Genomic DNA, 82,666 nt, shown 5'->3' with positions numbered 1-82,666 from the left:
TTGCGCATATTGCCAAAACGGGTGACGTATCGGATACGGAAATCGGCAATGCATTGAATGCCTACACTGTCCCTTGGGAGATTGTGGACTAAGATGGCGTACAAATGATGGAAAAAAGGACAGTTACGATGACAAAACTTGCGTTCTTGGGGCTTGGGGTGATGGGGTACCCCATGGCGGGGCATCTGCAGGCGGCAGGCTACGATGTGACGGTCTATAACCGGACAACGGCGAAGGCCGAAAAATGGGTCACCCAGCATGGTGGCAAAATGGCGAAAACCCCGCATGCCGCAGCACAAGGCGCTTCACTTGTCATGGCCTGCGTTGGGAATGACGATGATTTGCGCACGGTCTGCTTGGGCGAAGACGGTGCATTTTCGGCGATGTCGGCGGGTTCCATCTTTGTGGACCACACAACCGTTTCGGCAGCGGTCACACGTGAGTTGCATGACCTTGCCGCCGAGAAGGGGATTGCGTTTGTAGATGCTCCGGTATCCGGCGGTCAGGCTGGTGCCGAGAATGGTGCCTTGTCCATCATGTGTGGCGGTGCCGAAGATAGTTATGCGACCGCAGAAGCGGTGATCACAGCCTATGCGAAACTCTGCCGCCGGATTGGAGAGAGCGGGGCAGGGCAGATGACCAAGATGTGCAACCAGATCGCCATTGCCGGTTTGGTGCAGGGTCTTTCAGAGGCTCTTCATTTCGCGCAAAAGGCAGGCCTTGATGGGGAAGCCGTTGTCGAAGTGATCAGCCAGGGAGCTGCTGGAAGCTGGCAGATGTCAAATCGCTATCAAACGATGCTTGCTGATGAATGGGAACATGGCTTTGCAGTTGACTGGATGCGCAAGGATCTTGGCATCTGCCTGGATACGGCGGATGAAAACGGGGCGAGCCTTCCGGTGACGGCATTGGTCGATCAGTTCTACAAGGATGTGCAAAAGCTAGGCGGCGGGCGCTGGGATACGTCCTCGCTGCTCAAGCGGCTGCAGGCCTTGGGTTAGAAGATAGACACAGAGCGCCGGCCAAGACGGGCGGCGCAATGCAGTGACGGGACGAGGCATGGCGCCGTCCCGTCAATTGGTACTTTAGAACAGGGTAATATCCTGTGACGCCGGGGGGATTTTCTTTTCTGGAGGAAGATCCAGTGGAATTCCGGCAATCTGCAATTGCCGCGCAGCACCCGTCGCCGGCGTGAATTGGACCCGGCGGGCCTGCTGCCCCCCAAGGCTGCGGGACACACAAGGAATGCCTTCCTGCTGGAGGAAATTTTCGGCAAAATCCGCGTTCGACTGACCGATATCGCGCGCATGTGAAGTCATGCGTGCGCCACCAAACAGCTTCGCCAGAAGCCTGTGACGCTCTGCGCCGACCTGCAAAAGTCTGTTGATCAAAAGTTCCATCGCGTTGACGCCATAGCGCAGGTCATTGCTGCGCGGTTCGGCGCTTTGCGCGAGCAAGAAATGGTTCATTCCCCCAACATTTGCGGTGGGATCGTAAAGACAAACCGCAACGCATGAACCCAGAACCGTCGACATCACAAGATCACGTTCGCCTGACACTGCATAGTCACCCTGCACAATCGTGAGCGTTCTGACAGACACTTTCATGTGCACCCCTTCATCAGACAGGATTTGAGCAGGGCCGGTCCGATTTGCTCTATTGAGAGTTGTACACAAACGCCGCCCATTTCCATGGCAACCCGTGGCATGCCGTAGACAACGCTGGTTCGGGGATCCTGAGCGATTGTATGCGCCCCCGCCGCACGCAATCGTGTCAACCCGGCAGCGCCATCTTTGCCCATGCCAGTCAAAAGTGCAGCACTCGTTTGCGCGGCAAAGGGTAGTGCCGATTTAAACAACGCATCAACCGACGGTCGATGCCCCGTGACCGCTGCATCACGCTGCAACGCAATATGCGGCTTATCTTGCGGTGCCAGCATCAGATGCGCCTGATCGTTCGGCGCAAGGTAGATGTAGCCACGTTCGAGTGGCATACCATTTTCGGCCGCACGGACGGTGGCGGGACTGGCCGCGTTAAGCAATCTTATCAGGCTTTTTGAAAACCGTCCGCCGGTGTGTTGCACAATCAGCGTCGGCGGGCTGTGCTGATCAAAATGCTGTGTAACTGTCATCAGCGCATCGATCCCACCCGTAGATGAACCGATCAAGATTAGACGATCATGTTCAAGGGGGGGATGTTCAACGAACGTTTGTTGGTTGGTGTGCACGGAGCGAACCGTCAATTTTACATGTTGGATGGATTTTTTGACTTCGTTGTTGAGCGCCTGTTCCGGAACGATCAGGATACCCCGAAACAAAGGGTGTGAGTAGGCTGCACGGACGTCATTTGAAACAATAACGCAGGCGATATTCAAGATACCAAAGAGCGATGCAAGAAGTTCAAACTCGGCCCTGTTTGCCATTGCTTCGTCAATCACAACGCAATCGGGCATCTGATGCTCCGCAAGGTGGTACGTATCGGTAAGCGTAGAGGCCTGCAAGATGTCTATACCTGCAGCGAGTGTTGCGACCTGATGTCTCCAACGCGCAAGCAAGAGCGTAGACTGGTGTGCAATGAGAATCTTTATGTCATGTCCAAATAAAGCTGCCAACAGACACAGAACGTTCCAGCGGGACACAGCCATGACCGTCATGCCGACAACGGGACGGTGCAATTGTGATGCTGTCGCTCAAACTGAAATCACCACAAGATTGACAGGTGCCTCAATCACGATTGGGTATGTCGATCCTAGACCAAAACGTTGTCTTGCGGGGTTCGGGGACAGGATCAAAACAGCTCTATCTTCTGGCTAGAGAATGGAGTCCCTTCTTGTCTGGGCGAAGGATCGTCAGAGGCAATCGCATCACGGAGTTCTTGTATCTTCATTGGTTGGAAAATATCGGCGCAAACCAAAGTCGCAGAGGCAGGTGTCGCATCTGCCATCCTGTCCAACAGTGCTGCGATGTCATCGGTGGCCTGTTTGAGGAAATCGAGCGCCTGAAGACCCTCTGCTGCATCAGCAAGATCATTCAATCGGCCGTTGCAATCCAGTATCTGACGCTCGAGGTCCAAGACCTTGAGCCCCAATTGACTAACGCAGCCTCCGGTCCGACGCAGGGTATCTGCCAGCCGCACCTGTCCATCTGGAGTATGGCAAGGTGCAATCACAACGGGCCCACAACACTCTCAATGCAGTGCTTCATACTTGCTGTTGTGAAAGGTTTCTTGATGATATTGTTCAGGCCGAGCGCCTTTCCTTTGCTGACAAGATCAGGCGTAGGGTTGCCGGTGACCAGGATAAAACCAATCCGTGCAGTCGTTCGGTTCTGGCGCAATGCCTGTAGCAACTGCAGCCCGTCCATCCCCGGCATGTTGTAATCTGAAAGAACAAGGTGAACCGGATCATTCACTAGTTTGGTATAGGCAGTGCGCCCATCGTTTTCGGCTTGGTTTTTCCAAATACCCATTGCCTCGATCGACTGGACCAATAGCCCGCGACTGACGCCCATGTCGTCAACAATCATTATCCGTAAGGAGTCCTTCAAGCTCAATTTTTGTCTCCTTTATCCTGATCATTTCGGATTGGTTGTTTCTGGTAGCTTGTGATGCCGACACTTTTGAATGCAGATTCGGCTGGACCGTTGAGGCGCTCCGAATGACCAATCATAAGATAACCTTCATTCGATAGCGCGCCCGCCAATCGTTGCCACAAGCGTGCCTGCGTGGTTTTATCAAAATAGATCGCGGCGTTCCGGCAGAAAATGACATCAAATTTGCGCTTCATTGGCCAGTCGGCAATCAGGTTCAATTCCCCAAAAGAAATCATCGACTTGAGGGTATCATCGAAACGGATTTGACCGTTCTCCACGACTGCACTTTTTGATAGGGTTCGACGCCATTTCTCGGGGATCATTGCGATTTGCTCGGATGGGTAGGTCCCGCTGCGCGCTATCTTTATCACATGTGGATCGATATCTGTTGCGAGAACCTTGATATCCAGCTTGCGAAGGTCCGGCTCTGACGACAGTAAAGTCGCTGCGATTGAATACGCTTCCTGACCGGTCGAACATGCCGCCGACCATATCCGTAAAGGAGATCCGGCTTTTGCCTTGGATAGGATTTCTGGCACGATCTTTTGCTGAAGATACTCGAAGTGATGCGCCTCGCGAAAAAAATGCGTCACGTTGGTGGTCAGCGCAGATAGAAGATGCGTTTGCTCCTCATCGCCTTTGGTCTGATTGAGTAACTCACAATATTCCTGGAAACTGCCAAGGTTCAGTGCGCGCAGTCTTTTTGCCAAGCGGGAATGAACCAGTGCTTTCTTTGATGGTTGTAGAAAAAGGCCATACCGCGCATTGGCCAGATCCGAAATCATACGAAAATCGCGTTCTGAAAACGTGAAATCATGGGCTGCACCCAGATACTCAGAAGATATGTTTGCCATTATGCGGCCGTGTCCAAAGTCGCGGGCAATAAGGCATCAAGGCTGATGATCTTGATCATGTCATCGCCAGCGGGAATGATGCCCTCGACCGCGCGTGTTGCTGCATCTTCTTCTGTCTTGGGAGTTTCGCGAACCATGTCTGCACTTACCCCGAGGATCTCGGAAACGGATTCGACAAGGAGGCCGATAATACGTTCCTCAATCGCGGTTATGATGATGACATGCCTTTCGGTAGGTACGATGGCGCTGAAACCAAGCTTGGCGGCCAGGTCGAGTATCGGTATGACTGCCCCACGCAAGTTGATCACGCCAAGAACATAGGGCGGTGAATGCGGCAGCAGTGTTGCCGGAGACCAGCGCCGAATTTCCCGTATCTGAGTGATTTCGATACAGAAATTTTGTGCCCCGGCAACGAGTGTCACATACTCGATCTGTTTTTCGGTCTTTGGATCATCATGTTGCTGCATGTGCGACCTCTCCGCTCAACTTTGTGGGTGCGTTCATTTGTAAGGCTGGTGATGCCGCAATCGCGTCAGGATCAATGATCAGCGCGATTTTACCGTCACCGAGGATCGTGGCACCCGAAATACCTGATATTTCGCCATAGGTAGCTTGCATGCTCTTAACTACCACCTGTCGCTGATCGAGTATGTCATCGACAGCCAAGGCACATTGGTTAATCGACTCTGTCTGAATGAGCAGCAGGACGCGATCGGTCAGTGCGATTGCACTTGATTGCATCCCAAGTCTGGCTGCCAGATCAATGATCGGCACGTATTCACCGCGAATACGAAGCAATTCGTGACTTAGCCCAATCTTCGCAATATCTGTTGAAGAAGGGCGGATCGTCTCCAGAATACTTGTGATGGGCATGACCATTGTTTGTCCACCCACCTGGATGATCATTCCGTCCATCACGGCGAGTGTCAGTGGCAGTGTAATCGAGAACGTCGTTCCTACACCGGCTGCGCTACTAATCGCGATGCGCCCGCCCAGCGTGGAAATTGCCGTTTTGACAACATCCATTCCAACGCCCCGACCGGACAGATTTGTCACCACGGTTGCAGTCGAAAACCCGGGCGCAAAGAGCAAGTGATCGATTTCCTGGTCGCTGAGCACGACATCTTCTGAAATTAGGCCTTTGCTTTGCGCAATCTCTTTGATGCGGTTACGGTCAAGCCCCGCTCCATCATCAATAATTTCGATGACGATGCTGCCGGATCGCTGGCTTGCCGTCAGGCGAAGCGTTCCAACTGGTGGTTTGTTCCCTGCCATACGGGCCTCGGGAGTTTCAATCCCATGATCAATTGCGTTCCTGATCATATGCGTCAGCGGGTCGGCAAGGCGTTCGACAACGATTTTGTCAACTTCCGTGCTTTCCCCTTCGGTTACCAGATGAACTTCTTTGCCAGTCCCCTCCGCGGCCTCGCGCGCGATACGCAGCATGCGCTGAAACAGTGGTTTGACCGGCTGGGCGCGGATTGCCATCACCCCTTCCTGAATTTCGCGCGCAAGAAGTTTGTAATCATCTAGATCACCATGCAACTCGGCGCTATTCGGCAATGATGCTTCGTCGATTCTCTGGGAAATCACGGATTGATTGATGATTAATTCGCCAACTGCATTTATCAGCCGGTCAACCCGTTCAGGATCAACACGCAAAGTGCTTGTGGGCTTCTTTGTTGGTTTATCTGCCTTGTTTGCTGCGGTCGTTGAATTGCCCGCGTCGGGGGCCGGGATGATCGCTGCGATAGCGTCAGGGACCGGAGCGTTCAGTGGTACGTTGTCATCGGCAAACGGGGACAAGTCTTGGAATTCTGCGGTAATGCGGAGATCGCAGAGCTCCTCTGCGAATTGGAATACCTCACGGATGGCAATGTCATTTTGCTGGTTTGCGACTTTTACCTGCCAAGCCAGGTAGCCTTCATTACAATCAAATGTTTCAAAGCTGTCGGGCAGCCCAGCGGTTCCCGCAGTGATTTCACAGTCACCAAGTTCCTTCAACGCTGCAATGAACAAAGCCGGATCATTGCCCGTCGCATAAAACTGTTTATCCGGTTGAAACTGGACAAGAAATGTTTTGGCGCTCTCTGGCCCGTCAAAGGACAGGGTCAGCGCCTCGAACACAAATTCCTTTTCAACCAAGTCTTCCGCGCGAAGAAAGGCCTGTAGCTCTGTCACAACTGGATCAACCTGTTCGCGGTCAGCGGGCAGATCATCCCTTGCTGCGTCAACTAGATCGGCCAGTATATCGCCTGCGCGCTGCAAGACACGCAGCAGTGTGTCGTCAGCTATCAGATTGTTACCGCGGACTTCATCCAGCACCGTTTCGAAGGTATGCGCGAAACCCACCAGATCTTCGAGTGAAAATGCCCCCGCCGCACCCTTGATCGAGTGGACGGAGCGGAACACCGCGTTGACCGTCTCAGTGTCCGCGCGTCCTTCGCGCATGTCTTTCAAACCGTCAGACAAGGCCACCAGAAGGTCTTCGCATTCTTCAAAAAAGGCATCAAGGATCGCGGTATCAGTCATCAGTCAGCTTCCCGTGAGCCGTCGGACGACGGACACCAAAGCGTCGTCATCGAAGGGTTTGACAATCCAGCCTGTCGCTCCCGCCTTGCGGGCACGTTCCTTGAGGGCGGCACCGCTTTCCGTTGTCAATACGAGGACCGGAACAGCACGGTTCACGTTTCCTTGCCGGATGTCGCCAATAACGCCAAATCCATCCTTCTTGGGCATGTTGACATCTGTGATGACCAGATCTGCATCGGCGTCCTGGAATTTTGCAATGCCATCAACACCATCAGTGGCCGTTGTTACAGCAAAACCAGCCCTTTCAAGCGTGACTGTCAGCAGTGTGCGGATTGTGCGGGAATCGTCGATTGCCAGGATATGGGCGCTCATGCAGACACCTGACCGGGTGCACGCAGTTCGGAAAGTCCGAGCAGTGCCAAGCCCTGCACAAAGCCATTGGATGGATTCACGAAAGTGACCTTGAGTGCGTTGGCGCTCCAACATCTGCATGCCATCGCGAGCATTTGCGCGGTCAGCCCGCTCAACCTTTCGACGGCACTGCATTCAATCGCGAGGTGTTTGTCGGATGCGCTGGCGAGGAATGCATGAAAACGCTGACAGTCCTCAATCTTCATGGTTGGGGAGAGTGCAAAGCGTGCGGTGACGTCATCCATTGGCAGGCCCATTCTTATTACTGGAAGAAACGGTTCAGAAACAGCTTCGGAAACCGGTATGACCGCTACCAGCTTAATTTCGCGTAAATGGGGAACAGATTTTTTAAGGCCTAAACGGGCCGCCAATCTGCCGCTGCGAAATCCTAAATCTCGGTAATGCACTCGACATTCGACCAAGACCTTGGGTAGGTTCGCCCAACAGACTGAGGAACAGCAGCCTAAAAAGGGTGGAAACCACCGCATGACAAGACGTATTCAGGGCATCGCCTTAACATTTCTGCTCTCTGCCAACATGGCGTCCGGAGTTTTTGCAGAGGGTATCGGGGGGCTTTCTCAGGCAATTGATACACCACGTGCGGTCAGTGGTGTCGCTGATGATCTGACAATTACTTTTGATTACCGCGCTGACTATCGTGCGCTGTCTTTTGGCCTGCAGCCAAGTGACCGGTTCGAAGTCGGTATCAGTTTTCCGACTTACGACGAGGGTTCGGCCAGTTCGAGCGGAAACGAGTTGAGCTTTGGTCTGCGGTTTCTGGACGAGGGCATCTATCTGCCTGCGTTGACAGTCGGTGTGGTTGGCTTTGGCAGTGATGACCGCGGATCGGGAGAGTACGTCCTTGCAAGCAAAACCATAGGTCCCGTGCAGGCTTCTGTCGGTCTGGGCTGGGGGCGATACGCGCAAGAAATTGCACAGGATCGCGGGCAGGATGACCGGGTTATTCGGACAGATCATTTGTTCGCAGGCGACGCGGAACCCTTTGCAAATATCTTGTGGGATACCGGTTTGAACGGGCTTATCGCGGCAACTGAATATAGTGGTCTTGGCGGCCCCGAAGCCGACGACACTCTTGCAGTAAGCCTGTCTTTTGAGCTGCTTGAAGGCCTGACCGTAACGGGGTTGGTGAACAATCAGGGGGATGGAGGGCTCAGGTTGGTGTTCGCGGCAAATCCGACACGGCCCTTCGTGCAAACGGACATCGGGCGCGGCCCGCACCCTTACGTCGAAAACACGGACGCCCGCGCAGTCCAGCCACCGCAGACAGAAGAGCAGGTCTTTGCGGTTCTCAAAGAGCGGCTTGAAAAGGAAGATATCGCGATCCGACGCTTTTCGATTACTGGCGATACGATTGATGTGACGGCATCGTCCGGCATCGATGCGGTTTATGCGCGGATCGTCGGGCGGGTTGCGCGCGTGCTTTCCGCGGTCGCACCTGCGAACATCACGACGTTCCGTGTGACACAGAACACAGGCGCCTTTGATAGCAATGTTGTGGTGTTGGACAGGGCAGGGCTCGATCAGGCGGTCGGCGCGCCAAACGCGTCAGAACTGGCCTGGGACGCAACGTCATTCGAAGCGAGCCCTTTGCACAGACCGGCGGCGCTGGGCGAAAGGACGTTCCAGCCGAACTTCAGCTACGGTTTTGAACCGACATTCAAGGCGGACTTCATCACTTCGGACACGTTGCAGTTGACAGGCACGTTCAATGCGACCGCGCGTTATACCTTTTCTCCGCAGACCTTTGTCGCGGGCACAATCGGGTATCGTTTCCTGAACCAGTGGACCCAGCAGGATCCTCCGGAAGAGCCGCAGCCGCGCTCTGATTTCACCTCTTATGCGCCTGACGTCCCCTTTTTGGAGTCATTGATCGTCCGGCATCGTTTCCGGATCGCGCCCGCGGTCTACAGCAGGGTTTCTGCGGGCCTGTTCGAAAGGGCCTATGGCGGGGTTAGTGGCGAAATGCTCTGGCGCGATCCCGAGCAGAACTTTGCTTTGGGATTAGAGGCCACATACGTTCAAAAGCGCGCCTATGAAGGGTTGTTCGGCTTTGAAGATGCCGACGCAACAACGCTGATCGGCAGCGTTTATGCCAATATCGGACAGAGTGGTGATTTTGTGATCCTTGATGCGGGCCAACACCTTGCCGGGGATTTCGCGGTTGGGCTGACAGTCGGGCGGAACTATCGCAATGGCTGGCGCATCGCGGCCTCCACCGGTTGGAGCGAGAAACGCGACTCCGCGCTCCAGTTTGGTGCGGAAATTGCAATTCCGCTGTCTTGGACATCTGCCAGTGGCGGAAATGGAACGACAAACTTGTCTGTTGGTGGCCAATCCGGCGATTTCGGATCGCGGGTCAGCGGGACGGGAACGCTCTATGACGAACTGCGTGCGTCCGACAAAAGACGGATCGAAGATGGCTTTGGGGAGTTTTGGAATTGATCAAGGTTGTTTTCTCTGCGGGTCTGATCATGGCCTTGTCCGGTTGTCTGGGAACGCTTGGCCAGATGCGTGACGTTATCCTGAACCCCGATCAAGAGCCTGAAATTGCGGTCCAGAAAGTCAACCGCGCCGCTATTGAGCAGGCGGACCTTGCGGCTGTATTGATACTGAGCCCAAAAATCGGGCTTGGCACTGTCGGGATCGCGATCCAGATGCGGGATGAGCGGATCATCTACAGCACCAACGAGAACCGTGGTGTGACGCTTGATGGCGGGCTGATCTATGCGACATTCGGGCTTGGCACAAACCTGCAGGCGGTCACGACACAAGGTGATGACCCTTTGGTGACCGAAGCCAAGGCAGGAAACTGGCCTGACGAAGTGACCCGCAAATATCATCTGTCCCAGCGCGGCACGTCGTTTGCGCAGATAACGGCAACCTGCCGCAATCAGGTGGGAAGAGCGTTGGAAATTGACGTCGCGAGTGCAAACCGGCGTGTCATTGAAGTTGTCGAAACCTGTATTACCGACGCAGGCGAAGGCTTTAACAACCTGCATTACCTTGATGCCGTGACCGGACGCGTTTGGCGGACAAACCAATGGACAGGGCCGGTGCAAGGTAACATTCAGATTGATGTGATCGAACAGTTCAATCCCTGAACATACCCGGGCGCGATGTCAGTCAACGGTATAGCGGGCGCATAACGTCGTCTTTTGGACCTTGTCCATCGTGTTGCGGGCAATTCCGCCAGCATGACCTACCGTTTGGGGTTCTTGAACTTTGCAAGCTCGGTCGCGACATATGCCTTGGTCGACGCCTCGTTGAGTGGGGCGCGCTCGGGCACCAGTGCCGCAATCACGCTTTTGGCAAAATCAGCATCCGGCACGCCGAAGACAGCACTTTCCAAGATGCGGTCGACACTGTTCGGGACATCTTCAATCTCCTTGGGTTAGATGTTGTAGCCCCCAGAAATAATCTGTTTGGTTCTAACGCCAAAGCTGCGGTTTTGCGCAACGAGATGACCCGTCTCATATCACCTTTTAGGGCGGGATCGTCACGCTACGCCTCCAGCCCGTCTCTGGGCCGTTAAGGTGACATTAACCCATAGCGTTCAAGGTCAGGAATCAGAACCGACGGATTGTCGGTTCATTGATTTGGGAAGTTACGGCCGTTGCTTGATGTTAAAAAAGACACCCTTACGATGAAGCAAACGCATCTGGCGTTTGGTCAGGGTGCCGCAGTTGCAAGACCTGTCATTGGTTCCAAGCGGTTCTTTGATATCGGGCTTTCGATTTTGCTACTGCCTCTTTTTGCGATTGTCGCCATTGCGTTGGTGGTTCTCAACCCGTTCTTCAATCGCGGCCCGTTGATGTACTACCAGCGCCGAATGGGGCTGGGGGGACAGCCTTTTCAGGCTTGGAAATTCCGCACGATGATGCCGGCAAAGGCCATTGTGCGCGGTGCTTATGATGGGTTGGAGGAAGACCGGATTGCGCATATGGGGCGGATTTTGCGCAAGGCACGGATTGATGAACTGCCGCAGATTATCAATGTCCTGCGCGGTGAAATGAGCCTGATCGGCCCGCGCCCCGACCTTTACGAGCATGCCTGTATCTACATGAAGACCGTCCCGGGGTATTCGGCCCGTCACCAGATCATGCCGGGTATCAGCGGGTATGCACAAACACAAGTAGGCTATGTCGATGGCGAGGAAGGTGTCCAGCGCAAGGTGGCGGCGGATCTTTATTATATCGGACATGCAAACCTCCGGCTGGATTTATGGATATTATGGCGCACGCTTTGCGTGATTGCCGCAAGAGAAGGCCGCTAGCGAGGGGGTGTTGCGCTGATTACCGGACGCAGGCCAAAGACGTTGGCAATTTCCGGCTCTTAGGATTGGGGATCATTCCAAACCGGAGACCAAGAATGCCTGATCCTTTTGACACTGACTATGTAAACCTGACCTCGCCAGCGGTTGCCCATTACATCATCAATCCGTCTGATGCAGTTGATTTGCCGGTGCGACCACGTGCTGTTTTTGTAAATGCAGCAGGCACGGCCGTGTTGCAGGACAACGACGGAGAGGCGGTCAGCTACAACCTGACTGCTGGTGCTGTCCTTTCCATCCGTCCGACCCGCGTTCTGGCCACGGGGACAACGGCGCAATTGGTTGCGTGGTATTAAGTATGATTGGAATTGAACTTTCACCCGGCGCGGGGCCGGGCACCGCGCCCGAACCGCGCCCTCTGGCGGCATTTTTTGCGCATGGCGGGGGCCGGTTCGTGGCCCTTGCCGCTGGGCTTGACGGTGGTTTGACGGTCTGGACCGAAATGGGGCCGCATCACGCTGCCCGCCTGCGCCTTGATCGGCAGAATTCCGGCAGGCGTCTGTCATGGCGCGAAACTCAAGTCATGGAGTTGCGCAATGTCTACCCTGTTAGTGCGATGACCCTGACGGGGAGTTGGTCCCAGTTGCAGACCTCCGGGTCCGGGCGCGCGGCCAGCTATACCGGAAATCGCGCAATCAGTACGGGATCGACAGGCGCCAGTGCAACGGTGCAGGTTGATCGTGACCAGCCATATGATCTCTGGATCAATTATACAGGCCGGACGAGCGGTGGGTACGTGAAGGTCGAGATCGACGGTGCGCAGGCTTTGGTCAATGAAATCAGCGACCCCGCAGGATTGGGGTTCAAGGCGTTCTCCAGCCATGCCGCGACTGATCTGACACGTCGTCAAACCATCAAGGTCGCCAGTGGCTTGTCCGGCCAGCACGCGGTTCGCCTGAGCTTCGGCGGGGCCGCTTTTCCCGGTGGAGCCGCGATCATGGTCGAGGCGGTGACGATAACAGGCTCATTGGCCGATCCGCATATCCTGCCACCGTTATGGCGCCCGGATACGGCCTATCAAATGGGCGATGAAGTCCAGTTTGGGGGGATGTATTACGCGGCCCGTGCAAATGGCGCCAGCGGGATTGCGGGGCCAAGTCACATGAGCGGAATTGCGTCGGATGGTGCGCTGGACTGGCGCGCCGATGATCGTCCGACCTATCCCGAATTCACCGTCATCGATTATGCCTCTGAACGCGAGTATGCGGTCCGGCTTGAAGTGGGCGGCGACGTGGTCGAAGTCGGGGGGCAGACCCACGGACATGACGCTTTGGTGTCGCAGACGATCTTGGTTGATGGCGTGCCATGGTTGCCTGAAACCGCCGGAAACGGATTGACGGTTGGGGCGCAGATTGGCGTGGTCGAAACGACCACATGGCAAACCGCCGGAAGCGGACCGCTCGCAACCTGTCGGACCAGTCGCAGCATCAGCGCCGGGACGATCCACCATACCATGCAGGTTGATGTGACCGCGGCTTCCATGGATGTGAAGTGGCTTTATTTCGGGATGTTGCCCTTTGTCCGCTGGGATGGTGAAAGCGCGACGACTGTGGTTGATACGCTGACTGCGGAAGATGACGCAGTGCTAACGATTGCTGATTATGCCGGTCAAATTGATGATCAGATTAATTTCCCGACGGCCCAACGGCTTGGCTTGGCGGGAACGACAGCCCAGACAGATTTTGTCTATGGTCATGAAGCAGGTGCCTTGCCTGTTCCGGGTAACCGGCTGGATCAATGCGATGCGTTTGTTCTGCCGAATGTCGATGGCAGCCAGCCAAGTGGTTCAACTGACTGGCTGGCGAAAGCCTATATCAGTGCCAGAACGCAAGACGGGCTGACCTTGCAGAGCGGTGATATTGTGCATTTTTTCAATCGGCATGTACTGTCGGTGCCAGCCTGAAACGAGGGGCTGCTGTCTGCGGCCCCTCAGATCGCCTGTGCGGCCCCGATCACGTTGATGCAGGGATCATCGGAGAGTTTGCGCATCTTCCTGATGTTGATGTGCGACAAGGTCAGACCTGTGGCGGGACGGTCGATGTCCTCCAGTGCCGCTAGCCCGCGTTGCACCACATCCAGCGGTGTTTTGGACCACCGCACGGCATATATGATCGCGTCGGATTGACGTGCAATCAAACGCGTTCTGGGCGCATGCAGGACAGGGGGGGCATCTATGATGATATGATCATAGGCGATCCGCAGGGTTTTCAAAAGCGTCGCGAATTGATCAAGCAAGAGGGCCTCGTTTTGCTCTCCACTTGCGGGCATTACCAAAACCGCCGCGCCGAGTGTCGGGCTTTGTGCATCGCATTGTCCGCTGGACCAGCTTTCTTGTGCAAGCTCAAAGACGTTTTGACCTATCACGGACCGCAGCAATAGGGTGTTGTCATCGGCACCCACCAGAATAACACGCTTGCCCGCCGCCGCGAGGCTATGCGCCAGCAGGATCGCATTTTGTGTTTTGCCTTCGGATTGAATACTGGACGTTGCCAACAAAACCTGCGCCGGTTGCCCGCGTGTCATCAGCGCATAAGCAGCGTGCATGCTCGTCAGCGCCTGCGACAGGTCGGACCCGGGAGCGAGCGGAAACGTCCGCTGCCCCTTTTGCAAACGCCGCAGTGCACGGGATGAAAATTGCACCAACACCGGCAGTCCGGTTGCGTCGCGCAGGCTGGATCCATCGACGATCCCTTTATGCATCTGGTGCAGGATCGACACCAGCATCACGCCAAGCGCCACCCCCAACATCGCCGCGATTGTCAGCAATTGGATTTTGTGTGGCCCGATGTATGTGCCGTCGGCGGCAGGTGCGATCCGCTGCGCATTTGGCGTGCCGAGCCCTTGCTGCAAACGGTTTTCGTGCAATCGGTCCAGAAACGTTTGATAAAGCTGGCGGGTCGCGTCTGCTTGAAGCTGCAACTGGTGAAGCTGGGCCAATCCGGCGGATTGGGCAGACAATTGCGCGCTTAGGCGGCCTTTCAGCGCGGCGACTTCGCCAATTCTGGCACGCATTTGTGTCATTTCGGCCGTGTTGCGGGCTGTGCCGCCTTGGGGGGCGCGTTCCAACACGGCCAGCATGCTGTGCGCTTCGATCAGGTCCTGGTCCGCGGCAAGAATCTGGGTGCTGAGCGTATCAAGACTGCTTTCTTCCTGCACCTGTGCTGTGGCGATCAGTGCAGCAATCTGCATTCTTTCGGTTTCTAGTTGCTTGCGCAGGTTGTCGACGCGGGCTTGCAACCACCCCTCAGCCTCCGTCCGGGCTTGCATTTCAAGTGTTTCGAGATGTGTCAGATAGAGCGCTGCAGTCGTGTTCGCCAATAAGGCTGCCTTGGGGCCGTTGCCGCTGCTTGCAGTGATCTTGAGGATGTAGGTATCGGGTTGCCTTGCGACCGTGAGTGTGCGGCGCAGGTTCTCGACCGTTTTCTGAAGCACTGCCGGTTCGTCCCGCCCCTGCTCGGAAGTCCCGGCAAGAAAATGCCTGATCTGTGTGCGAAGCGTGCGCAAGGCTAGCGGTCTCTGCGGTGCAAGGTATCTGTTGAACTCTGGGTCCGACAGCAGGTCCAGTTCCGTGATGACAGTGGTCAACACTTTGTCTGAAGTGGCCAGCGCAACCTTGGTGTTCAGTGTTGCGTCACCAATGACAGGTTGCTGACGCGCATCGCCCAACGCCCCGTTGGGTGTATCCAGTTGCAGGGTCGCCATCGCCGCATATTGCGGGGGCACGATGCGGAAGGTGTAGTATCCCGCCAACGCGATCATCACGATAGTCGTACAGACGATCAGCCATTTACCATGCCAGACAACCCTTAACATCGCGAAGATATCAAGCGGGGGGATCTTTTCGACCCCGTCTATTCTGACATCCTGCGGGCGGTGCCCGCCTGTCGTGTTGCGTGTTGTCATCTGAAACCGAGCTCCGGTGGTTCTGGTCCTTCACAGCCAAGACACCACAAAGGAGTTAACCTTTAATTAATCACAATGAATGAGGACTAAAGCTGACGCCGTCTTTGGTTAACGGCGCGTATAGATGGTTTTCGTTCGATGCTCGGAGCAAAGCTCGCAAGTTTGGCAAAGCAAGGTACCGCGCAGGCTCTTGGCCTGCGGGTTGCGATAGTGGGCCTGAATTTCGCGGTGATGCTTGGTCTTGCCGCCCTGCTGGGATTTGAGACATTTGGCCGTCTGGCGGCAGTTTGGGGGGCGGCGCTGGTCGCAGGCACGGTCGTTTCGTTGGGTGGGCCGGTGATCCTGTTGCGCATGTTGACTGACGGGCAGGGGATGCGCGCTGTAGATATCTGCAAGATCGCTGTTCTCTTCCCCTGTCTTCTGGCTCTGCTCGTCTGGACCATCGGCATGGGGATTTGGCCGGATATGCCGTGGGCCGCCATCCTGATTGCGGGGTTTGTCACCAATGTCCTAGTATGTCTGGCCACGGTGATGCGGGCGCTGGGAAGTGTACAGGCGTCGATGGCGCTGCGCGATGCGGGGCCACAGGTTGCCTTGGGCGTGGCCGGGGTTGCGGGGCAGGGCGCGCAGGCTGAAGTGATTCTGCTTGGGTCTGCCGGAACGATGTGTGCGCTGTCTGTCGCGGGCTTTATCTGGATTTACCGGCGTCGTTGCCAGTTGTTGCTCTCGACTGGTGGGCGTCCGTATTTCAGCATGTCGCTTTGGGCGGCGTCGGTACTGGGCATGGCAGTCGCGCAGATGGACCTGATCGTCGGCGGGGCCGTGATGTCCGCCGAGCAGTTGGGTGTTTATGCCGTATTGCGCCGCATCGCCAATCTGGTTGCTTTGCCGGTCACTGTGGCGACATGGGTCAGCTCACCTGATATTTCGGCAGCGCATGGTGCGGGTGACAGGATCGCGCTGGCACGCGCCAGTGCGTATGGCAGCCAGATTGCAATGTTGCCTGGGCTTGCGCTTTTCGGATTTGGCGTTCTGCTGGTGCCGCTCTTGCCTTACGTCCTGCCGCAACAGGCCGGAGGTGGTTCTGCCCTTGTTTTTTCAATTCTGCTGCTGGGAGCCTTGGGACAGGTGGCCTTGGCGTCAAGCTTTACCGTGGTGACGCTTTGCGGATTACCGGGGCTTGCGCTGGCTGCGCGCCTGCTGATGGTCCTCCTCTACCTGCTTTGGTCTCAGTGGTGGGGCACGGAATTGAGCGCAACGTCCAATGCGCTGGGGTATGCCGGTGCGCTGACGCTGGGTGGCATCGCCCTTTGGTGGGCTGCGAAACGCCGACTGGACATTGATACATCGGCGCGTGTCTTGCTGCGCGCGAAGGGGGGGCAATGGAGAACCTCCTGACCTTGCTGTTGGCCCTCATCTGCTGTGTGATCCCGTTTTGGCTGGGTGTGCGGCACGGGATGGTGCGCTTTTTGTCTCCGATGCATTTGCTGGGCTATTTCTGCACGTTCGGTTTTCTGCTGAAGGTCGCGGTTTACGGCATAATGCCAGAGTACGCCTTCTACAGCCGCTATATCGACACATCCGCTGCGAAGCAGACGGGGGCGATCTATCTGGCCGGTTTTATTTTGCTGATGTGTCTGGGCTATCGCTGTGCAGTGCGTCCGATTGATCCAGCACCTGCCGTCCGCGAGGCGCGGATCGTGGCTAACGGGCTGGTCCGCCAAGGCTGGCTGTTTGCTGCGGCTTTTGCAGTGGCGGGATTCACATTTGCGCTGTTGTTGCAGGCGCGGGGCCTATCCGTTTTCTCGGCTGATCTTTTGACCGTGTTCAATCAGGACAAGCAGATCAACGTGGGCGCTAACGGGGTGGGTGCGACGCTGGCAGGCCTCAAGACCTTGTTCGTCGTTCCCAAATGCGCGTTCGTCTTGCTGTTGGCACAGGGGCTTGTGCGGCAGTCGCGTTGGCTTATGGCGCAGGCTGCGATGCTGGCGGGTCTGCTTGTGGCCATTGCTTTGGTGTCCGGCGACAGGTTCGAATTGGTCGAGTTGCTGGTCTTTGCAAGTGCAACCTATCTGCTGCTTGGGTTTCACGTTGGATTGCGCACGGTGATCCAGATGACCGCCGGAGCGGTCGGCGTCCTGTTTCTGAGCGCCTATATGACCACGCTACGCGGTACCGATGCCTCACTTTTGCATCAGATCGTCGGCTCTACGTATTTCCTCGATATCAACGCGGCGATCATGGTGACTGATCAGGTAAAGCCCGACTCCTACCTGCTGGGCGAAAGCTATGGTTGGTGGGCCTTTGGCTGGGTGCCGCGTGCAATCTGGGTCGACAAGCCCGCGATTGATCTGGGCGTTTTCCTCAAGCGTGACGTGATGCAGGTGGCCACCGGCGGGGCGTTCAACGTCACCGGCCCCGGCGAGGCCTTCATGAATTTTGGCTGGGCGGGCGTTCTTGTGGGCTTTGTGCTTGGCTGGGTCTACCGCCGCTTGGAAGTGGCGCTTCTCTCGGCGCGTGCAACATTGCGATTTGCCGGCTTCGCCCTTTATCCGTTGCTGCTTTATCCGTTTGTGCAGGCGTCGCTCCATTCATCATTCAGCGGGTTCATCGTGGGGGCTGCGGCGCAAGGGGTGCTGATCCTTGCGATGATCACCCTCTTTTTGCCGCGCTATCGGCTGGCTGTGTCCACACCATTCAACGCGAAAGGGTCACTTTATGTTTAGGCTTTGTTTTTGGACTTTGCGGATCTGGGCAGCGGTCCGGCGACGGTTGGCGCACCGGCTTGCAACACGGTTGCATCGGGCCAGCCTTGCGAAGGTCGGGCTGCGGTCGCGGTTCCAGACCGGCATCCGCTTTGATTGTCCTGATCGGGTCAGTATCGGGGCGGACTGCATTTTCTGGCGCGGTGTGGGTGTGGCGGCCGAGGGTGACGACGCGGCTTTGCAGATCGGGGATCGGGTGCAAATCAATCGTGACGTTCTGTTGGACATGACCGGTGGCTTGACCTTGGGCGACGATGTCTTGGTGTCGGAACAGGCGGTTATTTATACACATGATCATGGGTTGGACCCGCACGCAGCCGCGATGCAGTTGCCCAAGACGATTGAACGCGATGTCTGGATTGGCATGCGGGCTGTCGTTCTGGCGTCGTGTCGTGTCATCGGGTCCGGTGCCGTGATTGGTGCAGGTGCGATTGTGACACGCGATGTACCGGCTGGGGCGATTGTGGTGGGCAATCCTGCCAAAATCGTAGGCTATCGCAAATTGGTCGAGGTGGCGGCATGAAGGTGCTGCACATCGTTCCGACATTCTATCCGGCCACCTATTGGGGCGGACCGATCTGGTCGACCAAGGCGATTTGTGATGGCATCGCGGCTGTGCCCGATGTGGAATTGCAGGTCCTGACATCGGATGCGGCGGGTCCTGCGATTTCGGATCGTGTCACGCCTGCCACGCTGCCCTATCCCGTTCATTACGCGCGCCGTATGGCAGGGCATTGCATTGCACCGGACCTTTTGGCGCGTTTGCCACGCGCGATCCATTGGGCTGATTTGGTACATGTTACAGGCACCTACAATATGCCGACATTGCCTGCTTTTGCCTTGGCGCGTGTGCTGGGCAAGCCTCTGGTCTGGTCCCCGCGTGGGGCACTCCAAGCCACCGAGGATTGGGCCGAAGCCCCGCACCTGCGTATCAAGCACGGGTTTGAACATCTGGCCAATATTTTTCGTCCCAGAGACACCGTGCTGCACGTGACCGCTGCACAGGAAGCCCGGCAAAGCGTGCGACGTTTGCAGGGCATTGCGCGTGCGGTCATTCCAAACGCGGTCGATATTCCCGTGGACCTGCCGCAGCGTCAAAGGGACGGGTCCGGCTGCCGTTTGATGTTTCTCAGCCGTCTTCATCCAAAGAAGGGGTTGGAGGCCCTTTTCGATACGATGGCCCGTCTGCCGTCCCGTTTCACTCTGGATATTTACGGCACCGGCGATGCGGCCTACGCGCGGATGTTGCAGCTACGTGCCAACTTTTCAAATGGCCGTATCCGCATGCATGGACATGTCGAAGGCAAGGCGAAAGCTGCCGCCTTTGCAGGGGCCGATCTGTTTGTCCTGCCATCCCATTCCGAGAATTTCGGCATCGTTGTCGCCGAGGCGCTGGCCCATCGCGTACCGGTTCTGACGACACAGAGAACGCCTTGGCAAGAGCTAGAACGGCATGGCTGTGGACGTTGCATCGATCTGTCGCGCAGTGACCTTGCCGCAGAGATTGCGGCACTTGCAGAGCATGATCTTCTGCAAATGGGCGAGCGTGGACGCGCTTGGGTCCGCCGTGATTTTTCCACGGCGGCGATGGTGGCGGCCTTTGAAGGGCTGTACCGCGATCTGGCGGGGCAGGGCTTTCAGGAGGTGATGGTTTGACACCGCTGACCGTTATCATCCTGACCAAAGATGAGGCGCGCCACATCGCAAGGGCGATCGCTTCCGTGCGCGCGTTGGCCGACCGCATTGTCGTGGTCGACAGCGGCTCGACCGACGCAACGGTACAGATTGCGCAGGAACACGGGGCAGAGGTGCTGTTTCATGCGTGGACCAACCACGCGGTACAATTCAACTGGGCGCTGGACCAGATCAGGGATGCGCCTGGCTGGGTGCTGCGGCTGGATGCCGATGAGGTCGTCACGCCGGTGCTAGCCGCCGAGATTTCAGCAGGCTTGCCGGATGTTGACGGCTGCTATGTGGGGCGGGGGATCAAATTCATGGGGTATTTGGTCCGTCATGGCGGCGTGTTTCCTGTCCCGACGATGCGCTTGTTTCGCAATGGCAAGGCGCGGTGCGAGGCGCGATGGATGGACGAACATATCGTGGTGGACGGACTGACCACTCACCTGCGCGGGCAGATCATCGACGACAATCTGAACCCGCTTGATTGGTGGGTGGCCAAACACAATGCCTACGCCAGTCGCGAGGTCGTTGACGTGTTGAACCGGGAGCATGGCTTTTTGCCAGATGCGGGCGATCTGCCGGGCGCCGGAGCCGCAGCCATGAAGCGGTGGCTGAAGCTGCATCTTTATGCGCATTTGCCTGCGGGCCTGCGCGCAGGCGGCTATTTTGTCTACCGCTATGTTTTCCGCCTTGGTTTTCTGGATGGCCCGCAAGCGCGCGCTTTCCATGTGCTGCAGGGGTTTTGGTACCGCTATCTGGTGGACGCGAAACTGGCTGAGTTACGCCGCCATATGAGTGCCACCGGAGCCTCTCCGATAGCGGCAATCAGGGATGTTTTGGACATTGACGTGACGGTCCCTGAAGTTAATCAAAAGGATATCCCTGCATGAAAATCTCTGTTGTGACCGCCGTGATCAATGGGCAGGCGACCCTGCCTGCGATGCTGCAAAGTTTGAAGGCACAGGATCATCCCGATGTGGAACATGTCGTGCAGGATGGCGGATCAACCGACGCGACGCTTGCGATATTGCAGGCACAGGGGCATCAGAACATGGCGCTGCGATCACTGCCGGACAGCGGTATTTACGATGCGATCAACCGTGGGATTGCCCGCGCCTCGGGCGATATCATCGGGCTGTTGCATGCCGATGACCAACTGGCAGCGCCGGACGTGCTGGCGCATGTTGCCGCTGCGTTGGACGACCCCGGTATCGACGGCGTCTATGGAGACTTGGACTATGTTTCGCGCGATGATGCCACACAGGTGATCCGGCACTGGATCGCGGGGCCCTATTCTGCGGCACACCTCAAGCGGGGCTGGATGCCGCCGCATCCGACGCTTTATCTGCGCCGCGCGGTTTTCGAGCGTGCAGGGCTTTATGACACAAGCTATCAAATCTCGGGCGACTATGATGCCATGCTGCGGTTCCTGACGGCTGGCAAGGTTCGATTGGGATACATCCCACACGTCATGGTGCAGATGAAGATGGGTGGTGTAAGCAACAGGTCCTTTGCCCATATGATCCGCAAGAGCCGCGAGGACTACCGTGCGATCATGCGGCATGGCGTGGGCGGTTTCGGTACGCTGGTGGCCAAGAACCTGTCGAAGTTGCCGCAATTTGTGGGGCGGACCTAGGTATAGAAAACCTTGGTGAGTTGATAAAAGATCGGCGCTGCAAAGATCACGCTGTCAAGTTGATCGACAAAACCACCCTGTCCGGGGATCAGGTGTGACCAGTCTTTCACGCCCCGGTCACGTTTGATGGCCGCCATGACAAGATTGCCGAACATGCCGACAAGCGATGCGACACCTGCCATAAGTGCGGCTCCAACCACACCGAAGGGTGTGATCCATGCCAGCAGCGCACCAATGACCATCGCGCTGAGAATACCGCAGATCATGCCTTCCCATGTCTTCGGCGAAAGGCCGGGAGCGATCTTGTGTTTCCCGATACGTCGCCCGAAAAAGAAATCAAGCAGATCGCCGAGTTGCACCACGATCACCAAAAACGCGATCAACAAGAGTGAGCGATCACCATAACCGTCGATGTCCAAGGACATGAGCGCAGGCACATGGCTGACGCAGAAAACGGCAATCATCAGCGCCCATTGGGTTTCGGCCACGCGGACAAGAAACCGTTGCGGGTTCCCGCGCAGGGCCGAGACCATGGGCAGGAAAAGAAAGGCATAGACGGGAATGAACACGGTAAACAATCCGGTCCAGCCAAGGCTCACAAAGATATATTGCAGCGGCAATACAGCGAAGAATGCCAGCGCCAGAGACAGGTGATCTGCCTGCGCCTTGGCTGTGAGTGTCAGGATTTCGCGCAGGGCGGCAAAAGAGGCGAAGGCGAAAAGGATCATGATACCCGGCTTGCCCAACAAAAGTGCCGCCCCGACAAAGGCGACCATGCCCCACCAGCTTTGCACGCGGGTCATGTAGGTATCGAGCAAAGGGTTGGGTTCGTGCACGGGTTGGCGCGCCCGCAGGACTTCGCCCAGGACTGTGAATGCGATCAGGATTCCGAAACAGCCAAGGGCCAGCAGCAGGATATCAGTCGTTGTGCTGCTCATGTCCGCTCCTGAGGGCGTTGGGCCAGCAGCGCGTCAGAGGCACGCTTGAGGAACTCGTTCTTGCTTTCGCCCTCGCGCACATGGATCGGTTCGCCGAATGTTACCGTGCAGATCAGGGGCAGGGGGATGATTTCACTCTTGGGCATGATCTCGGTCAGGTTGGCGACCCATGTGGGCACCAGATCGACCTCGGGCCGTGCGACACCCATGTTATAGAGCCCCGCCTTGAACGGTAGCAGGGGGTCGTCGGTCATGTTGCGGTTGCCTTCGGGAAAAATGATCAGTGACGATCCTTCGTCAAGGGCGGCGATGATCTTGTCCATCGGTTTGTCTTTGACCTCGGGCCTGCGGTCGACCAGCACGCAATTGAATACCTCTGGCCCGACGAAGGCGCGAAGTCTGGTCTTCAGCCAGTAATCGGCGGCGGCCACCGGACGGACGGTGCGGCGCATCGCGGGCGGCAGTACTGACCAGATCATCGGCATATCGGCGTTGCTGGTGTGATTGGCGAAATAGACGCGTTGGCGCGGAACCGGTTCGATCCCTTTCCAGTCGGCGCGCACGGCGGTGATCGCGCGCGCGAAGATGCGGATGGATTGCCCCACGATCCGGGCTGCAAATTGACGCAGGAATTTCATAGGGTGACTTTGGCCAAAAGGAGCGGTTTTGAAAAGAAAATTTGCCGCACCCGCCGGGCTCTCTCAGTCGGCCGTTTCCCGCTTGACCGGCGCGCCCCCTGCAAAACTGTTCACACCATGGTATCCAATCGGCGCTTCCTGCATTTGCAGATGCAACCCGTCGTCGGTGTAGGGGTGCGCACGCGCGAGGTCTTCGTCAAAGTCGATGCCAAGGCCCGCTGCGGTCGGGACGGGAATATACCCGTCTTCGACCGTGATCGTTCCCTTGATAAGGTCGTTGTGGAACGATGACTCGATGGTTTCAGCCATCAGGATATTCGGGATCGACGCTGCCAGTTGGATATTGGCGGCCCATTCCACCGGACCCGCATAAAGATGCGGGGCCAGTTGCGCGTTATAGACTTCTGCCATCGCCGCGATCTTCTTGGTTTCCCAGATACCGCCGGAGCGCCCCAAGGCGGGTTGCAGGATCGTCGCTGCCCCTGCGCGCAGGATCGGTGCAAACTCGGCCTTTGTCGTCAGCCGTTCGCCGGTTGCAATGGGTATGCCGACCGCACTTGCGACCTTTGCCATCTCGGCCACGTTATCTGGCGGGATCGGTTCTTCGTACCAAAGCGGGCTGTAGGGTTCCAAGGCTTTGCCCAGCCGGATCGCGCCGCCGGTGCTGAATTGTCCGTGTGTGCCGAACAAGAGGTCCGCACTGTCACCAATGGTGTCACGGATCGCCTTGCAAAAAGCCACCGACAGGGTGATGTCATGCAGCGATGGCATATGCCCGCCGCGGATCGTGTAGGGGCCTGCGGGATCGAATTTGACAGCCGTATATCCCTTTTCAACCATATCGAGTGCGACTTCTGCGGCCATATCAGGGCTGGCCCAGAACTCTGGCAGCGGGTGTGACGGGCGCGGATAAAGGTAGGTATAGGCGCGGATGCGGTCATTCATGCGCCCGCCGATCAGGGCATGGACGGGGCGGTCGCGGTCCTTGCCTAGGATATCCCAACAGGCCATTTCCAACCCCGACCATGCGCCGATGACCGTCAGATCGGGGCGTTGGGTGAAGCCTGATGAATAGACGCGGCGGAACATCAGTTCGATGTTTTCCGGATTTTCGCCCGCCATGTGCCGCGCAAAAACGTCCTTGATCACGGCTTTCATGGCGTCCGGCCCGATGGAAGAGGCATAGCATTCGCCATAGCCTACGATGCCTGTGTCCGTCGTTACTTTCGGAATGATCCAATAGCGCCCGCCCCAGCCGGGGGCAGGTGGTGCCGTGACGATAATATCGAGATCAGCGAGTTTCATGGGGCATCCTTTCGTGCAAAGGCGATTAGCCTAATCGAAGACAATCACGTTGCGTTTTGCGCTGCCGGTCTTGGTATCCGCAATCGCTTCATTGATCTGGTCAAGTGACCAGCGGCCCGAAATCAGCTCATCAAGCTTCAACCGCCCTTGTTCATACAGATCGACCATCCACGGGATATCACGTGCGATCACCACGTCACCCATCTTGGAGCCCACCATACCTTGCCCTGTTGCAGCCAGCATCACCGGCTCGTAGGTCGACATCGCACCCGAATGGGGCATACCGACCATAATCACCTTGCCGCCGTTTGCCAGATATTGTGGTGCCGTGTCATAGGCGGGGATCGCGCCGACCGTGACAAAGACGGCATCGGCACCGCGTCCCATCGCGGCCTTGGCCTGCCGCCATGGTTTTTCCTGCGTTGCAAGTACACCGTCGGTCGCGCCGAATTCCTTTGCGATTGCGAGTTTCTCTTCGGACATATCCACTGCGATGATCCGGCGTGCACCGGCGATCCGCGCACCCTGGATCGCGTTGAGGCCGACGCCGCCTGCACCGATCACGACCACATCCTGCCCGGCGCGCAAATGCGCAGCGTTGACGACCGCACCGACGCCGGTGATCACGCCGCAAGCCAGCAGCGATGCAGCCTCCATTGTGATCCCGCCGGAGAGCTTCACGATCTGGCTTTGATCCACAACGACCCGCTCTGCAAAACCGCCGGTGTTCATAGCCTGAAGCAAAGGTTCGCCCGCAGCGCCGGTGATCGGTCCGCTGGCCATGTCGCCTTCGCACGCGACCGGCTTGCCGCACGCACAGGAGGGGCACGTGCCGCAGGCACGGATCAGGGTCACCACCACCGGATCGCCGACCGCAACGCCGCGCACGCCAGTGCCGACCGCAGTGACGTGTCCCGCAGCCTCGTGCCCATAGACCGCAGGCAGGGTGCCGCCCCATGCACCGTCGATGTAGGAAATATCGGAGTGGCAGATCGCGCAGGCTTTCAGCGTGACCTCGACCTCGCCTGTATCGGGCGCTGCGAGCGTGACGGTTTCGATGGTCAGTGGCGCGCCGAATTCACGGCAAACGGCGGCTTTTATTTCTGGCATGGTGTTGTCCTTGGTTCATGTCTTGGATGCGACCCTGCTTTTAGTCGTCCGCGCTTGCAAGTCTGAAAACGTCCTTCAGGTGACGCGGACGCGCTTTGGCCTTGGCGTCTGCATAAAGACGATGATGCAGCCGATGGTCAGGACCGCAGACAGCAGAAAAGGGGCGCCTGGCAGATAGAACGGGGCATTGCTTGCGGTAAAGAACCAGAAGGTCTGCGTGACCATCAAAGGGGCCACGATTGTAGCGACAGCATTGATTGAGGTCACTGTACCCTGCAATTCGCCTTGTTGGTCATCGGACGCAGTGCGCGACATGATCCCCTGCAAGGCAGGCCCCGCGATTGACCCCAGTGCCGTCAGTGGCGTCAGCGCCAGCGCGATCCAACCATTGGTCACAAAACCCAGCGCCATGAAGGCCAGCACATCGACAGACAGCCCAAGGATCACCGCCTTGCGTTCCCCGATCCGCTTTAGGATGGGCCGGATCAGCACACCTTGCACAATGGCGATCCCGATCCCGAAAAGCCCGAGCGACAAGCCGATCATCCCCGGGCCCCAGTCGAAGCGTTCCGCCCCGAAATAGGCCCAGACGCCGGGATAGACGAAGAACGCGATGGTGTAGACGAAGGCGATGAGCAGCAACCGCTTGAGACCGGGGAGAGCCCCGATGTTCTTGAACGCCCCAAGCGGGTTCGCACGGCGCCATTCGAAGGGGCGGCGAATCCGGTCAGTGACGGTTTCGGGGAGGACGAAATACCCGAAAACGGCATTTGCCGCAGCAAGCATGGCGGCGGCCCAGAACGGCGCACGGGTGCCATATTCCGCCAGTACCCCTCCGATAAGGGGGCCTAGCACGAAACCCATACCGAAGGCTGCTCCGACCAGGCCAAAGTTGGCCGCTTTTTCCTCCGGCTTTGAAATATCAGCCATATAGGCGGCCGAGGTCGCTTGTGTCGCGGCGGTGATCCCACCGATGACCCGCGCGATGATCAGCAGCCATATCGTCATGGCCAGTGCCATCAGCACATAATTGAACGCCATGATCACCAGCGAAATGATCAGAATCGGTCTGCGCCCGTACCGGTCAGAGAGGCTGCCCAGTGTTGGCCCGAACAAGAACTGCATCGCGGCAAATGTCGTCGCCATGATGCCGCCCCAGACAGCGGCAGCGCCAATGCCTTGCCCTTCGACCTCTTGGATCAAATCGGGCATCACGGGCATGATCAGCCCGATCCCCATACTATCAAGCATGACCGAGATCAGGATAAATGTGACGGCAAGGCGCTTGTTCATCGGTGCAGGATTAAGCTGTGCGGTTCACTTTGCAAGCGCGATCAGGCAGCATCGGTCGCAAGGTGGCCTGTTGCGGATATGAAGTCACAAAGGTGCCGGGCGAATGTCTCTGGCGTTTCCACACAAGGCAAGTGACCGGCGCGCCGGATCAGTGCAAATTGTGCTCCGGGTATAATGTCGACCGTTTCGCGCACCAGATCAGGGGGTGTTGCCCCATCCTGTGTTCCGGCAATGCCAAGTGTGGGTATGCGCAACCCGCTTGTGGGTGTGTAGAAATCAGTGCCTGAAATGGCTGCACATACACCGTTGTAACCTTGCGGCGGCGTCTGCATCAGCATGTCCAGCCAGCGCACCATGCCGGATGATCCATAAAAATTCCGTCCGAACCATCGCTGCATAACCTGATCGGCAACGCCCGACATGCCTTGGGCGTTGACCCGATCAATTCTGTCTTTCCAGAGCTCGGGATGGCCGATTTTTGCAGCGGTATTCGACAGCACCAGCGCCCTGATCAAATCGGGGCGCTTCACGGCCAACCCCTGCGCCACCATTCCGCCGACCGAAAGGCCGACAAACATCGCGTCTTTGATGTCGAAGCTATCGCAGACAGCCTCTGCATCACTGACCAACTGACCCATCGTATAAGGTGCATCGGGTACGCCGGAACGACCGTGCCCACGCATGTCATAGCGCAAGACGCGCAACTCTGCGGGCAACAATGGCAACACTGGATCCCATAGGTGCAGCGTCGTTCCCAATGCGTGCGAAAGCACGACCACCGGACCGTTCCGGGGCCCGGTGATGCGGGCGTATATGCCGGTTCCATCCGGTCGTGTGATTATCTTTTCTTGCATTTGCGACTATTCCAGTGCCTTGCCCTCGGACCGGAGAGGGGGCTCGGCGTCATCCTTGTGCCGGATCACTTGAGGGTTTCCAATGCACGCACAAACACATCCGGATCGACGTTTCCGCCGGTGGCCACGGCAATCACCGCGTCACCTGTGAATGCGTCGGAATGGAAGAGTGCGGCGGCAAGGGCGGCGGCCCCGCCCGGTTCCACCACGATCTTCAATCGCTCGAAGGCTAGCCCAACCGCGCGCAGGCATTCTTCTTCGGTCACCACAATCCCCGGTCCGCAGTGTTCCAGCATGATCGGAAAGGTCAGATCGCCGGGTTGCGGAGTGATGATCGCATCACAAAGCGAACCGCCCAATCGTGTGTTTCTTTCGATCTTGCCACTTGCCAAAGACTGGGTGACATCGTCAAAAGCTTCCGGCTCTGCCGGGCGCACCCGAAGCCCCGGCGCATCGGCGGCCAGAGCAAGCGCGATGCCAGAGGTCAACCCGCCACCGCCACAGCAAACCACCACATCTGCCTGGGTCACGCCGAGGGCGTTCATGTCTTCGGCAATCTCCAGTCCGGTCGTGCCTTGGCCTGCGATCACCTGCGGTTCATCAAAAGGCTTGATCAGGGTCAGGCCACGTTCCTTTGAAAGGCGCGCGCCGATTTCGTCACGGTCTTCCGTTTCGCGATCATAAAGGATGACTTCGGCCCCCAACGCGCGGGTGTTGTCGATCTTGATCGTCGGGGCATCACGGGGCATCACGATCACCGCCGGTGCGCCATGTTCACGGGCCGCCAAGGCAACGCCTTGCGCGTGATTGCCGCTTGAGAATGCGATGACGCCGGTCTTGATGGCTTTGTCGGAAAGGGCAGACACTGCGGACCAACCACCGCGGAATTTAAACGATCCCGTGTGTTGCAGACATTCGGCCTTTACGAAAACCCGCCGCCCAGCGATGTCGTCAAGGAAAGGCGAGGTCAGGATCGGCGTGCGCCTTGCATGGCCCTTGATGCGACCGGCCGCGGCGCGGATCATTTCGATGTTCATTGCAGTTTCTCCAGCCAAAGGTGCAGCGCATCCAGCGCTTGGGGTTCGTCGAGGAAAGGAACATGTCCGCGACCGGGAATATCTGCACGAATCATGTCAGGGCGGCGGCGGGACATTTCGTCTGCTGTCTCGAGGGTCAGCAGGTCAGAATTTGCGCCGCGGATCAGGGCAAGCGGCAGGTCTGACAAGGCATCGAACAAAGGCCACAGATCCGGCGCGGGTTGCGCACCGGCGGCAAGCACGGCGTCGCGCAGTGCGGGATCATAGCGGATGACCAGCCCGTTTCCGGTTTGCTTATAGTGTGCCTTCACCTCGGCCAGCCAGCGGTCCATCGGAACGTCGTTGAAATGGGTCCACAGTCTGGCGCGCGCCTCTGCTGCCTTGGCAAGGGTTTTTTGTGGAGGGTTGCGTCCGATGTAGTCTTTGATGACGTCCAGACCCTTTTCCGCGATGACGGGTCCGATATCGTTCAGGGCCACGCCAAGCAGTCGGTCTCTGGCTGTCGCCGCGAGCACCATCGCAATCAAACCGCCACGCGATGTGCCAAGAATCGCCGCTTTCTCAAGCCCCAGATGATCCATCAGTGCCAGCACATCCTGCGCCTCTTGCGGGATCGTATAGGTCGCGGGATCGGCCCAATCCGACTGTCCGCGTCCGCGATAATCGGGCCGGATCAGGCGCACCGGTAAATGCGGAGCGACATGATCGAAGTCGGCGCCATTGCGGGTGAGTCCGGCAAGCGCGATCACCGGCAGGCCCTCGCCTTCATCGGTGTAATGCAGGGTCAGCCCGTCATGCGAGGTGTAGTTTGGCATCAGGCAAGCTCCGGTATGGTGCTTAGGTCGGACAGCACATGCTGCGGCGATGCATAAAGACGATCCATCGGTTCGCCAGCGCGGTTGACCCAAGCAGTCTGAAAACCATAGCCCGCTGCCCCCGCCGCGTCCCAGCCGTTCGATGAGACGAAAAGAACATTATCCTTGGCACAGCCGAAATGGATACCGATCAAGTCATAGACACGGGCGTGTGGTTTAAAGACGCCGACATCCTCGACACTCAGCACGGCATCCAGAACATCGCCGATCTGTGCCGAAGTGACCGCGCCTTGCAACATATCATGCGATCCGTTCGACAGAATCGCGGTCGCCTTGTCCTGTTGCTTGAGTGTCGCCAGCATGGCAGCCACTTCGGGGTAGGCTGCCAGTTCCCGATAAAGTTCCAGCAGACGCGCGCGGGTGGTCAGGGACGTCAGCCCATGTGCCTCCATCGCCCAATCCAGCCCGTCTTGGGTGACTTGCCAGAAATCGCAGTGCCGGCCTGCAACCGTGCGCAGCCACGTATATTGCAATTGCTTGAGCCGCCAATCACGGGCCAGCGCTGGCCAGATATCGGCCACATCCGCATGTGCGGGGTCCTTGGCCGTTTGCATGGCGGCCGCGTTCACATCGAACAGTGTTCCGTAGGCATCAAACACAACTGTCGTGATCGGCATTTTCTTCTCCAAGGTTGCGTCTGCATCGTGTCATGGCAGGGTTCTGCCGAAAAGAGGCGATGTGTTTGCATTGCGGTGTTCCAACGCGTACCGTGGCACCGAATTTTTGTTAAGGATGAAAGAGGCAAACCCATGAACCAAGCAAAAGCAGGCGATACCGTACGCATCAACTACGTCGGAACTTTGAACACCGGTGAGACATTCGACAGCTCCGAAGGGCGCGATCCACTGGAGTTTGTCGTCGGGGCCGGTCAGATCATCAACGGCCTTGATAACGCGATTCCCGGCATGGCTGTCGGTGAGAAGAAAGTCGTGGAAGTACCCTGTGCCCAAGCCTACGGTGACACCAACCCCGAAGCGGTGCAGGCTGTGCCGCGCGAAGGAATCCCCGCAGACATCCCACTGGACGTTGGCACACAGTTGCAGATGCAGACACCACAAGGGCAGGTCGTGCCTGTGACGGTTGCCGAAGTGACCGAAACCGAAGTGACGCTGGATGCAAACCACCCGTTGGCTGGGCAAGATTTGAACTTTGCGATCGAGGTTGTCGGAATCGACGAGGCCTGAGTGCGACGTAACGCAAGACATAAGAAGGCGGCCCTGTCCCTTTGACGGGGCCGTTTCTTTTTGCGGTGTTCAGACCAGATGATCGGGCTGCGGCATGCCCAAAACGTGAAAGCCACCGTCAACGCGGATGATCTCACCTGTTGTGCAGGCACCGGCATCCGAGGCGAGGTAGACAGCCGTGCCGCCCACGGCCTCCAGCGTTGCATTCGACCGCAAGGGCGCGTTCATATCGGTGTGCTTGTAAGTCTTGCGGGCGCCGCCAATCGCCGCGCCTGCCAGTGTTTTCATCGGGCCGGGGCTGATTGCGTTGACGCGTATACCCTGCGGGCCGAGGTCATTGGCAAGGTAACGCGTCGCTGATTCGAGCGCGGCCTTCGCCACACCCATGACGTTGTAGAAAGGCGTCACGCGGTTCGACCCCTGATAGGTCAGCGTCAACAAGGTTCCGCCATCGGGCATCATCCGGGATGCGCGACTGGCCACGTCAATGAAGGAATAACAAGAGATCATCAGCGAGTTCGTGAAGTTCTCGCGGCTGGTGTTGATGAAGCGCCCTGTCAGTTCGTTCTTGTCCGAGAACGCGATGGCGTGCACGACGAAATCAAGCTTGCCCCAGCGGTCCGTGAGGGTCTGGAAGGCCAGGTCCATGCTTGCGTCATCCGTCACATCCACATCGACCATAATGTCGGACCCGACCGATTGCGCCAAAGGCTCCAGCCGCTTGCCGAACGCCTCGCCCTGATAGGTGAACGCCAGTTCCGCGCCTGCCTCGGCCATCGCTTTGGCGATGCCCCATGCGATGGACCGTTCATTGGCCACGCCCATGATCAGCCCGCGCTTGCCCTGCATTGAAATGGTCATTTACCTAATCCTTGACTTTGGAAAGAAGCATGGAGCCGTTGGTGCCGCCAAAACCAAATGAATTGGTCATGACGGTATCCAGCCCTGCGTCTTCGACCAGCGAGGTGGCGATTTCTACAGGGTCCAAAGCGGGATCGAGGTTTTCCACGTTGATCGAAGGCGCAATAAAGTCATTTTCCAGCATCAGCAGACAATAGACCGCTTCCTGTGCGCCAGTGGCACCTTGGCTATGCCCCGTCATCGACTTGGTCGAGCTGATTGGCGGGGTGCTGCCCTGACCGAAGACGCGGCGTACCGCCTCGACTTCGCCGACGTCACCCACAGGGGTCGATGTGCCATGCGCGTTGATGTAGCTGACTTTGCGATCGGCAGACAGCGTCTTGAGCGCACCCCGCATCGCCCGTTCGCCGCCTTCGCCGGAAGGGGCAACCATGTCTGCACCGTCGGAGGTGGCAGCAAAACCGGTGACTTCGGCATAAATCTTGGCACCACGCGCCTGCGCGCTTTCCAGCGTTTCCAGCACGACCATGGCACCACCGCCTGCAATGACGAAACCGTCGCGGCCGGCGTCAAAGGCGCGGCTCGCGCGTTCCGGCGTGTCGTTATATTTCGACGACATCGCGCCCATCGCGTCAAAGAGGCACGACAGCGTCCAGTCGAGTTCCTCGCCGCCGCCTGCGAACATCATGTCCTGCGTGCCCAAGGCGACTTGCTGTGCCGCCATGCCGATGCAGTGCAATGAGGTTGAGCAAGCGGACGTAATCGAGAAATTCATGCCTTTGATCTTGTAGGCCGTCGCGAGGTTTGCACTGACGGTCGAGGACATCGCCTTTGGCACGGCGAAAGGCCCGATCCGTTTGGTGGAACCGGTACTTTTGACGACTTCATGGGCCGTCAGAATAGCTGAGGTCGATGGCCCGCCGGAGCCTGCGATCAGGCCGGTCATCGGGTTGACGATCAGATCTTCGGTCAATCCCGCGTCTGCGATTGCCTGGCCCATTGCGATGTGCGCGTATGCCGCACCCGGCCCCATGAAGCGCAATGTGCGCTTGTCGACATGGTCCTTGATGTCGATCTTGAGCGTGCCCGCGATCTGGCTCCGAAACCCGTGCTCGGCCATTTCGGGTGAGGCTTCGATCCCGGACTTACCGGCTCTCAATGCTGCAAGCACCTCTTCGGCATTGTTCCCGATCGGTGATACGATCCCGAGACCTGTGACAACAACACGGCGCATAGGCACCTCTCCTTTAAGCTGGGACGCCAGATCCAGAGCTCTAGCTCTCGGACAGGGCGACCTTCATATCTTTGACTTCATAAATGACCTCGCCATCAGCCTCAACGATGCCGTTGGCGACACCCATTGTCAGGCGGCGGGTCTGAATGGCTTTGGTGAAATCTACCTTGTAAGTCAGCATCTTGCGGTCCGGACGGACCATACCGGTAAGCTTTACCTCGCCGACGCCCAGTGCATAGCCGCGCCCCTGCCAGCCGCGCCAGCCAAGGTTGAAACCGGTCAACTGCCACAAACCGTCAAGCCCAAGGCAGCCGGGCATGATCGGGTTACCGGGGAAGTGACATTCAAAGAACCACAGGTCAGGCGTGATATCGAACTCTGCCACCACATGGCCCTTGCCGTGTTCGCCGCCATCGCCAGAGATGTCGGTGATCCTGTCCATCATCAACATGGGCGGGGCAGGGAGCTGTGCATTTCCTTCGCCGAAAAGCTCGCCGCGCGAACATTTCAGCAGGGCTTCTTTGTCGAAATAGGTTGGATAATCCGCCATCTGACCGGTCTCATTCTTCTTAACTGCTTCCTCTGACCTCTATCACTCTGCGGTTTATGAGGGCAAGTGCGCCAGTTTTCTGAGTGTTTTTATTTGATCCGGGGGATATTCTTACCATATAGATGAGAACAATTGTCAAAAAGAGGGATCATGTCAGATACAGCGACAGAGCGCACTACCAAGTGGTTGGCCGGAGCCGGGCTGCGTCCGACGCGGCAACGGATGACGCTGGCGTCATTGCTGGTGGGCGATGGGCAGGATCGGCATGTGACGGCCGAGAGCCTGTTTGACGCCGCATCGAACGCGGACGAGAAAGTGTCGCTGGCAACGGTCTATAACACGCTGCGTGCTTTCTGCGATGCGGGGCTGATGCGTGAGATTACGGTCGATGGATCGAAAAGCTATTTTGACACCAATATGACCGATCATCCGCATTTTTATTGGGAAGACACGGCCAAGCTGACCGATGCCCCCGCAGAGCAGTTGGAAATCCGTCATTTACCGGACGCGCCCGAAGGGGCGGAAATTGCATCTGTGGATGTGGTGATCCGGCTGCGACGGACCTGACGGGTCTGGTGGATCAGAAATAACCGTAGAGTTTCATAATTAATTAACCTTGCAGCGCGACGCTGCCGTAATGTCCAACTATCGTCGCCTTCGCGTGCCCGGTGGCACCTATTTCTTTACTGTTCGTTTGCAGGACCACCGGTCTGACCTGCTGATCACGCATATTGACCTGCTGCGCGACGCCACGCGGGTTTGTCGCAAACGCTGGCCGTTTGTGATTGATGCTGCTGTTGTTCTCCCCGACAAGTTGCATATGATCTGGACCTTGCCCGACGGGGATGATGACTTTTCGAAACGGTGGCGGATGATCAAGTCAGGGTTTTCGCGCCACGTCCCTGCACCGGCGCATATCCCCGAAAGTCACCGCAGACGTGGCGAAAAAGGGATATGGCAGCGCCGGTTCTGGGAACATCTGATCCGCGATGCCGATGATCTAGCCCTGCATATGCACCTTATCCGCTCGGCGCCTTTGCATGCAGGTCTGGTCAAGAGGCCGAGTGACTGGCCTTACTGCTCGTTACATCGTCAAATGGGGCAGGCGTTCAAAACCACTGTCCCGACTCCATCAGCCCCAAATCCAGAAGTTGCTGTGACTGCCAGTTAAAGGGTTCGGACTGTGGCCAGTGGAATGTATCTATCACCGCGCGACTGCCCGGATTGCGCCGGAGTGCCTTGGCCGTGCGGAAAGAACAGACAGAGGCGGTCAGGTTGTTGTGCCACGGGCAGGCATAGGTATTGTATTCGGCGACATTAAAAGACCTGTCGGGCAGCATTTTCAGCCCCGCTTGCGCGCGGAAGAATGCGACTCGGTCGGTCCGTTGCCGCGCCTTTGCGATGTGCTCTTCGAACCGCCACCGCAAGCCGCCGAAGATATCGACTTGCCGTTCAAGCACTACTCCTTCCGCATCCTCGCGGGCGAGCGCATAATAGCCCGATTTGTCAAAATAGGCATCGTCGCGATCAACCCCGTTGGGGTAATCTTTCAGATTCTTGACATAAAGATCAACGACATAGGACATCACCGTGTCCCGCCGCTCTTCGCGCATGAAGCCGAGCATTTCCCCCACGCTGCGGTCTTCGCAGAACGGATAAAAAAGATATTCGGCATTGTAGCAGTAGTAGAGCCAGTGGTCTGGCAGGGCTTTGATCATCGTGTTCGTGATTGTTTGCAGGGCATCCTCGGCGCTGACATTAAAATCCGCGCGGTGCAAATTCTCGGGCAGTTCGGCGGGCAGCGTTTGCTCTGGCGCGCAGAAGGCAACAAGATGGGCGAACCCCGCTTTTGAATGATAAGCAATTGTACTTGCGACCTCGACATCATCCTCGATAAGGATCAGCGCAACCGGCCCCCTTGACAAGGACCGTTTGGCGTCGCTGGCCACAGCCGCAAGAGATGAATAGTGCATGAGGGCTCGCATTGCTGGAAGATTCGCGCAAAATCGGTGATAACGGGCCGCATTGCAAGCATTCCACCAAGCCGTTAGAAGGCACAGGTAATCCCAACATATGAGCTTGTCCAATGTCCGCGCCAAAGAAGCTGTATATCAAGACCTATGGCTGTCAGATGAACGTCTACGACAGCGAACGCATGGCCGAGGCGCTTGGCAGTAAAGGATATGTGGAAACACTGACGCCGGACGATGCGGATATGATTCTGCTCAATACTTGCCATATCCGCGAAAAGGCCGCCGAAAAGGTTTATTCCGAGTTAGGGCGGTTCAAGGGGCTGAAGGCTGCAAACCCTGATTTGAAAATCGGCGTTGCAGGCTGCGTGGCCCAGGCCGAAGGTGAGGAAATCATCCGCCGTCAGCCGATGGTTGATCTGGTGGTTGGCCCGCAAAGCTATCACCGTCTGCCTGCGATGGACGCTGTTGTTCAGTCGGGTGCCAAAGCGATTGATACCGATTTTCCTGATGATGATAAGTTCGACACGCTGAAGAAACGGTCCAAGGCAAAACGCGGTCCGACTGCGTTCCTGACGGTGCAGGAAGGTTGCGACAAGTTCTGCGCCTTCTGCGTGGTGCCCTATACCCGGGGTGCCGAAGTATCGCGCCCTGCCGATCGGATTATCCGCGAGGCGCAGGAACTGGTGGAAAGCGGCGTGAAGGAAATCACGCTTCTGGGCCAGAACGTGAATGCCTATCACGGCCACGAGGGTGGTCTGGCTGGCCTGATCTGGGCCTTGGACAAGGTCGACGGGTTGGAACGTATCCGTTTCACCACATCCCACCCCAACGACATGGACGATGCGCTGATCGACGCGCATGGGACCTGTGACAAGCTGATGCCTTACTTGCATTTGCCGGTCCAATCGGGATCGGACCGGATTCTCAAGGCGATGAACCGCAAGCACACGGGTGAAAGCTATCTGCGGCTGATCGAACGTATTCGCGCGGCGCGCCCCGATCTGCTGCTTTCGGGCGATTTCATCGTGGGCTTCCCCGGCGAGACCGAAGCTGATTTCGAAGACACGATGCAACTGGTGCGTGATGTTCACTACGGGCAGGCATATTCTTTCAAGTATTCGACACGCCCCGGCACGCCCGCCGCTGAAAAGCCGCAACTCCCCGAGGACGTGATGAACGCGCGTTTGCAACGGTTGCAGGCGCTCTTGCGTGAACAGCAGCAGGCGACACAGGCCGGTATGGTGGGGCGCGAGGTGAAGGTCCTGTTTGAAAAAGCTGGCCGCGAAGCAGGCCAGATGATCGGCAAGTCTGAATATCTGCACGCGGTCTATGCCGATGCTCCGGCAGAGGTGATCGGGCAGGTCCGCCGTGTCAAAGTGGTGCAGGACAGCCCGAATTCGCTTAAGGGCGAGTTGCTGGATTGATTCAATTCCTGCATCCGGAACTGGCAAAACATCTTTGTTGAAGACTTGATTTCAGACTTTGGCGAAAGTCTGCGCAGGTTTTTGGTATCAAACGCGTGACATTCTTGTCTGACACCTTGCACCTTGCCATGCGAGTTGCCACCATACTGATCTATAGACACAAAGGAGAGCTGTTTGGCCACCGGTGCCCTGACCCCACCCGCTGAAGCCGCGACTGAAGCCCTGTTGGAATTTCCTGACAACTTTTTGCTGATCGACCTGTGCGGCGAATATGATCGCAACCTGACAACCATCGAAGACAAGCTTGGCGTGCAAATCCTGCGTCGGGGCAATCAGTTGGCTGTGATTGGCGAGGATGAGTCCCGTCATGAGGCGACCCAAGTTCTGCAATCCCTTTACAGTCGTCTGGAAGCAGGGCGCACACTCGATCCGGGTGATCTGGACCGCGCATTGCGCATGGGCGCGGAGCCGATGTTTGATCCGGCCCGCGACGGCGACCAGATCGAGCTGTTCAAGGGCGAAACCGAACGGGTCGAAATCAAGACCCGCAAGAAGCTGATCGAGCCGCGCACGGATGCGCAGAAGGCCTATGTGAAAGCGCTGTTTCAGAACGAGCTTGCCTTTGGCATTGGTCCTGCCGGGACGGGCAAGACATATCTCGCGGTCGCCGTTGGCGTAAACATGCTGATTTCCGGTCATGTCGACAAGATCATCCTGTCTCGTCCAGCCGTCGAAGCGGGCGAGAAGTTAGGCTATCTTCCCGGTGACATGAAGGAAAAGGTAGATCCCTACATGCAGCCGCTTTATGATGCGCTGAATGATTTTCTGCCGGGCAAGCAATCGGCCAAGATGATCGAGGAAAAGGTGATCGAGATCGCACCTTTGGCTTTCATGCGGGGGCGCACGCTGTCGAACGCCTTTGTCGTGCTGGATGAGGCGCAGAATGCGACCACCATGCAGATGAAGATGTTTCTGACCCGCTTGGGCGAAGGCAGCCGCATGGTGATTACCGGCGACCGGACCCAGATTGATTTGCCGCGCGGCGTCAACTCGGGCCTTTGGGATGCGGAGCGGTTGCTCAAGAATATCGACAAGATCAGTTTCAACTATTTCACCTCGAAAGATGTGGTGCGTCATCCGTTGGTCGCCGCGATCATCGAGGCTTATGAGGCGGATGACCCGAAGTGACCGTGGATTGCATGGTTGAAGATAAGCGCTGGGGCGACATCGACGCCCTGGCGCAGGTTGCGACCGACGCTGTTTTGGAGAGGCTCGGGGTTGAACCTGCAGCATTCGAAATCAGCCTGTTGGCATGCAGCGACGCGCGCATCGCCGTTCTGAACGAGGATTTTCGAGGAAAACCCCGGCCTACAAATGTGCTGAGTTGGCCTTCGGATGAACGTGGTGCCGTCACAGATGGCGAAATGCCGTTGCCACCCAAGGTAGGCAAGGATCAGGAACTGGGCGACATTGCGATCGCCTATGACACCTGTGCACGCGAAGCTGCCGAGGCAGGCAAATCAATGCGCGATCACACCATTCATTTACTGGTCCATGGTACGCTTCATTTGTTGGGTTTCGATCACGAGCGTGGCCGTGACGCCACCCTGATGGAAGGCTTGGAAACAGAGATACTTGGCAAACTGGGTATTCCTGACCCATATAGGGATTAACCGGGTCTACAGACCCACATAGGTAAGGACAAAATGGGCGACACAGGAGACGGTCCATCTAGCGCAGCGCAAAGCGCGCAGCCGGATCACACGATGACGACACCGGGGCTCTTGATGCGCCTGCGCAATGCATTTCGCCCACCTGCTGTCCCTCAGTCTCAAGATGATAGGGAACGTCCTGCGGTCAAATCGGCCGGTTCCGTTCCCGGAATGCTGAACCTGCGTCGCATGCGCGTCGAGGATGTGTCAATTCCCAAACCCGATATCGTGGCGGTCCCTGTCGCGATCAGCAAGGACGAGTTGGTCGAGGTGTTCCGCGATAGCGGCCTGACCCGTGTGCCGGTTTACGATGGGACGCTGGACACACCGATTGGCATTGCCAACCTCAAGGATTTTGCGCTTCGTCACGGCTTTAATGGCAAGAATGAAACCATGGATCTGCGCGCAATGGTCCGCCCCCTGATTTATGTGCCGCCTTCGATGCCGCTGGGAGTGCTGTTGCAAAAGATGCAAGCCGAGCGCATCCACATGGCTCTGGTCATCGACGAATATGGCGGGACAGATGGTCTTGTCACCATCGAGGACGTTATCGAACAGGTCGTCGGCGAGATCGAGGACGAACACGATATCGAAGAGGCCAAAAGCTGGGTCATGGAAAAGCCGGGTTGCTATCTGGCGCAGGCCCGCACCGATCTGGACGATTTCGAGGCCGAGATCGGCATGACCCTGACCAACCCCGAAGAGATCGACGAAGAGGAAATCGATACGTTGGGCGGTTTGGTCACGATGCTGGCAGGTCACCTGCCTGCGCGCGGAGAGGTGATCATCCATCCCGATGGCCCGGAATTCGAGGTTGTCGATGCTGATCCGCGCCGCGTGAAACGCTTGCGCGTCCGGCTTTCCGCTACTGCGCGCAATGGCTGACATTCTCACGCGGTTTGCTGGCCAGCAGGTTTGGGTGCGGTTGTGCGTCCTTGCGGTACTCGGCGCCGTGGCCGGTTTCGGCCACGCTCCGTTTGATCTATGGCCCGCAACGGTTCTGGCGCTGGGTGCCTTGTTTATCGTCTATCCGGTCTGGCGCAATCCCCTGCAAGCCGCCCTGCATGTCTGGGCGTTCGGCTTTGGCTATTTCGCGTTCAGTTTGCGATGGATTGTCGAGCCTTTTCTGGTGGATATGGCCCGCCATGGCTGGATGGCGCCATTTGCCCTTGTGCTGATGGCAGCAGGGGCTGCGCTGTTTTGGGGTGTGGCTGCCTGGCTTGCCGCGCGTCTGTCGCCGAGCCGTATCGTCATACTGGGTTTGATGTTGATCGCCGCAGAGGTCCTGCGTTCGCTGATCCTCACCGGATTTCCGTGGGCGTTGCTTGGCCATATCTGGGTGACGACCGGTCTGGCGCAGGCCGCCGCATTCGGTGGCCCGCATCTGCTGAGCCTTTTGGCAGTGCTTTGTGGGTTGGCTGTGGCCATGCTTACCGGGCGCAATCGCATCCTTGGTCTTGTTGTATTGGGCTTGGTCGTCGCTTTGTCCTTTGTCCTGCGCCCCGGTGCAGCGCCGCAACACAACGCTGACTTGCCGATTGTGCGCCTTGTCCAGCCCAATGCGCCGCAGCATCAAAAATGGGACCCGGCCTATTCGGAAATGTTCCTCGACCGCCTGTTGCGCTTGAGCGGCGAAGGCGATGTGCCTGATCTTGTCGTTTGGCCGGAAACCGCCATCGCCTATCTGCTTAATCATATCGACGATGACCTCAGCCTGCTATCGGATGCCGCGCGCACAGCGCCTTTGGTGTTCGGCATCCAGCGCAGAGACGCACAGGGGCGGGCCTATAACAGCCTTGTCGTGATGGGGTCGGATGGTCAGGTGCAAAGCATCTACGACAAGCGTCATCTTGTCCCTTTCGGAGAATACATACCCGGTGCGCGCCTACTGGGGCGGATGGGGGCGACGGGGTTGGCCCGCAACCTTGGCATCGGATTTACACCTGGCGAAACACCGGGACCGGTGGATGTTCCGGGGATCGGGCTGGCCGTCCCGCTGATTTGCTATGAAGGTATTTTCGCCGAAGAGATCACATATGGCGACACACGTCCGCGCATGCTGCTTTTGATTACCAATGATGCGTGGTTTGGTCAGGCGGCCGGTCCGCGTCAGCACCTTGCACAGGCGCGTCTGCGCGCAATCGAACAGGGCTTGCCGATGGTGCGTGTCGCCAATACCGGGATCAGTGCGATGATTGATGCCAAAGGACGGATCATGGCGTCGTTGCCACTCGGTGTGGACGGTGCAATCGACGTGCCGCTGCCCGAGGCACTTGCCGCCACGCCCTATAGCAGATTGGGCGATATGCCGGTCTTTGTCGTGCTGCTTTTGTTCATCTTCGGGGCGTATGTACAGACGAGGCGCGATAGCGATTGACCTTCGTGCAGGCACAGCCTATGCGGGTTTTTAATGCTGCCACAACGGCTTCCTGACGTGGCAATGAGTTTTACCGGAGCACTTCCCCATGACGCGCGACAACTATATTTTCACTTCGGAGTCAGTCTCCGAAGGACACCCCGATAAGGTCTGTGACCGGATTTCGGATTCGATACTCGACGCCTTCCTGACAGAAGAACGCGAAGCGCGTGTCGCGTGCGAAACCTTTGCGACAACCAATCGTGTCGTGATCGGTGGCGAAGTCGGATTATCGGATAAATCCAAGCTCGCGGACTATATCGGGCGCGTCGAGGATATCGCGCGCGCCTGTATCAAGGATATCGGCTACGAGCAGGATAAGTTCCATCACGCCACCTGCGAGATCACGAACCTTTTGCACCAACAGTCGGCACACATTGCCCAAGGCGTTGATGCGGCTTTCGACAAGGAAGAGGGTGCAGGTGATCAGGGGATCATGTTCGGTTATGCGACGACGGAAACCAAAGAGCTGATGCCGGCGCCGATCCAATACGCCCATGCCATTCTGCGACGACTTGCCGAAGTTCGTAAATCGGGCGAAGAGCCGACTTTGCGCCCCGATGCCAAAAGCCAGATATCTTTGCGTTACGAGCATGGTATCCCGGTCGAGGTCATGTCGATCGTCCTGTCGACCCAGCACAGCGATGAGGCGCAGACCAGCGCCGACATTCGCGCAATCGTGGAACCGTATATTCTTGAGGTGCTTCCCGAGGGCATGATCACCCCCAAGACGGAATGGTGGGTGAACCCGACGGGCAAGTTCGTGATCGGTGGTCCGGATGGCGATGCCGGTCTGACCGGGCGCAAGATCATCGTGGATACCTACGGGGGGGCTGCTCCGCACGGTGGAGGTGCGTTTTCAGGCAAGGACCCGACCAAGGTTGACCGCTCTGCTGCTTATGCGGCGCGTTATCTGGCCAAGAACGTGGTGGCTGCCGGAATGGCGGACCGATGCACGATCCAGCTAAGTTATGCGATTGGCGTCGCCAAGCCGTTGTCGATCTATGCCGATACCCATGGCACGGGCGAAGTGGACCCCGTGGTGATAGAGCGCGCGATTGCGCAAGCGATGGATCTGACCCCGCGCGGCATTCGCGAGCATCTTGGTCTGAACAAGCCGATTTATCAGCGCACGGCGGCTTACGGGCACTTTGGCCGTCCCCCCGAAGCCGATGGCGGGTTCAGCTGGGAACGGACCGATCTGGCCGATGCGCTCAAGCGCGCGGTCTGACTGCCTAAGTCGGATTTGGCAGGCATAGAATGGGTCTCGGCCCACCCATTCGATTGCGCAAGCGCGCTGTGCTTGTTAAGGCCCGCCCATGAGCAAGACCAACCATCCCTCTGGCGCCCCGTGGCGCAACTTCTATGGCCGCTTCAAAGGCAAGACGATCCGTGCCTCCCAGCACGACTACCTTGAAAATGATCTGGCACCTTTGTCACCCGGTCCGATCAGTTGGGAAGAGAATCCGGATCGTGAGCCGCTTGATCTGGCGGATGTGTTCGGGGACAAACCGGTGTGGTTGGAAATCGGTTTTGGCGGTGGCGAGCATCTGATCCATATGGCACAGACCTACCGCGATGTGGGTCTCATCGGATGTGAGCCGTTCATCAACGGCGTCGCCATGCTCCTGGGCAAAATCCGCAAGGCCGACGTCGATCATCTGCGCGTCCATCCGGGCGATGTCCGCGATCTTTTCGATGTTCTGCCGGATGCGACGCTTTCAAAGGTCTTTCTCAACTACCCTGACCCATGGCCCAAGAAGCGGCATCACCGCCGCCGCTTTGTCACGCCAGAGCATCTGGCACCGCTGCATCGTGTCATGAAGCCGGGAGCAGAGTTGCGGGTCGCCACCGATATCAAGGACTACGTCCGCCAGACTTTGGAACAGGTCCCTGCGCATGGGTTTGAATGGCTGGCGCAAGGCCCCGCAGATTGGCGTGATCCGTGGCGTGACTGGGTTTCCACACGCTATGAGCAAAAGGCCCTGCGAGAGGGCCGGACCCCCCATTATCTGACGTTCCGCAGGCTGTGAGAGCAGGACCCTCCGGGGGGAGTTTTTTGGCCAAGATGAAGATGGGAGCGATGGACGCTGGATAAGGCCTGCGCTATCACCTGCCCGACAAATGAAGGAAGATCGCCCATGTCCGGCCACGGAACGCCAATTCCCATGACTTCGCATCCCTGTGGCCCCTTGAAGGGTGAGGCACATGTGCCCGGCGACAAGTCTATCTCTCACCGGGCGTTGATCCTTGGCGCGATGTGTGTCGGTGAGACACATATTACAGGTTTGCTCGAGGGCGAGGATGTCCTCGACACTGGCAAGGCGATGGCGGCGTTTGGTGCGACCGTGACCAATCACGGTGGTGGCGAATGGACTGTGACCGGTGTCGGTGTCGGAGGCTTTGCCGAGCCGGAGCAGGTCATTGACTGCGGCAATTCGGGAACCGGGGTGCGCCTGATTATGGGGGCCATGGCAACATCGCCCATTACGGTTACTTTTACCGGTGATGCCTCGTTGAACGGGCGCCCGATGGGGCGTGTGACAGACCCGCTGGCGCTTTTTGGCACGCAGACTGTCGGCCGCGCAGGCGGGCGCTTGCCGATGACCTTGGTGGGGGCCGTCGATCCTGTGCCTGTTCGTTATGTGGTGCCGGTGCCGTCGGCGCAGGTAAAGTCGGCGGTGCTTTTGGCCGGACTCAATGCGCCCGGCCAAACGGTCGTGATCGAGAAAGAGGCTACCCGCGATCATACCGAGCGGATGTTGCAGGGCTTTGGCGCGACATTGACGGTCGAGGAGACTGCCGAGGGTCGTGTCATTACGTTGGATGGCCAGCCGGAACTGAGCCCGCAGACGATCATCGTACCGCGCGATCCGTCTTCGGCGGCGTTTCCTGTTTGTGCGGCGATCATTACACCGGGCTCAGACGTTTTGGTGCCCAATATCGGCTTGAATCCAACCCGTGCAGGGCTGTTTACCACTTTGCAGGGAATGGGCGCGGATCTGGTTTTCGAGAACATGCGCGAAGAAGGCGGCGAACCTGTTGCCGACCTGCGCGCGAAATTCTCGCCTGACCTGCGCGGAGTTGTCGTACCGCCAGAGCGCGCAGCGAGCATGATTGATGAATATCCGGTGCTGTCCGTTGTGGCAGCTTTCGCCGAGGGTGTCACCGATATGCAGGGCGTCAAGGAACTGCGCGTCAAGGAAAGCGACCGTATTGACGCGATGGCCAAAGGTCTGCGTGCTGCGGGTGTTACCGTCGACGAGGGACCCGATTGGTGGAAGGTCACCGGTTTGGGCCACGGCAATGTGCCCGGTGGTGCGACAGTGGAGAGTGAGTTGGACCACCGCATCGCCATGGCGTTCATGGTCATGGGGATGGCCACGCAAAATCCTGTGAGCGTCGATGACGGCAGCCCGATTGCCACATCATTCCCGATTTTCGAGGAACTGATGGGTGGGCTGGGCGCGCTATTGGTCCGTACCAACCCATGAGTTTTACCGTCGCCATCGATGGGCCTGCCGCAGCGGGCAAGGGCACGATCTCCAAGGCGGTTGCAGCGCATTTCGGGTTTGCACATCTGGATACGGGGCTGCTCTATCGTGCGGTCGGGGCGAGGGTTCTGGCTGGTGCCGCGCCGGTTGCGGCGGCGCAAGCACTGGATCCTGTGGACCTTGAGAGTGATGATCTGCGCACACCGCAAGTGGCGCAAGCCGCCAGTGAGGTCGCCGTGATACCCGAAGTCCGCGCGGCGTTGACCGCTTTTCAACGCGGTTTTGCCAAACGCAGTGGCGGAGCAGTTCTGGATGGCCGCGATATTGGCACGGTCATCTGTCCTGACGCCGATGTGAAACTGTTTGTGACGGCCAGTCCGGAATGTCGGGCCGAACGTCGGTTTCAGGAACTGTTGGGCAAGGGCACGGCTGTCACCTTTGACTCTGTGTTGGCGGATGTCAAAGCGCGTGACGCCCGCGACAGCGGTCGGGCGACAGCCCCGCTGGTGCCTGCTGACGATGCGGTGATGCTTGATACCTCGGAGTTGTCCGCAGAGCAGGCAATTGCCGCGGCAGTGAAAATTGTTGGGACCGCGCGCCGCTAGGTCGGTCATCTGTGGCTTTTCAGCGGCGAGCGTCAAGATCGGCCACAATCCACTTGATGCCGAAATCAACGAGAGGATGGCACGCTTGGCGAGCCAAAACCCCTTGCATTATTGGCAATACCCCAATATATGCCGCACTGTCTAAGCGTCGAGACAGGCGCGGATGTGAGACTTGAGCGGGGTCGGTGATGAACCGGCCCTGTTGTTTTATGATCCGTGAAAGATGCCAGACCACTGAAACCCAAAGACCGGCGGAGACAACCGCACGGCCCGTATAAAACCAAAACGTTAGGAAAACGACGCCACATGGCTAATACTATGGAAGAGTTTGAAGCGCTCCTGAATGAAAGCTTCGAAATGGACACACCCGCTGAAGGGTCAGTTGTCAAAGGCAAGGTTATCGCGATCGAAGCGGGCCAAGCCATCATCGACGTCGGCTACAAGATGGAAGGCCGCGTTGATATCAAAGAATTCGCAAATCCCGGTGAAGAGGCTGAACTGGCCGTTGGTGACACTGTTGAAGTGTTCCTGCGTCAGGTCGAAAATGCCCGTGGTGAAGCTGTTATCAGCCGTGAAATGGCGCGCCGCGAAGAAGCCTGGGATCGTCTGGAAAAAGCCTATGCTGACGAAGAGCGTGTCGATGGCGCAATCTTTGGCCGCGTCAAAGGTGGCTTTACCGTAGACCTTGGCGGCGCTGTTGCGTTTTTGCCCGGCTCTCAGGTCGATGTCCGCCCCGTGCGCGATGCAGGCCCGTTGATGGGTCTCAAGCAGCCATTCCAGATCCTGAAAATGGACCGTCGTCGTGGCAACATCGTTGTATCGCGCCGTGCAATCCTAGAAGAATCACGTGCTGAACAGCGTGCCGAAGTGATCGGCAATCTGACCGAAGGTCAGGAAGTTGATGGCGTCGTCAAGAACATCACCGAATACGGTGCGTTCGTTGATCTGGGCGGTGTCGACGGGCTGTTGCACGTCACCGACATGGCATGGCGCCGTGTGAACCATCCTTCGGAAATCCTTTCTATCGGTGAGACGATCAAGGTGCAGGTCATCAAGATCAACAAGGAAACCCACCGTATCAGCCTTGGCATGAAGCAGCTTCAGGACGATCCTTGGGATGCGGTTGAAGCCAAGTTCGGCCTCGGTTCCGTACATCAGGGCCGTGTGACCAACATCACCGATTACGGCGCATTCGTTGAGCTGGAAGCCGGTGTCGAAGGTCTGGTGCACGTCTCTGAAATGTCATGGACCAAGAAGAACGTTCACCCCGGCAAGATCGTGTCGACCTCTCAGGAAGTCGAAGTTATGGTTCTGGAAATCGACAGCGCCAAGCGCCGGGTTTCCCTGGGCCTCAAGCAGACACAGCGCAACCCATGGGAAGTCTTTTCCGAGACCCATCCTGAGGGCACCGAGGTCGAAGGCGAAGTCAAGAACATCACCGAATTCGGTCTGTTTGTTGGCCTCGAAGGCGACATTGACGGTATGGTTCACCTGTCCGACCTGACATGGGAAGGCCGTGGCGAAGATGTCATCGGTGATTTCCGCAAGGGCGATATGGTCCGTGCGAAGGTTGCTGAAGTCGACGTCGAGAAAGAGCGTATCTCGCTTTCGATCAAGGCCCTTGACGGTGATCCGTTCGCGGAAGCCATTGGCGGCGTGAAGCGTGGTTCTGTCATCACTGTCGAAGTGACCAAGATCGAAGATGGCGGCATCGAAGTCGACTACGAGGGTGCGAAATCCTTCATCCGTCGGTCCGACCTGTCCCGTGACCGTGCAGAGCAGCGCCCAGAGCGTTTCCAGGTCGGCGACAAGGTAGACGTGCGCGTAACCAACATCGACAGCAAGACCCGCAAGCTGGGTCTGTCGATCAAGGCGCGTGAGATCGCAGAAGAGAAGGAAGCGGTCGAGCAGTATGGCTCCTCTGCGTCTGGTGCATCCTTGGGTGATATCCTTGGTGCGGCTCTGAAGGGTGACGAATAAGTCTGACCTGACGAAGTGAACATGAAGGCCCCCGCCGCAGGTGACTGCGGCGGGGGTTTTCTTTTTTTCGGGTGCATTGCAGTGCTCGATTGAAGTCCGTTGCTTTCGTCCGGATCGCCCGCGCGGATGGAACGCGGGCGTAGGTTCAGTCGTTGCGAATCGTTTTGCGCGGTGATGTGTTCAACTGAGGTTGGGCACGTACATTGGCCCCCTTGTGCTGCTAAACATTGCATTTTGATCATTGAGTGGCGCGAATTAGGCCCGAAACTGCCGCATCTCTCTATTTCTTCGCAAGGCTAAACTGCCTATAGTCTTTTGAAAAGCGGGCACAAACCTGCTGTTGTGTGTTTGCTCACTGGTTGGGAGGCCAAAAATATGATCCGTTCCGAACTGATTCAGAAACTTGCCGACGAAAACCCCCACCTTTATCAACGTGACGTCGAAAAGATCGTGAATACGATATTTGAAGAGATTATCGAAGCGATGGCGCGTGGTGATCGTGTTGAGCTGCGTGGCTTTGGGGCCTTTTCGGTCAAGAAGCGTGATCAACGGATTGGTCGTAATCCGCGCACCGGTGAAGCGGTCGAAGTGGACGAAAAGCACGTGCCGTTTTTCAAGACAGGCAAGCTCTTGCGCGATCGTCTGAACGGAAACTAGGCCGGTTTCATTATCATCTTCTTTGCGATGAAAAGCTGTTCACCGGACCAATGAACTGCGCTATGCTGATGTCATGAAAACAATTCGCTACACATTCTGGGCCATTGTCGGTCTTTGCCTGATCCTGATTGGCCTTGCCAATCGTGATATTGTGACTGTGCGCGCCATGCCCGAGGCGCTGGGCGAACTGTTGGGCCTGTCCCCTGATATTCAGCTCCCGCTTTTTGTGGTTATCTTTATCGGCGTCGGTGCCGGACTGATGATCGGCTTTCTTTGGGAATGGGTGCGTGAGCATCGGATGCGCGCCGAGGCGCGAGGCAAAGCACGCGAAGTGGCAGGCTTGCGCCGCGAGGTTGAGCAACTGCGCGGCGCGGCCGCCGGTGCCAAAAGTGACGATGACGTTCTGGCGCTTCTTGAAAAGTCGCGCTGATGCCAGCTAACACGAGTGTCAAAATCTGCGGACTACGCGATGTGGCATCGCTGAAGGCGGCTGTTGATGCCGCGGCCAGTTATGTGGGTCTGGTTTTTTTTCCCAAATCTCCACGCAACGTCAGCATTGATGAAGCGACGGTCATTGCGCAGGCCGTGCCGCCGGGGGTGGCGAAGGTCGCTTTGGTCATTGATGCAGATAATGCGCTGCTTGATCAGATCACGGCCAAAGTTCCGTTGGATATCCTGCAATTGCACGGACATGAAACGCCCGAGCGGGTAAGCGAAATTCGTACGCGATACGGGCTGCCGGTGATGAAGGCCGTTGGTGTTGCCGACGAAAGCGATCTTGCGGCGCTCGATACATACGCGCAGGTGGCTGACCAGATTCTTGTGGATGCCAAACCGCCCAAGGACGCCAACCTGCCCGGAGGGAACGGTCTGTCCTTCGATTGGAGGTTGATCGCCGGTCGTCGCTGGCCTGTGCCGTGGATGCTCGCCGGTGGGTTGACGCCCCAGACAGTCGGCGAGGCGATTGCACTGACCGATGCGGGGCAGGTTGATGTGTCATCAGGTGTCGAATCTGCCCCTGGTGTAAAGGACGCGGCACGGATTGCCGCGTTTTGCGCCGCTGCGCGCGCGGATTGACGCGGAGCCGACAAAAGCGGTCGCGGCGTTAGCCGGGATTTCATGCGCGTCTGCGACCGGATGGCTGCTTTACCATTCACACAGGAATCGCTAGATCTGACAGGTGCGAAAACAGCAGGTGTCCCATGGCCAACGATCTCTTTAACAGCTTCATGACCGGTCCCGATGAAAAGGGCCGTTTTGGTGACTTCGGCGGACGCTTTGTGTCCGAAACACTCATGCCGCTGATCCTTGAGCTGGAAGAGCAGTATGAACACGCCAAGACGGACGAGTCGTTCTGGGCCGAGATGCATGATCTGTGGACACATTATGTGGGCCGTCCCAGCCCGCTTTATCATGCCGAGCGCCTGACCGAACATTTGGGCGGTGCGAAGATCTACATGAAGCGGGATGAACTGAACCACACAGGTGCGCATAAGATCAACAATGTGCTGGGCCAGATCATTCTTGCCCGTCGCATGGGCAAGACCCGGATTATCGCCGAAACCGGCGCCGGCCAGCACGGTGTGGCCACGGCGACAGTCTGTGCAAAGTTTGGTCTGAAGTGCGTGGTTTATATGGGCGCACATGATGTCGAACGCCAAGCCCCCAACGTGTTCCGTATGCGCCTTCTTGGTGCCGAGGTAGTGGCGGTGACCTCTGGTCGCGGCACCTTGAAGGATGCCATGAACGATGCGCTGCGCGACTGGGTAACCAATGTGCGTGACACCTTCTACTGCATCGGTACGGTGGCAGGCCCGCATCCCTATCCTGCAATGGTCCGTGATTTTCAGGCCATTATCGGCAAGGAAACGAAAGAACAGATGCAGGCCGCAGAAGGTCGCTTGCCTGACACGCTGATCGCAGCGATCGGTGGTGGCTCGAATGCGATGGGTCTGTTCTATCCGTTTCTTGATGACAAGGACGTCAATATCATCGGTGTCGAGGCTGGCGGCAAAGGCGTGAACGCCAAGATGGAGCACTGTGCGTCCTTAACTGGTGGCCGCCCCGGCGTATTGCATGGCAACCGCACCTACCTTTTGCAGGATGACGATGGCCAGATACTTGAAGGCTTCAGTATTTCTGCGGGTCTGGATTATCCGGGCATTGGGCCGGAACATGCATGGCTTCATGACATCGGGCGTGCTCAATACGTGTCGATTACTGACGCCGAGGCGCTGGAAGCGTTCCAATTGTGCTGCGCGCAAGAAGGTATTATCCCTGCACTGGAACCTTCGCATGCATTGGCCCATGTCATGAAGATTGCACCGGACCTTCCAGAGGACCACTTGCTGGTCATGAACATGTGCGGGCGCGGCGACAAGGACATCTTTACTGTCGCGAAACACCTTGGCTTTGATATGAAGATTTGATGCCCGGCGGCCTAAACTTTGGTTTAGGCCTTTCGTTATCGGGTTTACAAACGCTGATATAAACCGACGATGCGTATCAAAGCGGTGTGCGTTGCGCTGTTCTCGTGTTGAACGGATCGTATGGTGCGACCGTCACACATAAGGATGAATCAGACATGAAAAAGCTCTTACTTTCCACGACGACGTTGGTGGCACTCAGCGCGGGTGCTGTTCATGCGCAGTCAGTCGCTGAAAAGGTGATCGCGGCGCTGCAGGCGCAAAACTACGAAAGCATCGAGGTTACAAACGGTCCGACACAAATCAAGGTCGAGGCGATCCGCAATGGCCGTAAGCTCGAGGCCATCTATGATCTAGCCGGTAATATTCTCGAGCAAGAAGTTGAAACGATTGATGACGATGATGAGTTTGTGTCCGGCGTCAGGATCAAGGATGATGATGAAGACTTCTTTGACGATGACGATGACGAAGATGACGATGACGATGACGATGACGAAGATGACGATGACGAAGATGATGATGATGATGATGACGAAGATAACGAAGATGACGATGACGAAGACGATGATGATGACGAAGACGATGATGACGACGAAGACGATGATGATGATGACGAATAGTCATTCAAAATGTGCATGTTGATCAGATGATGTTGAAAAGGGTCATCATTTGTCTTGCACTCGCTGGGACGCCGCATTTTGCGGCGGCCCAGTCCGTGCAGGATCAGATCGTGTCGCAATTACGTGGGCAGGGATTTACCGAGATTACGTTGCAGCGTACGTGGCTGGGGCGTATTCGTGTCGTCGCGGTGCGCGATGATCTGCGGCGCGAGTTGGTGTTCAATCCACAGACCGGAGAAATCTTGCGCGACTACTGGCGGACTTTGGATGCCGACGAGGACACTGATGATGACGCTCCGACGCTGTTCAATCCGCGCAGCAGTACGAGTTCAGATGACCGTGACAGCGACTCGGGGGTGGACCGTGATGATGAAGATGACGACGACGACGACGATGACGACGATGATGATGATGACGACGATGATGATGATGATGACGACGATGATGATGATGATGACGACGATGACTGATCCGAGCTGACCGAAGGAAAACCAATTTGGAGAAAGGTCAATGGACGGTTGTCGTGATTGTGGTGGTGCAGCTTCTCTGCGCCATCTTTTTTGTCTCCCGCATCCTGGCGTCGGTGCTCGGCGTCGGTCCGCTGAGTTGGCAACTTTACGAATTGGTTGAATTGGGCGCGGCACTGGGCCTTTTGCTTGGTGTGGTGTTGGGGTGGATCGTATTGCGCCGCACGATGGCGCGCAATGTTGCGGTCGAAGATCAGCTTAGGGTGGCCTCGGGTGCATTCATGGATGTGTTGGAAGAACGCTTTGCCGCGTGGGTGCTGACCCCTGCCGAGCGCGACGTGGCGCTATTTGCGATAAAAGGCATGTCCACACAAGAAATTGCGACCCTGCGCAATGTCAGCGAGGGCACGATCAAAGCACAAACCAACGCAATTTACCGCAAAGCGGGGGTTTCCGGCCGGACCCAGCTGCTTAGCCTGTTTATTGACGATCTGATGGCGAAGGCCTGATCAGTTTTCGGGGTCATGCGCCGCATGGGTGCGCAGGATGTCGATCGAAACAATCTCGAGTGCCCGCACGTGGGTGGCATGCAGGTTGACCTGCGGCGCGCACCCTTCTTCGTGAGCCTGCAAAAACCGGCTGGCGCAAAGGCACCAGCCGTCGCCGGCCTTCAGCCCGGGAAAACCATATTCAGGCCGCGGTGTGCTGAGGTCATTACCGACGTATTTTGAAAAGGCGAGGAATTCATCCGTCATGACCGCGCATACCGTGTGGCTCCCTTGATCAGCCGCGCAGGTATCACATGCCCCATTTCGGAAAAATCCGGTCATGGGATCAATGGAGCAGGGTGCCAAGGCGCTTCCGAGAACGTTGAAGGAAGGGTCTTTTTCCATGGTGCCTATGCCTTTCTGTCTTTGATTGACTAATTAGGTCAACGATATCGATTTGCCACGGTTGAAGTTTTTCCGGGTTCAAATTTCAACGCCCTATTTCGGTTGGCACCGTGACTGCGGCAAACGGCATTGTCAGAGCTTTCGTTCAGATCACCGGGTCCAAGCCGCGTTAAGTGTGCTGTTCAACGAAATCTATCGACCAGCTTTTGCATTGCCGAGCGTGTGTCGGGGGCCGGTTCGGGTGCAGGGTCGGGCACCTTTGGCTTTTTTGCTGATTTGGACGAGCGCGGCGGAGCCACACGCAAGGCGATCGCGTTGAGGAACTTGGCACCATCGCCCGCGACCAGATCGGCGATGCCGTCACTGATGCCGCGCAATTCATCATCGAGCCATTCCGCATCTGCTTTGGGAAAATCGCGCAAGACATATCCCGGGACAGCATCTTTATGGCCCGGATGCCCGACACCCATGCGGACCCGTTCATAATCTGGTCCGATATGTCCGTGTATCGACCGCAAGCCATTGTGCCCCGCATGACCGCCGCCTGTCTTGAGCCGGACTTTGCCGGGTGCCAGATCAATCTCGTCATGGAACACGATTACGTCTTCCGGAGAGAGCTTGAGATAGCGCATCGCCTCTCCTACGGACTGGCCGGAAAGATTCATGAAGGTTTCAGGTTTGAGAAGCGTCACCCGTTTCGACCCGAGGCGGCCCTCGCAGGTTTGCCCTTGGAACTTTGACCGCCAACTGCTGAACCCATGGTCCGCCGCGATCCGGTCTGCCGCCATGAAGCCGATGTTATGGCGGTTATGCGCGTATTTCGCGCCAGGATTTCCAAGGCCGACAAGTAATTTCATAACCACAACTTACCTTATGCCGTATTGCAGCGCCAGAGCGCGTTTGTTCGGGGCAGGTGGGTGGCGCCTGCGCTCACCTGAATTGTTTGACAAAAGAAAAGGGCATCCCGAACGGAATGCCCTTCTTGATCGAAACGACGTAACGTGGCGCTTTAGTCTTCTGCAGCCTCGTCGTCAGTCGTTGGAACTTCGTCTGCGGCGACTTCTTCAGTGTCGTCATCCTCGGCCAGCAGGGCACGAGGTGCCTGCACGTTGGCGATGACAAAATCACGGTCGGTAATCGCAGGTGTCGCGCCTTCGGGCAGCGTGACATCGCTGATCGAAATGGTATCGCCGATTTGAACTTCGGCCAGATCAATCTCGATGTGCTCGGGGATGTCGCCGGCCAGAACGTCAAGCTCGACTTCGTTGCGCACAACGGTCAGAACGCCGCCTTTTTTCACGCCGGGGCATGTATCCATGTTGAGAAACTCAACAGGGATAAAGATTTTCACACGGCTGGTACGCTTGAGGCGCATCAGGTCGATATGTGTCGGCAGGTCCTTGACCACGTCGCGCTGGATACCGCGGCAGATGACGCGCACATCGTCTTGCCCCTCGATCTTGAGGTTGTGCAGCGTGGACATAAAGCCACCCTTGCGCAGTTTTGTCAGAAGGTAGTTGAAAGGGATGCTGATGGATTGCGGGTCAATACCGCCACCATAAACAATGCCAGGTACGTCGCCTTGACGGCGAGCTTGGCGGGCGGCCCCCTTGCCTGTCCCCGCGCGTACCGTGGCGTTAAGATCTTGGACCTTAGCAGCCATAGGAATTCTCCAATAATGTAGGGGCCCGCCTCCAAGGGTGTCCGAGCCCGATGAAGACAGCCGTATAGGGGGGATTGACGGATTTGGAAAGTCGTTTTTACACGGTAAGACAACTTTGAAACTTGCATTGGTTTCCGGCGCAAGGCAGGGATGCGCTCATGTCCATTCTGAACGCCCTTTCCCTGTCCCGACGCCCGGCCACTGCTTTTGTTGTGGTCGGTATGTTTTGGGGCTGTTTTGCAGCCTATGTTCCGGTGATCAAAGCACAATTAGGGGCGTCTGATGCGCTTTTCGGCACTTTGCTTTTGGGGTCTGCGACAGGTCTGGTGTCTGCGATGTGGTTGGCACCACGTGCAGACCGGATCTTGGGCGCGCGGGCAATGCAAGTGAGTGCGATTCTGCTTGCGGCCGCATGGTTGCTGCCGGGGTTGATTACGGTTCCGATTGTCTTTGCGCTGGCGATGGGTTTTGTCGGACTGGCGTCCGGTCTGCTCGATGTGGTCATGAACGCGCGGGTTAGTGAACTCGAAGCAAAACACAACCGCCCCTTGATGAACGCCAATCATGCGATGTTTTCGGTGGCATATGCCTGTGGCGCATTGCTTGTTGGCATCACGCGTGAAGCCGGATTGCCACCGGGCCCAGTGTTTGCAGGCTTTGGCGTGATCGCTTTGCTGATGCTGCCTCTCATGAAGATGGACGTCACCTATGTCGAAGCCGAAGAAGGTTATTCTGGGGGCTATCCGCTTTGGCCTATTGTGATCTGCGGCGCGATTGTCCTCGTGGCTTTCATGTCCGAGGCCACGGTCGAAGCATGGTCAGCTTTGCATGTCGAACGCACACTGGGCGGCAGTGCGGCTGAAGGGGCGCTGGGTCCTGCGATGCTGGGTATCACGATGGCTATTGGCAGGTTTTCTGGGCAGGTTGTAGCCGAGCGATTGCGGGAAATCCCTTTTGTGATAGGGGCTAGTGTCATTTCGGCACTTGGGGCGGTGATTGCCGCACTGGCCCCGACGCCACTCGTGGCTTACGTTGGTTTCGGGATCTTGGGACTAGGTGTATCTGTCATCGGCCCCATCGGACTGGCGCTGGTCGGCAAGCTGGTGGCGCCGCATTTACGGACCGAAGCAATCAGCCGCACGGCCGTGATCGGATTTTCGGGATTCTTCTTTGCGCCGATGGTGATGGGCCTGCTGTCAGAGGCCTTTGGACTACGCTTTGCGTTCTTGGCGGTTGCGCTCTTGCTGCTGGGCACGGTGCCTTTGGCGTTGGCTGCTAAAAAGCAGTCGCGGGGCTGACAGGCTGCGCTTGGGGGGCAAGGCGCAGTCTGGTTCAGTAACGCTGGGGGCGACATCCATTCCGATGCCGCCCCTTGATATAGCGCTTAGGCGTGATTGGCGAAGCCATGTAATAAGATCCTTCATCAGGGACAAAGAGAAACAGCGTAGTTGTCCTGAGAAATGGCACAGTCGTCTGTCGAACCGGTTGAGTCAGGCTCATCAGAGCTATCATTCCCTACGGTCGATACAATCAACAGCGCGGCCACGATACCGACTACGATGTATGCGGGGTTGATCGACGGATTGGCGGCGACCAGTTCTTGCTCCATGGCGGGGGCTTCCACGATTACGGGAGAAAGGCCGCCCGCAAAGGCTGTATTGGCAGACAGTGCAATTGCTGCTGCATAAATTGTTGTTTTCATGGACATATTCAGGGTCCTTACTCATTTACTGTTTTAACTGGGTTGAAACCTTTCGGACTTCCCACTGTGGAAGGTATTTCAATCTGAAATACACGTCACCGTCAAGGCAGCAGGTTCCGAAAGGTCGATCACTTCACGTTCATTGCTTTGGCTCATCAGCCTGATTCAAGCGAAGGCGATTATTCTGTGATCACTTGGCTTACTCGCCCGCTGATACGAACTACTCTATTGTCTGACGTTGACTCAGGTTCCTCATTTAGCGCAATTGGCGTGAGTGTGTCGCTGTTGTCGTTACCAACCGAGGCTGCGATCAGCAGTGCGGCCACAACACCGACCACGATATATGCAGGGTCGATGGATGGTGTAGCAGCAACGATTTCGTCTTCGACCAAGGGTGTCTCGGTGATGGCAGGGGAAAGCCCGCCAGCGAAAGCTGTAGTGGCGGTGAGCGCCAGTACGGCGGCGATAGCGGTGGTTTTGATAGGCATCATATGCTCCTCGTTACATTGTTACTATAGGCGCGCGCGGGATGCCCCCAAGCCACGCACCAGCGGTGAGGCGTCCTAAAGATTAAGAAAAAGGCAACAGTTGGGCAGATGTATGCGGCGCTAACAAAAAGAAGTAATTTTTAGAAAAAAGTTTGGTTTGTGAGCCGGAGAATGATTGATCAGCTCCAGCGCCCTTCGAAATCTTCGGGAACCAGCAGAATATCCCGGTCCAAGGTCTTGACGTCCCGCCGCCCGCAAAGCGCCATTGTCGTATCCAGTTCCTTGTGGATCACCTCCAGCGCAGTGGTCACGCCTTTTTCGCCCATCGCACCCAGACCATTTACAAAGGCGCGCCCGATGTATGTGCCCTTTGCCCCCATCGCGAGAGCCTTGAGCACGTCCTGACCGGACCGGATGCCGCTATCAAGGTGGACTTCCACCTTGTCGCCGACAGCATCCATGATCGCTGGCAATGCGCGGATCGACGATAATGCGCCATCCAGTTGTCGCCCGCCGTGGTTGGACACAATAATCGCATCGGTGCCCAGTTCTGCGGCTTTTTTGGCATCATCGGCGTCCAGGATACCTTTCAGGATCACCTTGCCGCCCCACATTTGCATCAGTTGCGCGACACGATCCCAGTCCAGCGCATGGTCAAAGGCCTCGGCGATCCACGAAGACAGGGACGAAGGATCGGACACGCCCTTGGCATGGCCCACGATATTGCCGAAAAAACGCCGCTTGGTTTGCAGCATTTCAATGCCCCAAGGCCATTTCGTCGCCAAATCCGCCATGCTGGAGACTGTCAGTTTGGGTGGTGCCGACAGGCCGTTCTTGAGATCCTTGTGACGCTGCCCCATGATCTGCAGATCAAGCGTGATCACCATCGCCGAACAGCCCGCATCACGCGCGCGGTCAAACAGGCGCTGCATGAAGTCATCATCTTTCAGCGTATAGACCTGAAACCAGAACGGTTTTGTTGTGTTCTCGGCCACGTCTTCGATTGAGCAGATCGACATGGTAGACAGGGTAAACGGCACGCCGAACTTTTCGGCAGCACGCGCTGCTTTGATTTCGCCATCGGCGCATTGCATGCCGGTCATGCCGACAGGGGCAAGTGCGACAGGCATCGACACGTCCTGCCCGATCATCTGGCTTGCGGTGGTGCGGTTCGTCATATCGACTGCGATACGCTGTCGCAGACGGATCTGGTCAAAATCAGACGTGTTCTCGCGGAACGTCTGTTCGGTCCAACTGCCGCTTTCAGCGTAGTCATAAAACATCTTGGGCGTCCGACGTTTATGAAGCCGCTTGAGGTCAGCGATCGTTGTGATGACGGGCATAACGAAATCCTTGAATTGGTCATTATTTGTTACCGATTTAAAGGGCTTACGCAAGTACCTGCGTTGATGTGGATCAAAACGTAAGAAGCACCGATTAGCCTTGGTGTGTTCCGTCTGCCAAAGTCTTCACAAAGGCCAGAACATCATCCACGCTTTCGCCTGCACCGATCTTTTCGACGATTGCAGAGCCGACCACGGCACCATCAGCCACGCGCGCAATCGCCTCGGCCGCATCGGGTGTCTTGATGCCAAAACCAACGATGACAGGCAGGTCAGTCTTGGATTTGATCCGCGCGACTTCGGGGCCCACATCGCCGGCCTGCGCGTCAGCGGTGCCTGTGATACCTGTCATGGAAACATAATAGACAAAGCCGGAGGTGTTCTGCAGAACCGTCGGCAGGCGCTTGGCATCTGTTGTCGGGGTCGCCAGCCGGATAAAGTTGATGCCCATCTTCTGGGCCGGAATACAAAGCTCGTCGTCTTCTTCAGGTGGCAGGTCGACAATGATCAACCCGTCAACGCCAGCGGCCGTGGCGTCATTGAGGAACCTGTCGACACCGCGCGAATAGATCGGGTTATAGTACCCCATCAAGACAATCGGTGTGGTATCGTCCGTCTTGCGTAATTCCCGTGCGTATTGCAGCGTTTTTTCCAGGGTTTGTCCGGATTCAAGGGCGCGCTGACCCGCCAATTGAATGGTCGCGCCGTCGGCCATAGGGTCTGTGAAGGGGACGCCCAGTTCAATGACATCGACACCGGCAGCGGGCAGGCCTTTGACAATCTCAAGCCCGGTTTCATAGTCGGGATCGCCTGCCATGACATAGGCCACAAATGCTTTTTTGCCCTGCTCGCGCAACTGCGCGAATTTTGCGTCGATTCTGCTCATTTCTGTCCCCGGTCTGCACACTTAGTTCGGTTTGCTTGAAGGCACAGGGAAAATCAATGGCAGAGTGCGTTTGCCCAAGCTGCTTGCGCAGTTGGCCATCGCCCCCTAGAAGCGCGAAAAGGAACAAAGGAGAGCCGTGATGGGTTTCAAGATGGGTATTGTGGGTTTGCCGAATGTCGGCAAATCCACCTTGTTTAACGCATTGACCAAGACGGCAGCGGCACAGGCGGCGAATTTCCCGTTCTGTACGATTGAACCCAATGTCGGCGATGTGGCTGTCCCTGATGCGCGTCTTGAAAAACTTGCGGCGATTGCGGGCTCCAAGCAGATTATTCCGACGCGGATGACATTCGTCGATATCGCAGGGCTGGTGAAGGGTGCCAGCAAGGGCGAAGGGCTGGGCAACCAGTTTCTGGCCAATATCCGTGAATGTGATGCTATCGCCCATGTCCTGCGCTGCTTTGAAGATGATGACATCACCCATGTCGAGGGCCGTGTTGATCCGGTGGAAGACGCAGAAGTGATCGAAACCGAACTTATGCTCGCCGATCTTGAGAGCATAGAGAAACGCCTGCAAAACCTGACGCGCAAGGTTCGTGGCGGCGACAAGGAGGCTGTGCAGCAGGTGCGCCTTCTTGAAAAGGCGCAGGTGGCATTGGAAGAAGGTAAGCCAGCGCGCACTGTCGATGTGGATGCGGACGACGCAAAAGCATGGAGGCTGCTGCAACTGCTGACCACCAAGCCGGTTCTCTATGTCTGCAATGTCGAAGAAGACAGTGCCGGTTCAGGCAACAGCCAATCTGCGCGGGTGGCCGAAATGGCCGCGGCGCAAGGCAACTCCCACGTCGTGATCTCTGCTCGGATCGAAGAAGAAATCAGCCAGTTGGAACCGGATGAGGCTGAAATGTTTCTTGAAGAAATGGGTCTGGAAGAAGCAGGCCTCGACCGGTTGATCCGTGCAGGCTACGAATTGCTCCACCTGCAGACCTATTTCACCGTAGGCCCAAAAGAGGCGCGTGCATGGACCATCAAGGAAGGCACATCAGCGCCGCAGGCTGCCGGTGTGATCCATGGCGATTTTGAGCGCGGCTTCATTCGTGCTGAGACCATCGCTTATGATGATTTCATCACGCTTGGCGGCGAACAGCCAGCCAAGGAAGCAGGCAAGATGCGGGCGGAAGGCAAGGGTTACATCGTCAAAGACGGCGATGTGATGCACTTTTTGTTCAACACCTAAGGGCGCAAGGCGCGCAAGAAAGCCGACTTGTCAGCGCTTCCCGCGCAGTTGCTTCTGGATAGCCTTCATGCGTTCTGGCGGCATGGTGGGTGCATTATCCCTCATCTGCTGTATTTTGGCTTCGGCCCCCGCGATCAGCCCGTGAATATGCTGCGCCTCAGGCAGGTTCTTCCAGTATTTCTTGGGCATCTCGGATGTCATCGCACTGACCTTCAGCCGCGCAGGGTTGAAGATATTGCAGAAATAAGTGCCCCAAAGCGCCTCTGCCGCGTCCTCGGGCAGGTCCGGTTTGGGCTGGCCGGGGTGGAACGTCAGGTTGCCATCAACAAACTGCGCGGTCACATCGGGGGTCGCGATCATCCAGTCCATATCGGCAAAGCGGCGTGCAAAGAAGGGGGCGGTGGGTTCAACCGTGTGATGCGTTGGTTCAAACCATGCGGCAAAGCTGCGTCTGTCGCCACCCTGCCGCAGATCACGAAAACGGACAAAGGCTTTCATCTTGTGCTTGCACCGATGCACGCCCTTTTCCATCTGGCGCAATTTAGCCAGTTCGGGATCGGCGCGGTCCTGCATCAGGCCGGGTTGGTGGCGCAGACGCCAGAGCAGGCTGTAAAGCCTTGCAAAGCGTTGCGGGTCTTTGTGCCAAACGACCCAATGCGCCATTTCGACAAAGCTTTGGGGCGCTTTGATCCGGCGTGTCACGGGCGGCAAGGGTGTGGCTGTGGCAAAGAGTTCGCCCATCTCGTTATCGAAATCCCAAAGGATATCGTCAGGGGAAACGCCTGCGCTGATCAGGCGCTTGGCGGCGTCGCGCCACGCGATATCAGTGCCGATGCGGGGCAGGGGAACGGTATACATCAAAAAAGGCTCAACTGTTCAGGGGGCGGGGCGAAGCGCGCGCGCAGGTCTGCGCTGTCCGTCAGGCCACCCGGTGACCAATCCTGCGCGGTGATAAAGGCCTTTGCTTTCTTCAGCGACGCCCCCATCCGCAACAGATCATCGTACCGCAGCCTGCGGTGCCTGCGCGTGGACAGGATGCGCCCGACCGTGCGGGTGCCGAACCCCGGGACGCGTAACAACATGTTCTTGCTGGCGCGGTTCACGTCCACCGGAAAATCTGCACGGTTTTGCAGAGCCCACGCCAGCTTTGGATCGACATCCAGATCAAGGTTTCCGTCGGGGCGTGCGGCGGTGATTTCGTCCACACCAAAACCATAAAAGCGCAACAACCAATCCGCCTGATAAAGCCTGTGTTCGCGTGCCAATGGCGGCTTGATGAGGGGCAGTGTCGCGGTGGCATCAGGGATCGGCGAAAAGGCTGAATAATAGACCCGCTTGAGCTTGTAATCCCCATAAAGCCGGCTGGAATGGCTAAGGATCGTCGCATCGCTCGACCTGTCGGCGCCAATGATCATCTGTGTGGACTGTCCCGCCGGAACAAAACGCTTGCCGCGCTTGCCTGTATAGCTGCGTTCGTCCGCTACATCCTTGCGGGCTTTTACATCGCCCATGGCCTTGCGGATGGTCGCGGGGTTCTTTTCGGGGGCATAGGCCTTAACGCTGTTGTCTGTCGGCAATTCCACATTGATCGACAGACGGTCGGCATAAAGCCCTGCCTCCTCGATCAATTCAGGGGCTGCGTCGGGGATGGTTTTCAGGTGGATATATCCGCGAAAATTCTCGACCTCGCGCAGACGCTTGGCGATTTGCAACATGTCTTCCATGGTTTTGTCCGGCGACTGGATGATGCCGGAAGACAAAAACAGTCCCTCAATGTAGTTTCGGCGGTAAAACTCGATCGTCAGTTGCACGACCTCATCGGGCGAAAACCGTGCGCGCTGCACATTCGACGACACCCGGTTGACGCAATAGGCGCAGTCATAGATGCAGAAATTCGTCATCAGGATTTTCAGCAGGCTGATGCAGCGCCCGTCAGGGGCATAGGCATGGCAAATTCCGGACCCTCCGGTCGACCCTAACCCCTTGCCATCGCGGCTATCACGCCGTGTGGTCCCACTGGACGCGCACGAGGCATCATAGCGGGCCGCGTCAGAGAGAATAGCGAGCTTTTGAGTGAGAGTGAGGCGAGACATATGTTCATGTTATGTTCTAAATATCCAGCTTGCAAGACAGGTTTGCTTACACTGCCCGCGGCATTTTGGAATGTGCAAGGTCGCGCTGTCGTTTTATCAAGACCGGGTCGGGTAAAAAGGCAACTACTGCGGGTCTGAGGCTCAAGACCTGCAAGCTTCAGGGCGGAAAAGTTTCATCATACATCCGATCTCCCAGATCCTTGGACGACATACTTGAAATCAATAACTTGCGGATATTCGAGACGCACTTGGTCAAGTACAGGTATCGTGCCGAACCAAATCTGGCGCAATAAGCCCTAACGCCCGAGACTGATCCGTTTGCTGAGACATGAAGGCCCGAAAGAGACAAAATTATTGCATTTCTCCCTTTTCAAGCCCGTCCGCTTTGGTCACACATTCATCATCTAAAATTTCGGGAGTTACCGTGTCCCTCTTTTTTATCGTCGCATTGCCATTCTTTGGTGCTTTGCTTCCCGGCTTGATGAATTCTGCTGGCAGGTCCGCCTGTGCAGGCGTTACGTTTACCGTGACATTAACCGCTTTTGTCGGCTTGCTGACGAACCTGCCAGCTATCATTGCCGGTGACATCGTGACCGCGCGCATCGACTGGATGCCCGCACTTGGGCTGAACTTTACGCTCATGCTTGATGGACTGGGATTTTTCTTTGCCTTGTTGATCCTCGGAATCGGCCTTTTGATCATCGCATATGCGCGGCAGTATCTGAGTCGCGCCGACAATATGGGCGAGTTCTTTACCTATCTGCTGCTCTTTCAGGGCGCGATGGTGGGTATCGTTCTGAGCGATAACATCCTGCTTTTGCTGATCTTCTGGGAGCTGACTTCGCTCTCGTCATTCCTGTTGATCGGTTACTGGAAGCACCTTCCCGAAGGCCGACAGGGAGCGCGGATGGCGCTGACTGTGACGGGTATGGGCGGGCTTGCGATGATCGGTGGGATGCTGATCCTGGGGCAAATCGTGGGAAGCTATGACCTCAGCGTCATTTTGCAGAACCGTGACCTTATTCAGGCCGATCCGCTTTATGTGCCCGCGCTGATTCTGATTTTGCTGGGGTGTTTTACCAAATCGGCCCAGTTTCCGTTCCATTTCTGGCTGCCGCACGCGATGGCGGCTCCGACGCCGGTTTCGGCCTATCTGCACTCTGCCACGATGGTAAAGGCCGGTATCTTCCTGATGGCACGAATGTGGCCTGTTTTGTCTGGTACGACCGAATGGTTCGTGATCGTCACGACGGCCGGATTGGTGACCATGGTTTTGGGGGCGGTGATTGCGCTTTTCAAACATGATCTCAAGGCCCTGCTTGCCTTTTCCACGGTCAGTCATCTGGGTCTGATCACCATGCTGCTGGGCACCGGAACGGCGTTTGGTGCCATGGCGGCGGTCTTTCACATCCTCAATCACGCCACGTTCAAGGCGGCATTGTTCATGTCTGCGGGCATCATCGACCATGAGGCCCACACCCGTGACATCAGGCGTTTGGGAGGTTTGCGCACCTTGATGCCGGTGACTTTTGTGATCGTGGTGCTTGCGGCCCTGTCCATGGCCGGCATTCCACTGCTCAATGGCTTTCTGTCCAAGGAAATGATGCTGGAAGAGGCCAACCACACAGTTCTTTTCAACAGCCCCTTGCTGGTTCCTGTGCTGGCGACGGTTGGTTCGCTGTTTTCTGCGGCCTATTGTTTCCGCCTGATCAGTCATGTGTTTTTCGGCCCTGTGCGTGATGATTATCCTGCCAAACCGCATGATCCGCCTGTCGGGATGTGGCTGCCGCCTGCGCTTTTAATCATACCGGTGGTATTGATTGGTGTGGCCCCTTTCGTTGCAGAGCCTTTCGTTAGACTGGTCACTGCCGCTGTGCTTGGCGAGGCGGCAGACCTGCCGTCGGCGCATCTCAAGCTTTGGCACGGATTGGTGCCAGCACTTTATATGTCTATCATCGCCGTAACCGGCGGTCTGGTCATGCTGGCGGTCTTCAAGCCCGCCCTGCGTGTGTGGGATGCCTTGCCGCGGCCGGAAGCCAAGACGGCCTTCGAGGCCGTGGTTGCCGTCGCTGTTAAGCTGTCCCAAGTATTGATATTGCCGCTTCATAACGGCGCGTTCTCACGCTACGCCGCCATCGGCACCGTCGTGATCGTCGTGGCCGGATACTACGCATGGGTCACCGGAACAGTCGGCGTACCGATGCATCAGATGCAGGCTGCGGACCCCGTTCTGATTTCTGGCTGGGGCATGTTGGTTGCGGCAACCATCGGCATGGTCTTCCTGCATCGCAACCGTTTCCTGTCATTGATCCTGATCGGGATCGTGGGCCTTATGGTATCAATCGGGTTTGTCTTTCTGAGCGCACCTGACCTTGCGATGACCCAGTTCACGGTCGAGGTGGTCACGATCATCCTGTTGCTTTTGGCCCTGAACTTTCTGCCCAACCGGACCCCTGTCGAAAGCACCGTCTTGCGGCGGATGCGCGATATCGCTGTGGCGGTTGCCGGCGGATTGGCAAGCTTTGCGCTGGCCTATTATTATATGCTGCGTGATCCGGTCGGCACGGCGATTTCAGAGTTTCATCTCGAGAATTCCTACAAGGGCGGCGGCGGTACCAATGTGGTGAACGTCATTCTGGTCGACTTCCGTGGTTTTGATACCTTTGGCGAGATTATCGTGCTGAGCATCGCCGCCCTGTTGATCTATGCCTTGACGGTATCTTTGCTAAACGGGCCTGTCGGGGCGCGGCTTTTGAAGCGCAGGCCCGATCAGCCGCAGGCGGGTGGCGTCCATCCGATGATGATGGTTGTGCTGACCCGCGGAATGATGCCTGTGGTCATGATGGTTGGTTTCTATATTTTCCTGAGTGGTCACAACGAACCCGGTGGCGGATTTATCGCGGGTCTGATTGTGTCAATCGGGGTCGTGATGCAGTATATGGCCAGTGGTTTTGCATGGACTGCCGCGCGGTTGAGATATCCCTATCACGGTGTGATCGGTGCAGGGGTGCTTGTCGCTGGTTTGACGGGGATCGGCTCTTGGTTTGTCGACAAGCCGTTCCTGACCTCCGATTTCATGTATGTGCGTATTCCTCCTTTCGAGAAGTTCGAGCTTGCGACGGCGGCGCTTTTTGATGTGGGCGTGTTCCTCTCCGTCGTGGGCGCTGTGATGTTGTCACTCGAGAGTTTCTCGCGTCTGGCCCGCCGCAGTGGGAGCACCCCAAGCGACTATCCGATGGATGTTGACCCATCCAGAGATGCACCGCCTCAGCGAACCGTGCAGGAGGGCGTGTAGCATGGAATTTCTCATTGCTTCGGCTATCGGCACCATGACCGCCGCAGGTATTTATCTTTTGCTGCGGTTGCGTACGTTTCCGGTGATTTTGGGGATCTCGTTGCTGACCTATGCGGTGAACGTCTTTCTGTTCACGTCTGGTCGTCTCGTCGTGGGTGCGCCGCCGGTGTTGCGTGACAACATCACGACTTATACAGACCCGTTGCCGCAAGCGCTCGTGCTCACGGCGATTGTGATTTCATTCGGTATGACGGCTGTCGTTGTTATGATCGCTCTGGGGGCCTTCCTTGGATCTGACGATGACCATGTGGATGATCAACCCGACGCATCCCAAGACAAGCCGGAGGGATCGGCATGACTCATTGGCTTATCGCACCAGTCATCTTGCCTGCGATGTTGGCCCCGTTCATCGTGCTGGCAGCGCGCTATCATATCGGCATCCAACGGGTGTTTTCGATCGCGGGTGTTTTGATTCTGGTCGCGATTTCCGGCGGCTTGGCTTGGGCCACATCTGATGGAACGATCCTGCTCTACCAGTTGGGCAATTGGGCGGCCCCGTTCGGTATTGTTCTGGTCGGGGACAGTTTATCGACCATGATGATCCTGCTCACCTCGGTTCTGGCGCTCTTTGTGCTGATATACGCGATCAGTTCGGGCTGGGACGATAGGGGGTGGCATTTCCATGCGCTGTTCCAGTTCCAGTTGATGGGGATACTGGGCGCGTTCCTGACCGGAGACCTGTTTAACCTTTTCGTGTTTTTCGAGGTTTTGCTGATCGCGTCCTACGGTCTCATGATCCATGCCGGTGGCACTGTCAGATTGCGCGCCGGTGTGCAGTATGTGCTTTTCAACCTCATCGGTTCGACACTGTTCCTTTTCGCGCTGGGCTCGATCTATGCCGAAACCGGTACGCTCAACATGGCTGATCTGGCAAATCGGGTGGCGCTGATCAGCCCGGAAGAGACTGTCGGTATTCGCGTTGCCGCCGTCTTGTTGTTGCTTGTCTTCGCAATCAAAGCAGCCCTTGTTCCGCTGCATTTCTGGTTGCCTTCCAGCTATGCTGAGGCGCCGGCACCGGTCGCAGCGCTGTTCGCAATCATGACCAAAGTCGGGGCCTACGCGATTATTCGTGTCTATACGCTGGTCTTTCCCCCTGATCTTGAAGTCACGGCGGGGTTGCATAACACATGGCTACTGCCCGCTGCGCTGGTTTCGCTTTCGATCGGGATGGTCGGTGTACTGGCGGCCAAAAGGTTCGACCGGCTGGTGGCATTTTCTATCATCGGATCGATGGGGATGGTCTTGGTGTCTATCGCGCTCTTTTCACCAGAGGGGATCGCGGCCGCGCTTTATTACATCGTGCATTCGACATTCGCGGGTGCCGCGCTTTTCCTGATCGTCGATCTGGTCCGTTCCGGACGCGCAGACCTTGCGCTGACACCCCAAGCGCCCGTTGCCGGTGCGACGATCACGGCCAGTTTGTTCTTTGTGGCTGCAATTGCGATGGCGGGGTTGCCGCCTTTGTCGGGGTTCCTGGGCAAGCTTCTGGTGCTTGATGCGGCATTCGGCACCGATACGATGGTCTGGATCTGGGCTGTTGTCTTGGGTTCCAGCCTGATCAGCATCGTCGGGTTCGCCCGTGCCGGTAGCGTCTTGTTCTGGAAAGCGCAAAGCGTGACGCCGCCGGAGGATATTGCAAAAGCGGAGCCACCCGGAAAAATGTGTTATGTCGCGATCGGCGGGCTGATCATGCTCCTGGTCTTGCATACTGTCTTTGCAGGGCATGTGCATCGCTATACAACGTCAATCGCAGCCCAGTTGTTCAATCCCGAGCCTTATATTTCGACCGTCGTCGATACGCCGGGCAAACTCAGCAAACCTACGGAAGATCAATGATATGGCACGTGCATTCCATTGGCTGATCCCGCACCCGCTTTTGACGCTGATCCTGACGATCGTCTGGATGCTGCTGCAAAACGATATCTCGGGCGGGATGGTTGTGTTCGGATTCATCCTTGGTGTCATCATCCCGTGGGGTACCTCTGTCTGGTGGCCTGACACGCCAAACAGTTTCAGCGTAGGGAAAATGATGATCTACAGCATCATCGTGATTTGGGATATTATCGTCGCGAATATCGAGGTGGCCTGGATCGTGCTGACAGTTCCGACGGCAAAGCTGAAACCTGCATGGATCATCGTACCGCTGAGGCTGCGCGAACCCGAGGCAATCACTTTGCTGGCCGGTACAATTACGCTCACACCCGGCACGGTTTCGACCGACCTTTCGGATCAGGGTCACAGCTTGTTGGTTCATGTCTTGCATACAGATGACCCCGATGCAGTGCGCGACGATATCATCAACCGATACGAGGCCCGGCTACTGGAGATTTTCGCATGATATTTGCTACGCAAATTTTAAATATCGCAGTGGTGATCACGTTTCTTGCGCTAGCGCTTGGGCAAGTCATGTCCATGGTGCGTCTGATTGTGGGTCCTACTTCGGGGGATCGGGTCTTGGCGCTGGATACGATGGTGATAAATGCGCTGGGGCTTGTGATTGTCTTGGGCATTCATCAGGGCGTGCAGATCTATTTTGAAGTGGCCTTGCTGATTGCGATGCTGGGCTTTGTTTCAACCGTTGCCTTGGCGCGGTTTATCCTGCGGGGAGATATCATCGAATGACCGCGCAAATTATCGGAACTTACATCGTGAGCCTGTCCCTGATGATCGGATCGGGGTTTGTTTTGGTCGGTGCCATCGGCCTTTTGAAATTCAACGACCCTATGACCCGGCTGCATGCACCCACCAAAGTCGGGACGATCGGGATCGGGATGCTCCTTGTCGCCTCGATCATTCATTCGTTTGATATCGGCAAACCGTCCACGCATGAACTGTTGATCATGGTGTTCCTGTTCGTGACGGCACCAATTTCGGCCAACTTCATTGGCAAGGTGAATATCCATGGCCGCGCCTGTGATCCACCGCCCGCGCCGCCAAAGGACGATAATTGGTCCACTCTCGGCGTACCAGAGTCCGAACACGACACATGAGACCTTTCAGACGCTTTTGCGTGCCGCTGCCCGTTTGTGAAAGAGGCTTGTGATAGCAGGGTGACAAGGCGAAGATGCTATTGTTTTCGGTTCGTTCGTGCGCCGGCCTTGTCTTTCGACGGCAACGCTGCGTGGTAGTTTCCGCTATCGCGTCATGAAGAGATTTTGTGCAAAAATGATACAATGTGAGGACGAGCATGTCTGACGAACACGTAGCGAAAGGCCGTGCAGAACTCATTGCCACGCGCAAGGAAAGTCGGTCCTTGTACTGGATGGTCGCTATCTTCAGTTTTTTCGTGAACCTGTTGATGCTGACCGGACCGCTTTACATGCTCAATATTTATGACCGTGTTCTTAGTTCGCGGTCGTTCGAGACGCTGATTGCGTTGTCGGTCTTGGTCGCCTTCCTTTATGCCATGATGGGTATTCTGGATTTTGTACGCGGCAGGATCATGGGTCGCGTCGGGGCGCGGTTTCAGGCCAGTCTGGATCGGCGGGTCTTTGGTGCGGTGCTCAAGGCGACCACGTTGAACCGCGCGCCGCGTGAGGCGGCAACCGGCCTGCGCGATCTGGAGGCTGTTCAGCGCCTGATCACGTCGCCTGCGCTGATGGCGCTTTTTGATCTGCCATGGGTGCCGCTCTTTTTTCTGGGCATCTTCATCTTTCATCCGCTGATGGGTATCCTCGCGGTCGCTGGGGCCGTGGTGCTGCTTCTTGTGGCGTTGCTCAACCAGCTTACGACACGCAAACCGCTTGAAGCTGCAAATGCCGCGGGCTTCGCATCTGAACAACTGGGCGCGCATATCCGTAGCGAAAGTGAAATGGTGCATTCACTGGGAATGCGTGGGGCCGCCTTTGACCGTTGGCAAATCGCGCGTGGCAGATCGCTGGACACGACGATTGAGGCGGCCGATGCGTCGGGAACGTTCACTGCATTGACCAAGTCATTCCGGCTTTTTCTGCAATCGGCGATGCTGGGTCTGGGGGCATATCTTGTCTTGATGAACGAACTCTCGCCGGGCGCCATGATCGCCGGTTCAATCTTGTTGGGCCGCGCACTTGCGCCGATCGAACTCTTGGTTGGGCAATGGGCCCTGTTCCAGCGCGCGCGCGAAGGATGGCGGAACCTTTCGGTGCTTTTGGGTCATATCCCGCCGGATGAACCGCGCACTGAACTCCCGAAACCGCAAGCCAAAATTGTCGCCGACCAAGTCACCGTCGTGCCGCCCGGCGAACAGCAGGCAGCACTTCGTATGATCAGTTTTACCGTAGCACCCGGACAAGCGGTCGGCGTCATCGGCACATCGGGTGCGGGCAAATCGACATTGGCGCGGGTGCTGACAGGGGTCTGGAGACCTGCAGGGGGCAAGATCAGGCTCGATGGGGCGGCACTTGATCAATATGACCCTGATGTTCTGGGGCAGCATGTCGGCTATCTGCCGCAACGGGTGCAGCTTTTTGACGGGACGATCAAGGAAAACATCGCACGCATGTCAATGACGCCTGACGATGCCGAGGTCATTGCCGCCGCCAAGACTGCCGACGCCCACGAGATGATCCTGAAATTTCCCGATGGATACGACACCCGCATTTCAGCGACGAGTGGGCGATTGTCGGGTGGCCAGATCCAACGCATAGGTCTTGCGCGTGCGCTTTACGGTGATCCGGTGATTGTTGTTCTGGATGAGCCGAATTCGAACCTTGATAATGACGGATCGACCGCGCTGAACAAGGCGATCAAGGCGCTCAAGGCCAAAGGAAGGGTTGTCTTCATCATGGCGCACCGGCCTTCCGCCATTCAGGAATGTGATCTCTTACTGGTCCTTGAAAACGGCGCGCGGCGGGCTTTTGGACCAAAGGACGAAGTTCTGGCCGAGATAGTTAAAAATCATGGTGATATCAAACGCAGTACCGGCAAAGCAGGAGGGGTATCATGACGACCGATACCACGGCGCGCTGGCCGGTCCTCAAGCACATGGCGATTGGCGGTCTGACCCTGTTGGTCCTTGTCGGTGGCTTTGGCTCATGGGCCGTCATGGCGCAAATATCCGGCGCGGTGATCGCATCGGGCCAGATCGAAGTTGAGCGGAACAGACAGGTTGTCCAGCATCCGGACGGTGGTGTCGTGGAGGAAATCATCGTTAATGAAGGGGACACGGTGCGGGAAGGTGACCTGCTTTTGCGTCTGGATGCGACAACGCTGCAATCGGAACTTGCGGTCGTTGAAGGGCAGCTTTTCGAGATCCTCGCGCGCCGCGCCCGGCTAGAGGCAGAGCGCGACGGTGCGCCGGCACTGACATTCAGCGATGTCTTGCTGGAGGCCGGAACACCAGAGGCGCAGAGCCTGATGGAGGGACAAGAGCGTTTGCTTCAAGCGCGTCTTGAGACGAACCGCAGTGCTGTCGAGCAACTGACCCAGCAGCGCGCACAGATCGCCAGTCAGCTCGTTGGGATCACAGCACAGCAAAAGGCGCTTTCCACCCAACGCGACCTGATCGCGCAGGAACTGGCCGATCAGCAAAGCCTGTTGGACCGCGGGCTTGCACAGGCCAGCCGCGTGCTGGCGCTGCAACGCGAAGCGGCGAGCCTGCTGGGCAGGGTGGGCGAACTGACGGCGCAATCCGCGCAAGCAGCCGAGCGGATGACAGAGATTGAACTGCAAATCCTTGGTTTGTCCTCGACCCGCCGCGAAGAGGCCATCACGCGGCTGCGCGACCTGCAATTCAACGAACTGGAACTGTCGGAACGGCGGCGCACACTGCGCCGCCAGCTTGACCGGCTCGATATCCGTGCGCCGGTGTCCGGTATCGTCTACGGCCTGCAGATTTTTGCGCCTCAATCCGTGATCCGCCCCGCTGATGCGGTGCTCTTTTTGATCCCGCAAGATCGTCCGTTGATTATCGCGGCACAGGTAGAGATTGTGGATATCGACCAGATCTACGTGGGCCAGAATGTGACCCTGCGTTTTTCCGCTTTTGACCAGCGGCGCACACCTGAACTGGAAGGCAAAGTCACGCTGGTGTCTGCAGATGCCTTCCAGAATGAAACATCCGGGCTGTCGTATTACCGTGCCGAAGTCCAGCTTGATGAGGGTCAGATAGCGCGTTTGCCATCGGATATGACACTCATTCCCGGCATGCCGGTCGAGGCATTTGTACGGACCGCAGATCGCAGTCCTCTGGATTTCCTGATCAAACCGCTGGCCGACTATTTCACAAAGGCATTCCGCGAGACCTGATCAATCGATTGCCTCGAACTCCGGAGCAACCTGCGGGTTACCGAGCTGCTGCCGGTTTCATGGACGCCGAGATAAAGGTGTTTATGAGATTGGAGAACAGCAATGACGACAAGAATATTCAGCCCTGAGTTTAAGCGTGAGGCGGCACAGCCTGTCGCGGTGCGCGGCGTGCGCGTGGCACAGGCTGCAAGGGATCTGGACGTGCATGCGACGGTACTGCGCAGATGGGTCCGGGAGTTTGGATCGGGCGGTGCGGATGCGTTTCCGCAGCTTGAGAATGGCGGCATCACCATCAAAGGAAGGTTACTGACTTTGCGGTCATAAATCGAACTGCGCGACATCATGGTGTTTTGCTGCAACGCAGTGCGCTGATTGCGGGGGCGTGCGTAAAAAAACCCGTTACTTGGTGACGATGTCACCGTCCGTTTGACAAAACGCAGTCCAGATTGCCGCGATACAACCATAATACGAGTCGCTTAAAGCGGCTCCTTGTTGGCCAAAGGCAAAAGGACTTGCACAAATGGAAAGAGACGTTGTTGAGCTGTCACGCCTGCAAGCTGCAATGACATCTATGTATCACTTCATTTTCGGTGCGCTTCTTGCCGTCGCGGGGTTGATCGCCTTTTTCCTCGAAGCGACCTTCGTGGGCCCGTTCTTTTTCGGCCAGCCACTTCAGCGTCGCCGACCTGCTGATCATGCTGTCGGGCTTCATGCGCAAGTACATCCGCAAAGGCCCGTTTTGAGGATGTTCCCCAAACCGAAAGCTGGGAAACACGGCGTGAACGTCTTCTGCGCACACATGGCGGCAAGTGCCTTGTTGCCCCAGCCGTTAAACACGCATCGGTCGACAGTCTATCCGGACAGTCTCTTGGCTTGCCGAAGAAGTCGATGAACCGACACCGATGGTCATCAATAAATAACGTAATGCTGTGGCGGTGTGCCGAAGGTCGGCGCGTCCTCACCGAAGGAGGGAAAAATGGATAGAAGAAGATTTCTTGCAGCGGCCGTTGCGGGGGGTGCCGCGTCGGCGCTCGTTTTCCAAAACCCAGCAGCACATGCGCAATCGGTCCAGACATCGGCGCGCATCGTGATCATCGGGGCAGGGGCCGCAGGAACGACGCTGGCCAACCGGCTGGTGCGTCGCCTTGATGGCGCGCGGATAACGCTGATCGATCCGCGCCGGAACCATCTTTATCAACCGGGTTTGTCGTTGGTGGCAACGGGTCTGAAGCCTGCCAGCTACGTGGTCTCGGATACGGCGCAATGGTTGCCGGAGGGCGTAACATGGCTGCCCGAACGCGTCGCGGCTGTGGATGCGGAAGCGAAGACGGTATCGACCGAAAGTGGCACCAAGATTGGCTACGACTGGCTTGTTGTCTCACCGGGGCTGGTTCTGGATCACGATTCCATTGAAGGCTTCAATCTTGATATGGTCGGTGAAAACGGCATCGGCGCGCTTTATGCGGGGCCGGAATACGCCGCGCGGACATGGACAGCGGCCAGCCGGTTTACCGAGGAAGGCGGCACGGGGATTTTTACGCGCCCCGCAACCGAGATGAAATGCGCCGGCGCGCCACTCAAGCATACGTTCCTGATCGACGATATCGCGCGGCGGGCAGGCAACGCGGGCCGTGTGAATATGATATACGCCGCGCCGCAATCATCGCTTTTCGGTGTGCCTATCGTTGCTGAAAAAGTGCGTATGCTGTTCGAGGACCGCGGCGTTGAAACGATGATGAACCGCACATTGATGGCGATTGATGCAAGCGCAAAACGTGCCACCTTCGCGACTGAGACGGGTACTGAGGAGGTGAATTACGATTATATCCACGTCATTCCGCCACAGCGTGCCCCCGCCTTCGTGACAAGGTCCGGCCTCTCTTGGGCCGACAAATGGGTGGATCAAGGCTGGGTCGAGGCGGACATGCAAACCCTGCGCCACCTGCGCTATCCAGAAATCTTTGCCTTGGGTGATGTCGCCGGTGTGCCAAAGGGCAAGACCGCCGCCAGTGTCAAATGGCAGGTACCCGTGGTCGAGGATCATATCGTTGCAGGCATTGAGGGCCGTGAGGGAACAGCGACCTATGACGGCTATACATCCTGCCCGCTGATCACCCGCATCGGCCGCGCGATGCTGGTGGAATTCGACTACCATAACAATCTGGTGCCGTCTTTCCCCGGCGTGATCGCGCCACTGGAAGAACTGTGGATTAGCTGGCTGATGAAAGAGATTGCGCTCAAAGCAACCTATAACGCCATGCTACGTGGCCGGGCCTGAGGAGAACAAAGATGCAAGAACTTACGTTTGAAACCCTGATCGCCGTTTTCGAAGAAATCTTCGGGCGTGGTTTGTTCTGGATGATGGTTGCGGCCGCAGCAGCGGTCACGCTGGGATATCTCTATGTTCTCATTCGCGACCGGTCGGTCAGTTGGAGGAAATTTTTTCTGGCGCAGCTTTCGATGCCCCTTGGCGCAGTACTCGCCGTTTGGTTTGTGATGGTAATGACAAAGTCGCGCCTTGCAGATATTGGCGGTCCGGTTGACGTGATCGTCTTTCTCGGCATTGCCGTGACCGGTGCGATCGGCATGGCGATCCTTGTCTACACGCTTGAATCGCTATTTGGTTCAAAGCGCACGAAAGATGTGTGAAACACTGCACAAACAGCTCCTGACAAGAGGTCACCGGCAATGAGCACCACCAATACTTCGCAGGTCAACGAGGCCCCGGCACCTTGGCTCGCGCACTTCCCTATCACATTTTTTGGCATCTCGATGGGTGTTTTCGGGTTGGCCCTCGCACTGCGTGCCGCAGGGTTTGCAGCTACATCCGGGTTCGTCACCATTCTCTCTTTGGTCATCTTGGTCATGCTTTACGGCCTCTACGCACTCAAGGTGCTCCGGTATCCGGGGCAGGTTGCGGAAGAATGGAAACATCCGGTCAAACTGTCGTTTTTTCCGGCTGCGAATATCTCGCTGTTGATGCTGTCCCTGCTGTCACAAGATGCATTTCCGGTTTTTTCAGCCGGGTTCTGGATCGTGGGGGCGGTGATACAGGCGGTTCTGACGGTGGTCATCGTATCGACATGGATATCCCATCGTGCGTTTGGTCCGGGCATGTTGTCGCCCGCATGGTTCATTCCTGCAGTGGCGAATGTGATTGTCCCGTTGGGCGCGGTGCATCTGGGTTTGCCAGAGGTTGGCTGGTATTTTTTCTCGGTCGGGTTGCTTTTCTGGATCATCCTGCTGACGCTGGTCTTCAACCGGTTGATTTTTCACGACCCGCTTCCCGGAAATTTGCGACCTACACTGGTGATCTTGATTGCGCCGCCGTCTGTCGCCTTTCTGGCATGGATGGAATTGAACGGTGCCCGGATCGATGCGGTGGCCCATATCCTTTTCAATATTGGCTTGTTCTTCACTGCATTGGTGGTGGTTCAGGTGCCGGCCCTGCTGCGTCTGCCGTTCGCGATATCCTTCTGGGCGCTTTCGTTTCCGCTTGCGGCAATGACGACCGCAACCTTTCGCTATGCAGCGCTGACTGGGGCTGAGGGCTACCGCGTGGCAGGGTTCGTCCTGCTTGCTTTGCTTGTCATCACCATCGTCGCCCTTGCGATGCGCACAACCCGTGCGGCGCTGGCCGGAGAGATCTGCCAACCTGACTGACTGAAAACCCGAAAGGGGTTCCTGCATCAAAACTTGATGGGTTATCTTGCACTGCGCGATGCACGGCCTTCAAAATCGTGTACTTCCGCCTAAATAGTGCATCTCCTGTCGGCTTGATCGCGCCCTGGCGGAGTCATGGGCAGACTTTGCCTCGAACGTTCCGGAGCCGTACACCCCGACGCTTCTCAAGCGCTTACAAACCGGTCAACAGCATAGATTGGGCGAGGTGACTGATGTCGGCGGCACGTAAGAAACTCTGCGTTTCGTAGACGGCAGTCAGAAAGCGAAGCTGGCGGACCGTCATCATGCCGTGATCGAATTGCTGAATAACCATGCGTGATACAATCAATTTCCATGATTTACATATACATACTATGGTCATCGCATCGCTTGGCCAAAGTCAAAGGAACATGAGTATGGACAATTCCTGGGTCGATAAATTCAATGGACTGAGCGGCCTTCCGGCCGAAATACGGGCCGAACTGGAAGCGGGCAGCAAGATTGTCGCTGTGCCCGCCGGGACAGAGATTTTTGCACCGGGGGGAACGGCCGATAATCTCTGGCTACTTCTGGACGGGTCCGTGAAGGTCCAGCAAAAATCCGAAACCGGTCGCGAAGTCTTTTTGTACCGGGTCCACGCCGGTGAAAGCTGCGTATTAACGACAGCCTGTATGCTGGCCTTCGAGAATTACTCGGCGGAAGGGAGATCGGAGACGGATGTCACCGCTGTTGCGATCCCGCGCAAGACTTTCGACGATCTGGTAGGCAAGTCGCCGTTGTTTCGGGCGTTTGTCTTTACGGCCTATTCGCGCCGGATCACCGATCTGTTCACACTCATCGACGATATCGTTTTTCAGCGCATGGACGTGCGCTTGGCTGCGCGCTTGCTGGAGTTGGCGGATACCAAGGGCGTTGTCCATGCCACACATGCTGTCCTTGGCACAGAACTGGGAACGGCGCGCGAAGTGGTCTCGAGAACATTGTCCGAATTTCACCGGCGCGGCTGGATCGAGCAGTCCCGGGGTGAGGTCCACCTGCTTGGCAAAGAGGGCCTCGAACGGCTGGTCAAATCATCTGGCATACAGGCCTGATACCTGTCCTTGTTTCGGCTTGGGCAAGTTTGGTGACCTAGTCACCGAACCGCCGGTCCTTGCCATGCGAGTATCATTTTATTGATTCGCAATGGAGTGTGACATGACAACGAATATGGGAAAAATCGACCGCGTCGGGCGGTTGGCGATTGCAGCGGTGCTGCTGTTTCTGGCGGTGGGCACGAATGTACTTGGCACCGGCATCCTCTTCTGGCTCGCCGTCATCGTTGCTGCCGTTTTCGCGCTGACGGCCCTTGTGGGGAGTTGTCCGCTTTACAGCATCATTGGCCTCAAGACCTGCCGAGACTGCTAAGCGCCGTTTGATGATAGGCATGGCACAGCCGACCAGTTGCTGCGCCTCCCTCGGCGATTGCAGCTGACCCATATCCCGTAAACATGGATATCATCCCCGAAGGGTAATGCGGGTGGACTGGCTACAGTCCGCCCGCGACTGATTTCAAAGACAGCGATGCGCGACCTACGTTTCCGGCAGCTCTGGATGAACCGAAGGCCGACTTGCACAGGGTGTCGTCAGGCAGGAGCAGCCGGCAGCGCTTCCCAGTTATCACCCATTGCAACTATGCAAGAGGTGCCATTGGCATAGTTCTGAACGATGGTCCATTCGCTGGTCCGTGGATGAATCCAGATTTCCAGAACGGTTTCAGGATCGCGCAGGCCGAACGCACGCCGTTGCGCCCCCAGCACATCTTCGAGCATGTTGGTCAAACGGTCACTGTCGTCGCAGTCCACATTCGCCAGTTGTGCTGGCGCGGCAAGTGGCACCACGAACATGGCCGCAGTAAGAAATAAGATCCGTACCATCATCCACCAATCATAAACCAGCCATCAGAAAATGTAACAGATTTATGACAATTATGCCGTATGAGCGATATTTTGCGGTCGTGCGGTGTCATGGTGAACATCGCTTCGATGCGCAGGCAACCGTTGCAAAACCCTTACAAGTTTGTCGCAAAACTGAATCCGGATCGTCACAGAAGTTTTGAGTTCACCGATTATCTGTCCCCCGAAGCTGTGGGGATGATGATGCTGACGATTGAAAACCTGACCAAGCGATTTGGTGACAAGACTGCCGTAGACTCTGCGAATATATCCGTGGGCAAACCAACGATGATCGGGATCATCGGTCGTTCCGGCGCAGGCAAATCGACGCTTTTGCGAATGGTCAACCGGCTTAGTGATGCATCGGAAGGCGCAATCACATTCGAGGGGGAAGACGTGACGTCGCTGCGCGGTACGGCACGGCGCGGATGGCAATCCCGCTGCGCCATGATCTTTCAGCAGTTCAATCTGGTCCCACGTATGGATGTGGTATCCAACGTCCTGCACGGCACGCTGAACCGCCGCTCTACGATGGCGACGATGTTCAACCTCTATCCCCAGTCCGATATTCACAAAGCAATCGAAATTCTCGACCGCCTTGGCATTGCCGAGCAAGCCCCGAAACGGGCCGAGGCCCTGTCGGGTGGTCAGCAACAGCGCGTCGCCATTGCGCGTGCCTTGATGCAGGACCCTCGGATCATTCTAGCTGACGAACCCATTGCCAGCCTTGATCCGATGAACGCGCAGGTCGTGATGCAATCCCTGCGACGTATTCACGAAGAAGACGGCCGCACTGTCATTGCCAACCTGCACACACTGGATACGGCACGGCGCTATTGTGACCGCGTGATCGGAATGCGCGACGGCAAGATCGTCTTTGACGGCACGCCGCAGCAGCTCACCACCGGGGTGGCGCGCGATATTTACGGGGCGGGTGCGGATTTTTCCGAAGCCGCGACTTCCACCGAAATCGAAACGCTGGACAGACAACCCATTCGCGAGGCCGAAGCCTACGTCTGAGCCAGTTCAATGCGCCAAATGGCGCGCACACTTCATCCATGGAGACACCGATGAAAAAGTTTATCGCAGCCGCTCTGGCTACTACAGCATTGGCCGCACCTGCATTTGCAGACGGCCACGCAATCACCGAGTTCCGCATCGGTATTCTGGGTGGTGAAAACGCCCAGGATCGCATGACAAGCAACGAATGCGTCCGCGCCTATATCGAAGAGCGTCTGGGCGTGGAAACCAAGATTTTCACTCCGGCCGACTACGACGGCGTGATCCAGGGTCTTCTGGGCGGCACGATCGACATGGCATGGTTGGGTGCCTCTGCCTATGCAAAGACCTACCTGACAGATCCTGAAGCAGTTGACGTCGTCATGGTGAAGACGAACCTTGACGGCTCTTACGGCTACCATTCCATCGGTTTCGCCCGCGCAGACAGCGGCATCACATCGCTGGAAGATATGGCAGGCAAGGTCTTTGCCTTTGGCGATCCGAACTCTACTTCCGGCTTCCTGATCCCTTCGGTCGAAATTCCCAAGGCCGTTGGGGCGACCATGGAAAGCGGCGATTACTTTGAAGAGGTTCGCTTTGTCGGCGGGCACGAGCAAACCATCGTGGCTGTGAACAATGGCGACGTGGACGCAGGTGTGACCTGGGCTGATGGTCAGGGTGACTGGGCTGATGGCTACAACTCTGGTGCGCTGCGCAAGGCATCCGATTCCGGTTTGGTCGATATGAACGACCTCGTGGAAATCTGGAAATCCGCAACGATCCCTGAAGGTCCGATCGTTCTGCGCCGCGCTCTGCCCGAAGATGTGAAAACCGAGATCGTCGATTTCTTGGCGACGCTCCATGCCGATGACGCCCAGTGCGCCTATAATATGGCGGCCGGTGAAACTGCTGGTTTCTTGCCCATCACACACGAAGCCTACGAGACCATCATCTCGGTGCGTTTGGCCCAACAGGGCAACTGATCAGTCCGATATCATTTTGACACATGGGGTGGCCCGCTTGGGCCACCCTTCACACAAGAATAAAAGGGACAGCCATGACCGACGCGAGCCTGTCTTCGTCAACGCCCATCGCAGACCGGCAGAGCGCCTATATGGCCATGGTCCGCCGCAAACGTATGTATGGCGGTATTCTGCTGGTCTTGTTCGTGGCCTTGCTTGCATCTGGTTTTAACATTGCAGACAGCCGCAATGCTGGCGGGTTCTGGGATGGGATCGGGAATGTTTTCGTTTTTCCGGCTGAAGTGGTCAGCGAGGCCTACGACAAAGCCGGAAACCTACCGGGCTTATTTTTCGAGTTTTTGCCGTCGATGATCGAAACGGTGAATATCGCAGCCGTGTCGACACTGTTTGGCGGTGTTTTCGCCGTGGTGCTTGCACTGTTGTCAACACGCGGTCTGGCGCGTTATCCGCGTTTGATCCCGGTTTTTCGCCGCATGATGGACATGATGCGCGCCATACCCGAAATTGTCATCGCGTTGATCCTGATTTTCGTACTTGGCGGCGGGCCTATTCCGGCCATGATCGCCATTGCATTGCACACCACTGGGGCCTTGGGAAAACTATTTTCCGAAGTGGCCGAGAACGCCGATCTCAAACCCATCGAGGGGTTGCATTCGGTTGGGGCAAACTGGACCCAACGTATGTTGATTGGCGTTGTGCCGCAGGTCGCGCCCAACTGGCTGAGCTACGGTCTTTTGCGGTTCGAGATCAATATCCGCGCCTCTGCCATTTTGGGCTTCGTCGGTGAAGGCGGGATCGGGCATGACCTGCGCCTCGCGATGCAGTGGGGTCAGGGGAAATATGACGAGGTTATCGCGATCTTCCTGCTGTTGTTCCTGACCATTGTTCTGGTGGACCAGATTTCAAGCCACTACCGCAATCGCCTGACAAAGGGAGCAGCACTATGACTGTCATGGATGCAACCCCGACGCAAAACGTTTTGCGCGATGAGGTCACACAGCTCTTCCGGCGCAAGCGAATCATATCCTTCGCTTTCCCCGCGGTCATCTTGGCCTATTTTGCCTATATTTTCTTTGCATTTGACGTGCCCGGGTTGATGGATCGCGCACGTTTCGACAACGTGCGCATACTTCTGTCTGATTTTGTATCGCACAAGACCCACGTGACCCGCGACAACCGGACAGGCGAAACCTCAGTCGCCATTGAAGGAGAGGTCAAGGGACGCTACCCTGAGGGGGCATCACCCGATTGGGTCATGCTTGGTGAAGATATCTTGATTGACCTTGGCGAAGGGCACACCGTGGTCTTTCTTGCCGATGGCAGTGCGGCCTATGATATTCCCGGTTATGGCAACGTGGTGGTAACGCCGGACGAAAGCCGCAAGCTGGAACTGACCCTCCCCGAAGACACCCCGCCGGACTGGATGAGTGTCAGCGACACCCGCGTCAATATCACCACCGAACAGGGCCGTTTCAGTTTTACGCGCAACCGGACAGAGGTGTTCAAATACGACTATGGTTGGGAGCTGTTCTTCTTCACGCTTGAAAGCCCGTTTTACGGCAAGTCTTTCGGTGAGTTGGTCGGGTTGTCCCTGTCTGGTGATCGGATCGATCCGGTGCGCAGCAATTTCAGCTACATCGTTTCCGAATTCTGGACTAATTCGATGTGGCGTCATGGTGATGTGTTCTGGGCCATTCTGGAAACGATACTGATGGCCTTCCTTGGCACGATGGGTGCCGCGATCGTGGCCTTTCCGTTGGGGTTTCTGGCGGCATCGAATTTCACGCCGAGCAGGATCATGCGTTTTGGATCCCGCCGCCTGTTTGACTTTTTTCGCGGCGTGGACGGATTGATCTGGACGATTATACTCAGTCGCGCATTCGGTCCGGGGCCGCTGACCGGTAGCCTCGCGATTATGATCACTGACACTGGCAGCTTCGGCAAAATGTTCTCTGAGGCGCTGGAAAATATCGACGATAAGCAAGTCGACGGTGTGCGATCCACCGGTGCAAGTTCGATCCAACGCGCACGTTTCGGCGTGATCCCCCAAGTAACGCCGGTCTTGTTGTCGCAAGTCCTATATTATCTGGAAAGCAATACCCGCAGCGCAACCGTGATCGGGGCGATCGTCGGAGGTGGCATCGGTCTTTTGCTCACACAGGCTATTTCGACCCAGAAGGACTGGGAAGAGGTGAGCTACTACATTGTTTTGATAATCTTGATGGTAATGTTCATGGACTGGTTCTCGGGCTGGCTGCGCGGTCGTCTGATCGGCAAGAAAGACTGATGCCGCAGATAGGGATAGGTCCGTTCGCCATAACCTAGAAGATCCGGAGTTTTGACCATGCCACGCCTTTCCCCGACCGAGCCGTTCATCCACCCCGAATGCGAGATCGCGAACAGCACCTTCGGGGCCTATGTCGAGATCGGGAAGGGAAGCCGCGTGAATCACGCGCATTTCGGGGATTATTCCTACTGCGACCGCTATGCCGACGTGGCAAATGCGCAAATCGGGAAATTTGCAAATATCGCGGCCTTCAGCCGGATCGGGGCGACGGATCACCCGCTGCACACGGCTTCGTGCCATCACTTTCTGTATCGGTCGGGCGACTACTGGGATGGTGTGACACAGGATGATGCATTTTTTGCGCAGCGTGTATCCCGTGTTGCGCATATCGGGCACGACACATGGATCGGGGCAGGGGCCATGATCAAACCCGAAGTCACCTTGGGCCATGGCGCTGTGGTAGCTGCCGGTGCAGTGGTCACAAAGAATGTCGATCCTTACACCATTGTCGCGGGCACTCCTGCAAAACCGCTGCGTTTGCGTCAGCCGCGTGCCATTGCAGACCGTCTGATCGCGCTGGCGTGGTGGAACTGGCCGCATGAGACCTTGGGCGCGGCACTTGACGATTTCCGGTCCATGCCCGCCGAAGCGTTTCTCGCGAAATACGAGGGCTAGCCTTCCAGCGTCAGGGTCACGCGGTCGCCGGCAAACCACGTGCGACCGTATTCGACCGCAACACCTTGCGTGTCGACGTTGACGCCCGACGACCGTAGCAGCGGATCACCTTCGTTGACCTGCAAGTGCAGCGCCTGTGCTGCGGTGGCGCGGACGGCAGTCAATCGGGTCGAGGCGCGGGTGTAATCCGTAACGCCTACTTCCTGCAACGCTGCTGTGACGCTGTGTTCCTGTTGAAGGGTCGCCGTGATGTGCGGCAGGCGGGACAATGGAAAAAGGCTTTCGAAAACGGCGATCGGCTGCCCATCGGCAAGAGACAGGCCATGGAAAGCGCAGACAGGCGCACCTGCTTCGATGCCCAAAGCCCGCGCCTCGCCTTCTGTCGCGGCACGTTCGGTCAGATGAAGAATGCGCTTTTCGGGTGCGCGGCCCGCAGCGACGAGATTGTCATAAAAGCGCACGCGCTTGCCGATGGGATAATCTGTCGGGATTGCCGCCACAAAGGCTCCCGCGCCGCGGCGGGTTCTTACAAGCCCTTCGTCGACAAGGGCCGACAGGCTGTGCCTGACGGTATGACGGTTCACGCCGAAGCGTTCGGCAAGCAGCGCCTCGGTCGGCAGCTTGTCACCGGGGCGATAGCGCCCTTCGGCAAGATCGCTGCGCAGAGTGTCTGCGATGGCTTTCCAGATCGGGGTTTTACCGGGGGCACTGTCACGCAAATTTCACAAATCTCCTGTGGCCCAAAGATGGGATTATGATAAGATGTGTCTAGTTGTATAGGAAATGGGTGAGTTGTCGACATGAAAGACACTCTTGACGAAAATGCGCCACGCAAATCATGGCTCAGCCTGATGGCAAAGGCCCC

At 57.0% G+C, this 82,666-nt stretch carries 89 protein-coding genes, 1 pseudogene and 1 riboswitch; of the genes and pseudogenes, 53 read left to right on the top strand and 37 right to left on the bottom strand.

Annotation, left to right across the window (positions count from 1 at the left end; genetic code table 11):
* Positions 1 to 128 precede the first annotated feature (128 nt).
* Complete coding sequence (locus R6T97_RS07045) at positions 129 to 1,001, top strand: NAD(P)-dependent oxidoreductase (protein WP_410348584.1); 873 nt, start codon at positions 129 to 131, stop codon at positions 999 to 1,001.
* An 84-nt stretch (positions 1,002 to 1,085) separates the two neighbouring features.
* On the opposite strand, the gene R6T97_RS07040 is transcribed toward R6T97_RS07045, so the two are convergent.
* The 9 genes from R6T97_RS07040 to R6T97_RS07000 all read right to left on the bottom strand — a co-directional run bounded on the left by R6T97_RS07040 (position 1,086) and on the right by R6T97_RS07000 (position 7,632).
* On the bottom strand, positions 1,086 to 1,607 hold the full coding sequence (locus R6T97_RS07040; RefSeq protein ID WP_410348583.1) for a chemotaxis protein CheD: 522 nt from the start codon (positions 1,605 to 1,607) through the stop codon (positions 1,086 to 1,088).
* Entirely contained in the window at positions 1,604 to 2,653 is a 1,050-nt protein-coding gene (locus R6T97_RS07035) for a CheB methylesterase domain-containing protein (protein ID WP_410348582.1), read from the bottom strand. The genes R6T97_RS07040 and R6T97_RS07035 overlap by 4 nt, the downstream gene beginning before the upstream one ends.
* Before the next feature lie 134 nt (positions 2,654 to 2,787).
* Complete coding sequence (locus tag R6T97_RS07030; protein ID WP_410348581.1) at positions 2,788 to 3,033, bottom strand: hypothetical protein; 246 nt, start codon at positions 3,031 to 3,033, stop codon at positions 2,788 to 2,790.
* Positions 3,034 to 3,164: 131 nt separating this feature from the next.
* Positions 3,165 to 3,551, bottom strand: a complete 387-nt coding sequence (locus tag R6T97_RS07025; protein ID WP_410348580.1) for a response regulator — start codon at positions 3,549 to 3,551, stop codon at positions 3,165 to 3,167.
* Positions 3,548 to 4,444, bottom strand: coding sequence for a CheR family methyltransferase (locus tag R6T97_RS07020; RefSeq protein WP_410348579.1), 897 nt, complete (start codon positions 4,442 to 4,444; stop codon positions 3,548 to 3,550). Before R6T97_RS07020 ends, R6T97_RS07025 begins: the two co-directional genes overlap by 4 nt.
* Positions 4,444 to 4,911, bottom strand: coding sequence for a chemotaxis protein CheW (locus R6T97_RS07015; RefSeq protein WP_410348578.1), 468 nt, complete (start codon positions 4,909 to 4,911; stop codon positions 4,444 to 4,446). Before R6T97_RS07015 ends, R6T97_RS07020 begins: the two co-directional genes overlap by 1 nt.
* Positions 4,898 to 6,976: a chemotaxis protein CheA gene (locus R6T97_RS07010; protein ID WP_410348577.1), complete on the bottom strand. Its 2,079-nt coding sequence runs from the start codon at positions 6,974 to 6,976 to the stop codon at positions 4,898 to 4,900. Before R6T97_RS07010 ends, R6T97_RS07015 begins: the two co-directional genes overlap by 14 nt.
* Before the next feature lie 3 nt (positions 6,977 to 6,979).
* The gene (locus R6T97_RS07005) at positions 6,980 to 7,348 is read right to left on the bottom strand and encodes a response regulator (RefSeq protein WP_410348576.1); all 369 of its coding nucleotides are present in this window, start codon (positions 7,346 to 7,348) and stop codon (positions 6,980 to 6,982) included.
* Positions 7,345 to 7,632 (bottom strand): STAS domain-containing protein, encoded by a 288-nt coding sequence (locus R6T97_RS07000; RefSeq protein WP_410348575.1) that lies wholly within the window; start codon positions 7,630 to 7,632, stop codon positions 7,345 to 7,347. The genes R6T97_RS07005 and R6T97_RS07000 overlap by 4 nt, the downstream gene beginning before the upstream one ends.
* 241 nt (positions 7,633 to 7,873) lie before the next feature.
* On the opposite strand from R6T97_RS07000, the gene R6T97_RS06995 reads away from it, so the two are divergent.
* Positions 7,874 to 9,850, top strand: a complete 1,977-nt coding sequence (locus R6T97_RS06995) for a YjbH domain-containing protein (RefSeq protein WP_410348574.1) — start codon at positions 7,874 to 7,876, stop codon at positions 9,848 to 9,850.
* Entirely contained in the window at positions 9,847 to 10,509 is a 663-nt protein-coding gene (locus tag R6T97_RS06990; RefSeq protein ID WP_410348573.1) for a YjbF family lipoprotein, read from the top strand. Before R6T97_RS06995 ends, R6T97_RS06990 begins: the two co-directional genes overlap by 4 nt.
* A gap of 98 nt (positions 10,510 to 10,607) precedes the next feature.
* On the opposite strand, the gene R6T97_RS06985 is transcribed toward R6T97_RS06990, so the two are convergent.
* Positions 10,608 to 10,790, bottom strand: a complete 183-nt coding sequence (locus R6T97_RS06985; RefSeq protein ID WP_410348586.1) for an AMP-binding enzyme — start codon at positions 10,788 to 10,790, stop codon at positions 10,608 to 10,610.
* A 261-nt stretch (positions 10,791 to 11,051) separates the two neighbouring features.
* Here R6T97_RS06985 and R6T97_RS06980 point away from each other — a divergent pair, with 261 nt between their 5' ends.
* The 3 genes from R6T97_RS06980 (at position 11,052) to R6T97_RS06970 (ending at position 13,641) form a co-directional block, all read left to right on the top strand.
* Complete coding sequence (locus R6T97_RS06980) at positions 11,052 to 11,681, top strand: sugar transferase (protein ID WP_410348572.1); 630 nt, start codon at positions 11,052 to 11,054, stop codon at positions 11,679 to 11,681.
* 95 nt (positions 11,682 to 11,776) lie between these two features.
* Complete coding sequence (locus tag R6T97_RS06975; protein WP_410348571.1) at positions 11,777 to 12,034, top strand: hypothetical protein; 258 nt, start codon at positions 11,777 to 11,779, stop codon at positions 12,032 to 12,034.
* A 2-nt stretch (positions 12,035 to 12,036) separates the two neighbouring features.
* Positions 12,037 to 13,641, top strand: a complete 1,605-nt coding sequence (locus R6T97_RS06970; RefSeq protein ID WP_410348570.1) for a hypothetical protein — start codon at positions 12,037 to 12,039, stop codon at positions 13,639 to 13,641.
* A 26-nt stretch (positions 13,642 to 13,667) separates the two neighbouring features.
* On the opposite strand, the gene R6T97_RS06965 is transcribed toward R6T97_RS06970, so the two are convergent.
* The gene (locus R6T97_RS06965; RefSeq protein WP_410348569.1) at positions 13,668 to 15,641 is read right to left on the bottom strand and encodes a GumC family protein; all 1,974 of its coding nucleotides are present in this window, start codon (positions 15,639 to 15,641) and stop codon (positions 13,668 to 13,670) included.
* A gap of 138 nt (positions 15,642 to 15,779) precedes the next feature.
* On the opposite strand from R6T97_RS06965, the gene R6T97_RS06960 reads away from it, so the two are divergent.
* Genes R6T97_RS06960 through R6T97_RS06935 form a run of 6 tightly spaced genes read left to right on the top strand, consistent with a single transcriptional unit; the run spans position 15,780 to position 21,722 of the window.
* The gene (locus R6T97_RS06960; RefSeq protein WP_410348568.1) at positions 15,780 to 17,039 is read left to right on the top strand and encodes a lipopolysaccharide biosynthesis protein; all 1,260 of its coding nucleotides are present in this window, start codon (positions 15,780 to 15,782) and stop codon (positions 17,037 to 17,039) included.
* Complete coding sequence (locus R6T97_RS06955) at positions 17,024 to 18,367, top strand: oligosaccharide repeat unit polymerase (RefSeq protein ID WP_410348567.1); 1,344 nt, start codon at positions 17,024 to 17,026, stop codon at positions 18,365 to 18,367. Before R6T97_RS06960 ends, R6T97_RS06955 begins: the two co-directional genes overlap by 16 nt.
* Positions 18,360 to 18,929 (top strand): acyltransferase, encoded by a 570-nt coding sequence (locus tag R6T97_RS06950; protein ID WP_410348566.1) that lies wholly within the window; start codon positions 18,360 to 18,362, stop codon positions 18,927 to 18,929. Before R6T97_RS06955 ends, R6T97_RS06950 begins: the two co-directional genes overlap by 8 nt.
* Positions 18,926 to 20,062, top strand: a complete 1,137-nt coding sequence (locus tag R6T97_RS06945; protein WP_410348565.1) for a glycosyltransferase — start codon at positions 18,926 to 18,928, stop codon at positions 20,060 to 20,062. Before R6T97_RS06950 ends, R6T97_RS06945 begins: the two co-directional genes overlap by 4 nt.
* Positions 20,059 to 20,976 carry a glycosyltransferase family 2 protein gene (locus R6T97_RS06940; protein ID WP_410348564.1) on the top strand — a complete coding sequence of 306 codons (918 nt, stop codon included), beginning with the start codon at positions 20,059 to 20,061 and terminating at the stop codon, positions 20,974 to 20,976. Before R6T97_RS06945 ends, R6T97_RS06940 begins: the two co-directional genes overlap by 4 nt.
* On the top strand, positions 20,973 to 21,722 hold the full coding sequence (locus R6T97_RS06935; protein WP_410348563.1) for a glycosyltransferase family 2 protein: 750 nt from the start codon (positions 20,973 to 20,975) through the stop codon (positions 21,720 to 21,722). The genes R6T97_RS06940 and R6T97_RS06935 overlap by 4 nt, the downstream gene beginning before the upstream one ends.
* On the opposite strand, the gene R6T97_RS06930 is transcribed toward R6T97_RS06935, so the two are convergent.
* The 9 genes from R6T97_RS06930 to R6T97_RS06890 form a co-directional block, all read right to left on the bottom strand.
* Positions 21,719 to 22,660 carry a phosphatidate cytidylyltransferase gene (locus R6T97_RS06930; RefSeq protein ID WP_410348562.1) on the bottom strand — a complete coding sequence of 314 codons (942 nt, stop codon included), beginning with the start codon at positions 22,658 to 22,660 and terminating at the stop codon, positions 21,719 to 21,721. The two genes, R6T97_RS06935 and R6T97_RS06930, sit on opposite strands and share 4 nt — an antisense overlap.
* Positions 22,657 to 23,298: a lysophospholipid acyltransferase family protein gene (locus R6T97_RS06925; RefSeq protein ID WP_410348561.1), complete on the bottom strand. Its 642-nt coding sequence runs from the start codon at positions 23,296 to 23,298 to the stop codon at positions 22,657 to 22,659. The genes R6T97_RS06930 and R6T97_RS06925 overlap by 4 nt, the downstream gene beginning before the upstream one ends.
* 63 nt (positions 23,299 to 23,361) lie before the next feature.
* The gene (locus R6T97_RS06920) at positions 23,362 to 24,603 is read right to left on the bottom strand and encodes a mandelate racemase/muconate lactonizing enzyme family protein (protein ID WP_410348560.1); all 1,242 of its coding nucleotides are present in this window, start codon (positions 24,601 to 24,603) and stop codon (positions 23,362 to 23,364) included.
* Positions 24,604 to 24,633: 30 nt separating this feature from the next.
* Entirely contained in the window at positions 24,634 to 25,713 is a 1,080-nt protein-coding gene (locus R6T97_RS06915; protein ID WP_410348559.1) for a zinc-binding dehydrogenase, read from the bottom strand.
* A 75-nt stretch (positions 25,714 to 25,788) separates the two neighbouring features.
* On the bottom strand, positions 25,789 to 27,006 hold the full coding sequence (locus tag R6T97_RS06910; protein WP_410348558.1) for a TCR/Tet family MFS transporter: 1,218 nt from the start codon (positions 27,004 to 27,006) through the stop codon (positions 25,789 to 25,791).
* A 41-nt stretch (positions 27,007 to 27,047) separates the two neighbouring features.
* Entirely contained in the window at positions 27,048 to 27,860 is an 813-nt protein-coding gene (gene pcaD / locus R6T97_RS06905) for a 3-oxoadipate enol-lactonase (RefSeq protein WP_410348557.1), read from the bottom strand.
* 65 nt (positions 27,861 to 27,925) lie between these two features.
* Positions 27,926 to 28,897, bottom strand: a complete 972-nt coding sequence (locus R6T97_RS06900; RefSeq protein WP_410348556.1) for a threonine/serine dehydratase — start codon at positions 28,895 to 28,897, stop codon at positions 27,926 to 27,928.
* Positions 28,894 to 29,712 carry an alpha/beta fold hydrolase gene (locus tag R6T97_RS06895; RefSeq protein ID WP_410348555.1) on the bottom strand — a complete coding sequence of 273 codons (819 nt, stop codon included), beginning with the start codon at positions 29,710 to 29,712 and terminating at the stop codon, positions 28,894 to 28,896. Before R6T97_RS06895 ends, R6T97_RS06900 begins: the two co-directional genes overlap by 4 nt.
* Positions 29,712 to 30,389, bottom strand: coding sequence for a haloacid dehalogenase type II (locus R6T97_RS06890; RefSeq protein WP_410348554.1), 678 nt, complete (start codon positions 30,387 to 30,389; stop codon positions 29,712 to 29,714). The genes R6T97_RS06895 and R6T97_RS06890 overlap by 1 nt, the downstream gene beginning before the upstream one ends.
* Positions 30,390 to 30,521: 132 nt before the next feature.
* Between R6T97_RS06890 and R6T97_RS06885 the strand changes: the two genes are divergently transcribed.
* Positions 30,522 to 30,956 (top strand): peptidylprolyl isomerase, encoded by a 435-nt coding sequence (locus R6T97_RS06885; protein ID WP_410348553.1) that lies wholly within the window; start codon positions 30,522 to 30,524, stop codon positions 30,954 to 30,956.
* Positions 30,957 to 31,025: 69 nt separating this feature from the next.
* Here the strand turns inward: R6T97_RS06885 and R6T97_RS06880 are convergent, their stop codons facing one another.
* The 3 genes from R6T97_RS06880 to fabA are packed head-to-tail and all read right to left on the bottom strand — an operon-like array spanning position 31,026 to position 33,601.
* The gene (locus R6T97_RS06880) at positions 31,026 to 31,817 is read right to left on the bottom strand and encodes an enoyl-ACP reductase (protein WP_410348552.1); all 792 of its coding nucleotides are present in this window, start codon (positions 31,815 to 31,817) and stop codon (positions 31,026 to 31,028) included.
* A 4-nt stretch (positions 31,818 to 31,821) separates the two neighbouring features.
* Positions 31,822 to 33,051 carry a beta-ketoacyl-ACP synthase I gene (gene fabB, locus R6T97_RS06875; protein WP_410348551.1) on the bottom strand — a complete coding sequence of 410 codons (1,230 nt, stop codon included), beginning with the start codon at positions 33,049 to 33,051 and terminating at the stop codon, positions 31,822 to 31,824.
* A 40-nt stretch (positions 33,052 to 33,091) separates the two neighbouring features.
* Positions 33,092 to 33,601, bottom strand: a complete 510-nt coding sequence (gene fabA / locus R6T97_RS06870) for a bifunctional 3-hydroxydecanoyl-ACP dehydratase/trans-2-decenoyl-ACP isomerase (RefSeq protein ID WP_410348550.1) — start codon at positions 33,599 to 33,601, stop codon at positions 33,092 to 33,094.
* Between the two features lie 150 nt (positions 33,602 to 33,751).
* On the opposite strand from fabA, the gene irr reads away from it, so the two are divergent.
* Both irr and R6T97_RS06860 read left to right on the top strand, forming a co-directional pair.
* Positions 33,752 to 34,168: a Fur family transcriptional regulator Irr gene (gene irr / locus R6T97_RS06865; protein ID WP_410348549.1), complete on the top strand. Its 417-nt coding sequence runs from the start codon at positions 33,752 to 33,754 to the stop codon at positions 34,166 to 34,168.
* Positions 34,169 to 34,238: 70 nt separating this feature from the next.
* Positions 34,239 to 34,772: an REP-associated tyrosine transposase gene (locus R6T97_RS06860; protein WP_410348548.1), complete on the top strand. Its 534-nt coding sequence runs from the start codon at positions 34,239 to 34,241 to the stop codon at positions 34,770 to 34,772.
* On the opposite strand, the gene R6T97_RS06855 is transcribed toward R6T97_RS06860, so the two are convergent.
* Complete coding sequence (locus R6T97_RS06855; RefSeq protein WP_410348547.1) at positions 34,711 to 35,574, bottom strand: hypothetical protein; 864 nt, start codon at positions 35,572 to 35,574, stop codon at positions 34,711 to 34,713. The genes R6T97_RS06860 and R6T97_RS06855 overlap by 62 nt on opposite strands.
* Before the next feature lie 113 nt (positions 35,575 to 35,687).
* On the opposite strand from R6T97_RS06855, the gene miaB reads away from it, so the two are divergent.
* The 17 genes from miaB (at position 35,688) to R6T97_RS06770 (ending at position 51,884) form a co-directional block, all read left to right on the top strand.
* Positions 35,688 to 36,998: a tRNA (N6-isopentenyl adenosine(37)-C2)-methylthiotransferase MiaB gene (gene miaB / locus R6T97_RS06850; RefSeq protein WP_410348546.1), complete on the top strand. Its 1,311-nt coding sequence runs from the start codon at positions 35,688 to 35,690 to the stop codon at positions 36,996 to 36,998.
* A gap of 174 nt (positions 36,999 to 37,172) precedes the next feature.
* A complete protein-coding gene (locus R6T97_RS06845) occupies positions 37,173 to 38,186 on the top strand; it encodes a PhoH family protein (RefSeq protein WP_410348545.1) in 1,014 nt (337 codons plus the stop codon).
* Positions 38,183 to 38,671: an rRNA maturation RNase YbeY gene (ybeY, locus tag R6T97_RS06840; RefSeq protein WP_410348544.1), complete on the top strand. Its 489-nt coding sequence runs from the start codon at positions 38,183 to 38,185 to the stop codon at positions 38,669 to 38,671. Before R6T97_RS06845 ends, ybeY begins: the two co-directional genes overlap by 4 nt.
* 33 nt (positions 38,672 to 38,704) lie before the next feature.
* A complete protein-coding gene (locus tag R6T97_RS06835; protein WP_410348543.1) occupies positions 38,705 to 39,595 on the top strand; it encodes a transporter associated domain-containing protein in 891 nt (296 codons plus the stop codon).
* Positions 39,588 to 41,087 (top strand): apolipoprotein N-acyltransferase, encoded by a 1,500-nt coding sequence (gene lnt / locus R6T97_RS06830; protein ID WP_410348542.1) that lies wholly within the window; start codon positions 39,588 to 39,590, stop codon positions 41,085 to 41,087. The genes R6T97_RS06835 and lnt overlap by 8 nt, the downstream gene beginning before the upstream one ends.
* 33 nt (positions 41,088 to 41,120) lie before the next feature.
* A riboswitch (SAM-SAH riboswitch) is annotated at positions 41,121 to 41,168 on the top strand.
* Between the two features lie 7 nt (positions 41,169 to 41,175).
* Positions 41,176 to 42,357, top strand: coding sequence for a methionine adenosyltransferase (gene metK, locus R6T97_RS06825; protein ID WP_410348541.1), 1,182 nt, complete (start codon positions 41,176 to 41,178; stop codon positions 42,355 to 42,357).
* A gap of 88 nt (positions 42,358 to 42,445) precedes the next feature.
* Positions 42,446 to 43,159 carry a tRNA (guanosine(46)-N7)-methyltransferase TrmB gene (trmB, locus tag R6T97_RS06820; RefSeq protein WP_410348540.1) on the top strand — a complete coding sequence of 238 codons (714 nt, stop codon included), beginning with the start codon at positions 42,446 to 42,448 and terminating at the stop codon, positions 43,157 to 43,159.
* A gap of 108 nt (positions 43,160 to 43,267) precedes the next feature.
* Positions 43,268 to 44,620, top strand: a complete 1,353-nt coding sequence (gene aroA / locus R6T97_RS06815; protein ID WP_410348539.1) for a 3-phosphoshikimate 1-carboxyvinyltransferase — start codon at positions 43,268 to 43,270, stop codon at positions 44,618 to 44,620.
* Positions 44,617 to 45,225: a (d)CMP kinase gene (locus R6T97_RS06810; RefSeq protein ID WP_410348538.1), complete on the top strand. Its 609-nt coding sequence runs from the start codon at positions 44,617 to 44,619 to the stop codon at positions 45,223 to 45,225. The genes aroA and R6T97_RS06810 overlap by 4 nt, the downstream gene beginning before the upstream one ends.
* A gap of 306 nt (positions 45,226 to 45,531) precedes the next feature.
* On the top strand, positions 45,532 to 47,205 hold the full coding sequence (gene rpsA, locus R6T97_RS06805) for a 30S ribosomal protein S1 (RefSeq protein ID WP_410348537.1): 1,674 nt from the start codon (positions 45,532 to 45,534) through the stop codon (positions 47,203 to 47,205).
* A gap of 375 nt (positions 47,206 to 47,580) precedes the next feature.
* Positions 47,581 to 47,862, top strand: coding sequence for an integration host factor subunit beta (ihfB, locus tag R6T97_RS06800; protein WP_100369023.1), 282 nt, complete (start codon positions 47,581 to 47,583; stop codon positions 47,860 to 47,862).
* A gap of 73 nt (positions 47,863 to 47,935) precedes the next feature.
* A complete protein-coding gene (locus tag R6T97_RS06795; protein WP_410348536.1) occupies positions 47,936 to 48,292 on the top strand; it encodes a lipopolysaccharide assembly protein LapA domain-containing protein in 357 nt (118 codons plus the stop codon).
* The gene (locus tag R6T97_RS06790) at positions 48,292 to 48,939 is read left to right on the top strand and encodes a phosphoribosylanthranilate isomerase (RefSeq protein ID WP_410348535.1); all 648 of its coding nucleotides are present in this window, start codon (positions 48,292 to 48,294) and stop codon (positions 48,937 to 48,939) included. Before R6T97_RS06795 ends, R6T97_RS06790 begins: the two co-directional genes overlap by 1 nt.
* A gap of 125 nt (positions 48,940 to 49,064) precedes the next feature.
* Entirely contained in the window at positions 49,065 to 50,291 is a 1,227-nt protein-coding gene (gene trpB, locus R6T97_RS06785) for a tryptophan synthase subunit beta (RefSeq protein ID WP_410348534.1), read from the top strand.
* Positions 50,292 to 50,446: 155 nt separating this feature from the next.
* Entirely contained in the window at positions 50,447 to 50,908 is a 462-nt protein-coding gene (locus R6T97_RS06780) for a PepSY domain-containing protein (protein WP_410348533.1), read from the top strand.
* Positions 50,909 to 50,934: 26 nt separating this feature from the next.
* Positions 50,935 to 51,378, top strand: coding sequence for a PepSY domain-containing protein (locus R6T97_RS06775; protein WP_410348532.1), 444 nt, complete (start codon positions 50,935 to 50,937; stop codon positions 51,376 to 51,378).
* Positions 51,379 to 51,404: 26 nt separating this feature from the next.
* Complete coding sequence (locus R6T97_RS06770) at positions 51,405 to 51,884, top strand: helix-turn-helix transcriptional regulator (RefSeq protein WP_410348531.1); 480 nt, start codon at positions 51,405 to 51,407, stop codon at positions 51,882 to 51,884.
* Here R6T97_RS06770 and R6T97_RS06765 read toward each other — a convergent pair whose 3' ends face one another.
* The 3 genes from R6T97_RS06765 to R6T97_RS06755 all read right to left on the bottom strand — a co-directional run bounded on the left by R6T97_RS06765 (position 51,885) and on the right by R6T97_RS06755 (position 53,931).
* Positions 51,885 to 52,268 (bottom strand): DUF2237 family protein, encoded by a 384-nt coding sequence (locus tag R6T97_RS06765; RefSeq protein WP_410348530.1) that lies wholly within the window; start codon positions 52,266 to 52,268, stop codon positions 51,885 to 51,887.
* 182 nt (positions 52,269 to 52,450) lie between these two features.
* The gene (gene pth, locus R6T97_RS06760) at positions 52,451 to 53,125 is read right to left on the bottom strand and encodes an aminoacyl-tRNA hydrolase (protein WP_410348529.1); all 675 of its coding nucleotides are present in this window, start codon (positions 53,123 to 53,125) and stop codon (positions 52,451 to 52,453) included.
* A gap of 152 nt (positions 53,126 to 53,277) precedes the next feature.
* The gene (locus R6T97_RS06755; RefSeq protein WP_410348528.1) at positions 53,278 to 53,931 is read right to left on the bottom strand and encodes a 50S ribosomal protein L25/general stress protein Ctc; all 654 of its coding nucleotides are present in this window, start codon (positions 53,929 to 53,931) and stop codon (positions 53,278 to 53,280) included.
* 158 nt (positions 53,932 to 54,089) lie between these two features.
* Here R6T97_RS06755 and R6T97_RS06750 point away from each other — a divergent pair, with 158 nt between their 5' ends.
* Entirely contained in the window at positions 54,090 to 55,229 is a 1,140-nt protein-coding gene (locus R6T97_RS06750) for an MFS transporter (RefSeq protein WP_410348527.1), read from the top strand.
* A 125-nt stretch (positions 55,230 to 55,354) separates the two neighbouring features.
* Here R6T97_RS06750 and R6T97_RS06745 read toward each other — a convergent pair whose 3' ends face one another.
* The 4 genes from R6T97_RS06745 to trpA all read right to left on the bottom strand — a co-directional run bounded on the left by R6T97_RS06745 (position 55,355) and on the right by trpA (position 58,350).
* Positions 55,355 to 55,633: a hypothetical protein gene (locus R6T97_RS06745; protein WP_410348526.1), complete on the bottom strand. Its 279-nt coding sequence runs from the start codon at positions 55,631 to 55,633 to the stop codon at positions 55,355 to 55,357.
* 179 nt (positions 55,634 to 55,812) lie between these two features.
* Positions 55,813 to 56,121 (bottom strand): hypothetical protein, encoded by a 309-nt coding sequence (locus R6T97_RS06740; protein WP_410348525.1) that lies wholly within the window; start codon positions 56,119 to 56,121, stop codon positions 55,813 to 55,815.
* Between the two features lie 179 nt (positions 56,122 to 56,300).
* The gene (locus R6T97_RS06735) at positions 56,301 to 57,464 is read right to left on the bottom strand and encodes an L-lactate dehydrogenase (protein ID WP_410348524.1); all 1,164 of its coding nucleotides are present in this window, start codon (positions 57,462 to 57,464) and stop codon (positions 56,301 to 56,303) included.
* Positions 57,465 to 57,558: 94 nt separating this feature from the next.
* Positions 57,559 to 58,350: a tryptophan synthase subunit alpha gene (gene trpA / locus R6T97_RS06730; RefSeq protein ID WP_410348523.1), complete on the bottom strand. Its 792-nt coding sequence runs from the start codon at positions 58,348 to 58,350 to the stop codon at positions 57,559 to 57,561.
* Positions 58,351 to 58,489: 139 nt separating this feature from the next.
* On the opposite strand from trpA, the gene ychF reads away from it, so the two are divergent.
* The gene (gene ychF, locus R6T97_RS06725) at positions 58,490 to 59,587 is read left to right on the top strand and encodes a redox-regulated ATPase YchF (RefSeq protein WP_410348522.1); all 1,098 of its coding nucleotides are present in this window, start codon (positions 58,490 to 58,492) and stop codon (positions 59,585 to 59,587) included.
* Between the two features lie 30 nt (positions 59,588 to 59,617).
* Here ychF and R6T97_RS06720 read toward each other — a convergent pair whose 3' ends face one another.
* Positions 59,618 to 60,445 (bottom strand): TIGR03915 family putative DNA repair protein, encoded by an 828-nt coding sequence (locus R6T97_RS06720; RefSeq protein WP_410348521.1) that lies wholly within the window; start codon positions 60,443 to 60,445, stop codon positions 59,618 to 59,620.
* The gene (locus R6T97_RS06715; protein ID WP_410348520.1) at positions 60,445 to 61,680 is read right to left on the bottom strand and encodes a putative DNA modification/repair radical SAM protein; all 1,236 of its coding nucleotides are present in this window, start codon (positions 61,678 to 61,680) and stop codon (positions 60,445 to 60,447) included. The genes R6T97_RS06720 and R6T97_RS06715 overlap by 1 nt, the downstream gene beginning before the upstream one ends.
* 424 nt (positions 61,681 to 62,104) lie before the next feature.
* On the opposite strand from R6T97_RS06715, the gene R6T97_RS06710 reads away from it, so the two are divergent.
* The 9 genes and pseudogenes from R6T97_RS06710 to R6T97_RS06670 form a co-directional block, all read left to right on the top strand.
* The gene (locus tag R6T97_RS06710; protein WP_410348519.1) at positions 62,105 to 64,975 is read left to right on the top strand and encodes a monovalent cation/H+ antiporter subunit A; all 2,871 of its coding nucleotides are present in this window, start codon (positions 62,105 to 62,107) and stop codon (positions 64,973 to 64,975) included.
* A gap of 1 nt (position 64,976) precedes the next feature.
* Complete coding sequence (locus R6T97_RS06705) at positions 64,977 to 65,333, top strand: Na+/H+ antiporter subunit C (protein WP_410348518.1); 357 nt, start codon at positions 64,977 to 64,979, stop codon at positions 65,331 to 65,333.
* Positions 65,330 to 66,871, top strand: a complete 1,542-nt coding sequence (locus R6T97_RS06700) for a monovalent cation/H+ antiporter subunit D (protein WP_410348517.1) — start codon at positions 65,330 to 65,332, stop codon at positions 66,869 to 66,871. The genes R6T97_RS06705 and R6T97_RS06700 overlap by 4 nt, the downstream gene beginning before the upstream one ends.
* Before the next feature lies 1 nt (position 66,872).
* Positions 66,873 to 67,373 (top strand): Na+/H+ antiporter subunit E, encoded by a 501-nt coding sequence (locus R6T97_RS06695; protein WP_410348516.1) that lies wholly within the window; start codon positions 66,873 to 66,875, stop codon positions 67,371 to 67,373.
* Positions 67,370 to 67,657, top strand: coding sequence for a K+/H+ antiporter subunit F (locus R6T97_RS06690; protein ID WP_410348515.1), 288 nt, complete (start codon positions 67,370 to 67,372; stop codon positions 67,655 to 67,657). The genes R6T97_RS06695 and R6T97_RS06690 overlap by 4 nt, the downstream gene beginning before the upstream one ends.
* Positions 67,654 to 68,025 carry a monovalent cation/H(+) antiporter subunit G gene (mnhG, locus tag R6T97_RS06685; protein WP_410348514.1) on the top strand — a complete coding sequence of 124 codons (372 nt, stop codon included), beginning with the start codon at positions 67,654 to 67,656 and terminating at the stop codon, positions 68,023 to 68,025. Before R6T97_RS06690 ends, mnhG begins: the two co-directional genes overlap by 4 nt.
* A 197-nt stretch (positions 68,026 to 68,222) precedes the next feature.
* On the top strand, positions 68,223 to 69,962 hold the full coding sequence (locus R6T97_RS06680) for a type I secretion system permease/ATPase (protein ID WP_410348513.1): 1,740 nt from the start codon (positions 68,223 to 68,225) through the stop codon (positions 69,960 to 69,962).
* Positions 69,959 to 71,263 (top strand): HlyD family type I secretion periplasmic adaptor subunit, encoded by a 1,305-nt coding sequence (locus R6T97_RS06675; protein WP_410348512.1) that lies wholly within the window; start codon positions 69,959 to 69,961, stop codon positions 71,261 to 71,263. Before R6T97_RS06680 ends, R6T97_RS06675 begins: the two co-directional genes overlap by 4 nt.
* A 102-nt stretch (positions 71,264 to 71,365) precedes the next feature.
* Positions 71,366 to 71,530: pseudogene (locus R6T97_RS06670) on the top strand (transposase); the annotation flags it as partial.
* 277 nt (positions 71,531 to 71,807) lie between these two features.
* Here the strand turns inward: R6T97_RS06670 and R6T97_RS06665 are convergent.
* Positions 71,808 to 71,975, bottom strand: a complete 168-nt coding sequence (locus R6T97_RS06665; RefSeq protein WP_410348511.1) for a hypothetical protein — start codon at positions 71,973 to 71,975, stop codon at positions 71,808 to 71,810.
* A 264-nt stretch (positions 71,976 to 72,239) separates the two neighbouring features.
* Between R6T97_RS06665 and R6T97_RS06660 the strand changes: the two genes are divergently transcribed.
* The 3 genes from R6T97_RS06660 to R6T97_RS06650 are packed head-to-tail and all read left to right on the top strand — an operon-like array spanning position 72,240 to position 74,926.
* Entirely contained in the window at positions 72,240 to 73,541 is a 1,302-nt protein-coding gene (locus R6T97_RS06660; protein ID WP_410348510.1) for an NAD(P)/FAD-dependent oxidoreductase, read from the top strand.
* 11 nt (positions 73,542 to 73,552) lie between these two features.
* On the top strand, positions 73,553 to 73,912 hold the full coding sequence (locus tag R6T97_RS06655; RefSeq protein WP_410348509.1) for a DUF5368 domain-containing protein: 360 nt from the start codon (positions 73,553 to 73,555) through the stop codon (positions 73,910 to 73,912).
* A 39-nt stretch (positions 73,913 to 73,951) separates the two neighbouring features.
* Positions 73,952 to 74,926 (top strand): SLAC1 anion channel family protein, encoded by a 975-nt coding sequence (locus R6T97_RS06650; RefSeq protein ID WP_410348508.1) that lies wholly within the window; start codon positions 73,952 to 73,954, stop codon positions 74,924 to 74,926.
* Positions 74,927 to 75,119: 193 nt separating this feature from the next.
* Here the strand turns inward: R6T97_RS06650 and R6T97_RS06645 are convergent, their stop codons facing one another.
* Positions 75,120 to 75,260: a hypothetical protein gene (locus tag R6T97_RS06645; protein WP_410348507.1), complete on the bottom strand. Its 141-nt coding sequence runs from the start codon at positions 75,258 to 75,260 to the stop codon at positions 75,120 to 75,122.
* An 82-nt stretch (positions 75,261 to 75,342) separates the two neighbouring features.
* Here R6T97_RS06645 and R6T97_RS06640 point away from each other — a divergent pair, with 82 nt between their 5' ends.
* Together R6T97_RS06640 and R6T97_RS06635 are read left to right on the top strand one after the other, a co-directional pair.
* Positions 75,343 to 76,017, top strand: a complete 675-nt coding sequence (locus R6T97_RS06640) for a Crp/Fnr family transcriptional regulator (RefSeq protein WP_410348506.1) — start codon at positions 75,343 to 75,345, stop codon at positions 76,015 to 76,017.
* A 103-nt stretch (positions 76,018 to 76,120) separates the two neighbouring features.
* Positions 76,121 to 76,330 (top strand): DUF2892 domain-containing protein, encoded by a 210-nt coding sequence (locus R6T97_RS06635; RefSeq protein ID WP_410348505.1) that lies wholly within the window; start codon positions 76,121 to 76,123, stop codon positions 76,328 to 76,330.
* Positions 76,331 to 76,548: 218 nt separating this feature from the next.
* On the opposite strand, the gene R6T97_RS06630 is transcribed toward R6T97_RS06635, so the two are convergent.
* Positions 76,549 to 76,842, bottom strand: coding sequence for a hypothetical protein (locus R6T97_RS06630; RefSeq protein WP_410348504.1), 294 nt, complete (start codon positions 76,840 to 76,842; stop codon positions 76,549 to 76,551).
* 219 nt (positions 76,843 to 77,061) lie between these two features.
* Between R6T97_RS06630 and phnC the strand changes: the two genes are divergently transcribed.
* The 5 genes from phnC (at position 77,062) to R6T97_RS06605 (ending at position 81,801) form a co-directional block, all read left to right on the top strand.
* Positions 77,062 to 77,877, top strand: a complete 816-nt coding sequence (gene phnC, locus R6T97_RS06625) for a phosphonate ABC transporter ATP-binding protein (protein ID WP_410348585.1) — start codon at positions 77,062 to 77,064, stop codon at positions 77,875 to 77,877.
* 50 nt (positions 77,878 to 77,927) lie between these two features.
* Positions 77,928 to 78,839, top strand: a complete 912-nt coding sequence (gene phnD / locus R6T97_RS06620) for a phosphonate ABC transporter substrate-binding protein (protein WP_410348503.1) — start codon at positions 77,928 to 77,930, stop codon at positions 78,837 to 78,839.
* 74 nt (positions 78,840 to 78,913) lie between these two features.
* Entirely contained in the window at positions 78,914 to 79,786 is an 873-nt protein-coding gene (phnE, locus tag R6T97_RS06615) for a phosphonate ABC transporter, permease protein PhnE (RefSeq protein ID WP_410348502.1), read from the top strand.
* Positions 79,783 to 81,126 (top strand): phosphonate ABC transporter, permease protein PhnE, encoded by a 1,344-nt coding sequence (phnE, locus tag R6T97_RS06610; RefSeq protein WP_410348501.1) that lies wholly within the window; start codon positions 79,783 to 79,785, stop codon positions 81,124 to 81,126. The genes phnE (R6T97_RS06615) and phnE (R6T97_RS06610) overlap by 4 nt, the downstream gene beginning before the upstream one ends.
* A 57-nt stretch (positions 81,127 to 81,183) precedes the next feature.
* On the top strand, positions 81,184 to 81,801 hold the full coding sequence (locus tag R6T97_RS06605) for a chloramphenicol acetyltransferase (protein ID WP_410348500.1): 618 nt from the start codon (positions 81,184 to 81,186) through the stop codon (positions 81,799 to 81,801).
* Here the strand turns inward: R6T97_RS06605 and phnF are convergent.
* Entirely contained in the window at positions 81,798 to 82,520 is a 723-nt protein-coding gene (gene phnF / locus R6T97_RS06600; protein WP_410348499.1) for a phosphonate metabolism transcriptional regulator PhnF, read from the bottom strand. The two genes, R6T97_RS06605 and phnF, sit on opposite strands and share 4 nt — an antisense overlap.
* Between the last annotated feature and the right edge of the window lie 146 nt (positions 82,521 to 82,666).

The organism is Yoonia sp., from assembly GCF_046498525.1.
Lineage (GTDB): Bacteria > Pseudomonadota > Alphaproteobacteria > Rhodobacterales > Rhodobacteraceae > Yoonia.
Note: the sequence above shows the minus strand (reverse complement) of the source record. Positions and strands in the feature narration are given on the sequence as shown.

What these genes read in the sequence shown, in the direction of transcription:
- R6T97_RS07045 (WP_410348584.1), top strand. Translation starts at nt 129, where the DNA reads ATGACAAAACTTGCGTTCTTGGGGCTTGGGGTGATGGGGTACCCCATG.
- R6T97_RS07040 (WP_410348583.1), bottom strand. Translation starts at nt 1,607, where the DNA reads ATGAAAGTGTCTGTCAGAACGCTCACGATTGTGCAGGGTGACTATGCA.
- R6T97_RS07035 (WP_410348582.1), bottom strand. Translation starts at nt 2,653, where the DNA reads ATGACGGTCATGGCTGTGTCCCGCTGGAACGTTCTGTGTCTGTTGGCA.
- R6T97_RS07020 (WP_410348579.1), bottom strand. Translation starts at nt 4,444, where the DNA reads ATGGCAAACATATCTTCTGAGTATCTGGGTGCAGCCCATGATTTCACG.
- R6T97_RS07015 (WP_410348578.1), bottom strand. Translation starts at nt 4,911, where the DNA reads ATGCAGCAACATGATGATCCAAAGACCGAAAAACAGATCGAGTATGTG.
- R6T97_RS07010 (WP_410348577.1), bottom strand. Translation starts at nt 6,976, where the DNA reads ATGACTGATACCGCGATCCTTGATGCCTTTTTTGAAGAATGCGAAGAC.
- R6T97_RS07005 (WP_410348576.1), bottom strand. Translation starts at nt 7,348, where the DNA reads ATGAGCGCCCATATCCTGGCAATCGACGATTCCCGCACAATCCGCACA.
- R6T97_RS07000 (WP_410348575.1), bottom strand. Translation starts at nt 7,632, where the DNA reads ATGGATGACGTCACCGCACGCTTTGCACTCTCCCCAACCATGAAGATT.
- R6T97_RS06995 (WP_410348574.1), top strand. Translation starts at nt 7,874, where the DNA reads ATGACAAGACGTATTCAGGGCATCGCCTTAACATTTCTGCTCTCTGCC.
- R6T97_RS06980 (WP_410348572.1), top strand. Translation starts at nt 11,052, where the DNA reads ATGAAGCAAACGCATCTGGCGTTTGGTCAGGGTGCCGCAGTTGCAAGA.
- R6T97_RS06975 (WP_410348571.1), top strand. Translation starts at nt 11,777, where the DNA reads ATGCCTGATCCTTTTGACACTGACTATGTAAACCTGACCTCGCCAGCG.
- R6T97_RS06970 (WP_410348570.1), top strand. Translation starts at nt 12,037, where the DNA reads ATGATTGGAATTGAACTTTCACCCGGCGCGGGGCCGGGCACCGCGCCC.
- R6T97_RS06965 (WP_410348569.1), bottom strand. Translation starts at nt 15,641, where the DNA reads ATGACAACACGCAACACGACAGGCGGGCACCGCCCGCAGGATGTCAGA.
- R6T97_RS06960 (WP_410348568.1), top strand. Translation starts at nt 15,780, where the DNA reads ATGCTCGGAGCAAAGCTCGCAAGTTTGGCAAAGCAAGGTACCGCGCAG.
- R6T97_RS06955 (WP_410348567.1), top strand. Translation starts at nt 17,024, where the DNA reads ATGGAGAACCTCCTGACCTTGCTGTTGGCCCTCATCTGCTGTGTGATC.
- R6T97_RS06950 (WP_410348566.1), top strand. Translation starts at nt 18,360, where the DNA reads ATGTTTAGGCTTTGTTTTTGGACTTTGCGGATCTGGGCAGCGGTCCGG.
- R6T97_RS06945 (WP_410348565.1), top strand. Translation starts at nt 18,926, where the DNA reads ATGAAGGTGCTGCACATCGTTCCGACATTCTATCCGGCCACCTATTGG.
- R6T97_RS06935 (WP_410348563.1), top strand. Translation starts at nt 20,973, where the DNA reads ATGAAAATCTCTGTTGTGACCGCCGTGATCAATGGGCAGGCGACCCTG.
- R6T97_RS06930 (WP_410348562.1), bottom strand. Translation starts at nt 22,660, where the DNA reads ATGAGCAGCACAACGACTGATATCCTGCTGCTGGCCCTTGGCTGTTTC.
- R6T97_RS06925 (WP_410348561.1), bottom strand. Translation starts at nt 23,298, where the DNA reads ATGAAATTCCTGCGTCAATTTGCAGCCCGGATCGTGGGGCAATCCATC.
- R6T97_RS06920 (WP_410348560.1), bottom strand. Translation starts at nt 24,603, where the DNA reads ATGAAACTCGCTGATCTCGATATTATCGTCACGGCACCACCTGCCCCC.
- R6T97_RS06915 (WP_410348559.1), bottom strand. Translation starts at nt 25,713, where the DNA reads ATGCCAGAAATAAAAGCCGCCGTTTGCCGTGAATTCGGCGCGCCACTG.
- R6T97_RS06910 (WP_410348558.1), bottom strand. Translation starts at nt 27,006, where the DNA reads ATGAACAAGCGCCTTGCCGTCACATTTATCCTGATCTCGGTCATGCTT.
- pcaD (WP_410348557.1), bottom strand. Translation starts at nt 27,860, where the DNA reads ATGCAAGAAAAGATAATCACACGACCGGATGGAACCGGCATATACGCC.
- R6T97_RS06900 (WP_410348556.1), bottom strand. Translation starts at nt 28,897, where the DNA reads ATGAACATCGAAATGATCCGCGCCGCGGCCGGTCGCATCAAGGGCCAT.
- R6T97_RS06895 (WP_410348555.1), bottom strand. Translation starts at nt 29,712, where the DNA reads ATGCCAAACTACACCTCGCATGACGGGCTGACCCTGCATTACACCGAT.
- R6T97_RS06890 (WP_410348554.1), bottom strand. Translation starts at nt 30,389, where the DNA reads ATGCCGATCACGACAGTTGTGTTTGATGCCTACGGAACACTGTTCGAT.
- R6T97_RS06885 (WP_410348553.1), top strand. Translation starts at nt 30,522, where the DNA reads ATGAACCAAGCAAAAGCAGGCGATACCGTACGCATCAACTACGTCGGA.
- R6T97_RS06880 (WP_410348552.1), bottom strand. Translation starts at nt 31,817, where the DNA reads ATGACCATTTCAATGCAGGGCAAGCGCGGGCTGATCATGGGCGTGGCC.
- fabB (WP_410348551.1), bottom strand. Translation starts at nt 33,051, where the DNA reads ATGCGCCGTGTTGTTGTCACAGGTCTCGGGATCGTATCACCGATCGGG.
- fabA (WP_410348550.1), bottom strand. Translation starts at nt 33,601, where the DNA reads ATGGCGGATTATCCAACCTATTTCGACAAAGAAGCCCTGCTGAAATGT.
- irr (WP_410348549.1), top strand. Translation starts at nt 33,752, where the DNA reads ATGTCAGATACAGCGACAGAGCGCACTACCAAGTGGTTGGCCGGAGCC.
- R6T97_RS06860 (WP_410348548.1), top strand. Translation starts at nt 34,239, where the DNA reads ATGTCCAACTATCGTCGCCTTCGCGTGCCCGGTGGCACCTATTTCTTT.
- R6T97_RS06855 (WP_410348547.1), bottom strand. Translation starts at nt 35,574, where the DNA reads ATGCACTATTCATCTCTTGCGGCTGTGGCCAGCGACGCCAAACGGTCC.
- miaB (WP_410348546.1), top strand. Translation starts at nt 35,688, where the DNA reads ATGTCCGCGCCAAAGAAGCTGTATATCAAGACCTATGGCTGTCAGATG.
- R6T97_RS06835 (WP_410348543.1), top strand. Translation starts at nt 38,705, where the DNA reads ATGGGCGACACAGGAGACGGTCCATCTAGCGCAGCGCAAAGCGCGCAG.
- lnt (WP_410348542.1), top strand. Translation starts at nt 39,588, where the DNA reads ATGGCTGACATTCTCACGCGGTTTGCTGGCCAGCAGGTTTGGGTGCGG.
- metK (WP_410348541.1), top strand. Translation starts at nt 41,176, where the DNA reads ATGACGCGCGACAACTATATTTTCACTTCGGAGTCAGTCTCCGAAGGA.
- trmB (WP_410348540.1), top strand. Translation starts at nt 42,446, where the DNA reads ATGAGCAAGACCAACCATCCCTCTGGCGCCCCGTGGCGCAACTTCTAT.
- aroA (WP_410348539.1), top strand. Translation starts at nt 43,268, where the DNA reads ATGTCCGGCCACGGAACGCCAATTCCCATGACTTCGCATCCCTGTGGC.
- R6T97_RS06810 (WP_410348538.1), top strand. Translation starts at nt 44,617, where the DNA reads ATGAGTTTTACCGTCGCCATCGATGGGCCTGCCGCAGCGGGCAAGGGC.
- rpsA (WP_410348537.1), top strand. Translation starts at nt 45,532, where the DNA reads ATGGCTAATACTATGGAAGAGTTTGAAGCGCTCCTGAATGAAAGCTTC.
- ihfB (WP_100369023.1), top strand. Translation starts at nt 47,581, where the DNA reads ATGATCCGTTCCGAACTGATTCAGAAACTTGCCGACGAAAACCCCCAC.
- R6T97_RS06795 (WP_410348536.1), top strand. Translation starts at nt 47,936, where the DNA reads ATGAAAACAATTCGCTACACATTCTGGGCCATTGTCGGTCTTTGCCTG.
- R6T97_RS06790 (WP_410348535.1), top strand. Translation starts at nt 48,292, where the DNA reads ATGCCAGCTAACACGAGTGTCAAAATCTGCGGACTACGCGATGTGGCA.
- trpB (WP_410348534.1), top strand. Translation starts at nt 49,065, where the DNA reads ATGGCCAACGATCTCTTTAACAGCTTCATGACCGGTCCCGATGAAAAG.
- R6T97_RS06780 (WP_410348533.1), top strand. Translation starts at nt 50,447, where the DNA reads ATGAAAAAGCTCTTACTTTCCACGACGACGTTGGTGGCACTCAGCGCG.
- R6T97_RS06775 (WP_410348532.1), top strand. Translation starts at nt 50,935, where the DNA reads ATGATGTTGAAAAGGGTCATCATTTGTCTTGCACTCGCTGGGACGCCG.
- R6T97_RS06765 (WP_410348530.1), bottom strand. Translation starts at nt 52,268, where the DNA reads ATGGAAAAAGACCCTTCCTTCAACGTTCTCGGAAGCGCCTTGGCACCC.
- pth (WP_410348529.1), bottom strand. Translation starts at nt 53,125, where the DNA reads ATGAAATTACTTGTCGGCCTTGGAAATCCTGGCGCGAAATACGCGCAT.
- R6T97_RS06755 (WP_410348528.1), bottom strand. Translation starts at nt 53,931, where the DNA reads ATGGCTGCTAAGGTCCAAGATCTTAACGCCACGGTACGCGCGGGGACA.
- R6T97_RS06750 (WP_410348527.1), top strand. Translation starts at nt 54,090, where the DNA reads ATGTCCATTCTGAACGCCCTTTCCCTGTCCCGACGCCCGGCCACTGCT.
- R6T97_RS06745 (WP_410348526.1), bottom strand. Translation starts at nt 55,633, where the DNA reads ATGAAAACAACAATTTATGCAGCAGCAATTGCACTGTCTGCCAATACA.
- R6T97_RS06740 (WP_410348525.1), bottom strand. Translation starts at nt 56,121, where the DNA reads ATGCCTATCAAAACCACCGCTATCGCCGCCGTACTGGCGCTCACCGCC.
- R6T97_RS06735 (WP_410348524.1), bottom strand. Translation starts at nt 57,464, where the DNA reads ATGCCCGTCATCACAACGATCGCTGACCTCAAGCGGCTTCATAAACGT.
- trpA (WP_410348523.1), bottom strand. Translation starts at nt 58,350, where the DNA reads ATGAGCAGAATCGACGCAAAATTCGCGCAGTTGCGCGAGCAGGGCAAA.
- ychF (WP_410348522.1), top strand. Translation starts at nt 58,490, where the DNA reads ATGGGTTTCAAGATGGGTATTGTGGGTTTGCCGAATGTCGGCAAATCC.
- R6T97_RS06720 (WP_410348521.1), bottom strand. Translation starts at nt 60,445, where the DNA reads ATGTATACCGTTCCCCTGCCCCGCATCGGCACTGATATCGCGTGGCGC.
- R6T97_RS06715 (WP_410348520.1), bottom strand. Translation starts at nt 61,680, where the DNA reads ATGTCTCGCCTCACTCTCACTCAAAAGCTCGCTATTCTCTCTGACGCG.
- R6T97_RS06705 (WP_410348518.1), top strand. Translation starts at nt 64,977, where the DNA reads ATGGAATTTCTCATTGCTTCGGCTATCGGCACCATGACCGCCGCAGGT.
- R6T97_RS06700 (WP_410348517.1), top strand. Translation starts at nt 65,330, where the DNA reads ATGACTCATTGGCTTATCGCACCAGTCATCTTGCCTGCGATGTTGGCC.
- R6T97_RS06695 (WP_410348516.1), top strand. Translation starts at nt 66,873, where the DNA reads ATGGCACGTGCATTCCATTGGCTGATCCCGCACCCGCTTTTGACGCTG.
- R6T97_RS06690 (WP_410348515.1), top strand. Translation starts at nt 67,370, where the DNA reads ATGATATTTGCTACGCAAATTTTAAATATCGCAGTGGTGATCACGTTT.
- mnhG (WP_410348514.1), top strand. Translation starts at nt 67,654, where the DNA reads ATGACCGCGCAAATTATCGGAACTTACATCGTGAGCCTGTCCCTGATG.
- R6T97_RS06680 (WP_410348513.1), top strand. Translation starts at nt 68,223, where the DNA reads ATGTCTGACGAACACGTAGCGAAAGGCCGTGCAGAACTCATTGCCACG.
- R6T97_RS06675 (WP_410348512.1), top strand. Translation starts at nt 69,959, where the DNA reads ATGACGACCGATACCACGGCGCGCTGGCCGGTCCTCAAGCACATGGCG.
- R6T97_RS06665 (WP_410348511.1), bottom strand. Translation starts at nt 71,975, where the DNA reads ATGAAGCCCGACAGCATGATCAGCAGGTCGGCGACGCTGAAGTGGCTG.
- R6T97_RS06660 (WP_410348510.1), top strand. Translation starts at nt 72,240, where the DNA reads ATGGATAGAAGAAGATTTCTTGCAGCGGCCGTTGCGGGGGGTGCCGCG.
- R6T97_RS06655 (WP_410348509.1), top strand. Translation starts at nt 73,553, where the DNA reads ATGCAAGAACTTACGTTTGAAACCCTGATCGCCGTTTTCGAAGAAATC.
- R6T97_RS06650 (WP_410348508.1), top strand. Translation starts at nt 73,952, where the DNA reads ATGAGCACCACCAATACTTCGCAGGTCAACGAGGCCCCGGCACCTTGG.
- R6T97_RS06645 (WP_410348507.1), bottom strand. Translation starts at nt 75,260, where the DNA reads ATGGTTATTCAGCAATTCGATCACGGCATGATGACGGTCCGCCAGCTT.
- R6T97_RS06640 (WP_410348506.1), top strand. Translation starts at nt 75,343, where the DNA reads ATGGACAATTCCTGGGTCGATAAATTCAATGGACTGAGCGGCCTTCCG.
- R6T97_RS06635 (WP_410348505.1), top strand. Translation starts at nt 76,121, where the DNA reads ATGACAACGAATATGGGAAAAATCGACCGCGTCGGGCGGTTGGCGATT.
- R6T97_RS06630 (WP_410348504.1), bottom strand. Translation starts at nt 76,842, where the DNA reads ATGATGGTACGGATCTTATTTCTTACTGCGGCCATGTTCGTGGTGCCA.
- phnC (WP_410348585.1), top strand. Translation starts at nt 77,062, where the DNA reads ATGCTGACGATTGAAAACCTGACCAAGCGATTTGGTGACAAGACTGCC.
- phnD (WP_410348503.1), top strand. Translation starts at nt 77,928, where the DNA reads ATGAAAAAGTTTATCGCAGCCGCTCTGGCTACTACAGCATTGGCCGCA.
- phnE (WP_410348502.1), top strand. Translation starts at nt 78,914, where the DNA reads ATGACCGACGCGAGCCTGTCTTCGTCAACGCCCATCGCAGACCGGCAG.
- phnE (WP_410348501.1), top strand. Translation starts at nt 79,783, where the DNA reads ATGACTGTCATGGATGCAACCCCGACGCAAAACGTTTTGCGCGATGAG.
- R6T97_RS06605 (WP_410348500.1), top strand. Translation starts at nt 81,184, where the DNA reads ATGCCACGCCTTTCCCCGACCGAGCCGTTCATCCACCCCGAATGCGAG.